The sequence below is a fragment of the Methylobacterium sp. ME121 genome (assembly GCF_000974725.1).
In the GTDB taxonomy this organism is placed as follows: domain Bacteria; phylum Pseudomonadota; class Alphaproteobacteria; order Rhizobiales; family Beijerinckiaceae; genus Methylobacterium; species Methylobacterium radiotolerans.
Map to the genome: position 1 here is coordinate 55,335 of NZ_BBUX01000008.1, position 83,574 is coordinate 138,908.

Annotated in this window: 83 protein-coding genes and 1 other RNA gene (1 of these 84 cut by a window edge); 38 read left to right on the top strand and 46 right to left on the bottom strand. The window is 72.3% G+C overall.

The genetic code is table 11. The features are described 5' to 3' along the window. Both ME121_RS08305 and ME121_RS08310 read left to right on the top strand, forming a co-directional pair. Positions 1-324: the 3' end of a chloride channel protein gene (locus ME121_RS08305; protein ID WP_059408655.1), read on the top strand. Its footprint begins 1,494 nt before the window's first position; the window shows 324 of its 1,818 coding nt (coding positions 1,495-1,818); its start codon lies beyond the left edge, outside the window; it ends in the stop codon at positions 322-324. Further along, the gene (locus ME121_RS08310) at positions 321-800 is read left to right on the top strand and encodes a hypothetical protein (RefSeq protein ID WP_059408656.1); all 480 of its coding nucleotides are present in this window, start codon (positions 321-323) and stop codon (positions 798-800) included. The genes ME121_RS08305 and ME121_RS08310 overlap by 4 nt, the downstream gene beginning before the upstream one ends. A 19-nt stretch (positions 801-819) precedes the next feature. Here the strand turns inward: ME121_RS08310 and ME121_RS08315 are convergent, their stop codons facing one another. After that, entirely contained in the window at positions 820-1,692 is an 873-nt protein-coding gene (locus tag ME121_RS08315; RefSeq protein WP_059408657.1) for a 4-(cytidine 5'-diphospho)-2-C-methyl-D-erythritol kinase, read from the bottom strand. Positions 1,693-1,758: 66 nt separating this feature from the next. Continuing rightward, positions 1,759-3,009 carry a molybdopterin molybdotransferase MoeA gene (locus tag ME121_RS08320; protein ID WP_059408658.1) on the bottom strand — a complete coding sequence of 417 codons (1,251 nt, stop codon included), beginning with the start codon at positions 3,007-3,009 and terminating at the stop codon, positions 1,759-1,761. A gap of 141 nt (positions 3,010-3,150) precedes the next feature. Between ME121_RS08320 and ME121_RS08325 the strand changes: the two genes are divergently transcribed. Then, entirely contained in the window at positions 3,151-4,293 is a 1,143-nt protein-coding gene (locus ME121_RS08325; RefSeq protein WP_059408659.1) for an aminotransferase class V-fold PLP-dependent enzyme, read from the top strand. 204 nt (positions 4,294-4,497) lie between these two features. After that, entirely contained in the window at positions 4,498-5,760 is a 1,263-nt protein-coding gene (locus ME121_RS08330) for an MATE family efflux transporter (protein WP_059408660.1), read from the top strand. A gap of 16 nt (positions 5,761-5,776) precedes the next feature. On the opposite strand, the gene ME121_RS08335 is transcribed toward ME121_RS08330, so the two are convergent. Next, on the bottom strand, positions 5,777-6,775 hold the full coding sequence (locus tag ME121_RS08335; RefSeq protein ID WP_041372429.1) for a lipid II:glycine glycyltransferase FemX: 999 nt from the start codon (positions 6,773-6,775) through the stop codon (positions 5,777-5,779). Between the two features lie 359 nt (positions 6,776-7,134). Beyond that, entirely contained in the window at positions 7,135-8,391 is a 1,257-nt protein-coding gene (locus ME121_RS08340; protein WP_059408661.1) for a glycosyltransferase family 4 protein, read from the bottom strand. A 106-nt stretch (positions 8,392-8,497) separates the two neighbouring features. Here ME121_RS08340 and ME121_RS08345 point away from each other — a divergent pair, with 106 nt between their 5' ends. Together ME121_RS08345 and ME121_RS08350 are read left to right on the top strand one after the other, a co-directional pair. After that, positions 8,498-9,682 carry a DUF1972 domain-containing protein gene (locus ME121_RS08345; RefSeq protein ID WP_059408662.1) on the top strand — a complete coding sequence of 395 codons (1,185 nt, stop codon included), beginning with the start codon at positions 8,498-8,500 and terminating at the stop codon, positions 9,680-9,682. Beyond that, positions 9,676-10,920, top strand: a complete 1,245-nt coding sequence (locus ME121_RS08350) for a glycoside hydrolase family 5 protein (RefSeq protein WP_059408663.1) — start codon at positions 9,676-9,678, stop codon at positions 10,918-10,920. Before ME121_RS08345 ends, ME121_RS08350 begins: the two co-directional genes overlap by 7 nt. Positions 10,921-10,955: 35 nt before the next feature. Here the strand turns inward: ME121_RS08350 and ME121_RS08355 are convergent, their stop codons facing one another. Both ME121_RS08355 and ME121_RS08360 read right to left on the bottom strand, forming a co-directional pair. Then, on the bottom strand, positions 10,956-12,254 hold the full coding sequence (locus ME121_RS08355) for a VpsF family polysaccharide biosynthesis protein (RefSeq protein WP_059408664.1): 1,299 nt from the start codon (positions 12,252-12,254) through the stop codon (positions 10,956-10,958). Further along, complete coding sequence (locus ME121_RS08360) at positions 12,251-14,356, bottom strand: GumC family protein (RefSeq protein ID WP_059408665.1); 2,106 nt, start codon at positions 14,354-14,356, stop codon at positions 12,251-12,253. The genes ME121_RS08355 and ME121_RS08360 overlap by 4 nt, the downstream gene beginning before the upstream one ends. Before the next feature lie 418 nt (positions 14,357-14,774). Between ME121_RS08360 and ME121_RS08365 the strand changes: the two genes are divergently transcribed. From ME121_RS08365 to ME121_RS08380, 4 genes are all read left to right on the top strand, one after another. Continuing rightward, positions 14,775-15,020 (top strand): hypothetical protein, encoded by a 246-nt coding sequence (locus ME121_RS08365; RefSeq protein WP_024828128.1) that lies wholly within the window; start codon positions 14,775-14,777, stop codon positions 15,018-15,020. A 68-nt stretch (positions 15,021-15,088) separates the two neighbouring features. Further along, positions 15,089-15,245, top strand: a non-coding RNA gene (ssrS, locus tag ME121_RS08370) — 6S RNA. Beyond that, positions 15,235-15,852 (top strand): 5-formyltetrahydrofolate cyclo-ligase, encoded by a 618-nt coding sequence (locus ME121_RS08375; RefSeq protein ID WP_012322253.1) that lies wholly within the window; start codon positions 15,235-15,237, stop codon positions 15,850-15,852. Before ssrS ends, ME121_RS08375 begins: the two co-directional genes overlap by 11 nt. A 3-nt stretch (positions 15,853-15,855) precedes the next feature. Continuing rightward, the gene (locus tag ME121_RS08380; protein WP_012322254.1) at positions 15,856-16,674 is read left to right on the top strand and encodes a TIGR00282 family metallophosphoesterase; all 819 of its coding nucleotides are present in this window, start codon (positions 15,856-15,858) and stop codon (positions 16,672-16,674) included. A gap of 194 nt (positions 16,675-16,868) precedes the next feature. Here ME121_RS08380 and ME121_RS33455 read toward each other — a convergent pair whose 3' ends face one another. Further along, the gene (locus ME121_RS33455; protein WP_368731350.1) at positions 16,869-17,762 is read right to left on the bottom strand and encodes a hypothetical protein; all 894 of its coding nucleotides are present in this window, start codon (positions 17,760-17,762) and stop codon (positions 16,869-16,871) included. Between the two features lie 104 nt (positions 17,763-17,866). On the opposite strand from ME121_RS33455, the gene ME121_RS08390 reads away from it, so the two are divergent. Together ME121_RS08390 and ME121_RS08395 are read left to right on the top strand one after the other, a co-directional pair. Continuing rightward, positions 17,867-18,880: a peptidoglycan -binding protein gene (locus ME121_RS08390; RefSeq protein ID WP_024828124.1), complete on the top strand. Its 1,014-nt coding sequence runs from the start codon at positions 17,867-17,869 to the stop codon at positions 18,878-18,880. A gap of 281 nt (positions 18,881-19,161) precedes the next feature. Further along, positions 19,162-19,596, top strand: a complete 435-nt coding sequence (locus ME121_RS08395; protein ID WP_053621200.1) for a methyl-accepting chemotaxis protein — start codon at positions 19,162-19,164, stop codon at positions 19,594-19,596. Positions 19,597-19,678: 82 nt separating this feature from the next. Here ME121_RS08395 and ME121_RS08400 read toward each other — a convergent pair whose 3' ends face one another. Continuing rightward, on the bottom strand, positions 19,679-21,523 hold the full coding sequence (locus ME121_RS08400) for an ABC transporter transmembrane domain-containing protein (protein WP_012322258.1): 1,845 nt from the start codon (positions 21,521-21,523) through the stop codon (positions 19,679-19,681). Positions 21,524-21,764: 241 nt separating this feature from the next. On the opposite strand from ME121_RS08400, the gene rpmE reads away from it, so the two are divergent. Both rpmE and ME121_RS08410 read left to right on the top strand, forming a co-directional pair. Further along, complete coding sequence (rpmE, locus tag ME121_RS08405; RefSeq protein WP_012322259.1) at positions 21,765-22,013, top strand: 50S ribosomal protein L31; 249 nt, start codon at positions 21,765-21,767, stop codon at positions 22,011-22,013. A 378-nt stretch (positions 22,014-22,391) separates the two neighbouring features. Next, the gene (locus ME121_RS08410) at positions 22,392-23,174 is read left to right on the top strand and encodes a MetQ/NlpA family ABC transporter substrate-binding protein (RefSeq protein WP_043075029.1); all 783 of its coding nucleotides are present in this window, start codon (positions 22,392-22,394) and stop codon (positions 23,172-23,174) included. Positions 23,175-23,237: 63 nt separating this feature from the next. On the opposite strand, the gene rcdA is transcribed toward ME121_RS08410, so the two are convergent. The 3 genes from rcdA to ME121_RS08425 form a co-directional block, all read right to left on the bottom strand. Further along, the gene (gene rcdA / locus ME121_RS08415) at positions 23,238-23,768 is read right to left on the bottom strand and encodes a protease adaptor protein RcdA (RefSeq protein ID WP_012322261.1); all 531 of its coding nucleotides are present in this window, start codon (positions 23,766-23,768) and stop codon (positions 23,238-23,240) included. Between the two features lie 437 nt (positions 23,769-24,205). Then, positions 24,206-25,180, bottom strand: a complete 975-nt coding sequence (locus ME121_RS08420) for a copper chaperone PCu(A)C domain-containing protein (protein WP_059408667.1) — start codon at positions 25,178-25,180, stop codon at positions 24,206-24,208. Positions 25,181-25,222: 42 nt separating this feature from the next. Further along, the gene (locus ME121_RS08425; RefSeq protein WP_012322263.1) at positions 25,223-25,600 is read right to left on the bottom strand and encodes a hypothetical protein; all 378 of its coding nucleotides are present in this window, start codon (positions 25,598-25,600) and stop codon (positions 25,223-25,225) included. A gap of 229 nt (positions 25,601-25,829) precedes the next feature. Here ME121_RS08425 and ME121_RS08430 point away from each other — a divergent pair, with 229 nt between their 5' ends. Both ME121_RS08430 and ME121_RS08435 read left to right on the top strand, forming a co-directional pair. After that, positions 25,830-27,128: a L,D-transpeptidase family protein gene (locus ME121_RS08430; protein WP_053621198.1), complete on the top strand. Its 1,299-nt coding sequence runs from the start codon at positions 25,830-25,832 to the stop codon at positions 27,126-27,128. A 213-nt stretch (positions 27,129-27,341) separates the two neighbouring features. Further along, positions 27,342-28,997 (top strand): calcineurin-like phosphoesterase C-terminal domain-containing protein, encoded by a 1,656-nt coding sequence (locus ME121_RS08435; protein ID WP_059408668.1) that lies wholly within the window; start codon positions 27,342-27,344, stop codon positions 28,995-28,997. Positions 28,998-29,031: 34 nt separating this feature from the next. On the opposite strand, the gene ME121_RS08440 is transcribed toward ME121_RS08435, so the two are convergent. Further along, entirely contained in the window at positions 29,032-29,610 is a 579-nt protein-coding gene (locus tag ME121_RS08440; RefSeq protein WP_059408669.1) for a type 1 glutamine amidotransferase domain-containing protein, read from the bottom strand. Positions 29,611-29,775: 165 nt separating this feature from the next. Between ME121_RS08440 and ME121_RS08445 the strand changes: the two genes are divergently transcribed. After that, a complete protein-coding gene (locus tag ME121_RS08445; protein ID WP_012322267.1) occupies positions 29,776-29,979 on the top strand; it encodes a hypothetical protein in 204 nt (67 codons plus the stop codon). A gap of 36 nt (positions 29,980-30,015) precedes the next feature. On the opposite strand, the gene ME121_RS08450 is transcribed toward ME121_RS08445, so the two are convergent. Next, positions 30,016-30,405, bottom strand: coding sequence for a hypothetical protein (locus tag ME121_RS08450; protein ID WP_012322268.1), 390 nt, complete (start codon positions 30,403-30,405; stop codon positions 30,016-30,018). Positions 30,406-30,722: 317 nt separating this feature from the next. On the opposite strand from ME121_RS08450, the gene ME121_RS08455 reads away from it, so the two are divergent. Together ME121_RS08455 and ME121_RS08460 are read left to right on the top strand one after the other, a co-directional pair. Beyond that, positions 30,723-30,932 (top strand): cold-shock protein, encoded by a 210-nt coding sequence (locus ME121_RS08455; RefSeq protein ID WP_012322269.1) that lies wholly within the window; start codon positions 30,723-30,725, stop codon positions 30,930-30,932. A gap of 216 nt (positions 30,933-31,148) precedes the next feature. Next, a complete protein-coding gene (locus ME121_RS08460) occupies positions 31,149-31,385 on the top strand; it encodes a hypothetical protein (RefSeq protein ID WP_024828118.1) in 237 nt (78 codons plus the stop codon). Between the two features lie 44 nt (positions 31,386-31,429). Here ME121_RS08460 and ME121_RS08465 read toward each other — a convergent pair whose 3' ends face one another. Continuing rightward, positions 31,430-32,245, bottom strand: coding sequence for an inositol monophosphatase family protein (locus ME121_RS08465; protein ID WP_012322271.1), 816 nt, complete (start codon positions 32,243-32,245; stop codon positions 31,430-31,432). A 421-nt stretch (positions 32,246-32,666) separates the two neighbouring features. On the opposite strand from ME121_RS08465, the gene ME121_RS08470 reads away from it, so the two are divergent. Then, positions 32,667-33,122, top strand: a complete 456-nt coding sequence (locus tag ME121_RS08470) for a DUF6101 family protein (RefSeq protein ID WP_012322272.1) — start codon at positions 32,667-32,669, stop codon at positions 33,120-33,122. 15 nt (positions 33,123-33,137) lie between these two features. On the opposite strand, the gene ubiA is transcribed toward ME121_RS08470, so the two are convergent. Continuing rightward, complete coding sequence (gene ubiA, locus ME121_RS08475) at positions 33,138-34,085, bottom strand: 4-hydroxybenzoate octaprenyltransferase (protein ID WP_012322273.1); 948 nt, start codon at positions 34,083-34,085, stop codon at positions 33,138-33,140. Between the two features lie 87 nt (positions 34,086-34,172). Further along, positions 34,173-34,652 carry a hypothetical protein gene (locus ME121_RS08480; RefSeq protein ID WP_012322274.1) on the bottom strand — a complete coding sequence of 160 codons (480 nt, stop codon included), beginning with the start codon at positions 34,650-34,652 and terminating at the stop codon, positions 34,173-34,175. A gap of 220 nt (positions 34,653-34,872) precedes the next feature. On the opposite strand from ME121_RS08480, the gene ME121_RS08485 reads away from it, so the two are divergent. From ME121_RS08485 to ME121_RS08505, 5 genes are all read left to right on the top strand, one after another. Further along, positions 34,873-35,625 carry a 16S rRNA (uracil(1498)-N(3))-methyltransferase gene (locus tag ME121_RS08485; RefSeq protein WP_024828116.1) on the top strand — a complete coding sequence of 251 codons (753 nt, stop codon included), beginning with the start codon at positions 34,873-34,875 and terminating at the stop codon, positions 35,623-35,625. 293 nt (positions 35,626-35,918) lie between these two features. Further along, on the top strand, positions 35,919-37,286 hold the full coding sequence (locus ME121_RS08490; RefSeq protein ID WP_059408670.1) for a glutamate--cysteine ligase: 1,368 nt from the start codon (positions 35,919-35,921) through the stop codon (positions 37,284-37,286). Positions 37,287-37,384: 98 nt separating this feature from the next. Then, a complete protein-coding gene (locus tag ME121_RS08495) occupies positions 37,385-37,732 on the top strand; it encodes a hypothetical protein (protein WP_012322277.1) in 348 nt (115 codons plus the stop codon). Positions 37,733-37,811: 79 nt separating this feature from the next. Next, on the top strand, positions 37,812-38,081 hold the full coding sequence (locus ME121_RS08500) for a sulfurtransferase TusA family protein (protein WP_012322278.1): 270 nt from the start codon (positions 37,812-37,814) through the stop codon (positions 38,079-38,081). 38 nt (positions 38,082-38,119) lie between these two features. Next, the gene (locus ME121_RS08505; RefSeq protein WP_012322279.1) at positions 38,120-38,695 is read left to right on the top strand and encodes an NUDIX domain-containing protein; all 576 of its coding nucleotides are present in this window, start codon (positions 38,120-38,122) and stop codon (positions 38,693-38,695) included. A 2-nt stretch (positions 38,696-38,697) separates the two neighbouring features. On the opposite strand, the gene ME121_RS08510 is transcribed toward ME121_RS08505, so the two are convergent. The 6 genes from ME121_RS08510 to ME121_RS08535 all read right to left on the bottom strand — a co-directional run bounded on the left by ME121_RS08510 (position 38,698) and on the right by ME121_RS08535 (position 46,333). Further along, positions 38,698-39,561 carry a WecB/TagA/CpsF family glycosyltransferase gene (locus ME121_RS08510; RefSeq protein WP_012322280.1) on the bottom strand — a complete coding sequence of 288 codons (864 nt, stop codon included), beginning with the start codon at positions 39,559-39,561 and terminating at the stop codon, positions 38,698-38,700. Then, the gene (locus tag ME121_RS08515) at positions 39,554-41,029 is read right to left on the bottom strand and encodes a GumC family protein (protein WP_012322281.1); all 1,476 of its coding nucleotides are present in this window, start codon (positions 41,027-41,029) and stop codon (positions 39,554-39,556) included. The genes ME121_RS08510 and ME121_RS08515 overlap by 8 nt, the downstream gene beginning before the upstream one ends. A 280-nt stretch (positions 41,030-41,309) precedes the next feature. Next, positions 41,310-42,437 (bottom strand): glycosyltransferase, encoded by a 1,128-nt coding sequence (locus tag ME121_RS08520; RefSeq protein ID WP_053621195.1) that lies wholly within the window; start codon positions 42,435-42,437, stop codon positions 41,310-41,312. Next, the gene (locus ME121_RS08525) at positions 42,434-44,422 is read right to left on the bottom strand and encodes a glycosyltransferase (protein ID WP_058606419.1); all 1,989 of its coding nucleotides are present in this window, start codon (positions 44,420-44,422) and stop codon (positions 42,434-42,436) included. The genes ME121_RS08520 and ME121_RS08525 overlap by 4 nt, the downstream gene beginning before the upstream one ends. 104 nt (positions 44,423-44,526) lie before the next feature. After that, positions 44,527-45,573 (bottom strand): selenide, water dikinase SelD, encoded by a 1,047-nt coding sequence (selD, locus tag ME121_RS08530; protein WP_012322284.1) that lies wholly within the window; start codon positions 45,571-45,573, stop codon positions 44,527-44,529. Positions 45,574-45,613: 40 nt separating this feature from the next. Then, entirely contained in the window at positions 45,614-46,333 is a 720-nt protein-coding gene (locus ME121_RS08535; protein WP_029357966.1) for a cytochrome c biogenesis CcdA family protein, read from the bottom strand. Positions 46,334-46,557: 224 nt separating this feature from the next. Between ME121_RS08535 and ME121_RS08540 the strand changes: the two genes are divergently transcribed. From ME121_RS08540 to ME121_RS33460, 3 genes are all read left to right on the top strand, one after another. Beyond that, positions 46,558-47,067 carry a metallophosphoesterase gene (locus ME121_RS08540; protein WP_012322286.1) on the top strand — a complete coding sequence of 170 codons (510 nt, stop codon included), beginning with the start codon at positions 46,558-46,560 and terminating at the stop codon, positions 47,065-47,067. Between the two features lie 129 nt (positions 47,068-47,196). Further along, on the top strand, positions 47,197-47,520 hold the full coding sequence (locus ME121_RS08545) for a hypothetical protein (protein ID WP_024828113.1): 324 nt from the start codon (positions 47,197-47,199) through the stop codon (positions 47,518-47,520). An 88-nt stretch (positions 47,521-47,608) separates the two neighbouring features. Beyond that, positions 47,609-47,746, top strand: coding sequence for a hypothetical protein (locus ME121_RS33460; protein ID WP_012322288.1), 138 nt, complete (start codon positions 47,609-47,611; stop codon positions 47,744-47,746). Here the strand turns inward: ME121_RS33460 and ME121_RS08550 are convergent, their stop codons facing one another. After that, positions 47,747-47,989: a hypothetical protein gene (locus ME121_RS08550; protein WP_024828112.1), complete on the bottom strand. Its 243-nt coding sequence runs from the start codon at positions 47,987-47,989 to the stop codon at positions 47,747-47,749. 168 nt (positions 47,990-48,157) lie between these two features. Between ME121_RS08550 and flaF the strand changes: the two genes are divergently transcribed. Next, positions 48,158-48,529 carry a flagellar biosynthesis regulator FlaF gene (gene flaF / locus ME121_RS08555; RefSeq protein WP_012322290.1) on the top strand — a complete coding sequence of 124 codons (372 nt, stop codon included), beginning with the start codon at positions 48,158-48,160 and terminating at the stop codon, positions 48,527-48,529. 15 nt (positions 48,530-48,544) lie between these two features. Here flaF and ME121_RS08560 read toward each other — a convergent pair whose 3' ends face one another. After that, complete coding sequence (locus ME121_RS08560) at positions 48,545-48,958, bottom strand: flagellar biosynthesis repressor FlbT (protein WP_012322291.1); 414 nt, start codon at positions 48,956-48,958, stop codon at positions 48,545-48,547. Between the two features lie 150 nt (positions 48,959-49,108). Here ME121_RS08560 and xylB point away from each other — a divergent pair, with 150 nt between their 5' ends. Further along, complete coding sequence (gene xylB, locus ME121_RS08565) at positions 49,109-49,885, top strand: D-xylose 1-dehydrogenase (RefSeq protein ID WP_058606422.1); 777 nt, start codon at positions 49,109-49,111, stop codon at positions 49,883-49,885. Positions 49,886-49,957: 72 nt separating this feature from the next. On the opposite strand, the gene ME121_RS08570 is transcribed toward xylB, so the two are convergent. From ME121_RS08570 to ME121_RS08590, 5 genes are all read right to left on the bottom strand, one after another. Continuing rightward, entirely contained in the window at positions 49,958-50,188 is a 231-nt protein-coding gene (locus ME121_RS08570) for a hypothetical protein (RefSeq protein WP_012322293.1), read from the bottom strand. A gap of 215 nt (positions 50,189-50,403) precedes the next feature. Further along, entirely contained in the window at positions 50,404-50,655 is a 252-nt protein-coding gene (moaD, locus tag ME121_RS08575; protein ID WP_029357972.1) for a molybdopterin converting factor subunit 1, read from the bottom strand. A gap of 54 nt (positions 50,656-50,709) precedes the next feature. Next, positions 50,710-51,309: a CDP-diacylglycerol--glycerol-3-phosphate 3-phosphatidyltransferase gene (gene pgsA / locus ME121_RS08580; RefSeq protein WP_012322295.1), complete on the bottom strand. Its 600-nt coding sequence runs from the start codon at positions 51,307-51,309 to the stop codon at positions 50,710-50,712. A gap of 73 nt (positions 51,310-51,382) precedes the next feature. Next, a complete protein-coding gene (gene uvrC, locus ME121_RS08585; protein WP_059408671.1) occupies positions 51,383-53,443 on the bottom strand; it encodes an excinuclease ABC subunit UvrC in 2,061 nt (686 codons plus the stop codon). Between the two features lie 74 nt (positions 53,444-53,517). Beyond that, the gene (locus tag ME121_RS08590) at positions 53,518-54,234 is read right to left on the bottom strand and encodes a protein phosphatase CheZ (protein WP_012322297.1); all 717 of its coding nucleotides are present in this window, start codon (positions 54,232-54,234) and stop codon (positions 53,518-53,520) included. Positions 54,235-54,511: 277 nt separating this feature from the next. Between ME121_RS08590 and ME121_RS08595 the strand changes: the two genes are divergently transcribed. Beyond that, complete coding sequence (locus ME121_RS08595; RefSeq protein ID WP_043075039.1) at positions 54,512-55,321, top strand: L,D-transpeptidase; 810 nt, start codon at positions 54,512-54,514, stop codon at positions 55,319-55,321. 99 nt (positions 55,322-55,420) lie between these two features. On the opposite strand, the gene ME121_RS08600 is transcribed toward ME121_RS08595, so the two are convergent. From ME121_RS08600 to pgeF, 3 genes are all read right to left on the bottom strand, one after another. Continuing rightward, a complete protein-coding gene (locus ME121_RS08600; RefSeq protein WP_012322299.1) occupies positions 55,421-56,182 on the bottom strand; it encodes a DUF2076 domain-containing protein in 762 nt (253 codons plus the stop codon). 191 nt (positions 56,183-56,373) lie between these two features. Beyond that, on the bottom strand, positions 56,374-57,213 hold the full coding sequence (locus tag ME121_RS08605) for an outer membrane protein (protein ID WP_024828109.1): 840 nt from the start codon (positions 57,211-57,213) through the stop codon (positions 56,374-56,376). A gap of 265 nt (positions 57,214-57,478) precedes the next feature. Then, a complete protein-coding gene (gene pgeF / locus ME121_RS08610; RefSeq protein ID WP_024828108.1) occupies positions 57,479-58,246 on the bottom strand; it encodes a peptidoglycan editing factor PgeF in 768 nt (255 codons plus the stop codon). A gap of 144 nt (positions 58,247-58,390) precedes the next feature. Here pgeF and ME121_RS08615 point away from each other — a divergent pair, with 144 nt between their 5' ends. Further along, positions 58,391-58,582: a hypothetical protein gene (locus ME121_RS08615; RefSeq protein WP_012322302.1), complete on the top strand. Its 192-nt coding sequence runs from the start codon at positions 58,391-58,393 to the stop codon at positions 58,580-58,582. A gap of 42 nt (positions 58,583-58,624) precedes the next feature. On the opposite strand, the gene ME121_RS08620 is transcribed toward ME121_RS08615, so the two are convergent. From ME121_RS08620 to rpsF, 10 genes are all read right to left on the bottom strand, one after another. After that, positions 58,625-59,695 carry a class I SAM-dependent methyltransferase gene (locus ME121_RS08620; RefSeq protein WP_059408672.1) on the bottom strand — a complete coding sequence of 357 codons (1,071 nt, stop codon included), beginning with the start codon at positions 59,693-59,695 and terminating at the stop codon, positions 58,625-58,627. Then, on the bottom strand, positions 59,692-60,582 hold the full coding sequence (gene lgt / locus ME121_RS08625) for a prolipoprotein diacylglyceryl transferase (protein ID WP_059408673.1): 891 nt from the start codon (positions 60,580-60,582) through the stop codon (positions 59,692-59,694). The genes ME121_RS08620 and lgt overlap by 4 nt, the downstream gene beginning before the upstream one ends. 82 nt (positions 60,583-60,664) lie before the next feature. Beyond that, on the bottom strand, positions 60,665-61,552 hold the full coding sequence (locus ME121_RS08630) for a VOC family protein (protein ID WP_245297721.1): 888 nt from the start codon (positions 61,550-61,552) through the stop codon (positions 60,665-60,667). A gap of 41 nt (positions 61,553-61,593) precedes the next feature. Next, positions 61,594-62,496 (bottom strand): SMP-30/gluconolactonase/LRE family protein, encoded by a 903-nt coding sequence (locus ME121_RS08635; protein ID WP_024828104.1) that lies wholly within the window; start codon positions 62,494-62,496, stop codon positions 61,594-61,596. Positions 62,497-62,506: 10 nt separating this feature from the next. After that, entirely contained in the window at positions 62,507-62,956 is a 450-nt protein-coding gene (locus ME121_RS08640) for a cupin domain-containing protein (protein WP_012322307.1), read from the bottom strand. Positions 62,957-63,183: 227 nt separating this feature from the next. Further along, positions 63,184-64,671 carry a replicative DNA helicase gene (locus tag ME121_RS08645; protein WP_012322308.1) on the bottom strand — a complete coding sequence of 496 codons (1,488 nt, stop codon included), beginning with the start codon at positions 64,669-64,671 and terminating at the stop codon, positions 63,184-63,186. A 289-nt stretch (positions 64,672-64,960) separates the two neighbouring features. After that, the gene (gene rplI / locus ME121_RS08650) at positions 64,961-65,533 is read right to left on the bottom strand and encodes a 50S ribosomal protein L9 (protein WP_012322309.1); all 573 of its coding nucleotides are present in this window, start codon (positions 65,531-65,533) and stop codon (positions 64,961-64,963) included. Positions 65,534-65,574: 41 nt separating this feature from the next. Continuing rightward, the gene (locus tag ME121_RS08655) at positions 65,575-66,624 is read right to left on the bottom strand and encodes a DUF2232 domain-containing protein (RefSeq protein ID WP_059408674.1); all 1,050 of its coding nucleotides are present in this window, start codon (positions 66,622-66,624) and stop codon (positions 65,575-65,577) included. Between the two features lie 128 nt (positions 66,625-66,752). Next, on the bottom strand, positions 66,753-67,004 hold the full coding sequence (gene rpsR / locus ME121_RS08660; RefSeq protein WP_007561044.1) for a 30S ribosomal protein S18: 252 nt from the start codon (positions 67,002-67,004) through the stop codon (positions 66,753-66,755). Between the two features lie 3 nt (positions 67,005-67,007). Next, the gene (gene rpsF, locus ME121_RS08665; protein WP_012322311.1) at positions 67,008-67,472 is read right to left on the bottom strand and encodes a 30S ribosomal protein S6; all 465 of its coding nucleotides are present in this window, start codon (positions 67,470-67,472) and stop codon (positions 67,008-67,010) included. Positions 67,473-68,036: 564 nt separating this feature from the next. On the opposite strand from rpsF, the gene hpnA reads away from it, so the two are divergent. The 6 genes from hpnA to ME121_RS08695 all read left to right on the top strand — a co-directional run bounded on the left by hpnA (position 68,037) and on the right by ME121_RS08695 (position 75,079). Continuing rightward, the gene (hpnA, locus tag ME121_RS08670; protein ID WP_029357992.1) at positions 68,037-69,065 is read left to right on the top strand and encodes a hopanoid-associated sugar epimerase; all 1,029 of its coding nucleotides are present in this window, start codon (positions 68,037-68,039) and stop codon (positions 69,063-69,065) included. Further along, positions 69,062-69,958 carry a squalene synthase HpnC gene (gene hpnC, locus ME121_RS08675; protein WP_024828101.1) on the top strand — a complete coding sequence of 299 codons (897 nt, stop codon included), beginning with the start codon at positions 69,062-69,064 and terminating at the stop codon, positions 69,956-69,958. The genes hpnA and hpnC overlap by 4 nt, the downstream gene beginning before the upstream one ends. Continuing rightward, positions 69,955-70,806, top strand: coding sequence for a presqualene diphosphate synthase HpnD (gene hpnD, locus ME121_RS08680; RefSeq protein WP_012322314.1), 852 nt, complete (start codon positions 69,955-69,957; stop codon positions 70,804-70,806). The genes hpnC and hpnD overlap by 4 nt, the downstream gene beginning before the upstream one ends. Further along, entirely contained in the window at positions 70,806-72,107 is a 1,302-nt protein-coding gene (hpnE, locus tag ME121_RS08685) for a hydroxysqualene dehydroxylase HpnE (protein ID WP_012322315.1), read from the top strand. The genes hpnD and hpnE overlap by 1 nt, the downstream gene beginning before the upstream one ends. A gap of 42 nt (positions 72,108-72,149) precedes the next feature. Next, positions 72,150-74,147 carry a squalene--hopene cyclase gene (gene shc, locus ME121_RS08690; RefSeq protein WP_012322316.1) on the top strand — a complete coding sequence of 666 codons (1,998 nt, stop codon included), beginning with the start codon at positions 72,150-72,152 and terminating at the stop codon, positions 74,145-74,147. Positions 74,148-74,380: 233 nt separating this feature from the next. Continuing rightward, a complete protein-coding gene (locus ME121_RS08695; protein WP_041372879.1) occupies positions 74,381-75,079 on the top strand; it encodes a phosphorylase in 699 nt (232 codons plus the stop codon). A 115-nt stretch (positions 75,080-75,194) separates the two neighbouring features. On the opposite strand, the gene ME121_RS08700 is transcribed toward ME121_RS08695, so the two are convergent. The 4 genes from ME121_RS08700 to ME121_RS08715 form a co-directional block, all read right to left on the bottom strand. Further along, positions 75,195-76,721 (bottom strand): Do family serine endopeptidase, encoded by a 1,527-nt coding sequence (locus ME121_RS08700; protein ID WP_012322318.1) that lies wholly within the window; start codon positions 76,719-76,721, stop codon positions 75,195-75,197. Positions 76,722-77,464: 743 nt separating this feature from the next. Continuing rightward, on the bottom strand, positions 77,465-80,182 hold the full coding sequence (locus tag ME121_RS08705; protein ID WP_059408675.1) for a valine--tRNA ligase: 2,718 nt from the start codon (positions 80,180-80,182) through the stop codon (positions 77,465-77,467). Positions 80,183-80,295: 113 nt separating this feature from the next. Next, positions 80,296-80,847: a PopZ family protein gene (locus ME121_RS08710; RefSeq protein ID WP_012322321.1), complete on the bottom strand. Its 552-nt coding sequence runs from the start codon at positions 80,845-80,847 to the stop codon at positions 80,296-80,298. A 197-nt stretch (positions 80,848-81,044) separates the two neighbouring features. Continuing rightward, positions 81,045-82,658 (bottom strand): TolC family outer membrane protein, encoded by a 1,614-nt coding sequence (locus ME121_RS08715; RefSeq protein WP_043075051.1) that lies wholly within the window; start codon positions 82,656-82,658, stop codon positions 81,045-81,047. Positions 82,659-83,574: the final 916 nt, after the last annotated feature.

Sequence of the window (83,574 nt, forward strand, 5' to 3'; positions counted from 1 at the left end):
CTCGTCTCGCGCAACGACGCCCTCCGCTGGACCCTGGAGGAGCGCGACGGCGCGGCCGAGGAGGGCACCCTCGGCGAGCGCGTCTCGGACGCCGATCTCGCCGTCGTCCATCCGGGCGACGTGGTCTCGCACGCCCTCGACGTCATGCTGTCGGCCGGGCAGGGGCGCCTGCCGGTCACCGATCCGCGCACCGGCGGCCTCGTCGGGCTCCTGACCCGCAAGGACCTGCTCCAGGTGCGCGCCACGGTGGTGCGGGCCGAAGCCGAGCGCCGCGCGTTCTACCGGAAGGGGCGGGGTGAAAGGCGCGCACGGATGGAAGCATGACCCTGGACCCGCACCGTCTCGGCCGGACCACCCGCCTCGATCGGCTCGCGCCGGGCAGCTTCTACCTGATCGCCGGCCGGGACGGGCCGGATCTCGCCCTCGTCGTCCTGCGTGAGGGACGCCGGCAAGCCCTGCTGCTGAACCGCCGTCACGCCGTCGACGGCCACCTGCGGGTCGAGTCCGAGATCGCCCCCGGGGCCGACGTGCTGGCGCTGCGGGGCGCCGTCCTGGCGCCGAGCGGCGCCCTCGCGGACATCGCCTTCGGCCTCACCGCCGCTCCGGCCGCGCTCCACCTCGGCGACGGCCGCGCGTATCTGCGCGGACACGACGGGGACGGCCGGCTCGCGACCTTCTCTGTCGGGAGCGGCCGGGCCACCGCGATCGATCCCGGCGACCTGCCGCGGTCGAGCCGCTGGCGCGTGATGGTGCCGGAGGCGGGCGGCGTCGTGACGGTCTACGAGGCCGCGCCCGGCTGAGCGCCGCCCGCGGGCCGGGTCAGCGCAGGAAGGTCGGCGCCACCCACCATCCCGGATGGGCGGCGCGCAGGGCGGCAGCGGCCCGGACGGCCGCGCGCCGGTCGGCGAACAGCGCGAACACGGTCGCGCCGGAGCCCGACATCCGCGCGAGGCGGCAGCCCTGGGCGCGGAGGGCTGCCAGCGCGTCGCCGATCACCGGCGCCACGGTCAGGGCCGGCGCTTCCAGATCGTTGCGGGCCCCGGCCAGGGCCTGGAGCAGCGTGTCGGTCGCCGTGGCCTGCGGGATCGTCGGATGCGGTGCGCCCGCGAGATCCTGGCCGACGCTCAGGCCCAGAGCCCTGAAGACCGGGGCGGTGGGCACCGGCACGCCGGGATTGATCAGCACCGCGGGCAGCGGTTCGAGCCCGAGGGCCGCCCCGATCTCCTCGCCCGCGCCGCGCATCATCCGGGCCCGCGGGTCGAGGCAGACCGGTACGTCGGCGCCGGTCTCCCGCGCCACCGCGCCGACGGCCGCGTGGTCGAGGGGCAGCCGGTTGAGGCGCGCCAGCAGGCGCAGGGCCGCGGCGGCGTCGGAGGAGCCGCCGCCGATCCCCGCCGCGACCGGCAGGCGCTTCACCAGATGGAAGGCACCCGCGCGCAAGCCCGGCACCCGTGCGGCGAGACCCCGGGCGGCCCGCAGGACGAGGTTGTCGTCCGTCGGGCCGGCAGGGCCGGCGGTGGGGCCGCTGACGGTCAGGCCCAGCGGGCCGTCGGGATCCAGGGTGAGGCGGTCGGCGCTGCCCGCGAAGGCGACGAGGCTCTCGAGCACGTGGTAGCCGTCACCGACGCGTCGGCCGAGGACGTGGAGCGTCAGGTTGACCTTGGCGGGGGCGCGATCGGCGAGCAGGGTCACGGGGTCTCGGTCGGGTCGTGGCGATGTGTCCCGAGGCTCTACAGGCTCGCGGCCCGGAACAACAGCTCAGCTGCCGGTGCCGCCGACCGCACCGTGCGGTCGATAGGGCAGGGCGTCGCCCGGGCGGATCGCGGTCACATCCTCGGCGAGTTCCACCAGCCCGTCGCTGCCCGCGAGACTGGACAGCGCGCCGCCGGGCGCCGGCACGGCCTCGGGCAGGCCGTCCCGGCCGGCCCGGAGGCAGACGCGCAGGTATTCGCGCCGGCCGGGGCGCTTCTCGCGGGCGAAGCCGCTGCGGATCGCCAGCTCGGGCGCCGTGTCGCGCGCGCCGGAGAGATGGAGCACCAGGGGACCGAGCACCGCCAGGGCGGTCACGTAGGCGGCGGCCGGGTTGCCCGGCAGCCCGATCACGGGCGTGCCGGCCACGGTTCCGAGCGCGACCGGGCGGCCGGGCTTGATCGCCAACCGCCAGAAGGTCAGTCGGCCCGAAGCCTCGATCGCGGCGCGGACATGGTCCTCCTCGCCCACCGAGGCGCCTCCCGAGGTCAGGATCAGGTCGTGGGACGCCGCCGCCTCCGCGATGCGCGCCCGCAGCGGTCCGGGCTCGTCGCGGAGGATGCCGAGATCGACGGGGACGGCGCCGAGGCGTCTCAGGAGCGCGGCGAGCATCGGCCGGTTGGCGTCGAAAATCCCGGCCGGCGGCAGGGACTGGCCGGGCGGTGTCAGCTCGTCGCCGGTCGAGAAGAGCGCGACCGTCAGGGGCGTCCGCAGCGGCAGCGCGGCCAGGCCACAGGCGGCCGCGAGTGCGATGTGCTGCGGCCCGAGGCGCGTCCCGGCGCGGAGCGCCGTGCTGCCGCGGGCGACGTCCTCGCCGGCCCGCCGACGATTGGCGCTCGACACGAGTCCTCCGGGCAGGATGACGCTGCCGTCGTCGATCCGGACGTCCTCCTGCATGACGACGGTGTCGGTCCCCGCGGGCACCGGCGCCCCGGTGAAGATGCGCACGGCCGCGCCCGGACCGGGATCGCCCGCCGGATGGCCGGCCGGCACGCGTCCGCCGACGGGCAGGCGCGTCTCGCCGCCGGCCGCGAGATCGGCGGCGCGCAGGGCGTAGCCGTCCACCGCGGCGTTGTCGAAGGGAGGCAGATCGAGGGGCGCGATCACATCGTCCGCGAGGACCCGGCCGTCCGCATCCGCGAGCGGGACTGTCTCGGTCCCGGACAGGATCGGGAGTCGCGCCCGGATCAGAGCCAACGCGTCGGCGACCCGCATCGGCGCGGTGGCGGCGTCGAAGCAGTCGGGACTCAGGCGGCCCATGGCGCTGCCGGATCGGAGTGAGGCGAGCGGGTCGGCACGGGCGGCCTCGCGGACTGGGACACGGCGACTTGCGGCATCGGCGCCGCGCGATCAAGCCTGGGCCGTGGTCCCGGCGGATCCGATCCTCTAGGCTCGCGCATCATGGCGTTCACCGAATCCGTCGTCGCGGCGCTCCCGTGCCAGCGCCACCTCTTCGAGATGCCCGCCGACGTCTGCTACCTCGACGCCGCCGCGTGGTCGCCGCTGCCGCGGGCCGTGCGCGCGGCGGGCGAGGCGGGGATCTTGGTCAAGAGCCGCCCCTGGGACCATCCCCGCACGGCGATCCCGCCCTGGGCCGAGCGGGCGCGCGCGGCGGCGGCCCGATTGATCGGCGCCACCGCGGACGACATCGCGATCGTCGGCGCGGTCAGCCACGCCATGGCGGTGGCCGCCCGCAACCTGACCGTGAGGCCGGGCGGGCGCCTGCTCCGCGTGGCGGACGAGTTCCCGTCCCTGCGCTTCGCCTTCGACCGGCTCGCCGAGCGGCAGGGTCTGGTGGTGGAGGAGGTTCCGCGCCCGCCGGACGGCGACTGGACCGCGGCGGTCGCGGACGCCATCGCCCGGCCGGGCGCCCCGCCGCTCGCCCTCGCCACCCTGACCCCGTTGCACTGGACCGACGGCAGCCTGATCGATCTCGATCGGCTCGCCCCCCTGGTCCATCATGCCGGTGCGGCCCTGGTGATCGACGCCACGCAGGCTGCGGGCGCCGTGCCCGTCGACGTCGCCCGCTGGCGCCCCGACTTTCTGGCCTTCCCGACCTACAAATGGGCGCTCGGACCCTACGGCCTCGCCTTCCTGTACGCCGCGCCGCACCGGCAGGACGGGGCGGCCATCGAGGAGAATATCGGGAACCGGCCGCCGGCCGTCGGCGCGCGCCGCTACGACCGGGGCGAGCTGAACGATCCGGTGGCGCTGTTCATGGCGGTGACCGGGCTGGAGCAGATCGCCGAGTGGGGTGTGCCGGCGGTCGCCGCCCGGCTGCGGGGGCTGACCGACCGCTTGGCGGACGGGGTCGCCGGCCTCGGCCTGACGCCGCCGCCGGCCTCCCTGCGGGCACCCCACATCCTCGGTCTGCGGCCGCCCGCGGGCCTGCTGACGGGCCTGGTCGATCGCCTGCAGCGGGACCGGGTCTACGTGAGCGAGCGCTCCGGCGCCCTGCGCATCAGCCCGCACGTGTGGACGGACGGGGACGACCTCGCGCGATGCCTTGCCGCACTGTCCGAGGCCTGCCAGGGGAGCACCTGAGACGGTCCGGAAACGGACGCTCCGGCACGGGCGCCGGGCCGGAGGAACGAGGATGCTGCGCCGCCGGCCGATCCCCGGCGCAGGTGCCCGGGCACGGCCCGCGCCCACACGGAGACCGTCCACCCCCACATGACCGACTCCATACCGCGTCCCGGTGATCGGCTCCGGATCCCGGGCGCCGGCCGCCTCCCTCTGCCCGGACCGATGCGCGCCGTCCTCTCGGGGCGGTTCGCCGTGATCCTGTCGGGCGAGCTGACCCAGAGCCTGTTCCACTTCCTCCTGAACATCCTGCTGGTGCGCGCGCTCGGCGCGCACGATTACGGCCTGTTCGCCATCGTCTTCGCGGTCGGGGCGGTCGGCATCACCTACATCCGCGCCCTGGTGGCGGTCCCGGCGACGATCCACGTCGCCCGGAGCCTGGGCCGGCCGGCGGCGCTCGGCTACGACGTGATGTTCGGCTCGGGCGCGGTGCTGGTCTCCGGCATCATGGCGGCCGCCGTCGGCCTCGTCCTGATCCCGGTGATCGGCCTCGGCGCCCTCGCGGCCGGGGCCTTCGTGGGCCTCTACGCCTTCCGCAGCTACCTGCGGATCGTTCTCCTCGCCCGCGGCCGCCCCCGGATCGCCGGCCTGAGCGACCTGGTCTACGCGGTCTGCGGCGGTCTCCTCGTCGCGCGCTGGCTGAACGGAGAGGGCACGGCCCTTCTCGATCGAGCCTTCACGGCGATCGCGCTCGCCCACGCGACCGCGATCGCCGTGGCCTACGGGGCGCTGCGCGAGCGGATCCGCTTCTCGCTGCACGCGCGGGCGCGCGCCCGCTACCGGGCGATCTGGCGGACGCTGGCGTGGTCGCTCGCCGGCGTCACCAGCCTGACCGTGCAGGGACAGGGCCTGACCCTGCTGCTGGCCCTCCTGGCCGGTCCGGCCGCCTACGCGCCGATCGCCGCCACGATCGTGCTCTACGCGCCGCTGCGCATCCCCGCGAGCGCGCTGCTGAACATGATCCTGCCGGAGATCAGCCGGCTGCTCGCGGCCGGGCAGGTCGAGGCCGCCCGCCGGCTCGTCGTCCGCAACGGGATCCTGCTCGGCAGCGCCTGTCTCGCCTACGGGGCGGTCATGGCCGCGGCCCTGCCGCTCGTCGAGGACATCCTGTTCAAGGGACGGTTCGCCGCGCAGCCGATGGGCTGGATCGGGCTCGGCGTCTGGGCGGTGGTGACCGTGTCGCTGCTCTACGCGATCCCGCGCGCCTACCTCGAGGCCTCGGCGGCGTTCCGGACGATCACGGCGGGGGCGGTGGCGAGCGCCGCCCTCGGCATGGCCGTGATGGTGCCGGCGCTGCTGCTGCTGCCGCCCGCCACCGCGCTCGTCGGCCTGCTGGCCTCCGAAGTGGCGACGCTGGTCTGGTCGGTCTCGGCCTTCCGGACGCTGGCGCGGCACCCGGGACCGGCGCGGCCCCTCGGCGCCCTGTGAGCGGCCGGCCCGCCGCTCAGCGCAGCGCCAGCAGGACCGGCGCCAGTTTCCGCAGCGCCGGCGTCCGGCTGTAGACCCAGAGCGGGTTGTGCTGGACCACGTCGGTGCACAGGCCGCGCTTGAACTCGAAGACGGGGCGGTTCGCCGCCGGGTCGATGCCGCCGAAATCGAAGACCCGGCAGCCCTCCGCCTTTGCCCGCTCCACGAAGCGCCAGACCGCGAGGGTCGCGGCGCCCGTCGCGCGGGCCCGGTCGTTCGAGGCCGTGTAGAAATCCGTGCAGCGTGTGTCCGACAGGTGCGCGATGCGCACGAGGACGCGCTGTCCCTTCTCGCGGACGTCGAGGAACAGCAGGTGCTCGTCCTCGGCCGCGATGTCGCGGTAGGCCTGCGGCTGCAGCGTGGTGGCGAAGCCCTTGCGCTCGCGCAGGGCCGCGAACATCGCGGTGAAGTCGTCGAAGGCTTCGAGGCGCTCGGCCCTGTCCTCGAGGAAATGCGTCGTCACCTCGACGTTGCGCTCGGCCTTGCGCAGGGCCTTGCGCCAGCGCGGCTCCATGCCGGCCTGGATGGCGTCGAGATCCTGGGTCAGGTCGAGCTCGAGGGTGTGGTCGTGCGCGCCGATCACCGGGGCGAACCCGTGCATCAGCAGCGCCAGCGTCGCGTCGCGGCTCTCGAACTGCTCGTAATCGACCGCGAGCACGTCGAGCCGGCCGAGCGCGAGATGGTCGATGAACGCGGCGAACACCGCCTCCGCCCGGTGCGCGCCCGCCGCGGTCAGCAGCGGGCCGCCCTGGACATGGACGAACCGCGCCGGCCCCTTGCGGCGCGTCTGCCACTGGACGAAGGCGAGGTCCGCGCCGTCGCCGGACACGACCGCGCGCCGCACCTCGAGGCCGCGCCGCGCCTTGTAGGTGCCCCAGGGCGTCCCGCAATAGATGTTGGCGCCCGGGCAGGCCCAGACCCGCCGGTCCCAGTCCAGGGCATCCGCAATCTCCTGAACCGCGAGCTTGGCCGCCATGTCGCTCCCCGTCCTCGCTCCTCGTCCTGCCCGGGTTCGGTTGCCCGCGCCGCACGCCTCATCGGTCAGGCGGGCCCGCATTGCATCCTCGCGCCGCTGATCGTCCACAGGGTGACGCCCGCGACACGGGTCGGTTTCCGCTCCGTCGCGAGCGGCGCTCCGGGGTCTTCCGGACCGAGGCTGCCGAGGCGGACGCCGCTGAACCCGTCGTCGCGCGCTCGTGGCGGCACGCGCGGCCGCGGCGCTCGGCCGCGGAGGGGGCGATCACGCAGGGAGTCAGCCCGGTCATGCCCGGGGCCCGGCTCTCGGACAGGCGTCGCCGCCGGATCGACGGCGGTCCGGCCGGAAGGCCCCGACTCCTAGGCTGCCGGTCGCGCCGGCACGTCGGCGACGCGCGACGCCTCCGTGGTCGGGCGGCGCAGCGTCGTCCGGACCGCGGCCTCGATACCCTCCGCCGCCGAGGCCTCCGAGAACAGGCTCAGGTAGCGCGCCCGGGCCGCCCGGCCGAAGTCGCGCCAGCGCGCCGGGTCGGCGACCAGGTCCGCGAGAACGGCGGCGATCGGTTCCGGGCCGCCCGGCGGGACGACCCAGCCGGTCTTCCCGTCCTCTACGACCTCGGGCAGGCCGCCGATCGCCGTGACGAGCGGCGGCACGCCGTAGGACATCGCCTCGATCGCCACGCGGCCGAGGGATTCGGGCCGCTGCGACGGCATCGTGACCACGTCGGCCCAGCGGTAGAGGGCGGCGGGATCGGCCACGAACGGCTCGAGCGTGACCTGCGCGGCGAGCCCCGCCTCGGCGATCCGCCCGACCAGGGCCCGCTCGCGGGCCTCGTCCTCGAAGGCGCTGCCGACGATGCGCAGCGCGATCCGCCGGCGCACGGGCTCGGGCAGGGAGGCCAGCGCCTCCACGAGGACGTCCTGGCCCTTGATCCGGCTGATCCGGCCGAGCATCAGCACGCGGAGCGGGCGGGAGCCGTCGTAGGCGCTGCGGTTCGGCTCGGCGGGACCCGCGATCCCGTTGTAGACGACCCGGGCGGTCGCCCCGCGGGGCAGGGCGTAGGCCCGCTCGGTGGCGCGCGAGTTGAACACCACGCTGGCGCCGCTCCAGCGGATCAGCCCGCGCAGGACTTTCAGAACGGTGCCTTCGGGGATCTCGTGGACGTGGACGATGCTCCGGCCGGGGACCAGCCGGGCGGCCAGCAGGTAGTCGGCCACCACGGTGGTGTTGATGTAGACGAGGTCGCTCGCGCGGATGCGGCGCCACGCACGGATCATCGCGATGGGCAGAGCCATCAGACCCAGGGTTACGAGGCGCGCCAGGTTCTTGCGCCGCAGGATCCAGAGCGGAGCGATCACGATCTCGCTGGCGAAGGGCTCCAGCGCGGCCACGATCGGGCCGCTTCGCGGCAGCACGACGTCGATCCGCGCCTCCGGATGGGCGGCCCGGATCGTGCGGACGGTCTCGATGAAGCAGCGATCCGAGCCGTACAGCTCGAATCCCTGGTGGACACACGTGATCCGAAGCGCCGCCGCGGCGTTGCCGATGGCCCGCAGCGCGGGCGCGGCAGCACGATCGCTGTCGCGCGCCGCTCTCAGTCCGAAGTTATCTACCATAAGATGATTTCTGTATTAAATAAACAACTAGCAGTTGTAGAGGCCGGTCGCCGGAATTGTATCCTTCGGATCTACAATAGGGCCGACACATTGGAAAGGAAGTTTCATGCCTGACCGCGCACCGAAACTACTTATTCTCGGCACGCGCGGTATCCCGGCCGCCCACGGAGGCTTCGAGACTTTCGCGGAACGTCTCGCGCTCTACTTGGTCGAGCGCGGCTGGCAGGTCGGCGTGTACTGCCAGAGGGACGTCGAGACGGTGCGGGACCGCATCGTGCGGAGCGCCTGGAACGGTGTCGAGCTGATCACCGTGGAGATCGGCCTGCGCGGTCCCGTCGCGACGCTCGCCTTCGACGCCATCTGCGCCCACGACGCCGCGACCCGCGGCGGCGTCTGCCTCGTGCTCGGCTACAACGGTGCCGCGTTCCTGCCCTACCTGCGGGCGCGGGGTGGACGGATCCTGACCAACATGGACGGGATCGAGTGGCGCCGTCCGAAATGGTCGCTGCCCGTGCGCGCCTTCTTCTACGTCAGCGAGTGGATCGCCGCGTGGTCCTCGCAGCGGCTGGTGGCCGACCATCCCGTCATCGCCGACCACCTCGCCCGTCGCAGGCCGCGCGGCGCCATCGCGACCATCCCGTACGGCGGCGATCCCCCGGCGGCCGATGTCGGGCCGCCGCCCCTCGGCCTCGCGCCGGACCGCTACCTCGTCTCGATCGCCCGCATCGAGCCGGACAACAACATCCTGACGCTCGTCGAGGCCTTCTCGCGCCGTGCCCGCGGCGTGCGGCTCGTGGTGCTCGGCACGCTGAGGGTCGGCAACCCGTACCATCGCGCCGTGGAGGCGGCCGCCTCGCCGGAGGTGCTGTTCCCCGGCGCCATCTACGAGCCCGAGCAGGTCCAGGCCCTGCGGGTCCACGCGCGGGCCTATCTCCACGGCCACACGGTGGGCGGCACCAACCCGTCGCTGGTCGAGGCGCTCTGGGCAGGCAACGCCGTGGTCGCCCACGACAACCCGTTCAACCGGGGCACGGCCGGGGACGCGCAGTTCTATTTCTCGGATCCGGACAGCTGCGCGGCGGCCATCGAGCGCGTGCTCTCCGACGGGGCCGCGGTCGCGGCGGCCCGCGCGGCGGCGCGGGCGCGCGCCGAGCAGTTCCGCTGGGACGCCGTGCTGGCCTCCTACGAGGACGCGCTGCGCCGTGTCGGCGGCTACCCGCCGGCACCGGACCGCGCGGCGCGCGCCACCGCGGTCGCGCCCGTCGCCGCCCCGGCCGGTCCGAGATGGTAGGCCCCAGCCGGCGGTCGGTGCTCGCCGGCGCCCTCGCGGCGGGCGCGGGCGTCCGACCCGTCCAGGGCAGTCCCGCGCCGATCGCCCTGCGCCGAGGCATCGCCCTCTGGCCCTGGTTCTCGCTGACCACCGAGTACCCGCCGCCGCGGACCGACTACGCGTGGCCGCCCTTCCAGCCCGGCCGGCCAATACCCACCCGCGACGACCTCGCCCGAATCGCCGGGTTCGGCTTCGACTTCGTGCGCCTGCCCCTCGATCCCGGGCCGTTCGTGGCCTTCACCGGGGCCCGGCGCGCCGAACTCCTCGGCACCCTGTCGGAGGCCGTCGACGCGGCCCTGGCGGCCGGGCTGCGCGTCCTGGTCAATGTCCAGGCGAACGCCGCGACCCACCACTACACGCCGGGCGCGTTCTACGACTCGGACCGGGCGCCGCTCTTCGCCGCCTATCGCGACCTCGTCGGAGACCTCGCGCGCCTGTGCGCGCGGAAGGGCACGGACCGCCTGGCCCTGGAGCCGGTGAACGAGCCGCCGCAGGCCTGCGGCGCGCGCGCCTGGAATCGGGTGCAGGACGGGCTCCTGGCGGCGGCGCGCGCGGCCGCGCCGGCGCTCACCCTCGTGGCGACCGGCTCCTGCGGCAGCCTCGTCGCCGGCCTGACGGCCCTGGACCCGGCCGCGCTCGCGCGGTTCGCGCCGCTCCTCTACACGTTCCACTTCTACGAGCCGTACCTGTTCTCCCACCAGGGGGCGACCTGGCTCACCGAGGAGCCGTTCTACCGCTGGCTCACCGCCGTGCCCTGGCCCGGGAGCCGCGGCACGCTGCGCGAGGCGCTCGCGGCGGTGCAAGCGCGCATGGACGCGGACCGCACGGTGCCCCGGGCCGAGAAGGCGCGCGACCGCGCGCTGATCGAGGCGAAGCTGCACGAATATTTCGAGGCCGCGCCCGGCCCGGCCTACATCGCCGACGCGATGGCGCCGGTGGCCACCTGGGCGGACCTCTACGGGATCCCGCGCGGGCAGGTACTGATGGGCGAGTTCGGCGCCCTGCGCACCGACGCCCGCTTCACGGCGTCCCGGGCGCCGGACCGGGCCGCCTACATCCGGGACGTGCGGCTGGCGGCGGAGGCGAACGGGTTCGCGTGGTCGTTCTGGAACCTGTTCGACGGCCTCGGTCTCATGGACGACGCGCACGTCGCCGACCCCGCCCTGATCGCGGCGCTCGGGCTGCGGGCCCGGCCCTGAGGCGGTCTCCGACCGATCCGCGGCTCGGCGCCCTCTCAGCCGCGGCGCGGAAGGGGCGGGAACAGGACGATCAGCATCAGGGCGAACTTGGCGAGCAGGGTCGTCTTGCCGGCGAGGCCCTCGAACGTGTTCACGAGGATCACGAAGGCCAGGATCGGCAGCCAGACGCCGCGCCGGCAATCCCGTGCGATCTCCGCGAGGTAGAGCGCCACCGCGATCACCAGCACCCCCGTGACCAGGATGCCGTGGTAGAGCACGGCCGAGATGATCGAGTTCTCGATGCCCCATTCCAGGCCGTAGATCCGGCGCAGCGTGTTCACCTGCAGGGAGTCGGGCGCGAGCAGGAGCTGCCGGAACGGGATCGCGTCGAACACCGTGAGCATGTCGACCCGGGCCTGCGCGCTGCCGCCGTCCGAGACGAACCGGTCCAGCAGGGTGTCGAAGAACCCGGCCGCGGCCAGGACGGCGACCAGAACCGGCAGCAGGGTGAGGGCGAAGCACGCGCAGGCCGCCGCCGCCAGCGGGACGCGGCCGGTGCGCAGGGTGCGGTTCAGGGCCACCAGCCCGACAGCGCCGCCGAGGATCAGCGTCGTGACGGTGGCCGAGCGGCCCCCGAACGTGACCAGGGCGACGAGCTGGAGCACGATCATGGCGGCGCGCGGCATCGGCGCGAGGCGACCGCCGCCCTTGGCCAGCGCCAGGATGTAGCACGCCGTCATGGTCGCGTTGGCCAGCGGGTGGCCCTGGAGGGCCGCCGACCGCGTGTCGGACTCGAAGGCCACGCCGTCGAACCGGTACGGGAAGAAGCGCTGGCCGCTCGCGAGCTCGAACAGGCCGAGCAGGGCGTTGGCGAGCATCACGAGGTGGAAGATCGTCTCCAGCCGCCCGAGCGTTTCGGCGTCCCGGTCCATCAGGAGGATGGGGACGAGGCCGGCGAGCACGAAGGTGTCGATGGAGCCGGCGAGGCCCGCGCCGCCCCGGGCCGCGATCAGCGCGAGGAGCAGCACGCCGCAGGCGGCCAGGAGCACGCTGGCCGGCCGCCGGTTGAGCGCCCCGGCCACCGGGATCACGGGGTTGCCCGCGCGCATCAGGGTCCAGCCGATCAGGACGACCGCCAGGTAGGTGGCGGGGTGGATCTTCGAGGCGGCCGAGCCGGTGATCCCCTCGTAATTGAGGCCGAGCACCCACAGGAGGCCGCCCGAGACCCCGACGAGGAGCAGGGCCCAGATCGACAGCGCCGCAGACTCCGCCCGCAGGAGGGCGCGCAGCACCGGACCCGTGCGCGCCACCGGATCGTGGCGGCGCGCGAAGCCGGTCTGCCGGAGGGTCCTCATGCCTTGCGCCGCGTCAGGAGCAGGGAGCCGGAGATCGGTCGGCCCAGCGCCTCCGACGTGTCGACGAGGTCGATCAGGTCGCGCTGGCGCGTCGCGCCGTTGCAGGCGACGAGCAGCAGCCGGTCGGCGGCCGCCGCCAGGGGGCCGAGCCGCAGGTTCTCGGTCAGCACGCCGCCGTCGACGAGCACGAGGTCGAAGCGTCCCTTCACGCCCGCGATGAAGCGCTCGACATTGGCGGGCGTCAGGGCGTCGCGCAGGGGCTTCTCGGTGTCGCCGAGCCCGACCCTGCGGGCGCCGGAGGCCGGGTCCGTCCGGGTCACGGCGTTGAGGCTCTGCTCGCCGCGGAGCACGTCGAGGAGGCCGCCGGTGCCGGAGCCGTCGGCCCGCAGGTCGGCGTCGACGCGCAGGACCCGGTCGCCGCGCGCGACGGCCACCGCGGCGAGGAGCGCGATCACCGCCCGGCGCTCCGCCTCGTCGGATTCCCCCGAAGTGACGAGCAGCGCCAGCGCGTGGCCGCTCATGCCGGAGGTCGCGGCCAGGTGGTCGAGGGTGAGGCTCGCGGCGCTCGCGCTCGCGCCCCGCGGCCGCAGCCCGGGCAGCACGGCCACCACGGGGGCGTTCGACAGCCGCTCCAGCTGCCGCGGCGAGAGCACGGTCGGCGCGAGATATTCCCGCGTCAGCGCGAGGCCGGCGCCGAGGCCGAGGCCGCCCGCGAGGGCGGCGGCGACCAGGATCAGCCGCGGCGGCCAGCTCGGATCCTGCGGCGGCCGCGCCGTGGTGATGATCCGGGCGTTCGAGCTGTCGATGCTGGTCTGTTCCTTGATCTCCCGGGCGCGCACGAGGAAGGCGTTGTAGACGGAGCGCGCCGCGTCGACCTCGCGCTCGAGCTCGCGCTGCTGCACCGACGACTGTGCGTTCACCGCCGACTGCCGCTGCAGGCGCTCCAGCTCCGCTGCGAGGGTCCGCTCGTTCGCCTGGGCGCGCTGGGCCTCGGTCTCGGCCGCGCCCGCGATGCGGTTCAGCTCGGCGTCGATCAGCCGGCGGACGTCCTGCATCTGCGCGCGCACGGCGGCGATGAACGGGTGGCGCTCGCCGAGATTGGTGCGCAGGTCGGCCTCCTTGGCGGCGAGCTCCGCGTACTGCCCGCGCAGGCGCTCGATCACCGAGGACTGGACCGCCTCCGGCATCGCTCCGGACCCGATCGCCTGCCCGCGGGCCTCCCGGATCCCCTGCAGACGCGCCTTGGCGTCGGCGGTCCGCGCCCGCGCGGCGACCAGCCGCGCGTTCAGGTCGGTGAGCTGCTGCTCGTTCACGAGCCGGCCGCTCGACGCGATCAGGCCGTTGCGCGCCTTGTAATCCTCGAGCTTCTTGTCGGCGGCGTTGACGGCGCTCCGCAGCTCGTCGAGGCGGCCGCGCAGCTCGCCCGCGGCGCGCTTGGCGGCGTCCGAGCGGGCGTCGGTCTGGTCCGTCAGGTAGGCGTTCGCGATGGCGTTGACGATCCGCGCCGAGAGATCGGGATCCGGCGTGGTGACCACCAAGTCGATGACGAAGACCTTGTCGGCGCGCTTGACCGCGAGGCGCCGCCGCAGCTGGTCCAGCGCCCGGCCGCGGGCGTCGACGGGCCGCTCCGCCTTCGGCCCGGCCACCAGCGCGCGGACCTCGCCGAGGGCCCGCGTCACGACGCCGTCCCGCGGCGCGCCGAAGCCCGGCGTGGTCGCGAGTCCGACCTGATCGACCGCGCGCCCCAGCACGGCGTCCGACTCGATCACCTTCACCTGGCTCTCGACCTGGGCGATGCCGCCGTCCGGCGACAGTCCGGCCGGATTGACGTCGTTCGAGACGACCTGGCGGTCGCGGGGATCGATCAGGATCTGCGCCGTGGCGGTGTAGAGCGAGGGCGTGATCAGCGCGTAGGCCAGGGCGAGGAGGCCGAGCAGCAGCGCCGTCCCGAAGACCAGCCGCTTGCGCCGCCACAGGATCCGCCACAGGTCGCCCAGTTCGGCCGTGGTGTCGGGACGGTTCGGGCCCGGACGCTCGGGATGCGCCGGCTGCACCGGGCCGAGCCACGTCGCGACAGCGATGTTATGGTCGATCTGTGCCACGATCGGTCACCGTCGTCTCAATCCTGGTCGGTCCCTCGCGGGCGCCTTCCCTACTGCAAGAGTCGCGCAGCCTGCTGACAATGTATCGAGGCCGCGATCCGCGCCGCGGCGGCCCGGATGACTGGGAGCGTGGTAAACAACCCCCGCGCGGCGGGCCCGCGCAAACGCGTCCGTCATCGAGGTCGGCGTGTTGCTACAGGATGTCGACACCGCGCGACGCGGACGCGTCGCCGCATCGCGCAGGCCTGCCGAGGGCCCGCGCCGCACCGATCCCGGGGTTCGACGGATCCGGCGAGTCATCGGCGTGGATAACGCTCTCGGGCTGCCCTATTCTCCGATTGGATAAATTGTATTGGCTCGTCCGAGACGCGACAATCGCCCCTAGCTGCGGCCTCAATTCTTGTTCAGGTGCTCTGCCATGGAAGCGATCAGCGTCGAGGACCGGGGTGGCGGCCGGCGCGCCGTCAATGCCCGCCTGCGTCGGATCGCGGCCGCGACCGGCGTCCCGATCGCCGCCTTCTTCGGAGCGCCGGCACCGCGGCCGCTGGCCGAGCTCAGCGAGCTGATCGGCCTGTGGCAGTCGATCGCCGACCCGGAGGGCCGCAGCGAGATCCTGGCGGTGGCCCGGGCGCGGGCCGCCGGGACCGCGGACGAGCCGGGCTGACGGCAAGCCCGCGGATTTTGGTGCGCGCGGCCCTGGCGGGATCGCGCCGGGACCGCTACATGACGTGGGCGGGGCTGCAGAGTTCGTCAGGAGCACTATCCCCGGGGCCTTATCGACTCCCTCGGGAGCTGTCCCTGGCCTCGTCCCTGGACCTGGCCAACACGGCGCCCACCTACGCTGTAGGTTTCCCGGGATCGATCCTCCAACGGCTCACGTGGCTCCGCACCCGACCCCTCCCAGAACCGGCGCCGAGGCTCCCGACGCCGCCCGCAAGGCGGAACTCCGCGCCGCGGCCCTCGCCGCCCGCGACGCCCTCGATCCGGCGGCCCGTCAGGCGGCCTCGACGGCGATCGGGGACGCGCTCCTCGCGCTGCCGGAGCTCGCCCGGGCCAGACTGGTGGGCGCCTTCTGGCCGATCCGCAGCGAGGTCGATCCCCGGCCCGCCGCCGAGGGCCTACGCGCCCGCGGCCAGGCCGTGGCCCTGCCGCACGTCACGCCGGACGGCCTGGTGTTCCGGGAATGGCGCGCCGGCGACGCCCTCGTCGCCGGCCGGTTCGGCCTCAGCGAGCCCGACCCGTCGCTGCCGCCGGTGGAGCCCGACGCGCTGATCGTGCCGCTCGCCGCCTTCGACCGGACCGGGCAGCGCATCGGTTACGGCCGGGGCTACTACGACGGCGCGATCGCGCGCCTGTCCCGGACACGCCCCGTCCTGACCGTCGGCATCGGCTTCGCCGCCCAGGAGGTGGGGCGCGTGCCGGCCGAGCCGCACGACCGCCCCCTCCAGTTCGTGATCACCGAAGACGGCGTGATCCGCTGCGACAGGACCGCCTGACCCATGCGCCTGCTCTTCCTCGGCGACGTCGTCGGGCGTTCGGGCCGCACCGTGGTGTGCGAGCACCTGCCGCGCCTCCGGGAGCGTTGGCGCCTCGACTGCGTGGTGGTCAACGGCGAGAATGCGGCCGGCGGCTTCGGCATCTCCGAGACCATCTGCGACGAGCTGATCCAGGCCGGCGCCGACGCGGTCACCCTCGGCAACCACAGTTTCGACCAGCGCGAGGCGATGGTGTTCATCGCCCGCCAGCCGCGCCTCGTGCGGCCGGCGAACTATCCGCCCGGCACGCCGGGCCGCGGCGCCACGGTGGTGGAGACCCAGGGCGGCGCCCGCGTGCTCGTGGTCAACGTGATGGGCCGCGTCTTCCTCGACGCGATGGATGACCCCTTCGCGGCGGTCGAGCGCGAGCTCACCGCCTGCCCCCTCGGCGCGGCGGCGGACGCGGTCATCGTCGACGTCCACGCCGAGGCGACGAGCGAGAAGCAGGCCTTCGGCCACTATCTCGACGGCCGGGCGAGCCTTGTCGTCGGGACGCACACGCACACGCCCACGGCGGATCACCGGATCCTGCCCGGCGGCACGGCCTACATGTCGGATGCCGGCATGTGCGGCGATTACGATTCGGTGATCGGCATGCAGAAGGACGAGCCGATCCGCCGCATGATCCAGAAGACGCCGGGCTCCCGCTGGGAGGTCGCCGTCGGCGAGGGGACGCTGTGCGGCATCGCGGTGGAGACGGACGCGCGCGGCCTCGCCACGCGGGTCGCGGCCCTCCGGCTGGGACCGAATCTCGAGGAGACAGCGCCGCATTTCTGGGATTAGCGCCCTGTTCGGCCCGGCGGATGCCGGTTCGGCGTAAGTCGGTCGCGCGCAGCTAAGCCTTTTGTGCGCGACTGGTCTCGATCGGCCTGGGCATAGCTCCGCGGTGACCTTCCCGAGACTTGATCGCGTGCGGGCCTACCCCCACAGTGCCTCGAAGGGGCGCCGATGGCCGGCTGCCGCGTGGTGAGATCAGGCTAGAACGATCGATGGCCGCCCGACAAACCGGCGACGACAAGGATGGGCCGCTGGCACAGCCCGGGATCTATCTCGGGCGCATGGTCATCTTCCTGATCCTCGTAGGCTTCCTCGCCTTCATCCTGTTCCGGCAGATCACACCGGCCTTCCTGGCCAATCCCGGGCTCAACGGGCTGATCCTCGGTGTTCTGCTGATCGCCGTCCTGATCGCCTTCGGGCAGGTCGTCCGGCTGTTCCGCGAGACCGCCTACGTCAACGCCGTCGCCAACGGCGCGCAGGTCAAGCGGCCGCCCGCCCTGCTGGCGCCGATGGCGCCGATGATCGCCGCGCGGGCCGGCGGGACGACCCTGCCGGGCACGACCGGCTATCTCGACACGATCGCGGTGCGCCTCGACGAGGGCCGCGAGATCCTGCGCTACATCGCCGGGATCCTGATCCTGCTCGGCCTGCTCGGCACCTTCTGGGGCCTCATCGACACGCTGTCGGCGGTCGGCGGCGTCATCAAGGGCATGCGCGGCGGCGGCGATGCCGGCGTCATGTTCGACGAGCTGAAATCCGGCCTCGCGGTGCCGCTCTCGGGCATCGGTCTGGCGTTCTCGGCCTCGCTGTTCGGCCTCGCCTCGTCGCTGATCACCGGCTTCCTGGAATTGCAGGCGGGCCAGGCTCATGCCCGGTTCCACAACGAACTGCAGGACTGGTTGATGTCCGGCGCGGCTTCCCAGGAGGCGGCGCCGGTCGCGGCGGCGGCCGGTGCCAGGCCGGCCGCCGGGACTCAAGAGCTGAAGGAGGCGGTCGACCGCCTGAGTGCCCTGGTGGCCGAGGGCGGCGGCAGCCGCGCGGCGACGCAGGCGATGACCAACCTCGCCGAGGGCATCCAGGGCCTCGTCCAGCACATGCGCGCCGAGCAGCAGATGATCCGCGACTGGGTGGAGGCGCAGGCGAGCCGCGAGCGCGAGCTGAAGCAGGTGCTCGACCGGCTGGGCCGGGAGCGCGTCTAGTGGCCTCCACGGCGACCCGGACCCGGCGGACGCTCAACGTCTGGCCCGGCTACGTCGACGCGCTGGCGACGCTGCTCCTCTCGGTGGTCTTCCTGCTCACGGTCTTCGTGGTCGGGCAGTTCTTCCTGTCGCAGGAGCTGACCGGCCGAGACGAGACCCTGGCCAAGCTCAACCGCCAGATCGCCGACCTCACCGACCTCCTGGCCCTGGAGCGGACGAACCGCCGCAACCAGGAGGACGAGGTGCGCAACCTCCGCACGACACTCGCCGGCGTCGAGGCCGAGCGCGACCGGGCCAAGGTGCAGGCCGAGGCCGCGACGGTCAGCCAGGGCGCGGCGGGCACCCTCGACAAGCAGCTGGAGACGGAGCGCGGCGCGACACGGCGGGCGCAGTCCCAGATCGACCTGCTCAACGAGCAGATCAGCGCCATGCGCCGGCAGCTCGCAGCCCTGGAGGACGCCCTCGCGGCCTCCGAGAGCCGCGACAGGGAATCCCAGGCCCGGATCGCCGAGCTGGGCAGCCGGCTGAACGTCGCCCTCGCGCAGAAGGTTCAGGAACTGGCCCGATACCGGTCCGACTTCTTCGGCCGCCTGCGCCAGATCCTCGGCAACCGGCCCGACATCCGCGTGGTCGGCGACCGCTTCGTGCTGCAATCCGAGGTGCTGTTCCCGGCCGGCTCCGCGACCCTCAAGCCCGAGGCCGGGCCGGAACTGGACCGCATCGCCGGCGCGGTCTCGGAACTCGCCAAGCAGATCCCGGCGGATCTGCCCTGGGTGCTCCGCGTCGACGGTCATACCGACGCGCGCCCGATCAGCACGTCTCAGTTCCCGTCGAACTGGTCGCTCTCGGCGGCGCGCGCCATCGCGGTGGTGCAGTTCCTCGCCGGCAAGGGGATCCCGCCGCAGCACCTCCTGGCGGGCGCCTTCGGCGAGTTCCAGCCCCTCGAAGCCGGCGCGACCGAGGAGGCCTACGCCCGCAACCGCCGGATCGAGATGAAGCTGACCGAGCGCTAGGGCTGTCGGGCCGTCGCGGCGCGCGGGGGGGGGCGTGCCGGAGCGCGTGACGTCCTTGGACCGGACCTGCGATCATTTCGCTGCGCTCGCTGGCGTTGTCGCGCCGGTGAAGACAGCATCCGCATGTGTTTCGGCGGCTTCGGCTGTCCGCGTCCGGCAGGAATAGGCCGCAATGCGTGAGGGGCCTGCCGCTTTCTCTCGGCGGCGGTCCTGTTCTGCTGGATTAACCCATCGTTATCCTTGACGCCTCATGGTGCGGCCGATCCAGGGAGACCGTATCGATGTCGAAGCCCAACCTGTCCCTGAACCCGGTTCGGTCCGGAGCGGACCGTGAGCCCCGGGACGAGGCCGGCGCCATCGCCGCGGCCGTGCGGGTCTTCGAGGACGGGCTGGCGGGTCTGCGCGCGGGTGCCCTGATCGCGGACGATGCGGCTTCGGCCGCGGCGGCGGCCGACGCGGCGACCGGCCTCCTCGCAGGCATCGCCGGTCAGACCAGCCTGATGGCGCTGCGGGCCGCGATCGAGGCGGCCCGCGATGGCGGGGAGGGGCGGGGCTTCGCGGCCGCGGCCGCCGAGGTCAGAGACCTGGCCGGGCAGATGGCGCGGGCGACCGACACGATCGTGGCGCAGGTCGGCCAGATCCAGGCCGCGGCGGAGCGGGCGCAGGACACCGGCCTCCGGGGGCCGCGCCAGCTGGCGCCCGCGTCCGCGCACTGATCCGCGCACGGCGCGGTAAGTCAGCGCCGGCGATCCGTCGCGCGGCCGGACGCCGCCGCGGGCCGCTCCCGGAGCGGTCCGGCTACTCGGCGACCGGAAGACGCTCGCCCCGGCTGCGGGGCTCCTTGCCCCGCGCCGTCTCGTCCAGCGCATCGGTGAACTGCAGGTTGGCGAGCTGGGCGTAGAGCGCGCCCTGCGCCAGCAGGCTCTCGTGGGTTCCGGTCTCGACGATGCGGCCGTCGTCGAGGACCAGGATGCGGTCCGCGGCGCGGATGGTGGCGAGCCGGTGGGCGATCACCAGGGTGGTGCGGCCCTGCATCAGCGTGGCGAGGGCGGCCTGGACGGCGCGCTCGGACTCGGCGTCCAGGGCCGAGGTGGCCTCGTCGAGGAGCAGGATCGGCGCGTCCTTGAGGATCGCCCGGGCGATGGCGATGCGCTGCCGCTGGCCGCCCGAGAGGGTCACGCCGCGCTCGCCCACCTGGGTCGCGTAGCCCTGCGGCAGGGCCGAGACGAACCCGTGCGCGTTGGCGAGCTCGGCCGCGCGCCGGACCTCCGCCTCCCCGGCCTCCGGGCGGCCGTAGCGGATGTTCTCGGTGACGGTCCCGGAGAACACGACGGGATCCTGGGGCACCAGGGCGATGCGGGCGCGCAGGCGCTCCGGATCGACCTGGGCGATATCGGCGCCGTCGACCAGGATCCGGCCGCCCTGCGGGTCGTAGAAGCGCAGCAGCAGCTGGAACACCGTCGACTTGCCGGCCCCGGAGGGCCCCACGATGGCGATGCGCTCGCCGGGCGCGGCCGCGAAGCTCAGCCCGCCGAGGGCGGCGTGTTCCGGGCGGGTCGGGTAGGCGAAGCGCACGTCCTCGAAGGCCACCGCGCCCCGGGCCGGCTCGGGCAGCGGCAGGGCCGGGGACGGCGCGCGGATCGCGGGCTCCGCGGCCAGGATCTCGGTGAGCCGCTCGGCCGCGCCGGCCGACATGGCGAGGTCGCCGTAGACTTCGGAGAGCTGGCCGAGGGCGCCGGCGCCGAACACGGCGTAGAGCACGAACTGCGAGAGCTCGCCGCCCGTCATCGTGTGGTTCAGGACGCCCTGGGCGCCGTACCACATCACCCCGACCACCGAGGCCGAGATCAGGAAGATCGCGACGCCGGTGAGCAGCGCGCGGGCCCGGACCGAGGCGCGGGCGGCGCCGTAGGCCTCCTCGGAGGCCGCGGCGAACCGGGCCGCCGTCGAGTCGGAGCGGCCGAAGGCCTGCATCGTCCGCACCGCCCCGACCGCCTCGGCGGCGTAGGCCGAGGCCTCGGCGAGCCGGTCCTGGGCTGCCCGGGAGCGCCGACGCACGCCGCGGCCCGACACGATCAGCGGGAAGACGATGATCGGGATGGCGGCCAGCACCATCACCGACAGGCGCGGGCTCGTCACCACCATCATGGCGGTGGCGCCCACGAACAGGAACAGGTTGCGCAGCAGGATCGAGACCGAGACGCCGAAGGCCGACTTGATCTGCGTCGCGTCCGCGGTGAGCCGCGAGACGATCTCGCCGGACTGCGCCCGGTCGAAGAACGCCGGATCGAGCTGGGTCAGCCGGGCGAAGACCGCGCTGCGGAGGTCCGCGACCACCCGCTCGCCCAGCGTCACCACCGTGTAGACCCGGGCCGCGCTCGACAGCGCGAAGGCCGCGACGACGCCGAGCAGGGCGAGGAAGTAGGCGTCGATCACGTTCGAGCCGTCGGCGGTGAAGCCGTGGTCGATGACCCGGCGCATGGCGATCGGGACGACGAGCGTCGAGGCCGACGCGCAGATGAGGGCGACGAGTCCCGCCGCGATCCGCGCGCGGTAGCGCAGCGCGAAGGGGAGGAGCGGCCGGAGGGCGCTCAGCGGGGCTCTGGGTCGGCCGGCCGCGGCCGCCTTGGTCTTACGGGCCATCACGCCTCACGTGTTCTTCTTTCTCCCGGTCCGCGGCGCTTGTGACCGGGGAGCGGCTGCGGTATAGGCCGCCGCTCATCCGATTGCGTGTGTTCAATGGCCGCGGGCCGCCACCACGGTCGGCTTGGACGTGCCGTTGCCACGAACCCATGGTTCGGTGCAACCGGTGACATCTTCCGCATTCCGGGCCGGGCGGCGCCTCCTGCGCTTCCCGCCGGCGTGCCAGACAGGGACCAAGGTCATGGCGAAGGACGCGGCCGCGAAGGCCAAGGGGACCGAGCACCCCGATTACCACTTCATCAAGGTCGTGATGACGGACGGTACCGAGTACCAGACCCGTTCGACCTACGGGAAGGAGGGCGACACCCTCAATCTCGACATCGATCCGCTGACCCATCCGGCCTGGACCGGTGGCGAGCAGAAGATGCTCGACCGCGGCGGTCGCGTGTCGCGCTTCAATTCGCGGTTCGGCAACCTCGGCAAGCGCTGAGCGCCGCAGCCCACACGGTGACGCTGTTCGAGACGGGCGGTCCCTGGCGGGGCCGCCCGTTTTCGTGCGCGGCGTCGCGCGGTCGCGGCGGCGCGCGTTATCCACAGGACGGGTTTGCAAAGATCGCGCGGACCGCGCGGCGAACCGCGCGTCCGGGCGCGCCGGCGGAAACGCTTCTTCTCGTGCGGGCCGCGCTCGCGGCCCGCGTGGCCGGAATCGGCCGCTGCCGGTTCGTTCAAAGCGCGGCCGGGCCGTCGTATCCTTCTCCGGTCACCCGCGGTTCGCCCGGGCTCCGCGCCGGAGCCGCGGCGGTCACGCGGGCGCCCCTGCCTGTCCGGGCCCGATCGTCTCCGGACGCACTGCTAGGATCGAGACACGATGAGACGTCTGCTGCTGCTGTTCCTCGCCCTGGCCGCTCTGGCCGCCGCGCCGGCCCTGGCCGCGGACAAGATCAAGGTCGGCATCATGGGCGGGGATGCCGAAGTCCTCTGGGCGAGGGCCAAGGAGATCGCGGCCCGCGACGGGCTCGACATCAACCTGGTGGTGTTCTCCGACTACCTGCTGCCGAACGAGGCGCTCCAGGCCGGTGACCTCGACGCCAACGCCTTCCAGCACAAGCCGTTTCTCGCCAACCAGATCAAGGCCCGGGGCTACAAGATCGTCCCGGTCGGCGAGACGATCGTGACGCCGATCGGCCTGTACTCCAAGCGGGTCAAGGCTGTCGCGGATCTGAAGGACGGGGCGCTGATCGGCATCCCGAACGACCCGTCGAACGGCGGTCGGGCGCTCCTGCTTCTGCAGGCCGAGAAGCTGATCCGCCTGAAGGACGGCGTCGGCCTGCTGCCGACGGTCTTCGACGTCGTCGACAATCCCAAGCGCCTGAAGTTCCAGGAGGTCGACGCCGCGCAGCTGCCCCGCAGCCTCGAGGATCTCGACGCCGCGGTGATCAACACCAACTACGCCGTCGATGCCGGCCTGATCCCGGGCAAGGACTCCATCGCGATCGAGTCCAAGGTCGACAACCCCTACAACAACGTCATCGTCGTCCGCGAGGCGGACACGCAGAAGCCCTGGGTGCCGAAGCTGGTCCGCGCGTTCCAGAACGACGCGATCCGCCAGATCCTGAAGGAGCAGTTCCCGGGTCAGTTCCCGGCATTCTGACCGTCGGGGCCGGAGCGCCGGCCCTGCGCGGCGGCGCTCCCCGGAGCGTCGCTCGGCTTTCGCTCAGCCCTCGCTCATCCGGAACGCCATCCGCAGCAGTCCCTGCTGCGCGGCGACGGGGCTCTCCACGGGCTGCGGCGTCGGCCGGTCCTCGGCGATCAGCGCGTCGAGGTGCAGGATACGGCTGTGCAGGCGCCGGGCCCGGACGATCAGCTGCTGCAGACGCATCGGCAGCAGGTTGAAATCCTGCTGCTTCGGCGGCTCGGCGGTGCCGAGCTTGACCCGGTGCTTCTCCTGCAGGGCCTCGGCCGGAGTCATCTCGCCCTCGGCGACGGCGCGCTGGACCAGGAGCCACGAGGCGATCTGCATCAGCAGCGTGGTCAGGCGCATGCTCTCGGCCGCGTAGCTGAGCGTCGCGTCCCGGGAGACGAGGCGCGACTCGTCGCGGCCCTCGCCGTCGAGATAGGCGGCCGTCTCCTCGACCAGGGTCATCCCGTCGCGGAACAGCGCCTTGAAGGCTTCCGAGTTGACGTAGGACCTGCCGAAATCGACCCAGTCCTGATCGTCCCGGAACGTGACATCGAAGCCGTTCATCTGCCTCTCCTGTGCCGTCCGACGGCCCGGCTCGTTCCGATCCGGGACGCTCCGTCCGTGGCTTTCGGACGACGCCGCAATCTTAGCGCCGATCGGCCCGGACAGCAGGGTTCATGTTTTTTTAACCTTAACGCGCCGTCCGGTGCCGGGAGAAGAGCCCCGAACCGTCCGACGCGCGCTCGGAACGAGGCGCGGATACCGTCGAAGACGCTGCGGCCGCCCGGGATCGAGCGCGGCCAGCGCGCCCGGACCGCCCGCCGTCGCGGCGGCGTCTGCCGCCGCGGCGATGTCCGAGACGTCGCGGGCATTCGTGAGGTTGCCGGCATCCACGAACAGAGCGGTGCCGCGCGGCCGCGACGGCCGGGCGCCGCGGCCCGGCCCCGTGGAGCTTCGCGCGTCACATCGGTCGCCCGGCGACCGACGCTCCGTCCGGGCGGCTAGTGCTGGTGCTGGTGCTGGCCGCCCGGCGCGCCCGCGCCGATCGGCGCCACCGTGAAGGTCACCGGCACGGCGCCGGCCCGCTGGAACGTGAGCGTCCCCGCCACGGTCTCGCCCGCCTTCGGCGCGCCGGTCAGGTCCTCGAACATGAGGTGATAGCCGCCCGGCTTCAGCTCCACGGTCTCGCCCGGCTTGATGGTCAGGCCGTTCGTGACCGGCGCCATCTTCATGACGCCGCCCTCCATCGACATGGAGTGGATGTCGCTGCTCTTGGCGAACGGCACCGTCGCGCCCGTGAGCGTGTCGGGCGCGCGCCCCCTGTTGGTGATGCGCACGTACCCGCCGGCGACCTTGGCGCCGTTCGGCGTGGCGCGCAGCCACGGCGTCTCGATCGTCAGGTCCCCGGCCTTCACGGTCGTCGCGGCCGCGGCCGTCCCCGCGGGCGGCGCGCCGCCCGCCTGGGCGACCTGGACGATCCGGAAGGACGGCGCGGCCGCCTTCAGGTCTTGGGCGTCCTGACCGGCCTTGGGGATCTCCGACCAGGCGTAGCTGCCCTCCGCGCAATCCTGCTGGACCGGGACGTAGACGGTCGCGCCGGGCTCGAACGTGCCGGCGACCTGCGCCAGGAAGGTGAACTCGTCGACCTGATCGTCCGGCAGGGAGCCGCCGCTCCACGTGATCGCCGTCACGCCCTCCGAGACCGTGCCGTGATGGCTCGCGTAGGTCTTCGCATACGGGCCGCGCGCCGTCGTCAGCGTCCAGCCGGGCTTCGGCATCGGCTTGGCGCCGATCAGGCCTTCCGGGATGGTGACGCTCACGCGGGTCGTCGGCTTGCCGTTGCAGCCGTGCATGATCTGGACGACGCCGCGATACGAGGTGCCGGGAGCGGCCTGCTTGCGTTCCAGCACCGCGTGGGCCTGCGCCGCGGAGGCGAGCAGCCCGAGGCCGAGGGCGGCCGAGACAAGGGTCTTCATGGGAATACATCCGTCCTGAGGGATCCGAGAGGTGGTGATCGCTCAGGCGGTCGGCGGCCCCCTCGGGGCCGCGATGGTGCCCGGCGGCGCGCGGGCGCCGACGCTCCGGGCAAGGGTCCAGGCCGGGTGGCGGTTCGCGGCCACTGCCCACCGGACGCCGACGGCGGCCGGCCGCGGCGGAAGCGCCGGGCCGGTGGCCTGGGCGGCCGTGCAGCACTCGCCGTGGTCGCGGGGGACGGGCGCGCCCGGCAGGGCGGGCGCGTCGGAATGCTGCGCGCAGAGGCCGTCGGTCGTCGTCGGCGATGGCATCAGGCCGCCGAGGAAGGCCTGGAGCAGCAGGGCGTAGAGCGCCAGCACGGCGATGGCGGCCCGCAGGGCCGGCCCGACACCGCGATCCGAAAGGGCCTCGCCCGAATCCATGCTGCTCCCGCGCGCCGTCCGAGCCTGACCGCTATGGCATCCCTGCCACACCGGCGCGACGATGGCTGTTGCCAGGGTGCCGCACGGGGACGCGGCGTGCGCTGGCGCACGGCGACGCCACATTCCGGCCCCTTCGATAGGGAGTCTTAACGCCATCCCGACACCGTGGCGCCCGAGACAATCCGCTCCCGTCACGACCTGACGAACCCCGGACCAGAGCCAGCGACCGATGCGCAAGAAGGCACAAAACCGGTTCACCACGATCCTGAGCGTCGCCGCCCTCGGCGCGCTCGGCATGGGCGCCGCCGAAGCCCGCGACCAGGGCAACTACGCCCAGGCCGAATGGGCGCAGGACTACGCCTCGCCCGCCGGCATGCAGGTGCAGCGCGAGACGGTGCCGATCCTCTCGCCCCAGACCGTGGCATCCACCGAGCAGATGGTGGAGCGCTACAAGGATATCGTCGCCCGCGGCGGCTGGCGGCAGGTCTCCGGCGCCGACCACCTGCGGATCGGCTCGCGCGGCCCGGCCGTGGCGGCCATCCGCCAGCGCCTGATCGTCACCGGCGACCTCGACCCGGCCGCCGGCAGCTCGGGCGTCTACGATTCCTACGTCGCCGCGGGCGTGAAGCGGTTCCAGGCCCGGCACGGCCTCAGCCAGACCGGCGCCATGACGATGGCCACCCAGCAGGCCATGAACGTGCCGGCCGATGTCCGCCTGCGCCAGCTCGAGATCAACGTCGTGCGCCTGCGCTCCTACTCGGGCGATCTCGGCCGGCGCTTCGTGATCACCAACATCCCGGCCGCGCTCGTCGAGACGGTCGAGAACGGTCAGGTCGTCACGCTCCACGCCGCCGGCGTGGGCAAGATCGACCGCCAGTCGCCGATCATGAACACCAAGGCGACGCAGATCAATTTCAACCCGACCTGGACGGTCCCGGCTTCGATCGTGAAGAAGGACCTGATCCCGAAGATGCAGAAGGATCCGAACTACCTCACGGACAACAAGATCCGGATCCTGTCGAACGGCTCCGAGATCTCGCCGAAGTCCGTGAACTGGTTCTCGGACGAGGGTACCCGCTACACCTACCGGCAGGATTCGGGCGCCGACTTCAACTCGATGGGCATCGTCCGCATCAACATCCCGAACCCCTACGGCGTGTTCATGCACGACACGAACACCAAGGGCGTGTTCGGCGACGATTTCCGCTTCATCTCCTCGGGCTGCGTGCGCGTGCAGAACGTGCGCGAGTACATCACGTGGCTGTTGAAGGACACGCCCGGCTGGGACCGCCAGAAGGTCGAGGAGGCGATCGAGAGCGGCAAGCGCATCGACGCCAACATCGCCCAGCCCGTGCCGGTCTACTGGACCTACATCACCGCCTGGTCGACCCCGGACGGCATCGTCCAGTTCCGCGACGACATCTACAAGCGCGACGGCGTGAACGTGCCCTCGACGATCGGCGCGCCGACCCCGGTCGCCAGCGCCGAGCCGATGCCGCAGACCTTCGAGCCCGGCGACGAGGAGTAGTCGGATCCGCGGGCGCCGGCCGCCCCCGGCGACGCCCGTCCGTCGAACCCGATCCGAGGCCCGCACCTCTGCCGAGGCGCGGGCCTCGCGCGTTCGGGGCCGCCTCTGTCATCCGGAGGTCAAACGCGTCTGATTGGCCGCGGGGGCCGAGTCCCGGAGCCGGTCGCCGGCCGACCGCCCGCGAGGCGCCGCGAAGCCGTGCAGGAGCCGTCCATGTCGCGCGACACCCAACCCGGAGGCCTGACCCGCCGGAGCACCGTGGCGGGAGCCGCCGCCCTGGGCCTCGTGGCCGGCCGGGCCGGCGCGCAGGACGCCGCGGAGGCCACCGGGATCGTCTCCGCGCGCGACGCGGCCGGCGGGGAGCCGGTCCCGCTGCCGGGCGTGCTGGTGTCCAACGGTCGCGAGATCGCGCGGACCGACGAGCGGGGCCGCTACCGCCTGCCGATGCCGGGCGACGGCGCGGTCTTCGTCATCAAGCCGCCGGGCTACGCCCTGCCGCGCGACGCCGACAACGTGCCGCGCCACTCCTACATCCACCAGCCCGGGGGCACGCCCGCCGCGCTCGGCCTGCGCTATCGCGGGCTCGCGCCCACCGGGCCGCTCCCGGCCTCGATCGACTTCACCCTGACCCGCGCGGACGAGCCGGACGACTTCGACGTCGTGCTGTTCACCGATCCCCAGCCCGAGAGCCGGTTCGAGCTGGACCACGTGCGGGACACCGCGGTCGCCCGCGCCATGGCGATCCCGGCGGCCTTCGGCCTGACCACCGGCGACGTGCTGTTCGACGATCTCTCGCTCTACGGCCGGTCCAACCGGATCGTCGGGCGGATCGGCCTGCCCTGGTACAACCTGCCGGGCAACCACGACCTCAACATGCAGGCGCCGGATGCGCGCTACAGCCGCGAGACCTGGAAGCGGGTGTTCGGCGCGCCGACCTACGCGTTCCGTCACGGCCGGGCGTGGTTCGTGATGCTCGACAACGTCGAGTGGCTCGGGCCGCCGGTGCCGGTGGGCGCCAACACCTACCGGGGCCGGATCGGCGAGCGCGGTCTGGCCTTCCTGCGCAACCTCCTGGCCGAGATCCCGCGGGACGACCTGATCGTGCTGGCCATGCACATCCCGCTGCACACCGACACGGCGCCGGACGATCCCCGCACCACCACCGCCGACCGCGCCGCGCTCCTCGAGCTGCTCGCAGGCCGCAAGGTCCTGAGCCTCGCCGGCCACACCCACACGACCGAGCACCACTACCTCGCCGACGGGCACCATCACCACGTGCTGACGGCCGTCTCGGGCTCGTGGTGGAGCGGCCCCGACACCCGGACCGGCATCCCCTCAGCCGACAGCCGCGACGGCACGCCGAACGGGTTCCACGTCCTGTCGATCCGCGGCACCGCCTACACGTCGCGCTACGTCGCCGCGCAGGGTCAGCCGGACGAGACCATGCGGATCCTGTTCGAGAGCGAGCTGCGGGCCGGCGCGCCCGAGGTGGTGCGCTGGACCCGGCCCGTGCAGGGGCTGCGGCCGCCGGTGCCGCAGGACGCGCTCGCCGACACCACCCTGGTGGTCAACGTGTTCGACGGCGGCCCGCGCACGCAGCTCGCGTTCCGGGTCGGGGACGCGCCGCCCCGGCCGATGGCGCGCACCCGCCGCCTCGACCCGTTCGTCACCGAACTCTACGAGCGCTACCCCGAGACCAAGAAGAGCTGGGTGAAGGCGATGCCCTCGACCCATATCTGGACGGCGCGGCTTCCGGACGACCTCGCCCCGGGCGCCCACCGGGTCACCGTGGAGGGCGCGGACGAGTACGGCCGTCCGATCCGCGGCTGCGCGGTGCTGGAGGTCACCGGCGAGCGCGGCCGCGGCTGAGGCCGGGCGCCGCGAGCGGCGGCGCCCGCCCGGGTCACGCCGCCAGCTGGCGGGCGCCGTGGCCGCCCTCCTGGATCTCCTCGACGATCTTCGCGCAGAAGGCGTCGAGGTCGCCCGGGTTGCGGCTCGTGACGATGCCGTGATCGGTCACGACGTCCTTGTCGTGCCAGCGGCCGCCGGCATTGATCACGTCAGTCCGGATCGAGCTGAACGAGGTCAGGTCGCGGCCCTTGGCCGCGCCGGTCTCGATGAGCAGCCAGGGGGCGTGGCAGATCGCGGCCACGACCTTGCCGGACGTCAGGAAGCTCTTGATCACGGCGAGTGCCTGCGGCTCGAGCCGGAGCTTGTCCGGGTTGATCTGGCCGCCCGGAAGGACGAGGGCATCGTAGGACGCCGGGTCGACCTGCTCCAGGTCGGCATCGACGGTGACCTCCTGGCCCCAGTCGGTCTTGTCCCAGCCGCGGATCGTGCCCTTGCTCTGGCGCGACTGCGGGGCGGCGACGGTCACGGTGGCGCCGGCCTGGGCCAGCTTCGCCTGCGGCACGGTCAGCTCGCTCTCCTCGAAACCGTCGGTGGCGAGGATCAGGATCTTGGCTTGGCGGATGTCGGGCATGGCGGGTCTCCGGTTCGGGGATCAGCCGGGCTAACGGAGGGTCGTCCCGCCCGTTCCCGCGGCCCTCGGCCGCCCGACCGCTCCGGGAGCGGAAGCCGGTCCGGCGATCGGAACCCCCGCGAGGGCGGCCCGTTGGTCCGCATCCCAACCATCAGGAGTCGCGTCATGGCCAATCCCGGCCTTCCCGAGCCCACGCCCGGCGACCTGCCGCCGCCCCCGCCGACGCCCGAAGAGGAGCCCGATATCGGCCCGACCGGCCCGCGCACGCCCTACCCGGTCAACGACCCGGGCATCGGAGAACCCGGTGGTCCGGGCTCAGAGCCGGACATCTTCCCCGGCACGCCGACGGACCCCGGCACGCGCATGTGACTGTGTCCGCGCAACGGACGGCGGCGCGCCCGGCCGTCAGTGGCCGCCGTGCGAGGTCCGCACGTCGCGCGGAGCGTTGAGGATCTCGGAGAGGCTCGTCACGACGTGGCGGGCCTCTTCGTCCGTGAGGCGGAGCTGGAACGGCGGAAGAGCGCCGGCCTGCAGGGCGACCACCGCCTGGCCCTCGTCGTCGGTGCCGATCTCGATGGCGGACGACGTCACGTCGAGCATGGCGACCTCCTCGTCGCCCATCTCGTCGGCCATGTCGGGCTCGTCCGTATCGTCGATCGCCGTGAGGAGTTGCCCGACGGCGCGCACCAGCGCCCGGGCGGCGCGGGCATCCATCACCACCGCCGTCGCCTGATCGTCCTTCTGGAAGGAGAGCTGGATGTTCGCACCGTCCAGCGAGACCGAGATGCCTGCCATGTATCGTCCAGAGCCACGCGCCTTAACTGCTTGAGCGCATTCCGTATATGCATCGTGAATGCCCGGAATCACAGGGGGCGGCGCCGCACGGTCGCCTCCCGATCCCGGCCTGCGGCGCAGATGATACGCCGTCCATGCCTTGTTGCGGCCGCAGCCTGCGCCTAAATACGTCCTCGGGGGGCTCATCCACCGAGGCTGACGCTGTTTAAGGTTCAGCGACTCGCGCCCCGCCGCACTGGCCAAATCCAGAAAGACCGTGGTGCATCACGCGGCCCTCGCGCCGCGCGGATGGCCTATGGACGAACGAGGTACACTACGTGAATACCGGCACTGTGAAGTGGTTCAATGAGACCAAGGGCTACGGTTTCATCCAGCCCGACGATGGCGGCAAGGACGTGTTCGTCCACATCTCGGCCGTCGAGCGCGCCGGGATGCGCAACCTGATCGAAGGCCAGCGGATCGCTTACGAGATCCTCACGGACAAGCGCAGCGGCAAGGACGCCGCCGGCAACCTGCAGGCGGCCTGACCGTCGCGGGTTCTGAAGCGCCTCCCGCGGCTCTCGGTGCGCCAGCGCGCGCAACCGAAGGTCGTGGGGACGCATGAAGCGGCCGCCTGACGCGGTTCCCCCTTCCGACGCTGCCTTCCCGGGCGAGACTGCCCGGATTCCGGTCGCGTCGGAGGCAATATCCCAGAAACGACGCCGGACGCAGCCAACGTCCGGTCCAGAGAAGAAAAGACATTGATGTTATTCGAGTACACACGGCGCCGCGGCGTCCGTTCCCCCGTCACCGATGCCCCGACCTTCCGGGTGGGCAAGCTGGCGCGGGCCAAGACCGCGGATCAGACCGGGGCCGATCTCAGCGACCTGATCGACCGGTCCTACAACTACCACTCCCCGCGTGAGCTGCACTGGCATCTCGCCGAGCGTCTCGGGCTCGCGCCCGCCGCGGTGAGGATCCGCGAGACCGCGGCGGCCTGAGCCGTCCGCGGCTCCTTCCTCAGGAGTCGTCCGAGGCCTCGGCCTCAGCGCTCCCAGGCGGCGAGGACCGGGTCGCGCAGACCCACCGGCGCGGCGAGCAGCTCGCCGTGCACTGGGTCGGCGCGATTGTACGGGGTCGCCGCGCCGGAGAAATCGCAGACCACGCCGCCCGCCTCGCGGAGAACCAGGTCGGCGGCGGCCAAGTCCCAGTCGCGGGCATTGCCGGAGATCATCCCGATATCGACCGTGCCGTCCGCCACGCGGGCGAGCCGCAGGGCGAGGGACGGGATCCGCGCGACCACCTCGAAGTCCGGGTCTTCTCCGGCGCCCCGGGCCAGACGGTCGAGCATCGGCTTCGGGCCGGTGATGCGGGCGCCCGGCAGGCTCTGCCTGGGATCGACGCGGATCGGTTCGCCGTTCCGCGTCGCGCCGCGCCCGCGCACGGCCTCGTAATCCGCGTCGCCCACCGGCGCGTGGACGAAGCCGATCAGCGGCTCGCCGCGCGACAGGAGCGCCACCGCTATCGACCAGTCCGGATGGCCCGACAGGAAGGCCCGCGTCCCGTCGATCGGATCGACGATCCAGACGAGGTCGTGGCCGAGGCGGGCCGGGTCGTCGGCAGTCTCCTCCGACAGCCACGCCGCCCGCGGCACGAGGGCGCTCAGGCGCACCTTCAGGAAGGCGTCGACCGCGACGTCCGCCTCGGTGACCGGCGAGCCGCCGGACTTCGACCAGATCCGGGCCGAGGTCTGACCGCCGAGCCTGAAGAAGGGCCGGGCGATGTCGGCGGCCTCGCGCATCACGGCGCGCAGTTCCGGCATCAGGGCGGATACGGCATCGTCGGTGAGAGGCTCGGGCATCGCGCTCCGCGTGGAATCCGTGCGGCCCGCGAGGGCCTCGCCGTCCCGCCCGTCCGGCGACGCGGACGTCCGGGCCCGCCTGGGCTCACCCGCTCGGGCTGTGAAGACCCGGCGCGGAGGATCGCGCGCCCGGTCACCCCGTTGTACGGCGCCTCCCGCAGCGCCACAAGGATGCTGGTTGATCGATCGATAACGACCGATCTGCGCAAGGAAATGTTGAGCATTCAAGGAAGCATTGAGCATTCCGCAAATGACAGCGCTGTCCAGATTCGCTTAACGACGGCTCTTAAGCGGTGCGGAGGAGTTCGGGTGCGATTTTGCTTGGCATAACGGACGGCCCGACAGCGGCCGCCACTTGCTCCAGGGACTCGGACCGATGAACACTTCCCCGGCCACGGACAAAAGCCACGCAGGACACCCGATGCACGGTGCCGACACCGCGCCCCGCTTCGTCGCTTCGCCGCTTCCGGTCGTCGGCCGCGTCTCCGGGGCGCGCCGGGCCGCCGGGATCGCGCTCGCCTACGCCGCCGAGGACGCGGAGATCGTGGGTGCCGACCGGTTCAGCCTGATCCTGGTCGATGCCGAAGGGGACGTGCTGCAGCGCCTCGGCAGCTTCGAGGAGGACGACGTCGTCGCCGTGTGGCGCGACATCGCGGCGCGGGCGGGACTCGTGCGGATGATCGTCCGCGAGGACGGCCTCCTCGTCCCGGTCTCCCAGCAGATCGGCCGGCTGATTCTCGGTCAGGTCCGCATCCGCCGCCGCCATGCCGGCCTCGGCCGCCGGCGCCCGCGCTTCCTGGCCCGCCGCAAGACCGGCCGGCTGCCGGCGCGCCCGCAGATCTTCCGCGGCGAGAACGAGATCATCGCCCGCACCTGAGGGCGCCGCCCGCGCCTAGGCCAGGTTGCGCAGCAGCGCGTCGGCGGTGAGGCCGACGAACAGGATCAGGCCCGCATCCCGGTTCGACCGGAACAGCGTCAGAGCCCCGCGCCCGTCGCGCTCGCGCAGCGACAGGACCTGCCAGGCGAGATGCCCGGCGAAGGCGGCGATCCCCAGATACCCGACGGGCCCCGCTCCGGCCCCGCGCGCCGCCAGCACTACGAACAGCGCCGCCAGCGCGTAGCACAGCCCGACGGCGAGCCGCACGTGCCGGCCGAACAGGCGGGCCGAGGAGCGGATCCCCGCGATCTCGTCGTCCTCGATATCCTGCACCGCGTAGATCGTGTCGTAGCCGATCACCCAGCACAGGGCGCCCGCGTAGAGCAGGAGCGCCGGCGGGTCGAGGCGGGCGAACACCGCGGCCCAGCCCATCAGCGCGCCCCAGGCGAAGGCCAGGCCCAAGATGGCCTGCGGCATCGGCATGACCCGTTTCATGAACGGGTAGATCGCCACCGGCAGCAGCGAGCACAGGCCGATGACCACCGCCTCCGCATTGAACTGCAGCAGGACGGCGAGCCCGATCAGGGCCTGGATCACCAGGAACAGGGCCGCGTGGCGCGGCCGCACCTGCCCGGAGGGCAGGGGGCGCAGGCGCGTGCGCTCGACCTGCGCGTCGAGGTCGCGGTCGGCGATGTCGTTGTAGGTCGAGCCCGCCCCGCGCATCGCGACCGCGCCGATCAGGAACAGGAGGCAGTGCCAGGGATCGGGAAAGGCCTGGTCCGCGGCGATCGCCGCCAGGGCGGCCGACCACCAGCAGGGGAGGAGGAGGAGCCACCAGCCGATCGGCCTGTCGATCCGGGCCAGGCGCAGATACGGGCGCCAGGGTCGGGGCGCCCGCCGGTCGACCCAGTGCCCGGAGACGGCATCGGCCGGCCGCCCGTCGTCAAACACCGTGCCGTTCATCGGTCGGATCTCCGGTCGTCCCGCACGTGAAATCCCCGCCGCTGCAGAGGGGGACCCGCGCCGGATCCGTGATCCTCTCAGACGATCTCAGAGAGCGCCCTGCGGCAGCTTGAAGCTTCCGGTCAAGCCCGGACCGCCGAGCAGCCCGCCGCCGCCGCCGCCGGCCTGGGCCTGAGCCTGGGCGCGGGCCTGCGCCTCCATCTTGGTCGCCTGGGCGGCGACGCTGCAGATCTTGGTGCGGATGCCGCTGACCTTCATGTGGTCGGCCTTGAAGCCCTCGGCGAAGGAATCGGGGATCGAGCACCATTCCTTGTTGGCGGCGATCCACTTGATGCCCTCGGCGCCGTTGGCCTGGAGCTTCCCGAACAGGGCGCAGGCCTCCTGCGGGGTCATCTTCTTCTTGGACTGCGACGCCGCGTTGGCGCGGCCGACCAGGGCCTTGCGCTCGGCCAGGGTCTTCTGGATGGCGCCGCATTCCGGCGCCGCGCTCTGCGCGAACGCGCCGGTGCCGAACAGGACGGTGCCGACCAGCACCGCCGCCCCCAGCTTCAGACTCCCCTTCGCCATTCCGCGACTCCCTCGACGCCCCTGCCGACTCCGCGAGCGGCCGGCTCTCTTCCGTTCCCTTGGGTTCGCCATAGGATTGTGGCGTCAATCGAGCGGCAAACCGGCTGCGCCATGAGCCGGTGGACTGGCTGCGGAAAACCGGGGCTCGTAACCATTCGGCAACACTTTCGGGAACGCATCCCGCGTTGACAGGCCCGCCGACCCGCGCGACCACGCCGCCATGCCGGCCTACGACTTCACCGCTCCGCGCCTCCACGTCGCGGCCGATCTCGCCGCGGGGGTGATTCTGCCCCTCGACCGAGCCCAGGCCAACTACCTGCTCAACGTGCTGCGCCGCGGGCCGGACGATCCGGTCCTGGTGTTCAACGGCCGCCACGGCGAGTGGCGCGCGCACCTGGTCCAGACCGGGCGCAAGGGCGCCGACCTCCACGTCGCCGCGCAGACGCGCCCGCAGACCGAGCGCGCCGACCTGCACTACCTGTTCGCCCCGCTGAAGAGCGCGCGGCTCGACTACCTCGCGCAGAAGGCGGTGGAGATGGGGGCCGGGACGATCCGTCCGGTCATCACCCGGTTCACGCAGGGCGACCGCGTCAACATCGACCGGCTGCGAGCCAACGCCGTCGAGGCCGCCGAGCAGTGCGGGATCCTGGCGATTCCCGAATGTCCCGAGCCCGAGCGCCTCCCGGCCGCGCTCGCGGGCCTCGCGCCCGGGCGGCTCCTCGTGTTCTGCGACGAGGACGCGCCCGTGCGCGACCCCGTCGCGGCCCTGCGGGCGGCCGGCGACCCGCTGGCGCCGCCCCCGCTCGCCGTGCTGGTCGGCCCCGAGGGCGGCTTCTCGGAGGAGGAGCGGGCGCTGATCCGGGCTCGGCCGAACACCGTGGCGCTCTCCCTCGGGCCGCGCATCCTGCGGGCCGACACCGCCGCCGTCGCCGTGCTGACCCTGGTGCAGGCGGTGCTCGGCGACGCGCGCTGACGGCGGGCCGATCCTTCCATGTGTGCCCGCGCACATGGTAGGATCGCGCCGGGCGATTGTTTCGCTGGATCGGACGTGAAGCGGCGCGCCGGTGGAGACCGCCGCGTTGTGGGTTCACGGCGGCTCGATTATGTCCCGGATCGGACGCCGCCTGCGCCGCGTGCTCATCGGGGTCGGGGGCGGGTGTCCGCCCGGATCCCGCTCGCGAGAGCGGGTTCGTACCGGGTGGATCCGCCGGAGCAGTCCGGCGCGCCCGTTCCCAGGCACAGGTCAGACGCACGGGCAGGCAGCGCATGGCGCGCGACAGCAACGACACCACGCCGCTCACCACGCGCGCCGAACTGATCGAATGGTTCGCGGCGGGCGAGAAGCCGCGCGCGCGCTTCGCGATCGGCACCGAGCACGAGAAGATCCCGTTCTACCGCGAGACCCGGACGCCGGTTCCCTACGAGGGCGACCGCGGCATCCGGGCGCTCCTGGAGGGGCTCGCCCGCGAGACCGGCTGGGAGCCGATCCTCGATCTCGGCAACATCATCGGCCTGTCGGCGGAGGCGGGCGGCGCGATCTCGATCGAGCCCGGCGGCCAGTTCGAGCTGTCCGGCGCGGCGCTCCCCGACGTGCACGCCACGGCGGCGGAGCTCGCCACGCACCTCGCCGCCACGAAGCGGGTCGCCGATCCCCTCGGCATCGGCTTCCTGACGCTGGGCATGAGCCCGCGATGGCGGCGCGACGAGACCCCGGTCATGCCCAAGAGCCGCTACCGGATCATGGCCGGCTACATGCCCAAGGTCGGGTCCCTCGGCCTCGACATGATGCTGCGCACCGCCACCGTGCAGGTGAATCTCGATTTCGCCTCCGAGGCCGACATGGTGCGCAAGATGCGCGCGTCCCTGGCGCTGCAGCCGGTCGCGACCGCGCTCTTCGCCAACTCGCCCTTCACCGACGGCCGGCCGAACGGCTTCCTGTCGCGCCGGTCCGAGATCTGGCGCGACACGGATGCCAACCGCACCGGAATGCTGCCCTTCGCCTTCGACGCGGGCTTCGGTTACGAGGCCTATGTCGACTGGCTGCTCGACATGCCGATGTACTTCGTCAAGCGGGGCGACACCTACCACGACGTGTCGGGCGCCTCGTTCCGCGACCTGATGGCCGGCAAGCTCCCGCAACTGCCCGGCGAGTTCGCCACGGTCTCGGACTGGGCCAACCACGCCTCCACGGCCTTCCCGGAGGTGCGGCTCAAGCGCTTCCTCGAGATGCGCGGCGCCGATGTCGGCGATCCCGGCATGATCGCCGCCCAGGCGGCCTTCTGGGCGGGGCTCCTCTACGACGAGTCGGCCCTGGACGCGGCCCTCGACCTCGTGAAGGGGTGGAGCCCCGCCAACCGCGAGGCCGCGCGGGCCACGGCGCCGCGCCTGGGGCTCGCGACCCCGGTGGCCAACACCACGCTCGGGGCCGTCGCCGCCGAGGCCCTGGCGATCGCCCGGGCGGGCCTCCGGGCGCGGGGCCGCCGCGACGCCGAGGGTCGGGACGAGGTGATCTACCTGCAGCCGCTCGAGGCCATCGTCGCGGCCGGGCGCACCCGGGCCGAGGATCTCCTCGCCGACTACGAGGGACGCTGGGGCGCCTGCGTGCGTCCGGCCTTCACCGAGTGCGTCTTCTAGCGACCGCCTGAGCGGCGCTCGTGGCCCGCGCGAATCGGCCTTGGAACGTGCTAATGGAATGTTCCGAAAGGGCGCCGCGCTCGGGGAGAGGACGCATCATGACCCGCATCATCGCCGCCATCCTCGCCGGGCTGGCATCCGTGCCGGCGAGCTCCGGTACGGGGCAGGCCGCCGACCTGGCGCCGTTCCAGGGCTCAGGTCCGGCGCCGACACCGGGTCGCTGGCACACCGGAGCCGGTGGCCGCGTCACCGGCACCGTGGCCGCGCGGGGGCGGCCGGAGTACAGCTATTACGGCGAGTACGGCTATCCCGCGCCGTTCGGCTACGGCTACGCCTACGCGCCCGTCCCGAGCCGCGGCTTCGAGTACGGCTACAACGGCCCCCGCTACGTCTGGACGGCGCCGGACAGCTATTCCGGACCCGCCTTCGGCTATCACGTGTGGTGAGGGCGCCGCTGGCGCCGGGGCGCGGCGGTGCCTATGACGCGCCGGGGCCGGCATCCGCGCCGGTTCGGGAGCTTCCGGTGTGCGGGACGAGGATCCGGACTGCGTCGACCTCGACCTGAGCGGCCTGAAATGTCCGCTTCCGGTTCTGCGCACCCGCAAGGCGCTGCGCGGCCTCGCTGCCGGCCAGACGCTGGTGGTGACCTGCACCGACCCGCTGGCCGCCCTCGACATCCCGAACCTCGTGCGCGAGGAGGGCGCCCGCCTCGACGCCGCCGAGCGGCTCGGAGGGCCGCCCGCGGTGCGCCTGCGCTTCCGCATCACCGTGTCCGCAAGGCCGCCGCATTCCTGAACGATCCGTCGGGCTTCCAGGAGCGAGGTGAGATCGGAATGGCACCGCGGATCGGGGGCGTGCGCCTCGTACATGACGGTTGGGCGCGCTACCTCGTCGCCGAGGTGATGCAGGAGGACGGAAGCCGCATCACGCGGGAGATGGAGGATCACGGCCGGGCGGTCGCGGTGCTCCCCTACGATCCGGACCGTCGGGTCGCCACGCTCGTCTCGCAGTTCCGGGCGCCGGTCCTCTACTCGGGCGGGCCGCCGAGCCACATCGAGGTGCCGGCCGGGCTCCTCGACGAGGGCGCGTCCGAGGACGAGGCGCGGCGCGAGGCGATGGAGGAGACGGGCCTGCGCCTGAGCGCCCTCGACTTCGTCGCCAGCGCCTGGTCGATGCCGGGGATCTCCACGGAGCGCATGGATCTGTTCCTCGCCGCCTACGGCGAGGCCGACCGGACCGGCACCGGCGGCGGTCTCGCCGCGGAGGGCGAGGCCGTCGCCGTCCACGAGATCCCGCTGCCGGAACTGGCCGCCATGGGCCGCCGCGGGGCGATCACCGACATGAAGTCGCTGACGCTGCTCTTCGCGCTGCAATTGCGGCGGCCGGACCTGTTCGCGGAGCGGCGCTGAGGTCAGCCGGGGCGCCGCCGGAGCTGGTCCCGCGCGGCGAGGCCGATGAAGCGCCAGGATTTGATGAAGTAGCGCCGGAACAGCCTGCGCGGCGCCTGAAGGAACCGGTAGATCCACTCGAGGCCGAGGCGCTGCATCAGCCGCGGCGCGCGCGGCAGGAAACCGGCGGCGACGTTGAGGGCGTCGCCGACGCAGAAGACCACCGGCTCGCCGAGCGTCTGCCCGTGACGATCCACCCAGATCTCGGATTTGGGCGCCCCGACCCCCATCACCAGCAGCGTCGTCCCGTGGGCGCGGATCCGCTCGGCCAGGGCGCGGCTGTAGGCCGCGTCGTGCTCGAAGCCGAAGGGCGGCACGGCGCTCGCCACGGCGCCGGCCGGAAGCCCCGCCGCCTGCAGCCGGGTCGCCAGCGCGTCCGCCGCATCCTGGCGGGCCGAGACGAAGAAGACCCGCTGCGCGAAGGCCGGCGGATCGGCCAGGACGCAGCCCAGAAGATCGTGGCCGGTGATCCGGTGCACGGGCCGGCCGCACGCCTTCCGGGCCAGCCAGACCAGCGGCATCCCGTCGAGGGTCCTGGCCGCGGCGCGGGCGTAGGCCTCGCGGAACGGCGCGTTCTCGCTGAGCTGGACGATGTGATCGACGTTCGCCGTGACGATCATGCGCGGCCGGCCGTCTCGCCGGGCCGCGACGGCGGCCACGAGGGCCGCGGCCGGACCGGTGTGAAACCGGTGCCCGAAGAGTTCGACGGTCGCGCCTGTCTGCGGCGACCCGGACGCCGCGGAGGCCGGGGCGCTCACCGTGTGTGCCTCTCTGAGGACCGGATCCATAGCGCCCAGGTAGAGGCTGATCTCACCGCTGTCACGCATCGGCGGCCCGGAAGCTCGCGGCCGGCCGGGTAGCGGCGCGCAGGCTGCGGCGCCGGTCGCTGTCGGCGCCCAGCAGCAGGGCGATGCCGCCGCCGAGCAGCAGGCCGAGGACCAGCGCCACCGGCAGGACGATCTTGGGCGAGGGCGGGAAGGTCCGCTGGCGCGCCGGCACCGCGGCCGAGATGATCCGGACGTTGGTGGTGTTGAGCCGCTCCTGCTCGCTCGCCTCGCGGGCGCGCTTCAGGTAGGCCTCGTAGATGCCGCGGCGGGCGTCGAGGGTCCGCTCCAGCTCGCGCAGGCCGACATAGGCCCGGTCGCTGGACGCGGTCTCGTTCTTCACCCGGTCGAGATTGGCCCGGATCGCCGCCTCGCTCGCGGCGGCGCGGTCGTAATCCTTCTGGGTCGTCTCGATGATCCGCTCCTTCTCGCGCTGGATCAGGCGCTGGAGGTCGCGCTGCTGGGCGTACTGCTCGGCCATGGCCGGGTGGCGCTCGCCGAGGCGGGTGGCGAGCTCCGCGGTGTTGCGGGACAGCGTCGCGTATTGCTGCCGCAGGGCCTGCATCTCCAGGCTCTGCAGCATCTCCGGCAGGGCGGTGCTGGGATCCGACGAGCGCATCCGGCGCGCCTGCTCGAGGCGCGACTTGGCCTCGGCGGTCTTGATCGAGGCGGTGACGAGCTGCTGGTTCAGGTCACCGAGCTGCTGGTCGGTGAGCAGGCGGCCGCTGGCGGCCACGAGCTTGTGGTCCTCGCGGTAGCGCACCACGGCGCTCTCGGCCTGCTCGACGTCGCGCTTGAGGCTGTTGAGCCGCCCCGCCAGGGCGTCGGAGGCGCGCCGCGCGGTCTCGGTCCGGGCCGCGGCCTCCTCGGCGAAGTAGGCGTCGCCGACGGCGTTGGCGATGCGGGCGGCCTTCTCGGGATCGCGGGACTGCACCGAGACGTCGATCACGAAGGTCCGCTCGGCCCGCCGGACGGTGAGGCGGTTCTGCAGCGTGTCGAGGGCGGTGATGACCGGGTCGCGGCTCGCCGGCGGGGGCAGCATGCCCAGCGCGCCCTTGATCCAGGTCAGCGTCGGGTTGTTGCCGTCCGGCAGGACGAACTCGTCGTCCTGGTCGAGGTGGAGCTTGGCGATCACCCGGCGCAGGACGCTGTCCGACTGGATCACCCGCACCTGGCTCTCGGCGATCGACACGCCGCTATCGGCCTGGGGCTGGCGCGCGTTCACGTCGTTCTCGACGACGCGCAGGTCGCTCGGATCGACCAGGACCTGGATGCTCGACGTGTAGCGCGGCGGGATCAGGCCGAGGAGCGCCACCGCCACCGCGACCATGAACAGGCCGCCCAGCACGATGAAGCCGCTGCCGCGCCACAGGCGCCGCAGGATCACGCGGCTATCGGTCGGCGGCGCGACCTGCGGCAGCACCATCCGGACGGGCTGCTCGCCGCTCATCCGTGTCGAGAAGTCGAACATACGCCCCGCTCCCTGACCTGCCTCGGCGGAGACCGCCGCCCGTCACCAGCCTCTTCGCCCGTTCCCTTTCTGACCAGCTCCGTGCCGGTCTGGAACAGGTGCGCGTCCGAGGCGCTGCCTTCTCCGGGAGCCCAGCAATCGACATACCGGGCCAGTAGTGTCGCTCCGATGCGGCATCTGCAGCAGGAAGCTGGCAGATATCGCTTACTGATGCAGTCCTAACTGTCACGACAATCCGGCGTGAAAAGTTCCCGATTTGTTGGGGACTACGTAAGCCGCGTCAGCCATCGCCCTCGTGTGCGACAATTGACTCCAGCGCATCGTAGGCCGCGGGATCGCCGGCCAGGAAGCGCTGGAAGCGCGCCCCGTCCTCGGCCGCGGCCGCGTTCCAGCGCGCGACGTTGGCCCGACTCATCCCGGCGGCGCGGGCCAGGGCGCCGTCGCGGATCCACCCGGCGAGGGCGCGCGCGGCCGCGTCGGGCTGCTCCGGCCGGATCAGCAGGGCCGACCCGCCCAGCACCTCGCGGAAGACCGGGTCGTCCGGCGCCACCACCGGCAGGCCGCCGTGCTGCACCTCCAGCAGCGGCAGGCCGAGCCCCTCCGCCTTGGAGGTGGAGAGCAGCAGGTGGCACGAGCCCGCGAGGGCGCGCAGTTCGGCGTCGGTGAGGTATCCGTGGCGGTGCAGGAACGGCGGCGGTGCCTCCAGGAAGGCGTGCCGCCCCCAGCCGACCCGGCCGACGAGATGGAGTTCCGCCGGGATGCCGGCGCGGATCAGCGCCGCCGTCAGCGCGAGGGTCGCCGGATAGTTCTTGCGCGGCTCGATGGTGCCGATGGCCAGGATCCGCAGCGTCCGGCCCGGCGCGTAGGCCGCCGGTCCGGGCAGGTCCTCCAGGCCGAAGGCGTCGCGGACGGGCGGCCGCAGCAGCGCGACGCGGGCGCGCCTGGCACAGAGCGCGCGCACGTCCGCCCCGGTGGTGCGGCTGTTGACGAACAGGTTCGGGCACCAGCGCAGGGCCAGGGCGAAGCTCGGGCTCATGTAGAGCCGGCTGCGCAGGCTCAGATCCTCCTTCCGCGTGAGCAGGAAGGTGTCGTGGACGTAGAGCAGGCAGCGCGACGCCGCGACGGCGCAGAGCGGCCCGGGCGGGAAGCCCGGGAACAGGAACAGGGCGTCCCGATCCGTCAGCGCCCGCGCCGGCAGTCCGAGCTGCTGCGCGGCGATCATGCCGGGCAGGGAGCCCGCGGTCACCGGCCGCACCGCGTGCGGGGCGAGCCGGTCGGGAGCGAACAGGTCGAGGGTGACCCGCTCGATCCCCGTCACGTGGTCGCGCAGATGGGTCTGATCGAGGTAGATCCGCCGCCGCCCCGGCGCCGCCCGCGCGCCGCCCGCATCTGCGCCGCTCGCCGTCACGGCGTGCTCCGGCGCAGCGCGCCGGCGAGGTAGAGGCACCGGCGCACGAGGAGCGGCATCCGCCGCCCGAAGACCATCTGCTTGGCCCGCCGCAGGCGGCGCACGAGCGGGCGCGAGACCGTCGGGACGGTGCCGGCCGCGCCCGGCCGCAGGGCCGCCGCGAACGGGAAGTGTCCGAGCATCTCGGGGGCGAAGCGCGGGCCCGTCGCGGCGCTCGGCAGACCCCGACGCCGGAAGACGGCGTCCAGCGACAGCGCCGACGCGGCCGGGCTGTAGCGGCTCTCCAGGGCGATGCGCGCGAAGGCGCCGAGCCGTGTGCGGGCCTCGCGGTCGCCGACCAGCGCGGCCAGCGCCTCCGCGAGGGCGCCGGGCCGCACCGGCACGAGGCGGCCCGACACGCCGTCGATCACCGCGGAGGTCAGGCCGGAGGTGCGGTAGGCGAGCGTCGGCACCCCGCACAGCCCGGCCTCGATGGGCGTCTGCCCGAGGGTCTCGTGGCGGCTGGCGGTGACGTGGAGGTCGCAGGCGCCGTACCACGCGGCCAGGACCGCCTCGTCGGCGATGAGGCCGGGCGCGAACAGGTTCGCGACGCCGAGCCGGGCCGGGTCGTCGAGCCGGCCGATCGCCACCACGCCGACGCCAGGTCCCGCGACGGCCTGAAGCGCGGCCCGGAGGTCGGCGAAGCCCTTGTCGGGCCCGTCGACGATGACCGACGAAACGAGGATCAGGACCTCGTCGGGCGGCAGGCCGAGCGTGCGGCGCAGCGCGGCGCGATCGCCCGGCCGGAACACGGCGGTCGGGAAGGCCAGGCGGACGGGCTCGACCACGCTGCCGGGCGGTGCCAGTTCGCGGGCCCGCGCCAGCGTCCAGTCGGAATTGGCCAGCAGCCAGGGCGCGGAGGACTCGGTCGGTGACCCGGGCGAGGCGCCGGCGAGCACTGCGCGCTTGCGGCCGTGCATCCCGGCGATCCGGCCGGGCGCCAGCTCCGGGTACTCGTCCGGGCCGGGGCAGGCGGCGTCGCAGCCGGACGCGGCGCGCCCGCAGTCGCGGGGGTGGGCACACCGGCCGGTCAGGGGGAAGAGGTCGTGCAGCACGAGGCCGACAGGCACCCGCCGCGCGAGGCGGCCGACAACGTCGAGGCTGCGGGTGGCGCCGTGCAGGTTGCCGGCGAGGACGAGATCGGGGGCGGCCGCCGCGACCGCGGCCTCGGCCCGCGGGAACTCGTCGCTCCATTCGGCGGCCTCGGGGCGCCCGCTCAGCGTCACCTCCGCGACCCTATGGCCCGCGAGCGTCAGCGCCTCGGCCAGGCGGCGCTGGGCCACGCCCGCGCCCCCCCGGGTGCCGGTGCCGGTCAGCGACACGATCGACAGGCCGGCGGCGGGCGGGGGCAGCGGCGCGTCGAGCCTGCGGAGCAGCACCGGGCGGCCGATCAGACTGCGCCGGTTCTCGGGAATCGCCGACCAGGCGGAGGCGGCGTCGAGCATGCCGTCGGCATCGAGGGGCGCGCCGGCCGCGAGGGCGCCCCGCCGCCAGAGAATGCCGTCTGCCGCCGGCACCGGACCTTGCGCGTCCTCCGCGACCCCAGGGCCGTCGAGGCCGCGGACGGCGGCGTCGAACAGGACGCGCAGCCCCGCCACCGCGTGGGCGCCGGTGAGCGCGGCCTCCAGCGCCAGGGCGGTCAGCGCGCCCGGCGCGAGCAGGTCGCCGGCGCGGAGCCAGAACAGAAGCTCCGGGTCGGGATCCGCCAAAACCCGCGCCGCGGCCGCGCGGCCGGCCGTCGGGTCCAGCACGTCGTGCCGCACCTCCAGATAGCCCTGGCGCAGAACCGACGCCACGGTCCCGGCCAGGGCGGCATCCGCGCGGGCCACCGTCACGACGCGGATCCGCGGCCACGGACGCCCGTCGGGCAGCGACCCGGGGCGGGACGGCGCGTGGGCGCTGCGCCCGAGCGGCCAGCCGACGACGCCGTGGGCGGGCGGTGACATGTCTGCGGCGTCGGTCAAGGCGGCTCTGGCGGCGGCTCGGGTCTCGTGCGGGGCGGCAGATTGGACGGGAAGGTTGAAGATTGCCTCTCGGATCGGGCGGCGCCTCAGGCCGCCACGCGGATCCGTGCCGGGCCGGGCTCGATCCGGCCGATCCGGGCGGCCGCCGGGTAACCGGCCGCCCGGACGCGCGCCAGGATCGCGTCGGCGCGGTCGGCCGAGCAGGTCACCAGCAGGCCGCCCGAGGTCTGCGGGTCGGTCAGGAGGTGGCGGCGCCACTCAGGGAGGTCGGCGGGCAGGTCCACCGCCTCGCCGAACGCCGCCCAGTTGCGGTGCGAGGCGCCGGTGACGGCGCCGGCGCGCGCCAGCGCCTCCGCCTGCGGCAGCAGCGGGAGGGCGTCGGCCTCGAGGGCGAGCGTGAGGCCGGCGCCGCGGGCGATCTCCAGGCCGTGCCCGAGGATGCCGAAGCCGGTGACGTCGGTGAGGGCGTGCACGGCGGGATCGGCGGCGAGGTCGGTTCCGATCCGGTTGAGCAGCGTCGTGGTCGCGATGAAGTCGCGGTAGCCGGCCTCGTCGAGGGTCGCCCGCTTGATCGCCGCCGAGTAGACCCCGACCCCGAGGGCCTTGGTGAGCAGGACGGCGTCGCCGGCCACCGCGTCGGCGTTGCGCCGCACCGCCTCGCGGCGGCAGGTCCCGATCACCGCGAGACCGTAGATCGGCTCGGGCGCGTCGATCGAGTGGCCGCCCGCCACCGGGATGCCGGCCTCGGCGCATTGCTCCGCGCCGCCGCGCAGGATCCGCGCGACCACCTCCGGGTCGATCTTGCCCAGCGGCATCCCGAGGATCGCCAGCGCGAAGAGCGGCCGGCCGCCCATGGCGTAGACGTCCGAGATGGCGTTCGTCGCGGCGATCCGGCCGAAATCGACGGGGTCGTCCACCATCGGGGTGAAGAAGTCCGTGGTGGCGATGAGGCAGGTGCCGTCCTCGAGCTCCCACACCGCCGCGTCGTCCGCGGTCTCGTTGCCGACGAGGAGCCGCTCGAACGGGCCCGCCGCCGGCTGCTGGGCGAGGAGCTGGCGCAGGGTGGCCGGGTCGAGCTTGCAGCCGCATCCGCCTCCGTGGGCGAGACTGGTCAGGCGGGGGGCATCGCTCATGGCTGAACTCCGTTCCGGATAACCCGGGGGCCTCGCCGGGTCAGTAGCGCGTTGTCAGCGCGTTGAGCCAGTCCGGCGAGGCCGCGACGGCCGCGGCCTCGACCCGCTTGTCGAGGCCCGTCAGCACCAGCAGGCCGAGCACGACCATCACGGCGCCGAGCGCGGCCTTCGCGGCCCGGCCGGCCGCGGCGAGGCCGCCGCGCCAGCGCAGCAGCGCCTCGCGGGAGACGAATCCGAGGAGCATCAGCGGGGCCGCGGCGCCGATCCCGAAGGCCAGCATGGTCAGGGCGACACCCCCGAGACGCTCGCCCCGCGCCGCCATCAGCGAGGCCGCGCCCAGGGTCGGGCCCACGCAGGGACTCCAGGCCGCGCCGAGCAGCAGCCCCACGGCGAACTGGCCGGACACACCCCCGGAGCCGGCGCCGCCGAAGCGGTCCTCCGCCCAGGCGCCGATCGGGCTGGCCGCCGTCGCGACCCGGGCCTGGAGTCGCGGCAGCATCAGCACCGCGCCCAGGAGCACCAAGAGCACCGCGCCGGCGCGCCGGAACACGTCGCCGTCCAGCCCGACGGTGAAGCCGATCGTCGCGACGAACAGCCCGATGGCGGTGAAGGCGACGGCGAGGCCGGCTGCCAGCGCGACCGGACCGAGGCGATGCTCGGCTGCCGCCGTCCCGAGCACGATGGGGATCAGCGGCAGCACGCAGGGCGAGAGCACCGAGAGCAGGCCGGCCAGGAACGCGAATCCCACCGTTCCCAGCATGCCCCGTGCCCTCCCGCTGGCGCCTCGCCGGGGGAGGCTTCGACCCTGCCGCGCGGGCCGTCAACGCGCCAGGCGGACGCGGGTCCGCGGGAACAAGGCGGCCGCAGGCCGATTTCGGCGGCAATCCGGCGGCGTTGCCAGGCAAGGCGCCGAGGCAAGGCGCCGAGGCGAGGCGCCGGGGCGAGACGCTGAAGCAAGACGCAGAGGCATGGCGGAGCAGAGCGGTGACCATCTTCTTCACGGGCGACACCCATTTCGGCGACCCGCGGGCGCTGCGCTTCGATCACCGGCCCTATCCGGATCTCGAGGCCCACGATGCCGGGCTGATCGCGGCCTGGAACGCGACGGTCTCGCCCGACGACACGGTCTGGCACCTCGGCGATTTCGCCCTCGGACCGAGCGGCGACCGGATCCGCGCGATCCTCGCCGGACTGAACGGCGAGAAGCACCTGATCGTCGGCAACAACGACGGGCCGGACACGCTGACGGCGCCCGGCTGGGCGTCGGTGCGGCACTACGCGGAACTCGCCGTCGAGGGGCGGATGGTGGTGCTCTGCCACTACGCGTTCCGCACCTGGAACGGCATGAGCCGGGGGGCTCTCAACCTCCACGGCCACAGCCACGGCAAGCTCAAGCCGATGCCGAAGCAGTACGATGTCGGCGTCGATCCGATGGGTGCGGCCCCCGTGCAACTCTCGGTAATCCTGACCTCCCGCCTGCGCCGGAAGGCGTGATTCGGCGCGGAACTTTCACGTCAGCTTCACTGTTTCAGCGGACAGAGAGGGAGTGGATCTGAGCCGCTCCGAGAAACCCGGCAGGCCCGCCCGCGGATCTGCCATCACAAACCGTGTGTGAGTGTTCCCGTGAGTGCCAAGTCGGTCACTCTGACCCGCTGCCTCGCCAGCCTTCTGGCAGGCCTCGCCCTGACTTCCGCCGCGTCGGCCCTGCCGTCCTGCATCGAAGCCCAGCGCAAGGTCGACGAGGCGAACGCCCTGCGCTTCCAGGCGCGTCAGGAAGCCCGCCTGGGCGACCACGACCGCGTCTGCGACACGCTCGACGAGGTGGGCGACCGCTACGACGATGCCCGCGACGCGTTCGAGCGATGCGGCGAGGGCGTCGTGGCCATCGATCTCCGCAGCGAGCTGCGGGGTCTGCGGATCGCCAAGAAAATCAACCGCTGCGACTGACCGGGTGCGCGATCGCACCTCGGACGTCCCGTTCCTGAAGCATCACCGCGACACGCGCGACGCTGGTCGCCGAGAAGGTTCTGCGCCGATGACCCCCGCCACGCTCCCGAACGACATTGAGCCCGCCGTCACCCGCACCGGTCCGTCCTTCGCGGCCGCCCTCTGCGGCTTCGTCAGCACCACCGTCGCCACGACGATGCTGCTGATGCTGATCGGCACGTTCTGATTACGGCGCGACCGACCAAAACCTCTGGCGGTTGAACAGCATCTCCTGGGAGCCGATCTTCGGGGCCGGCTCCGTCCGTCGTCCGCAATCGTGCTCGACCGGCTTCGTGACGGCCGCCAGCGTCGCGGGCGCCGCCGGTATCAGACCGAGTCGGGACTGAACTTCGGGCTGCCGCGCCGCCGCGATGGTCAGCACGCAGGCGATCAGGCCGCCGGCAACAGTTCCGAGAACGAAATTCAACATCGGGGTCGGGATCCGGGGGCCGGTTTCTTTCGGCCGCAGAGCGTCGTCGATAACCAACCCGGCGGGATCATGGCGGACGCGGTGCTCACGCGCTTTTAACTCCTGGTCTGCGACAGCTACGCGCTAGCTTGCCTCAGTGGCAGGCCCGACGACGGGGCTGGACCGCCGATGAACTACGCCGCCAACGCCTACGCCAAGACTTCCCACAGCGCGCTGTCGCCCCGCGAGGCCGAATCCGCCGTGCTGCTGAAGGCCGCACAGAAGCTCATCGGCGCCAGTCAGGGGCTCGCCAGCGGCGATGCCGGACGCATCAACGAGGCCCTGACGTTCAACCAGCGGGTCTGGACGCTGCTGACCTCCGAGGCGACGTCCGACGTGAACCCGCTCCCCGCCGACGTGAAGCAGGGCGTCGGCCGCCTGGGCGTGTTCGTGCTCCAGAGCTGCATCGACACCATGATCGCGCCGACGCCCGAGAAGATCGCCACGCTGGTGTCGATCAACAATCACATCGCCGCCGGTCTTCAGGGCAATCCCGGCTGAGGCCGGGCTCTCCCATCAGGGAGCGGCCGCCTGGTCCGGCACGACGGCCTGCGATGCCGAGCCGGCGGCCTCCCACTCGACGAGCTTGCGGCTCAGCTTGAGCGATCGGTAATACTCGCCGGCCTCGACGGCCTGCGCGATCGCGGCGATCTGCCCGGCCGCGGCCGGCGCCAGCCCGAGCAGGTCGGTGGCTTGCCGGAAGAACAGGTCGATGCTCTGTGTGGGGTCGTCGGCGAGGTAGATGACCGTCAGCGTCAGGTGGAGACGCTTGCAGGCCGTGTCGGCCTCGCTCTCCGTGATGATCTCGCTCTCGCGCAGGAACTTGCACTGCGTCTCGATCAGGAAGGTCGAGCGGCGGTCGCCGTTGCGCAGCAGCGCGCCGTTGATGATCAGCCGCTCGAACGGCTTGAGTTCCAGACGCAGGGGCATCGGGTGTTCCTTTCTAGAAGACCCGACGATGTCATTCGCGAACCGTTAACGTTTCGCGAATCTCAGGCGGCCCCGCCACCGTTGCGGCGGCCGGCCACCGTGGTAAACTCAGACAAGTTCCGGTCTACCTTAAAACCTCGAGGAGGTCCGATGGCGGCGCAGCCGGATCAGCGCGCGCGGTATCCGAGCCTCGCCGGCAAGCGCGTCCTCGTGACCGGCGGCGCCTCGGGCATCGGCGCGGGGCTGGTCGAGGCCTTCGTCGGGCAGGGGGCCCGCGTCCTGTTCTGCGATATCGCGGACGATGCGGCCCGCGCCGTGGTGGCCCGTCTCGGGCCCGGCGCCGCGCACGCCCCGCTCTACCGGCGCTGCGACCTGACCGATGTCGACGCGGTCCGCGCGCTGGTCGCCGAGGCCGACGCGGCCCTGGGCGGGCTCGACGTCCTGATCAACAATGCCGGCAACGACGACCGCCACGCCCTCGCGGACGTGACGCCCGCCTACTGGGACGACCGGATGGCGGTGAACCTGCGCCACCTGTTCTTCGCCGCCCAGGCGGCGGTCCCGGCCATGCAGCGCGCCGGCGGCGGCGTGATCCTCAACTTCGGATCGATCAGCTGGCATCTCGGGCTCAGGGAGATGCCGCTCTACCAGACCGCCAAGGCGGCGATCGAGGGGATGACACGCGCCCTGGCCCGCGACCTCGGTCGCGACAACATCCGGGTGGCGACGGTCGTGCCCGGCAACGTTCAGACGCCCCGCCAGGAGCGATGGTACGCGCCGGAGGGCGAGGCGGAGATCGTCGCCGCGCAATGCCTGGACGGGCGGATCCAGCCGGCCGACGTCGCCGCGCTGGTCCTGTTCCTGGCCTCGGACGACGCACGCATGTGCACCGGCCACCCGTACTTCATCGACGCGGGCTGGCGCTGAACCGAAGACGCGCAGGGGCCTGGCCGGGCTGGGCGCGCGGGACCGCGCTCCGGCCCGACCCGCTCGCGTGCCTCAGTCGCAGCTCTCTTTCTTCACGGTCTTCGTATCGCCCATGTCGTTCTCCTTGCGCACCGTCTTGGTGACGCAGCCGTCGCCGTGGTCATGGACGGTCACGGACTTCGACTCGCTCGCCGGGCGATCGACGACGACGGCCGGTCGGTCGCGCTCGATGACGGTGGTCTGGGCCTGCGCGGCGGCGCCGAGGCTCAACAGGGCGGCGGTCGCGAGCAAGGTCATGCGCATGCTGAAACTCCAATACCGATTTCGGTAGCGGGTAACGGCAATGCCAGCTTGGGCGTTCCGCGGATTGTGGCGTCCCGAGGCGGGCCGAACCCGTAAAAAACTCGGCTCGGCCCGCGCGCCGTTCGGCTGACGGGCAGCCGGAGCGACGGCGCCAATGTCCGCGGAAGCCGACCCGTTGCAACCCCGGCGGACTACGTGCGCGGCGCGGCCGGTTCTCAGCCGCCCGTCATCGGCGGGAAGAAGGCGATCTCGCGGGCACCCGCGATCGGCGCGTCCGGCTTGGCATGGGCCCGGTCGATCGCGGCGCGGACGACGCCCGGATCCTCGAAGGCGTAGGCGTACTCCTCGCCGCGGCCCCGGAGCCACCCGACCAGATCGGCGACGGTGGCGACCTCCGGCGGCGGCGCCAGCTCCTCCTCGGAGCGGCCGATCCGCTCGCGGACCCAGGCGAAATAGACGAGCTTCATCGCATCACCGTACCGGAGACAGGGCAGGGACCGCGCGTCCCGGAGGCGGATCCGTCAGCGCGGATCGTCGATGACGTGCTTGATCCCGGCCCGCATGTAGTCCCAGCCGGTCCACAGCGTGAGCGCGGCGGCGAGCCACAGGAGCGTCAGGCCGATCGCCTCGGTTCCCGGGAGCACCGTCTCGCCCGCCGGGCCGGCCACCAGGAAGCCGAGCGCCAGGAGCTGCACGGTGGTCTTCCACTTGGCGATCCGACTGACCGGCACGCCGACCTTCAGCTCCGCCAGATACTCGCGCAGGCCGGAGACCAGCACCTCGCGGCACAGGATCACGATCGCCGCCCAGATGTTCGAGCCGACGATGGTGTGGTCCGCCGCCAGCATCAGCAGGCAGGCCGAGACGAGGAGCTTGTCGGCGATCGGATCGAGCATCCGGCCGAGCGCCGAGCTCTGGTGGTAGGTGCGGGCGACGTAGCCGTCGAGATAGTCGGTGATCGCGGCCGCGACGAACACCCCCAGCGCCGTCCACCGCGCCGTGTGGGATTCGGGCCAGAACAGCAGCGCGACCATCACCGGCACGGCAACGAGGCGCCCGTAGGTCAGGCAATTCGCGAGCGTCCAGGCCGGCGACCGTCGTCGGGGAAGGACGGCGTTCATCGCAGGGGTGAAATCAGAGCGGGGCCCGGGCGTCAACGCCTCTGAGTCTGCCTCGGCCATCGCGGCCGGGTTCTCAGGCGCCGGCATGGAAGAAGTCGTAGACCGCCCGCGCTGTGGCGGCGTTCACGCCCGGGGTCCTGGCCAGATCCTCGAAGGCGGCGCGCTGGATCGCCTTCACGGTCCCGAAATGGTGCAGGAGCGCGCGCTTGCGGCTCGGGCCGATGCCGGCGATCTCGTCCAAGGGATTCTTCACCATCTCTCGCTTCCGCTTGGCCCGATGGCTGCCGATGGCGAAGCGGTGCGCCTCGTCGCGGAGCCGCTGCACGAAGTAGAGCGTCGGGTCGCGCGGCGGAAGCTTGAAGGGGGGGCGGCCGGGCACGAAAAACGTCTCGCGGCCGGCATCGCGGTCGCGGCCCTTGGCGACGCCGACCAGGGGAACGCCCGCCACGCCGACCTCCTCCAGCGCCGCCCGCGCGGCCTCGAGCTGGCCCTTGCCGCCGTCGATCAGCACGAGATCCGGCCAGGCCGGGAACGCATCGTTCTCCTCCGCCGGCGCGGGCACCGGCTCCGGCACCTCGCCCTCGCCCGCGGCCGCCTCGCGCTCGGTGCGCGGCGCCTCTTTCGCGAGCCGCTTGAAGCGCCGCTGCAGCACCTCGCGCATCATGCCGTAATCGTCGCCGGGCGTGAGATCCTCGGACTTGATGTTGAACGTGCGGTAATGCGCCTTCATGAAGCCCGTCGGGCCGGCGACGATCATGCCGCCGACCGCGTTCGTGCCCATGATGTGCGAGTTGTCGTAGACCTCGATCCGGCGGGGTGCGCCGTCGAGCCCGAAGGCCTGGCCGAGCGCCGCGAGCATCTTGCCCTGCGAGGCCGTGTCGGCGAGGCGCCGGGCCAGCGCCTCCTTGGCGTTGCGCTGGGCGTAGTCGACGAGGTTCTTCCGCTCGCCGCGGCTCGGCCGGTGGATCTCGACGCGGTACTCCACCCGGCTCGACAGGGCCGCCGCCACCAGCTCCGCGTCCTCGATCGCGTGGCTCGTCAGCACCGTCCGGGGCGCGGGCTTGTCGTCGTAGAACTGGCCGATGAACGAGCCCAGCACCTCGTCGGGCGTCATGGTCCGGTCGGCCTTCGGGAAATAGGCGCGGTTGCCCCAGTTCTGGAAGTTCCGGAAGAAGAACACCTCGATGCAGAACTGGCCGGCCTGCTCGTCGAGGGCGAACACATCCGCCTCTTCCACACCCTGGGTGTTGACCCCCTGCACCCCCTGGATCGCCGACAGGGCTGCGATGCGGTCGCGGAACCGGGCGGCACGCTCGAACTCCATCGCCTCGGACGCCGCCTGCATCTCGGCGCGCATCCGGTCCTTCACGGCGTTCGACTTGCCCGCGAGGAACGCCCGCGCGGAATCCGCCATCGCGGCGTAGTCCTCGGGTCCGATCTCGCCCGTGCAGGGGCCGGAGCAGCGCTTGATCTGGTAGAGCAGGCAGGGCCGGGTGCGGTTCTCGTAGTAGCTGTCGGTGCAGGTGCGCAGCAGGAAGGCGCGCTGCAGCGCGTTCACCGTCCGGTTCACCGCCCAGACGCTGGCGAAGGGGCCGTAATAGTTGCCCTTCCGGCGCCGGGCGCCCCGGTGCTTGACGATCTGCGGGGCGGGGCCGTCGTCGGTGACCAGGATGTAGGGGAACGACTTGTCGTCCCGCATCAGCACGTTGAAGCGGGGCTTCAGCTGCTTGATGAGGTTGGCCTCGAGGAGGAGCGCCTCGGTCTCGGTCGCGGTGGTGACGAACTCCATCGCCGCCGTCTGCGAGATCATCCGGGCGATGCGGTTCGAGTGCGCCTGGCCCCGCGCGTACGAGCCGACCCGCGCTTTCAGGTTCTTGGCCTTGCCGACATAGAGGACGTCGCCGCGATGGTCGAACATCCGGTAGACGCCGGGCGACGACGGCAGGGTCGACCAGAACCGGCGGATCACCTCCGTGCCGGCCTGGACGGCGCCCGGCTCGAAATCGAAGTCGATCTCCGGCGTCTCCGTGTCGGGGAGTTCGGCTTCCGGCTCGTCGACGGCCTCGTCCCGCTCGGCGTCGCGGCCGTCGTCGAATGTGTCGGGGGGCAGGTCTGAGAGGGCTCTGCGGCTCATACCGCAGATCTAAGCGCTCCGGACCGCCAGGGGGACGGGGGCGGCGACAAAAATCGCGCGCCCAATCCGATCAATCAGTCGAACAGCGAGTCGATGTCGCTCTGATCCACGTGACCGACGTCGTGGTCGAGCTTCGGCCCGTTGAGGAGCGAGCTCTCGTCGTCCAGGGAGGTCGGCACCGGCATGACGGTGATGAGTTCCTTGAAGCTGTCGAGCTCCGACCACGTGGCGATCAGCCGGTCGAGATGCTCCTCGATGAACTTCATCACGCCGACGATCTTGGTGATCCGCTGGCCGGTCAGGTCCTGGAAGTTGCAGGCCTCGTAGGCGGTGATCACGCGCTCGAGGATCACGTCGACGTGCGGCTTCATGCCGGGCGGCAGCGTCGCGGCGTTGAGCATGCCGGCGTGGCTCTCGATCTCCTCGACCGCGCCGAGGAGCTGCGTGGTGGCGCGCTCCGTGGAGTCGACCACCGCGTCGAGCTCGTCGGCCGCCCGGCGCATGCCCTTGCCGGTATTCTCGGTCCGGTGAAGCGTCGCCAGCTCCGACTTGGTGCGGGTGATCGCCTCCTTCATCACGTCGAGTTCGGTGCGCATCGCCAGCGCCTCGTGCAGCTCGCGCCGGCACGACTCGATGGTCTCGCTCGCGCTCATCTGCGTGACGCGGCGCAAGTCCTGGATGGCGTTGAAGATCTCCTCCAGGCGCTCGCTCGAGGCGGACGCCCCCGGCCCGGGAGGGGGAGCCGCGGGAAGCCCGAGACTGTCTTCGATGCGATAGCGCTTCTGGGTCATCGTCCGGGCGTGAGCGTTCGGGTTCCGTCGCCGAGACTGTCTACCATAACGGTTAGCGGACTGTGACTGCCGAGCTTCTTCCGGCGGGCTCTGCCCGCTCCGGGGTGAGGCCGGGCGGTGCCGCCAAGCTTAACCGCCGATTCACGCTGGCGGCGACGGGCCGGGGAGAGGCCGGGCTGCGGAGACGATTCACCACGTTTGTTCACCCGATTCGGTAAAATGTGACGGGATCGTTCGCGGGCCGGGAGCGTGGGCTCCGGCTCGGGAGCATGCGGCGATGCGGCGTTCAGTCCGTATGGGAATGGGGGTGGCTGCGGCCGCGTTCGTGCTGTGCGGCCCCGCCTGGGCGCAGCAGGCGCGCTACGCCGAGGGCGGCTACGGCGGCGGCCTCATCGAGTATCTCGTCACCGGCAGCGCCGGCGGCGCCGGGCGCGGCTGGCCGCAGCGCGCCGCGCCGCAGCAGCGGGTCGCCGCCTATTCCGGCGAGCTGGTGCCGGTTGAGCCGGAGCCTGCCCAAGCTTACGGGCAGGCGTACGGGCAGGCGTACGGCCAGTCCTACAGTGCCCCGCAGCCCTACGGCGCGCCGCCCGCGGCCGCCTACGGTGCGCCCCAGGCGGATCCGGGGCGGATCGGCCGCGCAGTCCCGCCTGAGTATCAGCGCCAGGAAGTCGCCTTCGCGGGGCGGCAGAAGCCCGGCACGATCGTGATCGACACCGCCGGCAAGCATCTCTACCTCGTGCAGGCGGGGCAGCGCGCGCTGCGCTACGGGATCGGCGTCGGCCGCCCCGGCTTCGCCTGGAGCGGTCTCAAGACGGTCAGCCGCAAGGCGGAGTGGCCGGACTGGACGCCGCCGGCCGAGATGCTCGCCCGTCGTCCCGATCTGCCGCGCCACATGGCCGGCGGCCCGGAGAACCCGCTGGGCGCCCGCGCCCTCTACCTCGGCTCGTCGCTCTACCGCATCCACGGGACGAACGAGCCCAACACGATCGGGCAGTCGGTCTCGTCGGGCTGCATTCGGATGATGAACGACGACGTCATCGACCTCTACGACCGCGTGCCGGTCGGAACCCGGGTCGAGGTGCTCTGAGCGCCCGACGCGCGCGCCGTCGCGGATCGAACCCGCCGATACGGAGAAGGCCCGGCCGCGCCTGACGCGACCGGGCCTTCCGCTCGATGTCAGCGCCGATCAGGTCCAGTCGCTGTCGTCGCCGCCGCCGAGGTCGCCGCCGAAATCACCGCCCGGATCGCTGTAGCCGGCGTCCTGGAACCCGCCCAGGTCGCTGCCGCTGTTGTCGAGGGCCGAGCCGAGATCCTGGTTGCCGCCGTCGCCGTAGTAGTTGTTGACGATGGTCTCGCCCCCACCGCCGCCGAGGCCGGCCGCCGCGGCGCTGCCGAGGCTCGAATGGCCGCCCGCGAAGGCGTTCGACAGGGCGCTGCCGAGGAGCATGCCGCCCGCCGCGCCGGCCGCCATGGGCAGCGCCGTCGCCATGAAGCCGCCGCCGCGCGCCGGGGCCTGGGGCTGGCCGCCCCACGGGCCGCCCTGCTGCTGCGGGTAGCCGCCCTGCTGCGGGTAGCCTTGCTGCGGGTAACCCTGCGGCGCGCCGCCCTGGTTGCCCCAGGGCTGGCCACCCGGACGCGGCTGCCCGTAGCCGGGCTGCGGCTCCTGGCGCTGCTGGCTGCCGCCGCCGAAGATGCTCGACAGGAAGCCGCCGCCCCCGGAGGGCTGGGCCGAGGCCGCCTGGCTGCGGGCCTGCTCCAGCTGCTGGTTCAGGCTCTTGATCGCCTCTTCCTGCACGTAGATCAGCTGCGCCATCGCGTAGGGTGCGTAGGGCTGCGCGCGGAGCTTGTCGGCGATGAAGCGCTCCGCCTCCGCGTCGCGGGGCTGGGTCTGCGCCTGCTCCAGCCGCTGGAAGATTCCCGAAATGACGTCGCGTTCTTCGCTGTTCATGGAGTCGTCCTCCTCGAATCTCACCCGCGGGCCCGAACGCGCCGCATGGCAGCTAGGACATGGGTGCGCGGCGACGCTTTGTCAGGGGGATTGCGAAAACTTCATCCGCGGACCCCGAAAAGCGAGAAGCCCGACCTGCCGGCCGGGCTTCCCGGATGTCGACGGTGGGGCGCGGCCGCGGCCGCGCGATCCTAGAACGTGCCGAACTTGTAGTTTAGACCGGCGCGGACGACGGCGAACTGGTCGTCGCGGCGACCGACGCCGCTGTAGACGACCGGGAAGTTGTTGGCGGCGTTGATGACGAACGCGCCCTGGTTGCGGGTGCCGCGGTCGAGGTTCACGTACAGGCCTTCGACCTTCAGCGTCACGGCCGAGGAGCGGAAGAAGTTCAGGAACGAGTCGGTCGGGAGCGCGTACTCGATGCCGCCGCCGGCGGCCCAGCCGGTGCGGAAGCTGTCGTTACCGGCGTAGCCGCCGAAGGAGCGGTCGGCGCTGCCCGAGCCGTAGGCGAAGCCGCCGGTGCCGTACACGAGGGTACGGTCGAAGGCGTAGCCGAGGCGGCCGCGCACGGTGCCGAAGAAGTCGAGGCTGGAGAGGCCGCGCGGGTCGGTGAGGTAGTAGCCGGGGGCGACGGCGCCGGAGACGAAGGCGTTGTTCCGGCTGCGGCCGAAGTCGAGGTACTGGGCGTCGGCCTCGACGCCGATCACGACGCCGGAGCCCGGGGTCAGCTGCCAGTTGTAGCCGATCTGGCCACCGCCGGAGAAGCCGTCCTGGCTGCGGTTGCGGAAGGAGGCGACGGTGCCGGGGGCGGCGTAGGGGAAGGGTACCGCGAAGGTGTTGCCGGTGTTGCGGTCGCTGGCGTCGAAGGCGTAGCCGGCGTTGATACCGAAGTAGGCGCCGGTCCAGGTGAAGACCGGGACGGGGGTGAACACCGGCGGCGGGGCGGCGCGGCGCGGCAGGTCGGCCGCGAAGGCCGAGCCGGCGAAGGCGACGCCCGCGAGGGCCGTGGTCACACGGAGCATGGATTTCATGATCTGGTCCTCACTGGTGGTCCGCGCCGTCCGTCGCGGGAACGGTTGCGGAACCGGGTCTGGCTGCGTTCCAGCGGTTCCAGGGTTGCTTTGCGCTCCGCGGTGTCGCCGACCGCTCTCGCGGCCCCTTGTGGCAACCCGCCGTTTTCCCCGGCACCTTAACCCCTGAACGCGGCCGAATGGCCAAGGTTCATTTACGGCTACGCTTTTTTCGGTCTCGCGGTCGACAAAGTGTCGCACCCCCGCATCGTGAGGAACCGCGCGGTCAGGGGACGAGCGCGATCGCGGAGATGAGACGGCCGTAATCCGCCTCGCCGCGATGGGTGGTCCGCCGGTAGCTGTAGAACCGCTCGGGATCCGCGTAGGTGCAGAGGTTCAGGGCGGTAGCCTCACCGATCTCGGCCTCTTCCAGCCGGGCCAGGATGAAGCCCGGGAGGTCGAACTGCGCGTGTCCGGGCCGCGTGCCGGGGCCGAGGAAGCGCTCCATGCCGGGGGCGTCGCTCCGGAACCGCGCGACGAAGTCCGGGCCGACCTCGTAGGAGGCCTGCCCGATCGTCGGTCCCAGGACGGCGACGATCCGGCTCCGCCGCGCCCCGAGCGCCTCCATCGCCGACACGGTCGCGCCGATCACGCCGGTGAGCGCCCCCTTCCAGCCGGCATGGGCTGCGCCGACGACGCCGTTCTCGGGGTCCGCGAACAGGATCGGCCCGCAATCCGCGGTGGCGATGCCGAGCGCCAGGCCCGGTACCCGCGTCACCATGGCGTCGGCCTTCGGCCGCTCCGCCGCGAAGGGCGCCTCGACGGTGACCACCTCGGCCGAATGGACCTGATACAGGCTCACCAGCCGGTCCGGCGGCAGGCCGAGCCGCGCGCACATCCGCGCCCGGTTCTCGGCGACGCGCTCCGGCGCGTCCTGCGAGCCGAGGCCGCCGTTGAGCGACGCGTACAGGCCCTCCGAGACCCCGCCGACGCGGGTGAAGAAGGCGTGGCGCATGCCCGCGTGGGCGGAGAGTTCCGGCGCCTCGATGAACATGCCTGCGGTCACGGTCGGCCTCGCGCTTGCCCCTGTCGCGCCCCGATAGCGCAAGGGCGGACCCTTGACGATGTCGTTCAAGCGTCAGATTCTTGCTGCATTGCAGTATGGAGCCGATCCGGCTCCGCCTTGAGAAGGATCGCAATGTCACGAGGGATCGAGACCGACGCCCTGCCCGAGACGCCCGAGGCCGAAGAGCCCCGGATCCCGAGCGCGCCTGCCCACCCCGTCACGGGAGAGCCCGCCGCCTTCGACCCGACCGACCTCAACCCGCCCGCGCCGCCGACGCCGCGGCCCGCCAGCCAGACCGATTCCGGCTTCGGCTCCTTCGGCTGAGCGATCCCGACCCCGTTCGGGGCTGAGGACCTTCCCGGCGGCTCAGGGCGCCGGAAATCCCGGGAGCGGCCCGAGGGACGGGCCGCTCACCGCCAACACCTTGAACAGGCTGCCCATGCCGCTCCGGCCCGGATCGGTCAGGCGGGTGACGGCCGCATCAATCGCGGTGACCTGCGCCGGATTGGCCCGTGCCCTCAGCCGCTCGGCACGGGCGCCGAGGCCGAGCGCCGCCAGGAAATCACCCTGATCGACCGGACCGTGGATCGCTGCGCCCTCGGCCCGGGCCGCCTGGGCGAGGGCGGCGAAATTGACGTGATGCGTCAGATCCGCCTCGCCAGGCTCCGCCAGCGGGTCGGCGAAACGATGTCCTGCCAGCGCCTGGAGGGTGTCGCCGAAGCCCGGGCGGACATGGCCGTAATCGACGACCAGCAGGGCGCCTCCACCGGAAACCAGCCGTCGGGCCAGCGCGCGGATCAGCGCGAGGCCGGCCGCCGGCACGCTCATCAGCGCGCCGTCCGGGCCGTCCGCCACGAGGCCCGGGACCGGCTCCGGCGACAGGCCGAAGGCGAGACCGCCCGCCGGATCGAGGCCGATCTGCCGCTCGTGCCAGCCCGACGGCCGGCGCTCGAACTGGCGCACCGGCAGACAGTCGAAGAATTCGTTGGCCAGGATGATCTTGGGCCCCTCGGGCAGCGTCTCGACGCTGTCGTGCCACACGGCGCCGGTCCCGGAGAGGGCGCGGGCCTGCGCGGCCCGCAGCACCGGGCTCGTCTCGACGAGGTGCGGTGCCACGCGCACCCCGGGGAGCGCCGCCCGCAAGGCGCGCAGCGCGTCCGCCATCAGCGTGCCGCGGCCGGGCCCCAGCTCCACCAGGAGGAGCGGATCCGGCGCCCCGATCGAGCCGCGGACGTAGGCTGTCCAGGCACCGAGCAGCTCGCCGAACATCTGGCTGATCTCGGGCGCGGTGGTGAAGTCGCCCTGGGCACCTAGGGGATCGCGGGTGCGGTAGTAGCCGTGGACCGGGTGCCCGAGGCAGAGGGCCATGTAGCGGTCGACACCGATCGGCCCGTTCTGGCGGATCAGCGCCGCGATCTCGGCTCCGAGCGGTGTCACGCCTCGACGGCCGCCTCGGCCGCCGGCGCCTCGACGGGATGGCGGGGACGTGTCCGGCCGGTCGCGGCCAGCACGATGTAGGTGAGGCCGACGATCATCATCGGCACGCACAGCAGCATGCCCATGGTCACGCCGCCGCCCATCGGACCGACATGGTCGCCGAACAGGAAGCCGAGCTGGCGATCCGGCTCGCGGAAGAACTCGCAGAAGGTCCGGGCCAGCGCGTAGCCGAGGACGAAGATGCCGCCGAGGAGCCCCGGCTTGCGGAAGCCGAACCGGCGGACGCTGAGCGCCATCACGATGAACAGCAGCAGGCCCTCGGTGGCCGCCTCGTAGAGCTGGCTCGGGTGGCGCGGCAGCGGCCCGCCGCTCGGGAACACGATCGCGTAGGGGAAGTCCGGCGCGACCCGGCCCCAGAGCTCGCCGTTCACGAAATTGGCGATCCGGCCGAAGAACAGGCCGATCGGCACCACCACGGCGCCGATATCGAGGAGCGTGTAGGCGTTGAGGCCCTTGCCGCGGGCGAACAGCACGAAAGCCAGGATCGCCCCGACGAAGCCGCCGTGGAACGACATGCCGCCGTTGCGGATCGCCAGGATCTCCCACGGATCGGAGATGTACATCGGCAGATTGTAGAACAGCACGTAGCCGATCCGCCCGCCGAGCACGACGCCGAGCGCCACCCAGACGACGAGGTCGTCGATGTCGGCGACCTGCGGGCGCTTCACCACGCCCCAGAGACCGTCGGACATGACGAGGCGGCGCGCGTAGTACCAGCCGCCGATCAGGCCGGCGATGTAGGCGAGCGCGTACCATTTGATCGTGATCGGCCCGATCGCGATCGCCACCGGATCGATGGCCGGAAAGGGCAGGGCGAGGAGCGGCATCTATCTCACCTCCGGGGCGGCCGGCTTGGACGCCGGAGGGGCGACGCGTCAAGCCCGGAGGCCCCCTTCCGAAAGCGCGGCCTCAGCCGCGCACGAACAAGAAGCCGTGTCCGTCCGGGCCGGCGCAATAGGCGGCCGCGCCGTCGGCGGAGGTCAGCGGAGTTTGTCCGCTCTCGCGCAGGCGGTGCGAGAGGGACTGCGGGTCCGCCGCGGTGAACACGGAGCGGGTGGAGGCCCGGTCGGCGGGCCCGAAGACGAGCCGCCGCTCGGTCGCGGGCGTGCGGTAATGCAGGAGCTCCACGTGCGGCGCGGGCTCCGGAGGCTCGAGGGCGATCACGTCGACCTGCGGATCGTCGACGCCGTCGAGGCGCGCCTGCTCCGGTCCGCGGTTCAGGCCGCGCTCCGCCACCCACATTCCCAGGGACCCGGTCAGGAAGGCCAGGGTGGCGTCGAGGTCGGTGACGGTGATCGCCGAGTGGTCGATTCCCAGGAACAGGCCCGGCGCGTCGCGCCAGCGGGTCGCGGCGGGCCCGTCGGGAAAGTATATCAACTCCAGGGGATGCCCGTCGGGGTCGCGGAACTTGTAGGCGGTCACGCCTCCCGTGGAGGCCGGCAGACGCTGCGGCCCGCCGCGGCTGATCGGCATCGGTGCGAGCCGTGCCAGCTGCGCCGCCGCGGCCCCCATGTCGCGGACCGGGACCGCCAGGTGCTGGAAGAACGGATCCGTCGCCGCTGGATCGGCCGGGTAGGGCGCGCCGGGCGGATCCACCGTCATGAATGTCACGCTCTGCCCGCCGAGCCGCATGCGCAGCTGCGTGGCGCGCTGGCCCGCGAGGCCCATCGCCTCCGCCTGCGCGCCGGGCAGGGGTTCCGGTGGAGCGATCCGCGCGAAGCCGAGCCCGTCCCGGTAGAAGGCTTCGGTGACGGCGAGGTCCGCGACGGTGCGGCCGAAGCCGACGAGGGCGCGCACGCCGCTCTTGGGAGCGATGCCGCTCGGGGGAGCGATGCCGCTCACAGGAGCGGTGCCCCCCGCACGTTCACGTAGATCGCGTAGAGTGCCTGCGAGGCGCAGAGGAACAGGCGGCTGTTGTTGCGGCCGCCGAAGGTGAGGTTGGCGACCGTCGCGGGCACGAGGATCTTGCCGACCAGTTCGCCGCCGGGGTCGATGCAGTGGACCCCGTCCCCGGCGCTCGACCAGACATTGCCGTGCTCGTCGCACCGGATCCCGTCGGCATTGCCGGGCGCGATCTTGAAGAGCACCGAGCCGCCCGACAGGCTGCCGTCCTCGGCCACGTCGAACACGCGCACGTGCTGCAGCGGGTCGGTGTCGAACTGCAGCCCGGTCTCGACGATGTAGAGCCGCCGCTCGTCGGGCGAGAAGCAGAGCCCGTTCGGGCCCTGGAAATCGTCGGCCACCACCCGCAGCGAGCCGTCGCGGGGGTCGAAGCGGTAGACGGCGGCGGGCAGCTCGGATTCCTGCTTGCCACCCTCGTAGTCGGTCTGGATGCCGTAGGGTGGATCCGAGAACCAGATCGTCCCGTCCGACTTGCAGACGATGTCGTTGGGCGAGTTCAGCCGCCGCCCGCGGTAGCGCTCCACGAGGCTGGTGATGCGGCCATCGAGCTCGGTCCGATGGATGCGCCGGCCGCGGTGCGAGCAGGACAGCATCCGCCCCTGGCGGTCGCGGGCGTGGCCGTTCTCGAAGTCGCCCGCCTCCCGGTAGACGCTCAGGCCGGCGTACTCCGCCCAGCGCATCACCCGATTGTTGGGAAGATCGGAGAACAGCAGCTCGTCGCGGTCGCCGAACCAGACCGGGCCCTCCGTCCAGCGGAACCCGTCGGCGAGCTTCTGCAGCGGGGCGTTCGGCAGGATGTAGGCCTTGAAGCGCGGCTGCGTGAGTTCGAAGCCGTCCATGGGGCCGCCCTTACTTGAAGCGGCCGGGCTGGTTGACGGTCGGCTCAACCTGGAGCCCGGTCACGATCATCGTGCAGGGCTCGTCGCCCACCGTGCCGGAGAGGTGGCCCTTCTTGCCATCCCGTTCCTTGGTGTTCTGATCCTCGCCCATCATAAGCTCGCCCGGGCCCATCTCGACCCGGTGGCCGTCCATCGTTTCCACGAACCAGCGGCCCGAGAGGATCGCGATCCATTGCGGCCGCGGGTTCTCGTGCCACTCGCCGACCCAGCCGACCGGCAGGACCGTGAAGGTCACGACCGACGGCGCAGGATCCATCTTGTCGTTCCACTGGGGCGCGGTCTCGGGGTTGATCCCCTCGAACTTGAACCGCTCGAGGTGGAACAGCTCCTGGCGGCTCACACCCTCCGCATCGGTGTAGACGTGCCAGTACGGCATCTTCGGAGGGGTCGGCTCACTCATCGTCGCTCCTGCCGCGGCGGGACTCACCCTCCCACAACGGCCGGGCTTGGCGATGGTTCGCGTCTGCCGACGAAGGCCCGGATGCCCCAGACGTCGTTCCGGGGCCGGATGAGCGGACGGCTTCCGCGACGGTGCGAGCGTAGCGAAGCCGGCCCGTGTCGCTCCGTGGCCTCCCCGTGGGGCGCTGGCCTGGGTCGCGTGCTGCGCTCCCGAGGACGGCGCGACGCTCACATCTGCTCGGGGATCCGGTCCGTCTGCGCGAGGTTCGAGAACCGGGTGATGTTCGCGTCGAACTGCAGTTCCACGGTGCCGGTGGGGCCGTGACGCTGCTTGCCGAGGATCACCTCGGCCTTGCCGTGGACGCGCTGCATCTCGGCCTCCCAGGCGAAGAACTCCTCCGTGCCCTCGCGGGGCTTCTTGTTCCCGACGTAGTACTCCTCGCGGAACACGAACATGACGACGTCGGCGTCCTGCTCGATCGAGCCCGACTCGCGCAGGTCGGCGAGCTGCGGCCGCTTGTCGTCGCGGTTCTCCACCTGACGGGAGAGCTGGGACAGGCCGATGATCGGCACGGCCAGCTCCTTGGCCAGCGCCTTCATGCCGGTGGTGATCTCGGTCATCTCCTGCACGCGGTTGTCGCTGCGCTTGGACGAGCCCGAGAGGAGCTGGAGGTAGTCGACGATCAGGAGGTCGAGGCCCTTCTGGCGCTTCAGGCGCCGGGCGCGGGCGGCGAGCTGCGCGATCGAGATGCCGCCGGTCTGGTCGATGTAGAACGGGATCGTCTGCATGTCCCGGGCGGCGTCGGTGATCTTGTAGAAATCCTCGGGCCGGATGTCGCCGCGGCGGATCTTGTAGGACGGCACGCCCGACTGCTCGGCGATGATGCGGGTGGCGAGCTGCTCGGCCGACATTTCCAGCGAGAAGAAGCCCACGATGCCGCCGTTCACGGTCTTGGTCGTGCCGTCCGGCTGCTTCTCGCCGCGGTAGGCCTTGGCGATGTTGAAGGCGATGTTGGTCACCAGCGAGGTCTTGCCCATGGCCGGGCGGCCCGCGAGGATGATCAGGTCGGAGGGCTGCAGGCCGCCCATCTTGGCGTCGAGGTCGGACAGGCCCGTGGCGATGCCCGAGAGCTTGCCGTCGCGCTGGTAGGCCTTGGCGGCCATGTCGACCGCGGCGGTCAGCGCGTCCGAGAATTTCTGGAAGCCGCCGTCGTAGCGTCCGGCCTCGGCGAGCTCGTAGAGCCGCCGCTCCGTGTGCTCGATCTGGTCGCGGGGCGACTCCTCCACCGGCGCCTCGTAGGCGCCGTTCACCAGGTCCTCGCCGATGGCGATCAGCCGGCGGCGGATGGCGAGATCGTAGATCGTGCGGCCGTACTCGCCGGCGTTGATCACCGTCGTGGCGTCGGCGGCCAGTCGCGCGAGGTACTGCATGACCGTCTGGCCGCCGAAATCGGCGTCGCCCAGATAGGTCTTCATGGTGATGGGCGTGGCGAGCTTGCCGGCCTTGATCAGGGACGCCGCCACTGTGAAGATCTGCTGGTGGGCATCCTCCATGAAGTGTTCGGCCAGCAGGAAGTCCGACACCCGGTAATAGGCGTCGTTGTTCACCAGGATCGCGCCCAGCAGCGCCTGCTCCGCGTCGATGTTGTGCGGGGCGACGCGGTACTCGGCCTGGACCGCTTCGAGCTTGGCCGTGAGCGCATTGGGCAGGGCCATCGGCGGACGACTCCGTATCAGGCGCCGCGGCGGGCGCGCCAGGATCACACCGCACGACCTTGACCCCGGTATGGTTACCGAAGCCTAGCCGACGGCCGGTTCTCCCAAGCCGGGGCGCGGAAAAGCGGACGCCCGCCGACTCTCGCGAGCGACGGGCGTCCATGCTGGAACAAAACTGGAACGTGTCAAGCCTCGGGGGCAATCATCCCCAGTGTTCACCGGTATACACGGCGGGCAAGGACCCCGCCGCCCGGCCGGCCGGTTGGCTGGCCGGGACCTCGAACCGGGATCAGCCGCGGTCGTCGGCACCCTCGCCGGCATCGGCCAGCGCCTGACCGACCTCGAGGCCGAGGTCGTCGAGGTTGAACGCCTCGCGCTCGGTGACCGACTCACCGCGGGCCTGGCGCTCGGCCTCCTCGGGGCTGCGGGCGACGTTGACGGTGATCTCGACCTCGACCTCGGGGTGCAGCACCACCGGGACCGTGTGCAGGCCGAGCGTCTTGATCGGCTGGTTCAGGGTGAACTGACCGCGATCCACCGTGAAGCCCTCCTTCGAGACGACCTCGGCGAGGTCGCGGGTCGAGACCGAGCCGTAGAGCACGCCGGTCTCGCCCGACTGCCGGATCAGGATGAAGCTCTGGCCGTTCAGCTTCTCGGCGACGACCTCCGCGTCCTTCTTGCGGTCGAGGTTGCGGGCCTCGAGCTGGGCGCGCTGGGCCTCGAAGTGCTTCTTGTTGGCTTCCGTCGCGCGCAGCGCCTTGCCGCGGGCGAGCAGGAAGTTGCGGGCGAAGCCCGGGCGGACATTCACGGTCTCGCCCATCTGGCCGAGCTTGGCCACGCGCTCGAGCAGGATCACTTCCATGGTCTTTCTCCTTCAGGTGTTCGGCCACGCGGGCCGGGGTCTCACGGCGCCGGATCGCCCTTGGGACGTCGGCGGTCGAGGGCTGTGTCGGCGAGGCCGAACAGGGTGAGGGCGACCAGAGCGATGCCCTGGGTCACGAACAGGATCAGGTACATGCCGAACAGCATGAGCCCGCGCCCCGGCCGGCCGCGCGAGCGGTCGTGGAAAGCGGCGAGCCCCTGGAGCGCGAAGGCCGCGCTGAACGCGCCGAGGAGCGCGACCCCGAACACGCCGACGTAGCCGGGCGCGAAGCACATCGCGACGGCCGCCGCGACCGCCACGAGCGTGCTGCGCGGCATGGCGGTGGACGGGATGTCAGGCCAGGGCCGCGGCAGGCGTCCGGAGATCTTCACGATCCGGGCCGAGGCCCAGAGATAGAAGGCCAGGAGCAGCGCGAGGCCGTTGGCCGCGAAGGCGGGCACGACGCGGGCGAGGGCGTCCGCCACCTCGGCCCGCGTGACGTCCGCCGGATCGGCATCGGCCTGCGGAGCCGGACCGGGCGCGGTCGCCCCGTCCCTGCCGGCCGCCTCGCTGCCGGTCGACGGCGCGTCGGCGCGCGGAGTCCCGGTGCGCGGGGGCTCGGCGGACGGGCGGGTGGCGGGCAGCCGCGTCTGGACCAGGGTCTGGGCGAGGCCGCGCAGCTGCGCGTCGAAGGCGGCGTGGTTCGGCGAGGACAGGACAGCGATGGCGATGAAGGCAAGGGCGGCCGTGGCGGCGATCCAGCCGAGCAGGCGGCCGGTCGGGTACCATTCGAGGCCCGCCCGCGTCTCGCGCCCGAGGAGCGTGAGGTAGGCGAGCCACCAGGCGGGCAGGGCGATGTAGGCCGCGAAGGCCAGTCCCATGAAGGGTGCGATCACCAGGACCAGCGCGAGGCTGCCGGCGGCGGCGGCGGCGAGCGCGGCCTTGTGGCTCCAGCCCAGGCCGACGATCAGGATCGGCAGCGGCGCCACGAGGTAGAGCAGGATCGCGAGCGGGGTCGCCTTCAGCAGCACCCCGAACAGGAGTGCGGAGACGAGGCCCGCGCCGATACCGATGCCGATGTGCTGTGCCATGAAGTCCGCTGTCCCGCTGCCGGTGCGGCAGGGTTAGAGGCGGCTACGCGCCCCAACGATCGGGCGGCGCGAGCCGCCCTCTGAGAGGGCCGGCCCGGGCAGATGCCGGGCCGGCGGGTTCCGATGGCCTACTTGATCACGTAGGGCAGCAGGCCGAGGAAGCGGGCGCGCTTGATCGCCTGGGCGAGCTCGCGCTGCTTCTTGGCCGAGACCGCGGTGATCCGCGACGGCACGATCTTGCCGCGCTCGGACACGTAGCGGGACAGGAGCTTGACGTCCTTGTAGTCGATCTTCGGCGCGTTCGCGCCGGAGAACGGGCAGGTCTTGCGACGACGGAAGAAGGGACGGCGTCCGCCGCCCGCACCAGCACCGAATGCCATGGGTTAGCCCTCCCCGCCGAAGCTGCGCTCGCCGCGGTCACCGCGATCGCCGCGGTCACCCCGGTCGCCGCCGAAGCCGCCACCGCCACCGAAGCCCTCGTCATCGCGACGACGGCCGCGCTCGCGATCCTTGCGGTCGTCGCGGTCGCGCTTCTGCATCATGGCGGACGGCTCGGAATCGAGCTCCTCGACCCGGATGGTCATGAAGCGCAGCACGTCCTCGGAGATCTGCATCTGGCGCTCCATCTCGGCGATGGCGGCCGGCGGGGCGTCGATGTTGAGGAGCGCGAAATGCGCCTTGCGGTTCTTCTTGATCCGGTAGGCGAGGGACTTCACGCCCCACATCTCGATCTTCTCGAGACGGCCACCGTTCTGCTCGATCACACCCTTGTAGGTGTCGATCATCGTCTCGACCTGCTGGGACGTCACGTCCTGGCGGGCCAAGAGCACATGCTCGTAGAGAGGCATCGTCGGGCCTTTCATCGTCAAAAGGAGCCCGGCCGCCGGAGGGCGGCTGATTCGGGCCGGTTCATCTCGCGCTACGCTCGGCGCCAAGCCCTTCGAGCCGATTTTCAGGCCCGAGCGGTTGATCGAAGGCGGAGACACCGGACGACGGGATCTGGGAGAGCCCTGTGCCGCGAGCGGCACCGTCCGTTCAGCCCCCGGCCGGAGCGAACGCGAGGGGCGGCGCATAGTCGGTTTTTGCGGGCGTGGCAAGGTCGTCTTGCCCATCACGGAGCCGGATGCGGCTCTGCGCGGCCTCGCCCCTGTCCGGCGCCGACCAGGATCGACCCTCGGCGCGCGGCCGTTCCGTGTCAGGCGCTTCGCCCGACCGTGCGCCGTCATTCCGGATGCCGATCCGGAGCCTCTGTCAGTGCGATGCCTCGCGGCGGCGTGTGGGCGCCCCGGCGCCGCTGCGCGGCCCCGTCCGGACCCGCCGCGGCTTGCCGCTCGGGCGGTTCGATGACACAAGCGCGGCGCGGCTGGGGATCCCCGGCCGCGCTGGTTTTTCGATAATCCTCCAGATCCGCGATGGCAGAGGCCCCATCTTCCGGCCCCTCCGAGGTCGGTCCCGTGCTGATCACCGGCGCGAGCGGTTTCCTCGGCTCAGCCCTGGTCGACGTGTTCCGCCGGGCCGGCTTCCCGGTGCGCATCCTCGTGCGCGCCTCGAGCCCTCGCCGAAACCTCACCTGGACCGACGTGGAGATCGCCGAGGGCGACATGCGCGACCCGGCCGCCGTGGCGGCGGCGATGCGCGGCCAGCGCTACCTCATCCATGCCGCGGCCGATTACCGGCTCTGGGCGCCGGACATGGAGGAGATCGTCCGGACCAACCGCGACGGCACGCGCCTCATGATGCGCGCCGCCCTCGAGGCCGGGGTGGAGCGGGTCGTCTACACGTCGAGCGTGGCGACGATCAGACCGCCGGCCGACGGCGTCACGCCCTCCGACGAGACCATGCCGCTGACGCCCGAGACCGCGATCGGCGCCTACAAGCGCAGCAAGGTCGTGGCCGAGCGCGTGGTCGAGGAGATGGTCGCCCGGGAGGGCCTGCCGGCGGTGATCGTCAACCCGTCGACGCCGATCGGTCCCCGCGACGTCAAGCCGACGCCGACCGGGCGGATCATCCAGGAGGCGGCGCTCGGCAAGATGCCGGCCTTCGTCGACACCGGCCTCAACCTCGCTCACGTGGACGACGTGGCCCAGGGGCATCTGCTGGCGCTGCGCAGGGGGCGGATCGGCGAGCGCTACATCCTCGGCGGCGAGGACGTGTTCCTCTCGCAGATGCTCGCCGACATCGCCGGCATGGTCGGCCGCAAGCCGCCGACCGTGAACCTGCCCCGGGCCGCCGTGTACCCGGTGGCGTTCTTCGCGCAGCTCGCCGCCCGGGTCACCGGCAGGCAGCCCTTCGCGACGATCGACGGGATCCGCATGTCGCGCTACCGGATGTTCTTCTCGGACCGGAAGGCGCGCGCCGAGCTCGGCTACACGGCCCGGCCCTACCGCGAGGGCCTGTCCGACGCGATCACGTGGTTCCGGGAGGCGGGCTACCTCGCATGAGCACCCTCGATTCCGCCACCGCGACGCGCTCCGGCAAGGGCCACCGGGACGAGAATTTCCCCGTCGCCTCGCACCTGATCCATCCCCGCCACCGGGGCGCGATCCTGGCCTTCTACAACTTCGTCCGCGCCGGCGACGACGTGGCCGATCACGCCGCCCTGTCGCCCGAGCGCAAGATCGAGCTGCTCGATCGCCTCGCCGACGCGCTCACGGGCGCCGGGCCGTCCGATCCCGAGGCCGAGCCGCTGAAGCGCGAGCTCGCGGCCCGCGGCCTGCCGCCCCGACACGCGCTCGAACTCCTCGACGCGTTCCGCATGGACGCGCGCAAGAACCGCTACGCCGACTGGGACGAGCTGATCCATTACTGCCGCTACTCGGCCATGCCGGTGGGGCGGTTCGTGCTCGACGTGCACGGCGAGGATCCGGCCCGGGTCTACCGAGCCTCCGACGCCATCTGCGCGGCGCTCCAGGTCATCAATCATCTCCAGGATTGCGGCAAGGACTTCGCCGCACTTGACCGGGTCTACCTCCCGCGGGATTGCCTGGACCGTCACGGCGCCACCGTGGCGATGCTCGGCGAGGCCAAGGCGCCGCCGCAGCTCCGGGCCGCGATCCGCGAGCTCGCGCAGCGATGCCTCGAGCTCCTCGACGAGGGCGCGGTCCTGCCGGACCTGATCGACGATCTGCGCCTGTCACTGGAGATCGCCGCCATCCACCGGCTCGCCGTCGTGCTGAGCCGGGGCCTGCTGGAGCGCGACCCGCTCTCCGAGAAAGTCCATCACGGCAAGGCCGCCTTCGCGCTGACGGCGCTGGGCGGCGTCGCCGCCACCCTGGCGCGCCGGCCCTTCCGCGGCCGGACCGTCCGGGCCGCGGCTCAGGGAATCCGCTCGTGACCGCCACCGCCACGCCCGCCCAGGACCCGGAGAGCGCCGCCCCGGCGCTGCCCGCCGCCGGCTCCTCCTTCTACACGGCGATGCGCCTGCTGCCGAAGGAGCGGCGGGAGGCGATGTACGCCGTCTACGCCTTCTGCCGCGCGGTCGACGACGTCGCCGACGACGGCGGCACCCGCGCCGTCCGGCAGGTCGAGCTCGACCGCTGGCGGGCCGACATCGACGCCCTCTACGCCGGCCGGCCGGCCGCGCGCGTGCGCGACCTCGTGGAGCCCGTGCGCCGCTTCGGCCTGAAGCGCGAGGATTTCCAGGCGGTCATCGACGGCATGGCGATGGACGCCGTCGAGGACATCGTCGCCCCCGACGCCGAGACCCTCGACCTCTACTGCGACCGGGTCGCGAGCGCGGTCGGCCGGCTGTCGGTGCGGATCTTCGGCATGCCGGAGGCGGACGGCATCCGGCTGGCGTGGCATCAGGGCCGCGCGCTCCAGCTCACCAACATCCTGCGCGACATCGACGAGGATGCCGAGCGCGGCCGCCTCTACCTGCCCCGGGAGAAGCTCCGGGCGATCGGCCTCACCGACCCGACGCCGGTCCAGGCGATCAGCCATCCCCGCATCGGCGAGGTCTGCGTCTCCCTCGCCCGCGAGGCCGAGGACCATTATCAGGCGACCTGGGAGATCATCCGGCGCAGCCCCCGCAAGGCGACCAAGGCCGCCCGGCTGATGGCCGCCGCCTATCACCTCTACCTCAAGGCGGTCCTCGCGCGCGGCTGGGCGATGCCCCGCGCCCGGGTGAAGCCCGGCAAGCTCGCGCTGCTGGGCGTCGTCCTCCGCCACGGCCTGATCTGATGGGCACCGTCCACGTCGTCGGCGCCGGCCTCGCCGGCCTCTCCGCGGCCGTCGCGCTCGCCGAAACCGGCGCCCGGGTGGTCCTGCACGAGGCCGCCAAGCAGGCCGGCGGCCGGTGCCGCTCGTACTACGACCCGGCCCTCGGCCTGACCATCGACAACGGCAACCACCTGCTCCTGTCCGGCAACGCCGATTCCCTCGGCTTCCTCCGGACCGTCGGCGCGCCGGCCGACGCCCTGGTCGGCCCGGACGTGGCCGAATTCGACTTCGCCGACCTGCAGACCGGCGAGCGCTGGCGGCTGCGGCCCAACGCGGGGCGGCTGCCCTGGTGGGTGATGAGTCCCGCCCGCCGCGTCCCCGGGACGCGGGCGCGGGACTACCTCGCGCCCCTCGGGATCCTGCGCGCGGCCTCCGGCAAGGCGGAGGGCGCGGGCGGAACCATCGGCGCGCACATGGCCTGCGAGGGCACGCTCTACCGGCGCCTCTGGCACCCGGTGCTGCTCGCGGCCCTCAACACCGAGCCCCGCGACAGCGATGTCGGGCTGGCTGCGCGGATCCTGCGCGAGACCCTGGGCGCGGGCGGCAAGGCCTGCCGTCCCCTCGTCGCGGTCGAGGGCCTGTCCTACGCCTTCGTCGATCCGGCGATCCGCTACCTCACGGCGCGCGGCTGCGAGATCCGCCTCGGCCGGCGCCTGCGCGGACTGGAAAGCGCGGAGGGCCGCGTCGGGCAACTCGTGTTCTCGGACGGCCCCGAGAGCCTCGGCCCGGAGGACGGCGTCGTGCTGGCGCTGCCGCCGTGGGTGGCCCGGGAGGTGTTGCCCGGTCTCCTCGCCCCGACGGAATTCCGCTCCATCGTGAACGCGCATTTCGCGCTGGCGCCGAAGCCCGGCAGCCCCCTCGTCCTCGGCGTCGTCAACAGCCTGACAGAGTGGCTTTTCGCCTATCCGGACCGGTATTCGGTCACGATCAGCGGTGCAGACCGGCTCCTCGACGTGCCTCGCGAAGACCTCGCGCGGCAGATCTGGGCCGAGATCGCGCAGCTGTACAACCTTGCACCGGACCTGCCCAGCTGGCAGATCGTAAAGGAGAAGCGTGCGACCTTCGCGGCGACGCCGGCGGAGGCCGCGCGGCGCCCGAAGGCCGAAACCGCCTACGACAATCTCGTCCTGGCAGGCGATTGGACCGCCACCGGCCTGCCGTCGACGATCGAGGGAGCGATCCGCTCGGGCCAGACGGCCGCACGTTCCTTGCGTGCGGGATCTGTCGTGCGCGCTGGAACCCAGGTGCGCGGCGCAGCTTGAGGCATGGCGTCCGCCGCGAGGCGGTCGTTCGAGGCGAGGACTATGAGAGAGGCCGTAAGCAAAGTCGAGGCGCTGCAGCGCTCCAAGACTCAGGGGATCTCGCTCGAGGACGTCGAGCGCGGCGTGGCGCAGGCGACGCGCGCGCTGACCGCCCTGGCGCACGACGACGGGCACATCTGCTTCGAGCTCGAGGCGGATGCCACGATCCCGTCCGAGTACATCCTGTTCCACCATTTCCGCGGCACGCAGGTCCCCGGCGACCTCGAGGCCAAGATCGGCAATTACCTCCGCCGCACCCAGGGGCGGCACGGCGGATGGGCCCTCGTCCACGAGGGGCCGTTCGACATGAGCTGCACGGTCAAGGCGTACTTCGCCCTCAAGATGATCGGCGACGATATCGAGGCGCCGCACATGCGCCGGGCGCGCGAGGGCATCCTGTCCCGCGGCGGCGCGGCCAACGCCAACGTGTTCACCCGCTTCATGCTGGCCCTCTACGGCGAGGTGCCGTGGCGCGCCGTGCCGGTGATGCCCGTCGAGGTGATGTTCCTGCCGAAGTGGTTCCCGTTCCACCTCGACAAGATCAGCTACTGGGCCCGCACCACCGTGGTGCCGCTGTTCGTGCTCCAGGCGACCAAGCCCCGGGCGCGCAACCCGCGCGGCATCAGCGTGCAGGAGCTGTTCGTCACGCCGCCGGAGAGCGTCCGCTCCTGGCCGGGCTCCCCCCACGCCACGTGGCCGTGGACGCCGATCTTCGGCTTCATCGACCGGGTGCTGCAGCGGGTCGAGAATCACCTGCCGCGCAAGAGCCGGCAGCGCGCCATGGAGATGGCCCGCGCCTGGGTGAGCGAGCGCCTCAACGGCGAGGACGGCCTGGGCGCCATCTTCCCCGCGATGGTCAACTCGGTGCTGATGTACGAGGTGATGGGCTACCGGCCCGATCACCCGCAGGTGCGCGTCGCCTGCGACGCGATCGAGAAGCTCGTGGTCGAGAAGGCCGACGAGGCCTACGTCCAGCCCTGCGTCTCGCCGGTCTGGGACACGGCGCTCGCGAGCCACGCGCTGCTCGAGGCGGGCGGCCCCGAGGCCGAGGCCCAGGCCCGCGCCGGTCTGGACTGGCTGAAGCCCCGCCAGGTGCTCGACATCGTCGGTGACTGGGCGGCGCGCAAGCCGAAGGTCCGGCCGGGCGGCTGGGCGTTCCAGTACGCCAACGCGCACTATCCCGACCTCGACGACACCGCCGTGGTGGTGATGGCGATGGACCGGGCCATGCACCAGCACGGCCTCGTCGCCGGCATGCCGGACTACAAGGCCTCGATCGCCCGCGCCCGCGAGTGGGTCGAGGGGCTGCAGTCGGAGGACGGTGGCTGGGCGGCGTTCGACGCCGACAACAACCACATGTACCTCAACCACATCCCGTTCTCGGATCACGGCGCGCTGCTCGATCCGCCGACCGCGGACGTGACTGCCCGCGTGGTCGGGATGCTGTCCCAGCTCGGCGAGACCCGGGAGACCTCCCGCGCCCTCGACCGCGGCGTGAACTACCTCCTGAACGACCAGGAGGAGGACGGCTCGTGGTACGGCCGCTGGGGCATGAACTTCATCTACGGCACGTGGTCGGTGCTCTGCGCCCTCAACGCCGCCGGGGTGGACCCGGCCGATCCGCGCATCCAGAAGGCCGTGTCCTGGCTGATCCGGATCCAGAACCCGGATGGCGGCTGGGGCGAGGACGCCTCCTCGTACAAGATCGACCCGGCCTTCGAGCCCGGCTCGTCCACCGCTTCGCAGACCGCCTGGGCGCTGCTCGCCCTAATGGCGGCCGGCGCGGTCGATGACCCGGCCGTGACCCGGGGCATCAACTTCCTGACCCGCACGCAGGGCGCGGACGGATTCTGGAAGGAGGAGCGCTACACCGCCACGGGCTTCCCGCGGGTGTTCTACCTGCGGTACCATGGCTACCCGAAGTTCTTCCCGCTCTGGGCGATGGCGCGCTTCCGCAACCTCAAGCGTGGCAACAGCCGGCGCGTCCAGTTCGGCATGTGACGTCCGCCGACGTCCTGGGGCCGGCCCGGCGGGCCGGCTCCGCTCCGCCGGATCGCAGCGCGTTCGACCGTCCCGACAGCCGATCCGCGAGCCCCGGTACCCGACACGTGGCCTCCTCTGACAGCGATCCCGCGGGACCGGACGAGCCGCCCCCCGTGCCGGATCCGGCCCGGACCCCGCCCCGGCGCTCGCGCCTGCTTGCGGACCTCGCCGGACTGGTCCACGAGCGCGCCATGATCGATCCCGCCGCACCCGTCCTGGCCGTCACCGGCCTCGCCCGCGAGCGCCGCATGGCGGCGGGGGAGGGGGTCGAGGCGGTGGGGGCCGGCGGCAATCCCCACCGTCTCCGCCAGCTCCTCGAGGCCCGCACCCAGCCCGGCTGCCGGGCGGTGGTCAGCTTCGGCATCGCGGGCGGCCTCGATCCCTCGCTCCGGCCCGGCGACGTCGTGGTCGGCACCGGCGTGGTCAGCGAGCAGGGGCGGCGCGCCGCCGATCTCGACCTGTCGGCCACGCTGCTCAACATCCTGTCCGGCGTCGGGCCGCGGGTGATCCCGGCGGATCTGGCGGGCGTCGACACCGCGGTCCTCGCGGTCGACGGCAAGACCGACCTGCGGACCACCACCGGCGCCGCGGCCGTCGACATGGAATCGCACGTGGCCGCGTCCTTCGCGGGCCGGCACGGCCTGCCCTTCGCGGCCGTGCGCGTGATCTGCGATCCGGCCGATCAGGCGTTGCCGGCCTTCGCGGCCTCGGCGCTCACGCCGGACGGCGAGCCCGACATCGCCGCCGTGTTCTTCGCCTTCGCGCGCGGCCGCGCGCGCCTCGGAGACCTGATGCGCCTCGCCCGGGACTCGAACGCCGCCTTCGCGGCGCTGGGACGGTGCCGGACGCGGCTCGGACCGGGCCTGGGCATACCGGCCCCGGAGCGCTGAGACGCGCAGCCGCGGTGAGGGTGGCTACGAAAAAGCGCCGGCCTGCACGGCCGGCGCGAGTCGGAGGTCACCACGAGACGGCGCGGGGCGGACCCCGCGCCGGGAGGAACCGGCCTCAGCCGGCCTTCTTGTTGAGCGAGACCGCCACGAACCGGGTCTGGCCCTTGCCGCTCTTCACCCGCATCAGCACGGCCTTGCGCCCGCTCGTCTCGGCCGCCCGGATCTGCGTCGCCACGTCCGCCGGGCGGGACACGCTCTGGCCACCGACGTCGAGGATCACGTCGCCGGCCTCGATGCCCTTGGCGGCCGCCGGGCCGTCGGGATCGACCTGGACCACCGCGACGCCCTGATCCGACAGGCCGACATCGCCGGCCGGGGCGAGCTGCAGGCCGAGCCGCGGCTGGCCGTTGCCCGAGTCGTCGTCGCGGCTCGCCATCTTGGTGCCGTCGGTCGGCATCGTGCCCAGCGTCACCGTGGCGGTGTCGGTCTTGCCACCGCGCAGGTAGCTCAGCTCGACCTTGGCGCCCGGCTTCAGGCCGGCGATCTTGCGGGACAGCTCGCGGGCGCTGTCCACCGTATCGCCGTTGACCTTCTCGATCACGTCGCCCGCCTTCAGGCCGGCCTTGGCCGCCGGGGTTCCGTTCTCGGCGTGGTCGACCAGGGCGCCCTTGGCCTTGTCGAGGCCCAGACCCTCGGCGATATCCTGCGTCACGGGCTGGATCTGGACGCCCAGGTAGCCGCGGGCGACCTTGCCGTCGGTGCGGAGCTGGTCGACGACCGCCTGGACGGTCTCGGCGGGAATCGCGAAGGCGAGGCCGACGCTGCCGCCCGACGGGGACGCGATGGCGGTGTTCATGCCGACCACCTCGCCGTTGACGTTGAAGGTCGGCCCGCCCGAGTTGCCCTTATTGATGGGCGCGTCGATCTGCAGGAAGTCGTCGTAGGGGCCGGCGCCGATGTCGCGGCCCCGGGCCGAGACGATGCCGGCGGTCACGGTGCCGCCGAGACCGAACGGGTTACCGATCGCCACGACCCAGTCGCCGACCTGCGGAGCGGCCTTGCCGAACTGCACGTACGGGAAGTTCGAGCCCTCGGTGATCTTCAGGAGCGCGACGTCCGTCTTGGAATCCTTGCCGATGACCTTCGCGTCGAGGGTGCGGCCGTCGTCCAGCGTCACCTGAACGGTCTTGGCATGGTCGACCACGTGGTTGTTGGTGACCACGTAGCCGTCGGCCGAGATGATGAAGCCGGAGCCGACCGCGCCGCGCGGGCCCTGATGCTGAGGCTGCATGCCGCCCGGGCCGTTCTGGCCGAAGCGCTTGAAGAACTCGCGCAGTTGCGGCGGCACGTTCTGGAGGTTGCGCCCCTGGCTCGGACCGTCGTCGTCGTCGCTGCTCGCCGAGTCGTCGAGCTTCACCTTCACCGAGACGACGCCCGGCTTCACCTTGCTGACGATGCCGGCGAACGAGCCCGGCGGGTGCTCGGGAGCCTCGATCGGTGACTTGGGCAGCGCCTGCGCGTAGGCCGGGGTCGCGGCCGGCAGATAGCCGCTGCCGACGGCACCGCCGGCGATCAGCGCGGCGGCCGCCACGGAGGCGAGGGCGCGGCGCGAGGTGCGGCCAGTGGGACGGGTCTCGGTCATGGGGGGTCTCAACCTCTCGGGACTGATCGGGACGACGCCGGCGGTCGCGGCCGTCGATGGGATCTGTCTAAGGGGGGGCGCCTGACCCGGGCGTGGCGATCAAATTACCGTTTGGACAGGTGGCCGAGCGGTCGCGGAACCCCATCGCGATCCCGGCGGTCGGCTTCGATCGCGTACGTACGGAAGAGCGCGATGCCGGGTTGCTGCCCACGACAGGTCCAGGCTCGCGCCGTCCGACACCGCGAGTTCCGCCAGTCGGCCCAAACTCCCGCTCAGTTCATCAGGCCGGCGTGAACTTCGGCGCTGCTAGATGCCCGTGCACGGGCGAAGCGAGTTGCAATGAAGTCGCTGCTGGCGGCCACCAGGATTCTTCGGGTCGACTGTCGCCGCGCTGGCGGTCGATCCGCGCGCGGATGACCGTGACGACTTCGACGCGACGCCCGTCTGCGCAGATCGCGCGTCGGGCGGCGTGTCCAAGAGGACGTACGGCGTCGATACGCACCGCCCCGGCGAGGATCGCACCGGGGAATCGGCGCCCATCCGCCGGGCGACGCTCGGAACGTGGTCTGGAGCCCGAACGGCGCGACGGCCGCCAGTTGGGCCGGGCCGCGGGCGTTCACCGGCCTCCTCTGCACACGCCGCTGACGCCCGGCCGTCGCGGCGCGACGTCGATCACGCCTGCGCGTGACGCCGGGGCCTGACCGGAAGCCGCCTGACGGGCCGGATCGCCGCCGGACGGGCGCTCAGTCGCCGCTGAGCCGGACCAGAGCTTCCTCGATCTTCGCCAGCCGCGCCGACTCGCTCTCGCGACGCTCCCGGTTCTCCTCGATGATCTCCTCGGGCGCCCGGGCAACGAAGTCGGCGTTGCCGAGCTTGGCGTCGATCTTCTTGATCTCGCCCTGCGCCTTGCCCTGCTCCTTCCTCAAGCGCGCGACCTCGGCGGCGAGGTCGACCACGCCTTCCAGCGGCAGGGCGGCGACGCTGCCGCGCACGAGGAGCTGCACCGAGTTCTTCGGCGGCGTCTCCGCGAAGGTGATCTCCGACAGCCGGGCGAGGCGCAGGAGCGTGTCCCGCCACGCCTCCGCCCGCGCCCGGACCTCCGGGGCGGCGCCGACCATGACCAGGGGGATCTGCGCGCCGGCCGGGACGTTGGTCTCGGACCGCGCCGAGCGGATCTGGCTGACCAGATCGACCACGAACCCGACCTCGGCCTCCGCGGCCGCGTCGGCGAGCCCGCCGAGGTCCGGCCAGGAGGCCAGGGTCAGCAGTCCGCGCTCCGGCAGGTCGGCGCCCTTGATCGCCCACAGCTCCTCCGTGAGGAACGGCATGAACGGGTGCAGCAGCTTGGCGACCTGATCGATCAGGAACGCCACGCTCGCCTGCGTCTCGGCCCGAATCGCGGGATCGACGCCCTCGCCCTGGAGCACAGGCTTGGCGAGCTCGAGATACCAGTCGCAGAAGATGTTCCAGACGAAGCGGTAGGCCGCCGCCGCCGCGTCGTTGAAGCGGAAGGCCTCGAGGGCGCCCGTGACCTCGTCGACCGCGCGGGCCGCCTCGGTGAGCGCCCAGCGGTTGATCGCGCCGGTGGCGGAGCGCGGGTCGAAGGCCGGGTCGAGGCGGCAGCCGTTCAGCTCGGCGAAGCGGGCGGCGTTCCAGAGCTTGGTCGCGAAGTTGCGGTAGCCCTGGACCCGGTCGGTCGACAGCTTGATGTCGCGCCCCTGAACGGCCAGCGCGCAGAGGGTGAAGCGCAGGACGTCGGCGCCGACCTGATCGATCAGCTCCAGGGGATCGACGACGTTGCCCTTGGACTTCGACATCTTCGCGCCCGACGCGTCCCGCACCAGGGTGTGCAGGTAGACCGTCTCGAACGGCGCCCGGTCGGTGAGGTGCAGGCCCATCATCATCATCCGGGCGACCCAGAAGAACAGGATGTCCTTGCCGGTCACCAGGGTGTTGGTCGGGTAGTAGCGCGCGAGTTCCTGGGTCGAGTCCGGCCAGCCCAGAGTCGAGAACGGCCAGAGCGCCGAGGAGAACCACGTGTCGAGGACGTCCGCGTCGCGGGTGAGGGCGACCGGTCGGCCGCGCTGCGCCTCGGCCGCGGCCCGCGCCTCCTCCTCGCTTTCGGCGACGAAGATACCGCCCTCCTCGTCGTACCAGACCGGGATCTGGTGGCCCCACCAGAGCTGGCGCGAGATGCACCACGGCTCGATGTTGGTGAGCCACTGGAAGAAGGTCTTCTCGTAGTTCTCGGGCACGAACTTGGTCTGCCCGTCGCGCACCGCCTGCAGGGCGCGTTCCGCGAGCGGCTTGACGTTCACGTACCACTGGTCGGTCAGGTACGGCTCGATGACCACGCCCGAGCGGTCGCCGTGCGGGACCGCGTGGGTGTTCGGCTCGGTCGCGCGCAGCCGACCGCGCGCCTCCATCAGCGCCACCACCTCCTTGCGGGCCTGCGCCCGGTCGAGGCCGTGGAGCGCCAGGGCCTCCGGCTCGGGCGCGACGCCGTCGAGGAAGTCGGCGTTGCCGTCGAGCTGCATCCGGCCCTCGGGGTCGAGGACGTTGATCAGGCCGAGCCCGTGGCGGCGGCCGACGTCGAAGTCGTTGAAGTCGTGGGCGGGCGTGATCTTGACCGCGCCCGTGCCCTTCTCGGGATCCGAGTAGGTGTCGGCCACGATCGGGATCAGCCGCCCGACCAGCGGCAGGCGCACGCGCTGGCCGACGAGCGCGGTGTAGCGCGCGTCCTCGGGATGGACCGCGATGCCGGTGTCGCCCAGCATCGTCTCGGGGCGGGTGGTGGCCACCGTGATGACGGCGCCGGTCTCGTTGCCAGCCTCGTCCACCACCGGGTAGTCGAAGTGCCAGAGATGGCCTCTGGTCTCGATCTGCTGGACCTCCAGGTCCGAGATCGCGGTCTGGAACTTCGGGTCCCAGTTCACCAGCCGCTTGTCGCGGTAGATCAGGCCCTGCCGGTGCAGGTCGACGAAGGTCTTGAGCACGGCCCGGCTCAGGCCCTCGTCCATGGTGAAGCGCTCGCGGGACCAGTCGCAGGAGGCGCCCAGCCGCTTCAGCTGGTTGACGATCGCGCCGCCGGACTCCGCCTTCCAGGCCCAGACCTTCTCGACGAACGCCGCGCGGCCGATCTCGCGGCGGCCCGGCTCCTGACGCTCCATCATCCGCCGCTCCACCACCATCTGGGTGGCGATGCCGGCATGGTCCGTCCCCGGCTGCCAGAGCACGTCCTTGCCGCGCATGCGCTCGAAGCGGCAGAGGATGTCCTGCAGCGTGTTGTTGAGGGCGTGACCCATGTGCAGCGAGCCCGTCACGTTCGGCGGCGGGATCACGATGCAGTAGGGCGGAGCGCCGGCGCGCTCGGGTCGGCCGGCGCGGAAGGCGTCCGCCTCGGCCCAGGCAGCGGAGATCCGCGCCTCGACGGAGGTGGGCTCGAAGGTCTTGTCCATCATCGCGGGTACGGGCCGGCGCTTGTCCAAACGGGGGTTGCCCCGCTTTCGACCGTCACGCCGCTCCCGTCAACACGCGGAGGGTGGCCCGCGGCCACCAGAGCCAGGCCGCCGGCTCAGCGCCCGCGCGAGACCCGCTCGATCTCGGCGCGCACGAGGCGCTCGACCACGGCCGGCAGGTTGTCGTCGAGCCAGGATTTCAGCATCGGCCGGAGCATCTCCTTGACGAGATCCTCCAGGGTCCGGGCGTTCTGCGTCAGCACCGTATGGGCCAACAGGTTGAACGCGCCGCTGACGCTGGCATCGGTGGCCGGAGAGACCAGGGCTTCCGGCTCCGGCTCGGGGGCGCGGGCGGCCTGGAGCACGGGCTGCGGCGGCGGCGGCGGGGGCGGCTCCGGGGCCGGTTCGGGTTCCGGGAGCGGCTCGGGCTCGGGCTCCGGCGCGGCGGTGACCGGATCCTCGAAGTCGATCGCGTCGAAGTCGAGCAGGTCCGGGGCCGGCTCGGGTTCCGGCTCCGGCTCGACCACGCGCGGGCGCGTCACCGGCTCGGCGACCTCCGCGAGGTCGAGCACGTCGTCGGGCTCCGGAGCGGCCACCGGGACCTCGGCCGGCTTGGCGGCCTGATCGTCGGCGATGATCCTTCGGATCGACGCGAGGATCTCTTCCATGGAAGGCTCGTGCGCCTTATCGGCAGCCTTGTCCTGGAATTTCGAGTCCGGGATCTTTGGGCTTGCTGCACTCATCGGCAGGCGCACTCGGGCATGGGAGACTGGAAAGCGACCCGAACGGATCGATCTTCAATCAGTATTCCATGCCGTTTCGTCGCGGCAAGCGCGCCCGCAACACACTCCCCGTGGAAAAGCCGTCAGCGGCCGTCCGGCGTGCGCAGGCCGAACCACAGATCCTTGACCTGATCGTAGTGGACCTTGGCGCTGTAGTATTCGACCGGGAGCGCCGTGAAGCGCGCGGTCAACTGTCCGATCGCCTGGACCACCCCGTAGGAGAAGATCACCCGGTCGCGCTGGGCGACGATGAGGTTCACGCGAGAGTTCAGGAGTTCCTGCTGCGCGTTGAGGACGTCGAGGGTCGTGCGCTGGCCGACGCGCGCTTCCTCGCGCACGCCGTTCAGCGCCACCTCGTTGGCCTGGACCTGGGCCTGGGCGGCGATCACCTGCGCCTTGGCGGCTTCGAGCCGGCCCCAGAAGTCGACGATCTGGGCGCGGACCTGATCGCGGATCTGATCGACCTGGATGCGGGCCTGGCCGACCGATTCCTTGGCCTGCCGGATCTGCGCGTAGGTCTGGCCGCCCTCGTAGATCGGGATCGAGAGCCGGCCGCCGACGAAGCCGACGAAGAAGCTCTGGTTCGGCCCGTTCTGATCGTAGAGCTGGCTGAGCGAGCCCTGCAGGCTGAGCTGCGGGGCGAGCTGGCCTTCCAGGACCTTCACCTGGGCCTCGCTCGCGTCGACGTTGTGGATGGCCGAGACGACCTGCGGGTGCTCGCGCAGGCCGACGGCGATCGCCTGATCGAGACTGCGCGGCACGAACCGGTCCAGCGGGCGGCCCGGCGCGAGCTGGCGCGGCTCGACGCCGATGTTCTGCCGGTAGACGCCGATGCTCGTGCGGAGGGTCGATTCGGCTTGGGCGACCTGCGACCGCGCGCCGGCCAGTCGGGCCTCGGCCTGCGCGACGTCGGTCCGGGTCACCTCGCCGACGTTGAAGCGGTCCCGGGTCTGGCGGAGCTGCTCTTCCAGAACTTCGACGTTGTTCCGGTTCAGCTCCAGCGTCGCCGTGTTGCTGAGCACGTTCATGTACGCCTGGACGGCGTTGTACAGGACGGTCAATTCGGTGAAGCGCAGGCTCTCGCGCTGGCTGTAGACCTGCGACTCGGCGCGTCGGACGGTGTTGTCGGTCTGGAAGCCGTTGAAGAGCGTCTGCGTGACGTTCAGGCTGGCGGAACTCGGAAGGTACGTGGTGCGCGTCGTCCGCCGGGAGGTGATGACCTGGCTCGCGATGTCGGACGTTGCGCCGCCGGCCAAGCCCTCGCCGCCGGTCGCGGATCCTGCCGCCCCGGCTCCTGAGGTCCCGATGCCCGTGGTTCCGCCCGCCGTCCCGATCCCCGTCGTCCCGATCCCCGTGGTGGTCCCGGTACCGGTCGTCCCGGCGCCGGCCGTCCCGCCCAGGCCTCCGCCTGTCGTTCCGAGGCCCGCTCCGGCGGTGGTCGCGGTCGTGCCGGCGGTGCCCGCCGACGCGACGGAGCTGGACGAGCGCGTCTGAAGGTACTGGACGCCGATCGCGGCGTTGACGTTGACAGTCGGCCGGTAGCCCGACTGCGCGATCGCCACGTTCTCGTCGATGGCGCGCACGCCCGCGCGGCTGGCGTTCAGGCTCGGATTGCCCTGATAAGCCTTCGCGAGAGCGCTCTCCAGAGTCTCGGCGGATGCCGGCATCGCAGCCAGCATCGCGAGTCCGGACACCATCCCGGCCAGGCGGAACGTCGGGCAACTCGCTGGTGGACGTCGTGTCACGATGAACAAGCCCTTGCGGTCTCTTTCGGTCCGGAAGTCCGAGACGAAAACGGCCAAGGTACGGCGTTTCGCTCGTCTCCGATCAAGCCCGCCCCACCGTCACGCTTAGCGCAAACCGGGCGATTTGGCTCGCCTCGCCGTGGGTCCCGCGGCGGAAAGTGCGGCGTTGGGGCATTAAGGTGACACACCCCCCACGCACACCGCGGCGTGGACGCGTATTGAGCTGTTTAGTTTCATAAATACACCCCTTCAGAGACTATTGCCGGCATGCGGAGGCGCGAGAACTCGGAGCTGACCGAGCGCCGGCAGGGGAGGGGGCGGTCCGTCCGCGACCGTTCGACTCCGCCGACGGCACCGGCGCCCGCCTAGTACCGGTCCATTCCGCCGCCCCCGGCGTCGGGCTCCAGCTCCAGCGGGCCCTCGGGGCCTGAGTCGGATTCGGGCGCACGGCGCGCGCGCGCCGGCGGACGCGGTCTGGGCACCGATCCTGTCAGCGCCTCCGACGGTTTCGGCTTCGGGGCTGCGCTCGGGGAAGCCGGCTGTCCGCGGGAGCCGGGCGGCCCGGGCGGTCCGGCCGGACCCGTGGCGCCCATCAGCCCCGGAGCGCCGGCCATTCCGGCGGGGCCGCGCTCGCCCGGCGGACCCGGCGGTCCGGCGACACCCTGTGCGCCGGCGGGCCCCTGCGGTCCGGGCGGTCCCATCGCGCCCCGCTCCCCGGGCGGCCCGGCCTCGCCCCGCGGACCGGCCTCGCCGCGCGGGCCGACCAGACCCGGCGCCTGCGGCCCCTGCGGCCCCTGCTGGCCGCACTCGCCGACCACGATGCTGCGGCTCTGCTTCGGCGTCCGCAGAGTCGCGATGCAGGTGGGCG

What these genes read in the sequence shown, in the direction of transcription:
- ME121_RS08310 (WP_059408656.1), top strand. Translation starts at nt 321, where the DNA reads ATGACCCTGGACCCGCACCGTCTCGGCCGGACCACCCGCCTCGATCGG.
- ME121_RS08320 (WP_059408658.1), bottom strand. Translation starts at nt 3,009, where the DNA reads ATGGGCCGCCTGAGTCCCGACTGCTTCGACGCCGCCACCGCGCCGATG.
- ME121_RS08325 (WP_059408659.1), top strand. Translation starts at nt 3,151, where the DNA reads ATGGCGTTCACCGAATCCGTCGTCGCGGCGCTCCCGTGCCAGCGCCAC.
- ME121_RS08330 (WP_059408660.1), top strand. Translation starts at nt 4,498, where the DNA reads ATGCGCGCCGTCCTCTCGGGGCGGTTCGCCGTGATCCTGTCGGGCGAG.
- ME121_RS08335 (WP_041372429.1), bottom strand. Translation starts at nt 6,775, where the DNA reads ATGGCGGCCAAGCTCGCGGTTCAGGAGATTGCGGATGCCCTGGACTGG.
- ME121_RS08340 (WP_059408661.1), bottom strand. Translation starts at nt 8,391, where the DNA reads ATGGTAGATAACTTCGGACTGAGAGCGGCGCGCGACAGCGATCGTGCT.
- ME121_RS08345 (WP_059408662.1), top strand. Translation starts at nt 8,498, where the DNA reads ATGCCTGACCGCGCACCGAAACTACTTATTCTCGGCACGCGCGGTATC.
- ME121_RS08350 (WP_059408663.1), top strand. Translation starts at nt 9,676, where the DNA reads ATGGTAGGCCCCAGCCGGCGGTCGGTGCTCGCCGGCGCCCTCGCGGCG.
- ME121_RS08355 (WP_059408664.1), bottom strand. Translation starts at nt 12,254, where the DNA reads ATGAGGACCCTCCGGCAGACCGGCTTCGCGCGCCGCCACGATCCGGTG.
- ME121_RS08365 (WP_024828128.1), top strand. Translation starts at nt 14,775, where the DNA reads ATGGAAGCGATCAGCGTCGAGGACCGGGGTGGCGGCCGGCGCGCCGTC.
- ME121_RS08380 (WP_012322254.1), top strand. Translation starts at nt 15,856, where the DNA reads ATGCGCCTGCTCTTCCTCGGCGACGTCGTCGGGCGTTCGGGCCGCACC.
- ME121_RS08395 (WP_053621200.1), top strand. Translation starts at nt 19,162, where the DNA reads ATGTCGAAGCCCAACCTGTCCCTGAACCCGGTTCGGTCCGGAGCGGAC.
- ME121_RS08400 (WP_012322258.1), bottom strand. Translation starts at nt 21,523, where the DNA reads ATGGCCCGTAAGACCAAGGCGGCCGCGGCCGGCCGACCCAGAGCCCCG.
- rpmE (WP_012322259.1), top strand. Translation starts at nt 21,765, where the DNA reads ATGGCGAAGGACGCGGCCGCGAAGGCCAAGGGGACCGAGCACCCCGAT.
- ME121_RS08410 (WP_043075029.1), top strand. Translation starts at nt 22,392, where the DNA reads ATGAGACGTCTGCTGCTGCTGTTCCTCGCCCTGGCCGCTCTGGCCGCC.
- rcdA (WP_012322261.1), bottom strand. Translation starts at nt 23,768, where the DNA reads ATGAACGGCTTCGATGTCACGTTCCGGGACGATCAGGACTGGGTCGAT.
- ME121_RS08420 (WP_059408667.1), bottom strand. Translation starts at nt 25,180, where the DNA reads ATGAAGACCCTTGTCTCGGCCGCCCTCGGCCTCGGGCTGCTCGCCTCC.
- ME121_RS08425 (WP_012322263.1), bottom strand. Translation starts at nt 25,600, where the DNA reads ATGGATTCGGGCGAGGCCCTTTCGGATCGCGGTGTCGGGCCGGCCCTG.
- ME121_RS08430 (WP_053621198.1), top strand. Translation starts at nt 25,830, where the DNA reads ATGCGCAAGAAGGCACAAAACCGGTTCACCACGATCCTGAGCGTCGCC.
- ME121_RS08435 (WP_059408668.1), top strand. Translation starts at nt 27,342, where the DNA reads ATGTCGCGCGACACCCAACCCGGAGGCCTGACCCGCCGGAGCACCGTG.
- ME121_RS08440 (WP_059408669.1), bottom strand. Translation starts at nt 29,610, where the DNA reads ATGCCCGACATCCGCCAAGCCAAGATCCTGATCCTCGCCACCGACGGT.
- ME121_RS08445 (WP_012322267.1), top strand. Translation starts at nt 29,776, where the DNA reads ATGGCCAATCCCGGCCTTCCCGAGCCCACGCCCGGCGACCTGCCGCCG.
- ME121_RS08450 (WP_012322268.1), bottom strand. Translation starts at nt 30,405, where the DNA reads ATGGCAGGCATCTCGGTCTCGCTGGACGGTGCGAACATCCAGCTCTCC.
- ME121_RS08460 (WP_024828118.1), top strand. Translation starts at nt 31,149, where the DNA reads ATGTTATTCGAGTACACACGGCGCCGCGGCGTCCGTTCCCCCGTCACC.
- ME121_RS08465 (WP_012322271.1), bottom strand. Translation starts at nt 32,245, where the DNA reads ATGCCCGAGCCTCTCACCGACGATGCCGTATCCGCCCTGATGCCGGAA.
- ME121_RS08470 (WP_012322272.1), top strand. Translation starts at nt 32,667, where the DNA reads ATGCACGGTGCCGACACCGCGCCCCGCTTCGTCGCTTCGCCGCTTCCG.
- ubiA (WP_012322273.1), bottom strand. Translation starts at nt 34,085, where the DNA reads ATGAACGGCACGGTGTTTGACGACGGGCGGCCGGCCGATGCCGTCTCC.
- ME121_RS08480 (WP_012322274.1), bottom strand. Translation starts at nt 34,652, where the DNA reads ATGGCGAAGGGGAGTCTGAAGCTGGGGGCGGCGGTGCTGGTCGGCACC.
- ME121_RS08485 (WP_024828116.1), top strand. Translation starts at nt 34,873, where the DNA reads ATGCCGGCCTACGACTTCACCGCTCCGCGCCTCCACGTCGCGGCCGAT.
- ME121_RS08490 (WP_059408670.1), top strand. Translation starts at nt 35,919, where the DNA reads ATGGCGCGCGACAGCAACGACACCACGCCGCTCACCACGCGCGCCGAA.
- ME121_RS08495 (WP_012322277.1), top strand. Translation starts at nt 37,385, where the DNA reads ATGACCCGCATCATCGCCGCCATCCTCGCCGGGCTGGCATCCGTGCCG.
- ME121_RS08505 (WP_012322279.1), top strand. Translation starts at nt 38,120, where the DNA reads ATGGCACCGCGGATCGGGGGCGTGCGCCTCGTACATGACGGTTGGGCG.
- ME121_RS08510 (WP_012322280.1), bottom strand. Translation starts at nt 39,561, where the DNA reads ATGCGTGACAGCGGTGAGATCAGCCTCTACCTGGGCGCTATGGATCCG.
- ME121_RS08515 (WP_012322281.1), bottom strand. Translation starts at nt 41,029, where the DNA reads ATGTTCGACTTCTCGACACGGATGAGCGGCGAGCAGCCCGTCCGGATG.
- ME121_RS08525 (WP_058606419.1), bottom strand. Translation starts at nt 44,422, where the DNA reads ATGTCACCGCCCGCCCACGGCGTCGTCGGCTGGCCGCTCGGGCGCAGC.
- selD (WP_012322284.1), bottom strand. Translation starts at nt 45,573, where the DNA reads ATGAGCGATGCCCCCCGCCTGACCAGTCTCGCCCACGGAGGCGGATGC.
- ME121_RS08535 (WP_029357966.1), bottom strand. Translation starts at nt 46,333, where the DNA reads ATGCTGGGAACGGTGGGATTCGCGTTCCTGGCCGGCCTGCTCTCGGTG.
- ME121_RS33460 (WP_012322288.1), top strand. Translation starts at nt 47,609, where the DNA reads ATGACCCCCGCCACGCTCCCGAACGACATTGAGCCCGCCGTCACCCGC.
- ME121_RS08550 (WP_024828112.1), bottom strand. Translation starts at nt 47,989, where the DNA reads ATGTTGAATTTCGTTCTCGGAACTGTTGCCGGCGGCCTGATCGCCTGC.
- flaF (WP_012322290.1), top strand. Translation starts at nt 48,158, where the DNA reads ATGAACTACGCCGCCAACGCCTACGCCAAGACTTCCCACAGCGCGCTG.
- ME121_RS08560 (WP_012322291.1), bottom strand. Translation starts at nt 48,958, where the DNA reads ATGCCCCTGCGTCTGGAACTCAAGCCGTTCGAGCGGCTGATCATCAAC.
- xylB (WP_058606422.1), top strand. Translation starts at nt 49,109, where the DNA reads ATGGCGGCGCAGCCGGATCAGCGCGCGCGGTATCCGAGCCTCGCCGGC.
- ME121_RS08570 (WP_012322293.1), bottom strand. Translation starts at nt 50,188, where the DNA reads ATGCGCATGACCTTGCTCGCGACCGCCGCCCTGTTGAGCCTCGGCGCC.
- moaD (WP_029357972.1), bottom strand. Translation starts at nt 50,655, where the DNA reads ATGAAGCTCGTCTATTTCGCCTGGGTCCGCGAGCGGATCGGCCGCTCC.
- pgsA (WP_012322295.1), bottom strand. Translation starts at nt 51,309, where the DNA reads ATGAACGCCGTCCTTCCCCGACGACGGTCGCCGGCCTGGACGCTCGCG.
- uvrC (WP_059408671.1), bottom strand. Translation starts at nt 53,443, where the DNA reads ATGAGCCGCAGAGCCCTCTCAGACCTGCCCCCCGACACATTCGACGAC.
- ME121_RS08590 (WP_012322297.1), bottom strand. Translation starts at nt 54,234, where the DNA reads ATGACCCAGAAGCGCTATCGCATCGAAGACAGTCTCGGGCTTCCCGCG.
- ME121_RS08595 (WP_043075039.1), top strand. Translation starts at nt 54,512, where the DNA reads ATGCGGCGTTCAGTCCGTATGGGAATGGGGGTGGCTGCGGCCGCGTTC.
- ME121_RS08600 (WP_012322299.1), bottom strand. Translation starts at nt 56,182, where the DNA reads ATGAACAGCGAAGAACGCGACGTCATTTCGGGAATCTTCCAGCGGCTG.
- ME121_RS08605 (WP_024828109.1), bottom strand. Translation starts at nt 57,213, where the DNA reads ATGAAATCCATGCTCCGTGTGACCACGGCCCTCGCGGGCGTCGCCTTC.
- pgeF (WP_024828108.1), bottom strand. Translation starts at nt 58,246, where the DNA reads ATGTTCATCGAGGCGCCGGAACTCTCCGCCCACGCGGGCATGCGCCAC.
- ME121_RS08615 (WP_012322302.1), top strand. Translation starts at nt 58,391, where the DNA reads ATGTCACGAGGGATCGAGACCGACGCCCTGCCCGAGACGCCCGAGGCC.
- lgt (WP_059408673.1), bottom strand. Translation starts at nt 60,582, where the DNA reads ATGCCGCTCCTCGCCCTGCCCTTTCCGGCCATCGATCCGGTGGCGATC.
- ME121_RS08635 (WP_024828104.1), bottom strand. Translation starts at nt 62,496, where the DNA reads ATGGACGGCTTCGAACTCACGCAGCCGCGCTTCAAGGCCTACATCCTG.
- ME121_RS08640 (WP_012322307.1), bottom strand. Translation starts at nt 62,956, where the DNA reads ATGAGTGAGCCGACCCCTCCGAAGATGCCGTACTGGCACGTCTACACC.
- ME121_RS08645 (WP_012322308.1), bottom strand. Translation starts at nt 64,671, where the DNA reads ATGGCCCTGCCCAATGCGCTCACGGCCAAGCTCGAAGCGGTCCAGGCC.
- rplI (WP_012322309.1), bottom strand. Translation starts at nt 65,533, where the DNA reads ATGGAAGTGATCCTGCTCGAGCGCGTGGCCAAGCTCGGCCAGATGGGC.
- ME121_RS08655 (WP_059408674.1), bottom strand. Translation starts at nt 66,624, where the DNA reads ATGGCACAGCACATCGGCATCGGTATCGGCGCGGGCCTCGTCTCCGCA.
- rpsR (WP_007561044.1), bottom strand. Translation starts at nt 67,004, where the DNA reads ATGGCATTCGGTGCTGGTGCGGGCGGCGGACGCCGTCCCTTCTTCCGT.
- rpsF (WP_012322311.1), bottom strand. Translation starts at nt 67,472, where the DNA reads ATGCCTCTCTACGAGCATGTGCTCTTGGCCCGCCAGGACGTGACGTCC.
- hpnA (WP_029357992.1), top strand. Translation starts at nt 68,037, where the DNA reads ATGGCAGAGGCCCCATCTTCCGGCCCCTCCGAGGTCGGTCCCGTGCTG.
- hpnC (WP_024828101.1), top strand. Translation starts at nt 69,062, where the DNA reads ATGAGCACCCTCGATTCCGCCACCGCGACGCGCTCCGGCAAGGGCCAC.
- hpnE (WP_012322315.1), top strand. Translation starts at nt 70,806, where the DNA reads ATGGGCACCGTCCACGTCGTCGGCGCCGGCCTCGCCGGCCTCTCCGCG.
- shc (WP_012322316.1), top strand. Translation starts at nt 72,150, where the DNA reads ATGAGAGAGGCCGTAAGCAAAGTCGAGGCGCTGCAGCGCTCCAAGACT.
- ME121_RS08695 (WP_041372879.1), top strand. Translation starts at nt 74,381, where the DNA reads ATGATCGATCCCGCCGCACCCGTCCTGGCCGTCACCGGCCTCGCCCGC.
- ME121_RS08700 (WP_012322318.1), bottom strand. Translation starts at nt 76,721, where the DNA reads ATGACCGAGACCCGTCCCACTGGCCGCACCTCGCGCCGCGCCCTCGCC.
- ME121_RS08705 (WP_059408675.1), bottom strand. Translation starts at nt 80,182, where the DNA reads ATGATGGACAAGACCTTCGAGCCCACCTCCGTCGAGGCGCGGATCTCC.
- ME121_RS08710 (WP_012322321.1), bottom strand. Translation starts at nt 80,847, where the DNA reads ATGGAAGAGATCCTCGCGTCGATCCGAAGGATCATCGCCGACGATCAG.
- ME121_RS08715 (WP_043075051.1), bottom strand. Translation starts at nt 82,658, where the DNA reads ATGGTGTCCGGACTCGCGATGCTGGCTGCGATGCCGGCATCCGCCGAG.